The organism is Paenibacillus sp. TC-CSREp1 (genome assembly GCF_050171015.1).
GTDB lineage: Bacteria > Bacillota > Bacilli > Paenibacillales > Paenibacillaceae > Paenibacillus > Paenibacillus silvae.
In genome coordinates, this window is the sequence record NZ_JBNOKM010000002.1 from 115,343 (window position 1) to 230,685 (window position 115,343).

The window sequence follows — 115,343 nt, forward strand, 5'->3', positions numbered from 1 at the left end:
AAATGGGCCTTCCACCCCCTGCTCTCTTCGGTCGGCGGAAAAGAAGATAACGCTTCTTCCGGCATATACCGCAAACAACTGGAGACATTGGTCTGGCTCGGGATTCCAAATTCGCCATAGAACACGGACGGCATCGCGATCGTTGCTTCATCCAGCGGTTCACCGCCATGGTACACATTCCAGTTATGCGCACTGCCTGCCCATGGATCGGTTCGATGGAACGGACGTGACGGGTCATACTCGCGGCAGCGCTTGCCAACCAGAAAAAGGCCTTCATCCGCCCCGCCATGTGCACCATTCTCATTGCCTCCACCCCACATGATCAGGGAAGCATGATTCCGCAGCCGCTTAACCGAAAGCACCGTCTGACGGTCAATGACACCAAGATCGGTCAAGGGAGCATCAGGCGGTCCCCAGCAAAGCGGAAATTCCTGGTATACCATAATGCCTTTCTGATCACACAAATCATAGAATTCATCGCTTTCCACCAATCCGCCGCCCCATGCCCGAAGCATCTGCACATGCCCTCTTCGAGCCAGCTCAAGCAGGCGTTCATACTGACCTTCCTTCCGCGTCAGCATAACATCAGGCCAGCACCAGTTAGCCCCCTTGATAAACATCGGCTCGCCATTGATCACAAACTGCCAACGATAATCGGTTTCGGGCTTAGCGCCTCTCATAGGCCGCATCTCGATCGTGCGAATCCCAAAAGTAGTTCGAGCTTCTTTTACACGAACGGCCTGTGCCTGTGACTCAGCGATCTGAATACCTGATTCGATCGTAGAAGTAAAACCCGAACCCATTTCATGTACAGAATTCCCGGTGCCCAAATTTATATGTTGGTGTCTGCAGTGAGTAGCCCCTAACACAAGTTCATAAAGCGGCTGATCGCCGTAACCCGAGGGCCACCATATATTCGGATTGCTGATGGCAAGCACTGTACTGAATTTACTTCTCCCATAGGCAACCTCAATTGAACAGGTGAACCGATACTCTTCGCACGTCAGCCTTTCATCTGCAATTGGATCGGAAGAATCGTTTGCACTCCGGGCAGACTGATTGGAATTCACATTTTTCAGCTGAATTAAACCTTCAATCGTGATATGAGCGTGCTCTGTCAGGCTGCTCTCGGTTGTAAATTCCAGTTGAAGCCGTGCTTCATCGGGCGTACAGGATAACGTTGTAACATAGGGAGCAATCAGGGCAATATCGGCATGAGCTGTAACCCTCACATCCTTCCAGATGCCAAGAGAGATCAGATGGCCGTAATGCCAGCCAAAGCCTGGGCTTGGTTTCATAAGACCATTCCAGCTTTGGGGCGCCGGATCAATACGAACAACAAGCACATTGGCTTCATTCGATCGCACCAGCCCTGTAATATCGAGCATCGGACCGCCAAACATGCCCTGATGATGTCCAAGTGATATGCCATTGAGAAACACCGTTCCTGAGTAATCTATGCCGTCAAACTGTAAGGTAAGCTGTCTTCCTTCCCACGTGGCAGGCAACTCAAACGTTGTTGCAAACCACCATTCCATGCATTCCACACGTGTTCTGCGGAACCAGACCGGGGTCTCCTTCGGGGTGCCATACTGTTCAAGTTCATCTATCGTGTTGGTATTCCAGTGGGGATCATGCATGGCTCCAAGATCGACCAGCGCCTGCTGTACCGTGGTGGGAACCTGAACCTCCAGCCAATCCTTCCGAGCATGACCAGGTTCATACCAACGTTCACGCATGCCTCCACTTGCTCTGGCTTTTCGTCCAAACCAGCCCGTGGAGGGGGAAGGATCACCATGATCAGCGGCTTCTCCTCCCTTCATTCGCCAGGTGCCGGACAGCAGCAATGAATCTTGAGAAGGGAACACGTTATTTTCAACGTGTGAACCTTTGTCCTGATTTTTAGTGACAGGCTGCATTTCACTGTGTATTTTGCGGACAGGAATACGGCTGTCCATCTCCACCCATGCGTCGCCGTGGAGCGAAGAGCTCGCATAAGCCTCATCCTGGATTTCGTCCAGAAATCGCTTCCCTTTTGATGAACGGTAATACGAGATGTTTGTCATCGTGTGCACACTCCATTCACGTTCTGTAGGCTGTCGTTCCAGCTTCATGATCTCAATATGTTCTGTGTACGAGCACAGGATGATATCCTTGGGGCACTTCCATAACAACCGCAATTTCTTTTGGAGCCACAACCTCCAATTCGAAAACGGATTCACCTGACTCCTCACGAATCTCCCACTTCACGTCAATTCTTCCGTCCTTGGGAAGGGGTACCGCTCCCTTGGCCCATTGCAGATCGCCGGGCTGCGGTGCGACCCGAATGGCGGTCCAGCCGTCAGCAGCAGGTCGAACCCCGAGTACAACAGCGCCTAAAAAGTACCCTGGCGCAGCTGACCAGGCATGGCAATGACTGCGTGTCAGATCTTTAGAACTTGGTCTGTTCTCCTTGAATCCCGGATACATCTCCCAACAGGTTGTCGCCTCATGTTTCACCATCTCGCCAAACTTCTCACGCATATCCCGAAGCAGCATATCGGTCTGACCCATCATCACTAGTGCTTCATAATAAAAGAACGTCATAAACGGACTTCCAATCGCAACGAAATCATCCGGTGGTGAAGTCAGATACGCGGCAAGCTTCTCCTTGCGCTCATCAGCGGCAACTCCCGTAATCAATGCCATCACCTGGGTCTGCATACTAAATGTGCTGGATGGTGAACCGTTCGTATGAATGCAGTCGATAAAAGCCTGACGTTCCTCATTCCACAGGTGTTTGTTGATGGCACAAGACAAATGCTGGGACATGGAGTCGTAATACACGGCCTGCTCTTCACATCCAGCGAGCTCAGCCAATCGTGCTGCATCCGCCAGCGCACGTACCAGAATGACATTTTGATGGGTAACCGTCCCATCATTAGGCTGCTCCATCGGGGCCCAGTCAAGCAGATTCCATGCATGTATAGATAACAGCCCATGCTGATCAATATGCTGAAGATAATGATCAAGCGTGTATTTCACCTTGGGCCAGATTTGCGCTGCAAAATGCCTGTTTCCCGTATGACGTGTGTACTCGAGACAGGCCGTTATCCAGAAAAACGTCCAGTTCGGAATGACACTGCTCCATCCGCTGGGCACCTGATTCACATAAAGCGGTGTCTGTATACTGGAGCCAGGCACGAGTTCAAGACAATGCTTAACGATGTCCGTTGCCCCAAACACATAATAGTTAACCAGCGCTTCATTTCGGCTGTCACCAACCCAGAAAACCTGCTCGTAAGCCGGGCAGTCCACAAATGTATCCTCCATGCATAGCCGGGTTGTATGTTTGCTGATCTCCCAGATATCATTCAAGAGCGGATCGGAGCTGTGGAAGCGTCCAATCTCGGCCACCGGATAGTTGCTCTGCACCAGATTGGCACTAAACAGCCGCAGCGGTCCGGTGTTCCCGTGGATCGTAAGCATCAGATACCGAAGGCCGCGCCGTACAGGAGATGCATAGCTTTGTCTGCCTTCACGGCAAATATAGCGCAGTGTGTTATCAACCCCGAAGGTGTCCTGCCGCAACCCGCCATCCATATACTCGAAACCGTAGGCATCAATAACAGCACCTTCCGGTGCGTCTACATCCAATCGCAGATAACCTGACCATTCACGCCCGAAATCTATAATCAGTTCAGTGCCTTTGCCCTCAGTCATTGCGGGAATGATGGCCGCTGACCGATTGGCGAAGCAAACCTGCTGTATAACAGATGTGACGGGACGCGATTGTTCATTTCTTTTCCATATGCTGGACGTAAAAATGGAAGCAGCAGCGCTTAACATTTCAGGAAACGGTTTTATCCATTCCCGATATGCTATTAATTCCAAAGGTGAAGCCAATCTGCGGCACTGTTCATACACATCCGCATTTGGAAAATCACTGCCGTCCAAGGGCCTGCTGCCGCCAAATCCCTGATAGTGGCGAAGCGGACTATGGTTTGGCTGGTGGTCTACGTGTACAAGCGTTGCAAACGGCCCTACAAGCACAAAGGGGGATTCACCCACGCTCGTTTCATCAAGGGCTGGCGCAGTTACAGTAAATGCAGCTTCACAATCAATCCCGATATGCAATCCGCCGCCATGATCCGGGCCGGCCAGCTCAATCAGCAGCAGATTGTCTCCTTTCTCCAGTCTGACCCGCTGCAAACGGCGTGGTTTCTCCCCCTCCATCCCTTCGGCGGCATAGTAAATTCCGTTAAGTGTTAACCCTCGAAATGCATGGAACGCGCTGAATAGTCCGATCATCGCCTCTGCTCCGATACTTGCATGTATGACCGCTGCGGCATAACCTGCAAAGGATACCGGGTTCGCGTGCATCCTGCTATCTGGCTCCATTGCTTCTCGCACGTCCAGCACATGAGTCCAGGATACAAGAGCGACCTCTTTTAACGATTCCACCCGCACAGGCCATACTTCTTGCTCTGTAAGTTCGGGAATATCACTCCCGATCAGCTTCGTCCATGGTGCATCTCCGGGTCTTCCGATCACCCGCGCAGCTATCCAGCCCTGCTCCTCGGTATATGGCGTCGCCTCTGTTCCAAACCATTCATGCTCCCATTGCCTTGCGTCCATCTGCTCCGTAAAACCAAGCTGACAGGACATCCGCGAAACCTTCCGCTCATATCCGGCATACGGAGCCGTTATCCAGGAGGCATCTGTTGCAACGATTAGCTCTCTTGGAAAAATGCCTTCCTCTCTCTGAGGATGAATCTGCTCCAATTGAGCCAAAAGCCCGCCTCTTCCGGGGAGATAATTGAAGGTAGCGACACCATAGCTCATTACCAATACAGCCAGTATGTTAGAGCCGGGGCGAAGCAAATGTCCAACTTCATGTACATGGTAATTCAGTTCAAACGGCCAGGAACGATTCGGCCCTCTTCCGCATAACACACCATTGACATACAATACATATCTGGCATCTGCCGTAATTGTGACCTCTGCACTTCCAGAGTCCCACTGCTGCAAAATGAATTCCTTGCGAAAACAGCGCCATTCATTGCGGGGCCATTCGTCATGCCCTCCCCATATCCAGGAAGCCCGCCACCCGAAATGACCTGCACCGTTTTCATTTTCCTTGCTCGGCAGCTCCCTCCCGCCAGTTGACAGAGTTTGATCCATGTATACATCCGCTCCCATTCCCTGTATGGTTCAAAAAAAAGGAGCTAAAACTTCACAGCTTTAGCTCCCCGCATCATGCCCTTCTATTTCGGTCAAGCTGTTTTACAGTCCGTGAGCTTTGCGAAGCCGCTGCACTTCACCGTTATACCAAGCTGTGAATTCGTCTGCTCCGGCTTTTTTGAATGCCGCAAGCGCAGCTTGTTTATTAGCTTCAAAGGACTGCTCATCTTTGGAAAGAATGACCTTCGCTGCTTCACGCGCTGCCAGTTCTTTCAGCTCGGCTTCCTGCTTTTTCAGTTTGTCATCCAGGGTTACACCTGGAACCGTGTTGCGTTTGACGATCTCTTCATCCGTCATGCCGTTCATCCATGTCGTAAACGTATTCAGCTTGCCTTCATCAATCAGTTTTTTGAATACCTCTCCAGAGTAAGAAGCGCCGTAATGCTGGGCAAAATCCTTTTCAAGCGGTGTAGCGGCCTTGGATAATGATTCCTCTGAGGTGAAGAGGTCCACTGGCATTTTGTCGTTCGGATTCAGCATGTCTCCGCCAAGACCAATAATGTTGCGATCCAGCGAAAGTCCTGTTGCTTCGTAAGGTGCGCCGCCTGCTGCTTTCAGTGCAAGTGTTTCATCGGTCAGTGCCGGTTTGCCATCAACCATCTTCCAGTGTTTTCCTTCTACACCGTTGTACATGGTCCGTGCACCTTCATAAGAGTAAATATAATTCAAGAATTCCATTGCTTTTTCAGGATTTTTAGACGTTTTGGAGATGCTGTAGGCTTTATCCTGCCATCCGAGCGGATTTACTGCTCCTGTCCAGACAAGTTTACCTGCAGGTACAACAAGATATCCTTTGCCTTCACTTGCATGCTGGGCATTGAAATCACCCATCGCCCAGGTTGCTGGACCCACAACAATCTGTCCTGCTGTTGCCTTTGCCATGTAGTCGTTGTTTTTCATCGTCAGGGAATCCGGATCAAGCAATCCACGGCGCTGCGCTTTATTATAGAAGTCTATTGCGGTCCAGAAGTTGGAGGATTCATCGGTCAGATTGCTGATGAAGTCGCTGCCGCCAACTTTGGAGGCTGTCAGGTCACTCGTAGCACTTACACTTTCAGTGAAGATGATCGGTGGAATGGTGTAAGGCCATAGTCCCCAATCCTGCCACATCGATACGCCGTATACCTTTTTGCCATCCTCCGTCGTCGGATGTTTCTCTACGATTTTGCCGACAACGTCCAGCAGATCGTCCATCGTAGCGATTTCAGGTGTGCCAATCTCTTTGTACCAGTCCCAGCGAATTGTAGGTCCAATGGTGATTGGCGCAATGGATGTGCCCGGTTTGGACTGTACTTGCGGCGGCAGGAAATAGAGCTTGCCCGTGCCGTTACTCCAGTTCTTTTTGCTGTAATCCACAACCGTAGGAATATTAGCAGTTATATCTTTACCAGATTTCGCAAGCAGCTCATCCATAGGAACGATCAGATCGCCTTCTATCAGCTGTTTTTGATATTTATTTACATCTGTACGTACCAGGTCAGGGAGATCACCGCCAGCAAGCAATACATTGAATTTATTCTCGTCCGCTTCAACATATTCAATCTTGACCCCGATCTTCTCGGCAATGGCTTGAGCTACCTCATTGTTTTGCTGTGAGTTCCACTTGGAACCCGTTTCCATAATAAGCACACGAAGCGTGACAAGGTCTTTGCTTGAGCCAGTGCCTGATGAACCCGTTTCCCCGGTCCCTGTCTGACCGGTTCCTGTGCTTCCGCCTGTACAGGCTGCAAGCAGCAAAGACGTCATCATGAGCATTGCCATTACTCGGCGGAACGTTTTTTTAGTTCTCATGTCATAACCCTCCTGATTTTCTTCTTCTATAATTATCGGCCTAAGGCCGGATAATCCAATCTGCTGCAGCATATTTACCCTTACCAGCTTGGCCGGGCTTACCCTTTAACTGCACCCATCATGATGCCTTTAACGAAATAACGCTGCAGCATCGGGTAGACCAGCACAATCGGCAGCGTAACCAGCATCGTAATGGTCATGCGGATCGACTGTGGGGTTAGAGTTCGAACTACGTCGCCGCGAGTCAGTTCCTCGGTTGTCATATTGGACAAATTACTCGACTGGTTCAGGAAGTTATACAATACCAGCTGCAGCGTTTGCAGCTTCGGATTCTCTACCAGGAAAAAGTTATCAAACCAGGTGTTCCATTGTCCCACCGCAGAAAAGACGGCAATGGTGGCAATAATCGGCATTGAGAGTGGGAATATAATGCTGCGGTAGATTCGGAAATATCCGGCCCCGTCAATCTTTGCTGATTCCTCCAGAGAGGCGGGCAGCTGTTCAATAAACGTTTTGATCAAAATAATGTTAAAGCCCGACATCGCACTGGGGATGATATAGAGCAGAAAATTATTTTGCAAACCATATGCCTTCATGGTCAAATACCATGGGATAAAACCGGCGTTAAAATACATCGTAATCAGGACAAAACGGTAAATTATTTTACGATACGGCATCTCTTCCTTGGTAATCAGATACGCAAAGAACGAGCAGCTGAACACCGTAATCAAAGTTCCGAGCACCGTACGGGAGACGCTGACCAAGGCCGCGTCCATAATGCCCGGTAACTGCACCGTTGCTTTGTAGGCTTCCAGCGAGAAGCCTGCTGGCCAGAAGTATACCCCTTTCTGGACCTCAATCGGATCACTGATGGAATAGATGAGGATGTAGTAGAACGGATAGATCGTGATAATAACCAGCATAGATAATAAAATGTAGTTAAACAGAGTAAACGTAAGGTCTTTCCAGTCCATATGGCGGCTGGGACGAAGCGTCTCTCCTGAGGGTTGTGTACGCATCTCTTTTTTGCTCCTTTCCCTGCGATTCAGACGATGCCTTGACCGCGAACCTTCTTGGATAAAATGTTAACACTGAAGAGCAGCAGAACACTGATGACGGTCTTGAATATGCCCACCGCTGTGGAATATGAATAGTCGCCGGTCACCAGACCAAGCCGGTATACATAAAGATCAAGCACTTCAATGCGGTCCGCAATCATCACGTTACTGAAAACGAGATACTGCTCGAATCCTGCCGAGAGCAGGTTGCTGACCGAGAGCAGCAAGAGCACGATAAAGGTTGGCATGATGCTTGGCAGTGTAATGTGCCAGATTGTACGCATACGCCCTGCGCCGTCTACCTTCGCTGCATCGTATTGCTCACTATCTATACCGACAATCGCTGCGAGATAGATAATCGCGCTCCATCCTGCAGATTTCCATAATAACAGCAAGGTCTGCACAGTCCACACACGGTCATAGTTTCCCAAGACGTCCACAGGTGGATTGCCGATTCCTGTTTTCATCATAATGGAATTGACTGCACCTTCCGTGCTGAACATGCTGAAGGCCAGTGAGAACACGATAATCCAGCTGATATAATTCGGCAATGTAGATACCGTCTGCACCAGCCGTTTAAACCAGCCGGAGCGTACCTCCGAGATCAGAATGGCCAGCAGCATCGGTACAGGTGCTGTTGCTATGGACAACAGACTGAGTGCAAGCGTATTGGCAAGTACAGGTCCCATTCGTGGATCATCAAACATATTGCGGAAGTTTTCTAATCCGAGAAACGGAGTCTGCTGCAGCGGAATACCAGGTTTGTAATCAAAAAACGCATAGATCCATCCGAATAGTGGAACGTAGCTGAAGGCAAGTGTAAACAGTACAAATGGAGTGGCGAGCAGCAGCAGGTGTATGCCGTCCTTGCGATTCAGCTTGCTGGCCTTCTTGACCGCGCGGCTGTTCAGAGTTTCGGTTCGTTGCATATGAATTTCTCCTTTGTGCGTAGGCTTTCGTTTGGGCTTATTCATATGATAGCGCTTTCCTGAAAACGATTGGATGAAAGTTCCCCTGATCTGGTTGAAAAAAATACGATTGACGCACAAGTTAACTTGAACAATTTTAAGCTGATGCTTGAACAAAAAAACAAGGTCCATCGATACAAAAATGCCCTTATGAACTGCCTTCCAGGCAGATTCATAAGGGCATGCTTATCATCATCGATGAACTGGCAAGATCACAATCACCTGTGCACCTTGTTCAGCCGGAACAAAGTGAATGCCATAATCGGAGCCATAATATAAGCGAATTCGTTTATTCACGTTATGGAGTCCAATGCCGCTGCCGCCAACCGTCGATTTGGGCGACTCCTCCTTCGCCAGCTTATCATTTAATTGTTCGAGGGTACGCTGGTCCATACCTACTCCGGAATCGGTAACACTTAATACAAGACGTTGCTCGTCTCCTTCAGCCCTGATCTGGATCTGAATGGCGAATTCTTCACTCTGTCTTCCCGAGGCAATGGAGTTCTCCACAAGCGGCTGCAGGATAAAGCGCGGAACCTGGCAATCCATCCACTGATCGTCTACATCCATGGTGAACGTAATGTTGTTGTTAAAGCGCATGTTGATGATTTTCAAATAGTTATCCAGATATGACAGCTCATCCCGCAGTGTGCACATGGAATCTTTACTGGAGAACACAGGACGTAAAATATTGCCCAAGGCCACAATCGTATGAACAATGTTATCCGCCTTAACAATAACAGCCATCCAGCGGATCATATTCAGTGTATTATAGAGAAAATGCGGATTGATCTGATACTGCAGCGCCTCCAGTTCAAGCTCCCTTTTCTTTTCCTGAATTTCATTGTTTTTCTCTACCAGCTCCACCATGCTGAGTGACATCTCGTTAAAACGGCGGATTACGGTACCCAGTTCATTATTAGGAACATGATCTACGGTGACTCCGAGTTCGCCACGACTCATATCCTTCATTTTGCCGGATAATTGATTGAGCGGTTTAATGATTTTGCGAAGCCAAAAAAAGGAAGCAACAAAGATGGCCAGCACACTAACGATAAACACCAGCATAAGCATACGCTGAACACCCAGAATCTGATCCGCATACTGGCTGAGCGGAATCTCTTTGAGCAGGTACCAGCCGCCGTTATGCAGCTTATAATACACCACCTGCATGCTGCGCCCCGCCTTTTCATCATCCAGGCTTCCATAAGCACCATCCGCCAGATCGGTACCGGGTTTGAAGTGACTCTTCGTTCCCACCCGATCGGCTTCACTAGCGGACACAACCTTGCCATCAGCACTCGCGATATACATGTCTCCTTCTTCCCGGTTCAGTGCGGTGGAATAGATGGAGGACAGATAACGCTCGTCAATATTAATAATTAATGTAGCACTCGTGGTTGGATCATAGATGGCACGTGTTCCCCGCATCAGGCTGATTAAATAACCGTCATCTTTACCTGTAAGATACGGGTTATAGAATGATTTTTTGATCCCGGAATGAATAATCAGGTGCGGATACTGTTCTATCGTTTGACGAAAGGGCTCGGAGGTGAAAAAGCTTTGCTGCCATTCTTCCCGGTCATAGACCAGTGTTCGCTTTTGACTTCCGCCGACAGCGCCAAGATTATTAGCCGTGATGTATATGGAATCAATATAATTGTAGTTATCGATAAAATCCGCAATGACCCGCTGCACATCGTTTTTGGACTCCAGAAATTCCTCTTCCGTTTTCTCTGAAATTTTGTACAAAAAGCGCTGAATATGATCGTCCCGCAGAAACAGCATTGATAGACGATCAATCTCTGTAACCAGCCCGCCGATATTATGATCCAGCTGCTGAAACTGTTGATATAACAGTCGTTCATTCTGGATTTTAATCATATTCTGCATAAATGAATAAATAAAATAAGAAGCCCCCGCCATGACGGCGAGGCTGATGACCATGATATAAAGAATGAGCTGGGTTCTTAGTTGCCTCGACATAAATAAAGATCGGAGGGGGTTCTTCATAGTTCCTGCACCCTCTTGTCTCGAAGTGTAGTCTGCCTGCGGTATTCATTCGGATTGAGGCCCGTAATTTTTTTGAACACCTTGCTAAAATACGTATATTCAGGCGAAAAACCGACAAGGGCTGGTACATCGGAGGAACGCATCTGACTCTGTGCAAGCAGTTCCTTCGCTCGTTCAATACGGTAACGATTGACGTAATCAATATACGTGATCTGAAGCTCTTTGCGAAACAGGTTACTGAGATAACCTTGACTTAAACCAACATAGTCTGCGACCATCTGCAAGCTGATATTTTCAGTATAATGGCGTTTGATGTACTCGATCGCACGAGTAATCTCATCACTCATTTGTAAGCGCTTGCGAATTAATTCAACCAGAGAATCCATGTATATGACAATCTGATCCAGCATATCCGGCATCGTATCACATGTCTCTAACTTCTCGGTCATACTGAGCAGCAGCGTTTTTTCATTGTTATGATCATAGACATGTGTATTAATCCATTGAACGAACTGATAGATTGTAATTTCCAGCGTTTTGCGATCTTCACACATGCCGCCCTCAATCTCATCCAGAAATGCATCATATTCCTTCTGCTTCAGTGGCGGGAGCAGTTCTCTTATATCAGTATGCTGCCGGATTTGCTCAACGCGTGCAAGCACGCCTGATCGGTCAGCACGGTCGCTTCCCTGATGCTGCTGGCCCGGGCCGGTAATAAACTTGCGCTGCAAAGCCCGCTGTGCTTCGGCATATTGTCTGGGAAGTGAATCATAACCTCCGTTCACACTGCTGACCCCGAATGAAACGGTGCTGTTGAAATAATGACGGATTGTATTCTGGATATGGTCAAGCAGCTGACGAATCTCCTGCACGATCGCTTGTTCAGACAGCATATCTGCAAAATGCAGCACCAGTGCGTAATGCCGATCATTAATCTGAACGGCTTCACCACGTTTATATCCGGACATGATCTCACTCAGAATGTTCAATAGCGACATCTTCACCAGATGACCATGCTCATCCCGAAAACGCTCCTTGAGCGAAAAATAACGGTCCACTTCCATAACACAGACAACCAGCCGTACAGGTGAAAGTCGCAAACCGCTCTCCGTAACAAACCTTGCAAATTCGTCGGTGGAAAAGATGCGATAGAACATAAAGTCCTTAAACATCTTCTCCTTCACCAGCTCCATGTCGGGTGTGGCAGAACCTGTTCTGCCCTGAACATTGACCTGGCTCTGCTGCTGATCCAGCTCTTCCCTGACACCTGTCAGCACCTGTTCAATCTCTTCTTCTGTCATGGTCAGCTTCAAAATATAGCTTGATACATCCAGTGCCAGTGCTTTACGAGCCAGTTCAAACTCCTCCAGGCATGAAAGCACCACCACACGGGTATGTTTATCTTGTTTGCGAATATTGGATATTAATTCCATACCATCCATTCTGGGCATACTGATATCGGTAATGACCACGTCGGGTTTCTCGCGTTCATAATAATCCCATGCAGCCAGGCCATCAGGGAAATCGGCGGTAACCTCCAACCCGAATTTGCTCCATTCGACGGAATTTTTCAGTCCGATGCGAACCAGCATTTCATCCTCAACGATCATCACCTTGTACATGCATCAAACCCCCTTCAGAATCAAAATCCAGTCATTCCCTCGTCCGCTTGTTGGGGCTGTAAAACGTGCAATGCCTTGATTCAGTATTACAGAATCTGCTGTAGAACCGGAAGAAGCATGGGCAGCATAAGCATCGGTTTCTAATCCTGTCCTTGGACAAAACCATGCTCCTTTGACCTGCTTGCCCTCAATATACCCCATGACTACGTCAACATACAAGCCATTTGGCAGATAAATGTAAGCGTTATATTTATTTTGTAAAGCCATCATTCGATTCTCGCCTGTACGGTTGGAGTGAATCAATCTCAGGTTGGGACGGAGATCCGGCCCCAATTCGTTCTCAAGCAGCGCACGTGCATGCTTCATCTGTTCTGCTCCGGGACGATGCAAGGCTTCACGCCAGCTCATAATAAAATAATCACCCTGACTGTTCGACTCCAGCAGATCATCCGCTCCCTGATACATGGACCATATGGAGTGATGACCATACGTATGACCCAGCGCCCCTGAAAATAAGGCGTAGTACGCAGCTTTTCTCACATCTGCGGCATCGAAATAACCGTGCTCCCCCTTAAATCCAACGGGAATATCCTCATAACAAGGTTCCGCATCAAGGGTTGGCTTCACGGGCTTCCGATCATAGTCCTGCTGAACACGCCGATCATTGGTTATCTCCCGTTCCCCGTGCCCGGACTGAATCATATTAAAATCAAGCCAATCCTCGAGATGAAGCTGACGGGAAGAAGAATCACAACCCGGTGGATGGAAGGTCATCAGCTGCGTTGCCCCGCCCTGCTTCAAGCCCTGGACCATCGAAGCAATGATATCAAAATGAAGCTTGGTCTCTAATGCACGGTCACCCCCAAGCACCCAGATCACTTGTGGAAGCTGACCGTACCGCTCACCTAACCATTGTCCGTAGCGATATGCATTTTCAGGCGTGAACATTTCAGGTCCTTTTCCCCACTTGATATTGAATTTGTCACCCCAAGCCGGGAGCAAGGCTGTATACATTCCAAGACTCGCGGCAAACTCAAGCACAGTATCCACATGATGCCAATAAGAATAAGGCTCCGCGAGATCGGGACGAGCCGGGTCAGGTTGACCATTTTGATCCATAAGTAAAGGCAATCTTCCATAAGCATTCCCGGTTGTAACTCCGCTGAACTCAGCCAGCAGCACGGTTTGAATAACGTTAAAGGACTGCTCAGCCCTCGTTCGCAGATACAGCTCGCTCTCTTCCAGGTTCAAACGATGCAGCAGTTCCCACGCCGTATCCGCAAGCCAGAAAAATGGTGCACCCGACGACGTTTCCAGATAACGACCACTAGCAGAGACCCGAAGCGCTTCAAGCTGTTTATGTGTATGAGCAGCATCTCCCTGGAGTCGATGAACAGACCGTTCTTTTATGAACGTATCTTTGGTTTCCGGTTGGAATGTATCATTGCCTTTTGATTGGAAGGTATCTTTGGATTCTGAGTGGAAGGTGTCTTTGGTTAATGGCTGGTTATTGGACATGGTCACGGACACTCCTTTATCTTCATGACTTACGATCTTTCCCTTATAAAAAGCATAAAATCCACACTAGTGTTCGTAAAGAGCGTTTTGGAGCAAAATCGTTCAAGCAGGCTTTGTTTTGTTCAACCCCGACCTCTTTTTTTCAACCATTTCAACAGATATTTCAAATTTGTATTTTATTGTAAACGCTATCATTTGAGTTGCCGCAAGCGATTTGTGTGGTAAACCACTATAAAGGAGAGCTGAGATGAAAAGCAAATCCGATCGTTTCGCTTCACGCTGGGGGATTCCACTCCTCATAGCCACCATGCTGGCCTCGTTTATTCCCGTTCCTGCCCAGGTCCACGCAGAACAGAATGAAACCCAAAACCAAAGCAGCACCAGCGTTACCCGTACCGTTACCATTGACACAAACAACGTGATCCAGGATGATTTTCTCGGCGTTGGTGTTAACACCATTCCGACAGCGTTAATGCCAGGACAGATGCAATACGGTTATACCGAAGCGCACTGGGAGATCGACAAAAAACGCATTCAGACGATCCAGCCCAAAGTAGCCAGAGTCTGGTTTCAGATTGACTGGATGGAGCCCTCCAAAGGAACCTACACTTGGGACAGCACCAAAATGAAAGCCTTTTACAAATATCTGGACGCCTTCAAGGCAGCCGGAACCGAAATTGAATTAAACTTTGGCTGGAAGGTTGGCTCGACTGTACATGACTGGTTCTCGATACCAGGCATTGATCCGTGGACAAGCGCACCTGCTGATCTGGATGCTTATGCAGTCTCTGCTTCCGCTTTACTGGAGGAACTGATTCAGAACCGCGGTTACGACAACGTGAAATATCTTACCTTTTATAACGAGCCTAATGGCAGCTGGGATTTCGAAGCACCGGGGGATCAGAAGGCCTACTACGCAGAAATGGTGAATAAAGTAAGTTCCCGATTGACAGCGGACGGACTCCGCGATCTGGTTGAAATCTGGGGTCCCGAGGAGACTGGCGCTCCTGCCTGGATTGAATATATGAAGCAGCATGCTGATGACGCCATCGATGGGTACAGCTTTCATGTGTATGGTGAATCATATGAAGGTCTTGGCAATGCCTTTTCACTGCGCAAAGGTTATGTCGGCAACAAACCGCTTCATCTGACCGAATTCGGCTGGGCCGATGATCAGGCGAGCAACTGGGATGCCGGTTATGCCAACTCGGTCATTCAGACCGCCAATATGGGTGTAAAATCAGCTTTGATGTGGCAGTTGAACGGAGTGTGGACCAACGACCCTACCGGTGGAACGAATGGAACCTACACGATGTGGGATGCAGTCGTGCTCGGGTTGAAACCGCGCAAAACCTTTTACATTGCAGGCATGCTGAATCGTTATATCCCCGAGCACAGTGAAGTGCTTTCGGTAAATACAGGCGGTTCATCTGACGTTCGCGCCGCAGCCTTCAGAGGTGAGGATGGCAATTATACGGTGCTGGTCGAAACCAAAGCCGGCTCCAGCAAGGAGATCACACTCGACTTCGGTAATACTGCTGTCAACAAAACGTTCCGAAAACTGGTTTATAAAAATGATGTTGTCCAAGAGGCTAATGCCATTCTTCCGCCAGTCAAAGCAACTTTTCCAGGGGGCAGCTCGTTAACCGATTCTGCGGTTGATGATGAATATAATGTCATCATTTATACAACCCAGCCTGCCCAAACCCAAGTGAAGCTGGATCAGGTAAATCCAACTGTTCGTTCCGGTGATTCCCTTACCCTTGCTGCTGATGTCATTGATAACACTGGAGGCGTGACCTGGAGCGTTGCCGGACAAAACAGCAGCACAATTAACAGCAGCGGTGTATATCAGGCACCTCAGGTAACAGACGAAACGTTGATTGCCGTTCGTGCCACAAGCACAGCCGACCCGTCTGCATATGGAGTAGCTCTTGTGCGTGTGCTTCCTTCTTCACAAACGGGCAAGGTTGAGGTTCCGACATTCAGTCTGGATCAGCATGTGTTCCCAAGCTCCGAGGTGCTCTATCTGGAAAGTGCTACAAGCGGTGCCCAGATACGTTATACCACGGATGGCAGCGAACCAACGTCCCAATCTACGCTGTACGTGCGGCCGATTATTTTGAACGAAGGCTCCCTCGCACTCTACAAAGCCAAAGCATTCAAATCAGGGATGCAGCCTTCAGGAACAGTATCCTCGCTGTATCAGATAGGTCAGATCAGCAGCGCACCGGACGGCTATAAGCTATGTATGATTGAGAATGGCGGAGACTGCTATTTCGAGGGTAAAGCGGTTGTCGCTTATGGAGCAGATGGATTGTTCAACTATTCGATTCAGGAAAATGGCGTCGCTTGCACCAGTGCCATCCTGGGCGATCCGATTCCGGGCAAAGACAAACGCTGCTTTGTGAATCCGGACATTCCGGATGAACTTCCTGTTGTCACGTTTTTCAACGCAGGGTTTGAGAAGCCTGCTACAACGTCAGCCAGACCCGGGCCGATGACGAATGGATGGGTATTTGACAGCCGATCAGGTGTACAGCACAATAATGGAGCCTTTCAAGCGCCGACAGCTCCTCAGGGGGTACAAACGGGTTATCTGAAAACCGATGGCGGTGTATCCGGCACGTTAAGTCAGTCCATTCATTTCAAACCGGGCACATACCAAATGTCATTTCAAGCAGCCAAGCGGACCAGCTTTGGCGGCACCCAATCGTTTGATGTTTATTTTGATGACCAGGTTATTGGCTCGTATCAGCCGGAATCCGGCAGCTTTGAGACGTTCAGAACCGATGCTTTCGAGACAACAGGCGGCAAGCATACCATTCAATTTGTGGCAACCACGACACAAGGCGACAACACTGCCTTTATCGATGATGTTCGAATTACATTGCCACAAACTCCTGCAGACCCTCATCTCGCCAATTCGAGCTTTGAATCTCCTCTCGTCACCGACCCTACCGGGACAATCAGCGGCATCACCGCTGGCTGGAGCTTTAACGATCAGGCAGGAATGATGCGTAATGGCAGCAGCATGAGTGCTGTTACGGCACCAGCAGGAGTTCAGGCTGCTTTTGTTCGGAGTCAAAATGGTGTTCAGGGCACTTTTCAACAATCTCTGACCTTCCCGGCGGGCAGCTACACCATAAATTTCAAAGCCGCTGCTCCGAATTCCGGGCAAAGCCAGGCCATTCATGTTCAGATCGATGGACAAACGGTTGCTTCCGTTACACCAGCGAGCACAGCATACCAGTCCTTCACATCGGATTGGTTTACCGTTGCCGCCGGGTCACATACCCTGACATTTACGGCAGCAGACACGGGTACAGGTGCAGCTCTGATTGATCAGGTTTCCATTGAAGCAGTTAATGTGCCAGATGAGGCGGTTCTGCTCAATGGAGGTTTTGAGAACCCGACAATTACGTCTCAGAATGGCGTTGTCGTTGCGAGCGGTGAAGGCTGGAGCTTCAAAAACAATGCTGGCCGGATTCGCAACGGCAGTGTGTTCGGCGCTTCCAATGCGCCGGAGGGCACACAGGCCGCCTACTTGCAGACCCTGAATGGCAAGCAGGGAGAACTCAGCCAGTCACTCATTTTTCCTGCGGGCCATTATGCTATTCAATTTCAGGCTGCAAAACGAACAAGCTTCGGCGGGCAACAATCCTTCGATGTATACCTGGATGAGCAGTCCATTGGCTCGTTTACACCAACGAGTGGAACATATGCTATATTTACAACGAACGCCTTTCAGCTCACCGAACCAGGCAAACATCAGATTCGTTTCGTCGGCACCTCTGGCTCAGGTGATAATACTGCCTTTATCGACGAGGTCGTGATTACTGAACTGCCTTGATCAGTTGCTTGCTTATTAGCAATAGTCTCTCAGTATCAACAACCCTCTTGCAGGGCGCACACAAAAAAGGACGAGGCAGAAATAATCTGCTTCGTCCTTTTTAGCTGCACAAGCTGCGTAACAGGAATCATTTTTTACTCAGTGACAAAATCACCTTGCAACCATTGATTTATTGCGTTTTCCCCACATTGACCAGACTAACATCAGACAAGGTGATGGTGTTGTCTGTTTGTTCATCCCCATCGATTTTGCCCATATCAAAGACAATTCGACTGTTAGAGTAACTAGACTTATTCACTTGGAACGTAAATGTAAATTCTTCTTCTTCCGTTGTCAGATCTATTTTGTCGCCGAAGAAATCAGTCCAGTTGTAGTTTGGAGGACCATCCACCCATCCTATGCCTAAACTCATTTTGCGAGCTTTATCCGCTTTTGCTTTGAATGTCAGCTTGTAGGTGTAGCCTTGCTGCATGACCAAGCCCTCTTGAAAGACCTGCCGATCCCACGGATTATCTCCGAGTTGACCGATCTTGGCTTGCAGCTGCTGATTAACAGCACTAATAGACAAGTCTTCTGGTTTATTACTAGCCGTATAAGCAGACCAGCCGTCTGTTCCCTGATTAAAGCCACCATTTTTGATCAGGTTGACGTGTATAGGCTGACCGCCCTCTTCTGCACCCGGATTTACCTCAAACAGCATTACATTTTGAATAGATACAGTATGCTCACCTGCTGACTCCGACTGCTTCCCGAGACCGAAGTTTAACAATGCTGCTGGATCACTGTTCTCCGCCATCATGAAGGTGTACGTATATGGCTGTTTCGCTGCTGTCAGTTCTGCCGGCTGCTCCAAATACTTGACATCGTTACTATCAGCCTTCGATACAACAACCTGCATCGTTTTTGGTGCGGATGATGAAGCATCGAAGCTCAAACGATACGTTTTACCTGCTTCAAGCGGAAGCTCTCCCTGCTGCAGGATGTCGTCCCACCAATTCTGCGTGGTGCCAGACAAAGTCATGCTGAGACCATTATCCACGCTATTGGTGTAGGTCGCTGTAGTTATGCTCTGCGGCAGCGTCCACCCCGAGGCATCTGCATTCAGCCCGCCATTTTTCACCTTACTCTGTGAAATGTCCAGCCAGCGTGTATTATATTCGTTTCCTTCAAAATTCACGTAGTAGGTTTTTCCTGCTTGCAAGGAAACCGCTGGCAGATATACGGTTTTATACGTTTGCCAGCCTCCCGTATCTCCCAGCACAAAATTGGAGTTTGCAACGGTATTGCCTTCCTCATCTTTGACCGTAAAACTTACTTTTGAGTCAGCCTCGGCACTTGCCATCCGTGTAGAGAAGGCATATACCCCATCGTTCGCTGTATCAATCTTGAACTGGAGCAGATCACCTTCATCCATGTAGCTGACATGTTTGCCGCCTTCATCGGAATCTTCGAGCTGCAGTCCCTGCATTACATAAGCATCGGCAGCCTGGATGTGGTTATAACCCTGGATGGTTACCGGTTTTCCACGTTTCGTCAGGCGTACGTTATCGACATAAACCTTGCCAGAAGATCTGCCAAACAAAAGCTGTAATTCAGACGTTGCAGCCGCTTCACCCTCTCCGATCACAATTTCACCTGTGTACGTTTTCAACTCTGGTCCAATCTGAATCTGCTGTCCTTGATGAACCTGTACGTTATGGCCCTCAGCGGTAGATAAACCAATATCCATAACGCCTTCGGCATCTGCCTTGGCATCAAAGGAGAAGCCATAGGACGTATTGCCTTCCAGCTTCATGCCAGGCTGAACAACAGCAACCTGCTCCGGCTGTCCATTCGTTTGCTTCACATCGACAACAAGCTGTCTTTCCATGATCGGGAACTTCGAGAAGTTATTGACCGATACGTGCGCATCCGCATCTTCTTGAATCTGAGTGTTCCAGAAGCCAAGCCGCTGCTTTCCTTGATCAAACGTACCATTATAGACGTAATTGCCATCAGGCAGGGCTTTGCGTTCTACTGTAAGCGGATCGGCATCACCTTCCTCTGTCAGTATCACATTGGTCACCAGTACCTCGCCTTCTGCTTGGCCCAGATTGAATTCAAACCTTGCATTATTGTCTGAACCGTTACGCATATTGAATTCATATTCGTACGGCTTCCAATCCGTTGTCACTGAAAATTCCTTTTCGCCGGAATAGTTCGTCCAGCTTTTTTCAAACTGTGTCAATTTGGAGCGGATAACCCGATTCTCGGAAGCTTTGGCTTCAAACTGAACTTTATATTTTTTGTCTTTCTTCAGATACATCGGCATTTGGGTTAATTGAACGGAATAGGTTTCCGTGCCTGCGTTAGTGATGGTTACTTTGGCTGCTTTGCCTTTCACTGAATCATCGACAACTTCAACCTTGCCCTCTCCGCCCGCATTCATAATGAACTTCCAGTCAGCTGGAACACCGTTTGCATCCACGCCTTGTGTGAAATGTTCATTGTAAATCAGGTTTCCGTTCTCTTGCGGTGCGCGCAGCTCCTCAGGCTGGATTGGACTGGAGGTTACGTCCGGCCATTCATTCATATTTTTATACGAATACACTCGCACAAAATCGACATTCATCTTATCAGACACAAATGCATTTTCTGGTGATCCCGGCCAGTCTCCACCAACAGCAAGATTAAGAATAAGATAGAATGGACGGTCGAATGGTGCAGGGAACGTATAACTTTCCGGCTGTCCTGCCGCCGTGGTCTCCCAGTTGTTGATCTGGTGATGCAGCTGTCCATCTACATAGAAACGAATCATACCAGGCAACCATTCCACCTGAAAATCATGATACTCATCGGCAAAGGATTCGCCTTGCGGCAGCGTAAACTTGCCTTGATCATGTCCATGAGAGCCATCGGCCTGGATCGAATCATAGTGAATGGTGCTGTAGATCTCATGATCCTTGTTCTGGCCGCCGATCAGCTCCATAATGTCGATCTCCCCGGAAGCTGGCCATCCTCCGTAATGAGCTTCATCCGTAGGCATCATCCAGATGGCTGGCCACATGCCCTGCTGGATGGGAAGCTTGGCTCTCACGACTACTTTGCCGTAAGTCCAATCCCCTTTTTCCTTGGTGATCAATTTGCCGGAAGTGTAGTTTTTGCTGCCCTTTTGCTCCCGTTTCGCTTCAATCTGCAGTACGTTACGATTGCCGTCCTTTACGATACGTGTGTTGTTCGGGCTGTAATATTGGAGCTCATTGTTATAGACCAGCTCTGTATCCTGTACTGTCCATTTCGTAGCATCTACAGCAGAGCCATTAAATTCATCATTCCAGACCATTTCCCATTGTTCATCCGGAATTGTAGTTGCTGGAACCGGTTTCTCGCCCGATGGTGTGCCAGGCACGGAAGGTGTCTGCCCACCCGAATTTGAGGACCCGCCACCTCCGCCTGCATTGGAGCTGCCACCGCCGGAATTACCTGCTGCATCTGGCTTGGGTTGTTCAGTCTGACCAGCTCCAGATGCATTGTTATCACTGTGCTTGCCTGGTGTAACCGCTTTCCCGTTAAACAAAACGTTATCCGCTTCTACGTCAAGCAGCTTGATTTTCCCTTTGCCATCAATCGTCGTATGACGAGCCTTGCTGCTTACTTTTAATGTATCAATGGAGCTCTCGGCAGACAGCTCGATTGTTGCTTTACGTGCAACCAGCATCTCTTCAACCTCTGTTGTGCCTGTCATCTCGATATGAACAGAACTGCTGCTCTTGTCCACTACAATACGCTTCAGCTTGGAGTTCTGAATAACAATCGAATGACTTCCTCCGCCCTTCACGATGACACTTCCGCTTACAGTCACACCGTCAAGGGTTACTGTTCCTTCACCAATCGCTTCTGTAAGCAGCAAATTACCGTTAACGGTTGTATTTTTCAGTGTCACATCTGCTGAGCGTACGATCAGATTGCCATCTACTTTGGATTCGTATGTGCCTGGAGCATGTTTAATATCTGCAATTAATGATGACATCAGCATAGCGGCTTCGGCTCGTGTAATAGCTGACTGCGGCGCAAGCTTCCCGTTGTATCCGTTTACAATTTTATTTTGAACAAGATATCCCAGCGCTTTTCTGGCATACTCGGCCACATTCTGCTCATCACTAAATGCAGACCCAAGCTGCTCACTCTCGCTGCCCGTCGATAGCTGAAATGCACGATCGGCCATCACTGCAGCATCCTGCCTCGTAATTGGAAGCTGCGGCGAGAGATGGGTTTCATCGGTTCCCTGAATGATGCCTGATCCACTAGCCCGTGTAACAGCGTCATAATACCAGTCTGTTTCATTTACATCTGCGAATGCTGCCGGTTCAGGTCCACCTGTGAATCCGAATGCCCGATCCAGCATCACCACGAACTCGGCGCGGCTGATACGTTCACTCGGTCTGAATGTCCCGTCTGCATAACCTTTGATTAGTGCCAAATTCTGCATACGCATCACAGCGTTCTCGGCCCAATGGCCTTTCAAATCCTTGTACGGGGACAGAAGCAGGCTTGATGCCTGCACCTGCTCCGCAGCTGTTTGCTGCTTACCCTGTTCTGCTCCGACTGTTGCCGGAGCGGTTAGTGAAACGATCATGCTTCCTGCTACGAGACAAACCAACCCTTTTTTCACCCATATTCCTCCCTCGAATGTGTTTCACTTGCAGGGCAGTGCTATTCTTTCACTGCCCCGATGACGATGCCTTTAACGAAAAAGCGCTGCAAGAATGGATAGATCACCAAGATCGGCAGTGCCCCGATGAAAATCTGAGCTGCACGAACCGTACGCTGTGATACGTTTTCCAGCATGGACGGATCAACGTTGATTTTACTAAGGTCCTGCTGCACGATAATGGTTTGCAACAAGGAAGCCAGTGGATAATTTTTGATATCGGACATATAGATCATGCCATCAAACCAGGAATTCCATTGGCCAACCATGGTGAACAAGGAAAGTGTAGCAATCGCTGGCATGGACAGCGGAATGTAGACCAGCGCCAGCGTTTTAATATGACCTGCACCATCCAGATAAGCCGCTTCCTCCAGCTCTTTAGGCAGACCCCGGAAGAAGTTCATCATCAGAATGACATTCCATACGGACAAGGCTCCCGGAAGCACCAGCGCCCAGATCGTATCCATCAGCCCCAGCTTCTGAATCAGGATGTAGCTTGGAATCAGACCACCGCTGAACAGGATCGTGAACACAAAGAACCAGGTGTACATCGAACGGCCTTTGAAGTTAATATCCTCCTTCGACAGCGGAAATGCGGTAATCAGCATGATGACCATACCGACGATCGTTGCAATCACTGTACGTTTCACCGAAACGAGCAATGAGTTGATAAAGTTTGAATTGCCAAACGTTTTCACATATGCATCTGTCGTAAAGCCGATCGGCCAGAAGCCGACCAGATTGGACGAAGCCGGGGCCATGCTGCTGAACGATACGGCCAAAATATGAATGATTGGCAAAATGCAAAGCAAGGATAATACGCCCAGGAAAATATAATTGGCAACACTGAATATTCGATAGCCTCTAGTTTTGTAATACAAGCCCTTTTCTCCTCTCTAGAACACGCGATAGTTCGCTAATTTGTAAGCCATACGATATGAGATCACGATCAGAATGGTAGCTACGACAGATTTGAAAAGTCCTACAGCAGTAGCAAAGCTCATCTTTCCGTTCAGGATACCGAGACGGTATACAAACGTATCAATGATGTCGCCTTTGTCATAAACGAGCGGATTGTACAGGTTGAACACCTGATCAAAACCTGCGTTCAGAATATTACCGATGGAGAGTGTCATGAGTACAATTGTGATCGGCATCAGTGCAGGAATCGTAATGTGCAGCGTCTGCTTGAAGCGGTTCGCTCCATCCACCTCAGCTGCTTCGTATAGTGCCGGATTAATACCGGACAGCGAGGCCAGAAATACGATGGTACCAAAGCCAAACTCTTTCCAGACATCACTGACAATCAGTGTTATCCGAAACCATGTTCCATCTCCCAAAAAGAAGATCGGCTGCCCGCCCAGTGCAACAATCAGCTGGTTCACCATACCTCCCTGCGGAGAGAGAATATCCAGCAATATCCCGCCAAGGATAACCCAGGACAGAAAGTGCGGCAGGTATACGAGCGTTTGGCTGACCCTTTTAAAAGCAGTCAGACGAACTTCATTTAACAAAATGGCAAACAGGAATGGAGCAACCAGCCCCGCAACAATTTTGAAAAATGCAATGACCAGTGTGTTCCAGATGACCTGGCCTACGTCTGGATATAAAAATAAATACTTGAAGTTATCCCAACCTACCCACTTGGATTCGGTAAATCCGAGGTACGGTTTAAAATCCTGAAAGGCAATGACAATACCGCCCATTGGTATGTACTGAAAAATAATAGCCAGCAAAACTGCCGGTACAAGCATCATATGCAAGGACCAATTCCGTTGCATATTCCAGCGCTGTTTCACCTTGGCGGCTCTCCCCTTACGAGGCGTCTCTAACGTATGTTCCTTCACCCCTACATCCCCCATGTTCTAAATTTTGTATTTTACAAGTGGATATGAACTTGTATATTAAAATTATAGCAACGGTTATTAGCGATCTATATCCTAATATTGCAACAACGATATCAATATTTTAATGACTTGAGGAGGTTAAGCATTGTTCGCTCGTCTGAATGTCTTTACCAAAATTACGCTTCTCTTTGTGGCGCTGCTTGTCCTGGTGCTGTTCCTCTACACCTATTCGAACCGGGAAAGTGTACGTGTGATTAAACATGAAATTCAAAACAACACGATGAACCATCTGTCCACTTTTGCCGACTCGGTAGAATCCAATATATACCAATTATCACTCTATGGTATGTCTATAGGACAGGATTCCAGCATTCAGGAATATCAACGCCCGGATTACAAGGATGTACCTTATGAACGTGTCAAGGTTGGAAGCGCTATTCTTGAAAAAATGAATCTGTATAACGCCGCCAGCAAATGGCATTCGACGATTACACTGTATTTTCCAAGGTTGCAAAAAGTCATTTCCACGGATTATTATGCTTATATCCCATACAGGAAGGATGAATTTTCCAAGCCGCTTTCAAAATCCTGGGCTTATACACATGAGCAGTTTGAGTGGTACACAACGGACCCCACAACGGCTATGGATACTCCGGGAAAATCCAGACTTATCACCAAGATCAGCTTCCCGGTACATCATTTAATCGGCATGCTTGATCAGAACAAGCTGAATAACAAAGGTGACCCCTTTATGTTCCATCCCGACCTGGGCTTAATTAGCAACAGCAGCGCAAATGACACCTTGAATGCAATCCAGTCCAAGCTCAAAGTGACGGAACTTTCGGGTAAAGGCGGATTTACCACGACCCTTGACCACACGGAATACTATGTTTCGTATATTCAATCAGGCAGTCTTGGATGGTACTACGTGGATTATGTACCGATGCAGCAGATTTTAGGACCCATTACGAACAGCCGTAATCTCTTTTATGCTTCTATCGCCGTTCTGATTGCAATGAGTGTAGTTGTACTGTATGTGCTGTATCGAAGTGTACAGTTTCCACTGCTGCAGCTTGTTAAGGGAACGAATCGATTATCGACTGGAGATTTCTCCGTTCGTTTGCATTATACTTCCCGCAATGAGTTTAGTTTGTTGTTTGCACGATTTAACATCATGGCCCAGCGCATTCAGGAGCTGATCGAGAACGTATATGAGGAGCAGTTAAGAAGACGCGAAGCTACGCTGAAGCAGCTGCAATCTCAGATCAATCCGCACTTTCTGTACAACTGCCTCTTCTATATTAAAAATATGGCAAGAATGAAAAATGAAAAGGCCGTTGTGGCGATGGCGCTTAATTTGGGTGAGTATTACCGTTACATAACCAGATCGGAGAATGATCAGGCAACGATCAAGGAAGAGCTTACGATGGTGAAAAATTACCTGGAAATCCAGGCGCTCAGGCTGGAACGAATGCATTTTACGATTGATGTGCCAGATGATATGCTGCATAAAACATTACCCCGATTAACCCTGCAGCCGATCGTTGAGAACGCTATCATTCACGGCATCGAACCTCGTACAGAAGATGGACATATCACGATAACAGGCCATCATACGGATGAATTGAGCACGATAACTGTGGAGGACAGCGGACGGGGTATGACAGAAAATCAGATGCAAGAGTTAACAAATAATTTGCACAAACCGCTTGACGGCAGCATGGGATGCGGGACCTGGAATGTTCATCAGCGTTTGTCTTTTTTGTATGGTGAAGATGCGGGTCTGCATTATGAACACGGGTCACGCGGCGGAGTCAAAGTGAGCATCACATGGTACAACAATATCAACGAGTAGGTGAAGTACATGTTACAAATTTTATTAGTAGACGATGAACGATCCGTCGTAGAAACACTGGCTGAAACGATTCCTTGGGAAAGCTGCGGAATCAGCACGGTGCATGAGGCATTATCCGGTGCTGTCGCACTTGAAATTATGGAAAATCATGATATCGATATTGTGATCACAGATATTCGAATGCCAGAGATGTCCGGCATTGATCTGATTACGACCATTCACGAGAAGTGGCCTCATGTGCAAACGATTTTACTGTCGGGCTTTGCCGACTTTGAATATGCCAAACAAGCGATGGCTCAGGAAAGCTTTGATTATTTGCTGAAACCCGTAAGTGATGAGGACCTGATTGAAACCGTGCAGCGACTGGTCGACCGGATCAAGCAAAAGTGGGAAACCGCCGCATCTTATCAACGGGCTTTGCATGCGTTTCAGGATAATCTGCCACTGCTGCGGTCCACCATGCTTCACGAATTGCTTACAGGCAAAACCTACTCTCCTTCCGCACTCGCAGACAAGCTGGAGCTGCTTGAACTGCCCTACTCCATTGGCGAGGAACTCGGCATGCTGGTCATTCGCATGGAGGAGCATCTGTCCGAAATGGGAGATCACGATATGTCACTGATGCAGTACGCCATTAGCAATATCATCAGTGAAGTGATGCAGCATCATTTTCACATCTGGCACACACGGGACGTGCATGATTATCTGGTGGTTCTGGTCAGTGTTAAAAAGGGCGCCTTGCAGAACATGAACAAAGAGGAGAAACCCCAGACATTGCTGGAGCATTATGCGGCGCAAATTCAGACCAATGTTCAGTTGTATCTCAAAGGGGCCATCTCGATCTCCGTCTCCCATTGGGGCAAGTTTCCTCATGAGATCGGAGCAATCTATGAAAGTGCGGTTCGGTCCATGCGGAAGCGCATGGGTCAGGCACAGGGGCTGTTTATCACCGCGTCCGATGACAAGGATGTACATCCCCTGCCTGCCATTCGTTCTCTTTACAATCCACCGACACTGATCAGTTTGCTGGAAGCGGGACGGTTTGATGCGGTCGAGCAGAAAATTGAAGTTATTTTTGAAGAATTACTGGAGTCAGGACAGCATCATGATATTGCCGAAACAACCATTGAGGTCTATCACGCATTGGCCGGCGCTTTTGCTTATATCATTCATAAGAATGGCAAACAGATTTCTTCTGTTCTGCCTGCTGAAACCTATAAGTACTTCCAGGCTCCTGTATATGCCACAGCACAACAGCTAAAGGATTGGTCCTTACGGACACTGTATTCGATCAGCGAGGATGCTGAACAAGAGCTGAAGGACAATCACAGCACCATCGTTCGAAGTGTCAAAAGCTTTGTGGATCAGCATCTCGCTTCAGATGTCTCACTTCCGGCCATTGCCGAGCATGTTCACCTGCACCCTGTATATTTGTCCAAAGTATATAAAACCGAGACCGGTGAGGCGTTAACAGCTTATGTATATCGATTGCGGATGGAAAAAGCAGCATATTATTTGCGCTCCTCCAGCGCCAAGGTATTTGAAATTGCCGAGCTTGTCGGGTACAACAACACCGCTTATTTCATTCGGGTGTTCAAGAAGTTTTACGATTTGACTCCACAGGAATACAGAGAGAACCTGCCTGTTTGATGTAATGTGTTCAAAACCTTGCTTAGCTGCCTGCCTGATTTAAGCGGCACGAGCATTTTCGTTAATTCTTGTTAAAGATGGAGACAGCAAAAAGCCTTGCCGGAGCTTACTCCAGCAAGGCCTTTTCTCTATTGCTCTGTGTTCTCCAGCTTACTTGCCGCTAGTTACAGATTGATACCACTCATTAACTTCCTTCGTATTTTGTTCTCCACCGGAAGAATTCCATTTCTCTACGAACGTATCGAATGCATCGATTGGAGCTTTACCATAAATGATCTGAGAGAACGTGTCTTTTTCCATTTTGGTTAAGATGTCGTTATTCATTTGCATCGACATCGTTGGCGCACCTGTAAACATCTGTTTTAATGCGATATCTTTTTGATCCAGAACAATCTTGGCCGCTTCCACCATCGGTGTCGGTACGCCGGATTTGAGTTTTTTCTCGAAAGGTGTTGTTGCTTCTTCACCGTTAGCAAACTTCGCAAGCGTAGCCATGTTCAGACTCGGGATCCGTGCACCATCAAACGTTAATGTGTATTTCTCAGGTGCATAACCGCCTGTCACACTAGCATCGGTTGTTACTTTGCCGTCTTTCATTGCCCAGTCGTATCCTTCAGCAAAGCCATGTTCGAATTCATCACCTGCTTGTGGATTGGCATAGTGATCGAATAGATAGTTTTGATATGTGAAAAAGACTTCCGGGTTCTTCATATCTTTGTTAATCAGAATTACACCGTTGTCGTTCGCCGTACCGCGTCTGCCTGCTTTGCCATCAGGTCCAGATGGAATCGGGTAAGCTTTGTACTCCGCTTCCGGATTGTTTTTCTTCACATCTTCGAGCGGCCATGACGGCATCCAGTGAGGTCCGACAACAATCCCTGCTTTACCTGCTGTAAACTCTTCTGCTGCTTTGGTTTCATCATATACCCCGGCTTCTTCTGGAATGTATCCTTTGCTCATCCAGTCGGCCAGTGTTGCCAGAGCTTGTTTTGCTCCAGGGTTTACAGAACCGTACTCCAGTTTTCCTTCTGCGTTCAGATTCCACTGGTTTGGCATCGTGCCGAAGGCTCCGAAGATCCAGCCAGCATCAGACATCCATGTGCTCAACCAGTTTTTGAATCCGATGGTGAGACCATAAGTGTCTTTTTTACCATTGCCATCCGGGTCTTTGTTCGTAAACGTTTCCATAATTACTTCAAGATCAGCCAGCGTTTCAGGTGCTTTCAAATTAAACTTCTTCATCCAATCCTCGCGAATCCACATCACTGGATCACTATTATAGGAGTAATCGAGAATCGGGATACCAATCCGTTTACCATCCTGCATGTACGGATACCATACGGAAGGATCTTCATTCACTGCGGCTTTCCAGGTATCACTTGCATACTGATCAAACAATTCACCAGCATCAACGAACTTGCCCGTTTCAATCAACTCACGTGCCAGATTGAAGTCGCCGCGATACGAGATAATGTCCGGCATTTCTGCATTGGAAGCCAGCGACAGACGAAGCTTCGTTTCAAACGCGTTGTTTGTGGATGGTGAGACCCATTGATTTTTCAATTCAATGCCAAGCTTGTCTTTCGCCCATTTGGTGTGCACGTTATTGTCCTGATCTTCACCAGATTTGAATTTGATTTCGGGTCCCCAAGGACGCAAATAAGTAATCTTTACGGGTGGATCATACTTCCCGTCCTTCAATTCCAGTGCAGTGCTTGGTGTGCTCGGTGCAGCCTCTTTACTCGCCCCGCTGTTACATCCACTTAATACTGCTGTAAGCGCGAACATTCCTGCCAAAGCTAAAGCGCCCATCTTTCTTTTCTTCAATGTTTTCAACTTGTGTGTCCCCCTGTCTATGTAATGATGTTGTCTACAGAGTCCATCATAATGAATGACCTATATGTATGCCCATACTAATATTGCAACATTTATTGCATTAATTTAGGATATTAAAAAGTGAATACGGATGTTGTATTAGTACAATGTCTCACCGTTATCTTTCTTGCTTATCAAGGAGCAAACCCTCGGGGGAGCGATACACAGCGATACGAACAGATGCCTTGACAGACCAGACGATGTCATCTTGAAAAGGGCTATCCGGCTTCATTATTCTTGTAGTTATCGTTACTGAACATGCAATTCCATCCTCTTTTTCCATCATCTCGATATGAAGTAGTAATCCACCCTTTTCTCTCATCATCTTACGTTTCGTTAGTTATGTAAAGTATCATATCTTATATAATTATGGCATGAATTCAACTCAATCTGAAAATAAAAAACAGAGGATGACGGATAAACTCCGCTCCTCTGTTGTGCATGTCTGCATATTTTGTGCATGCTCCAAACGTCGCACGCAGCTCAACCTTAATCAGTTGCTCGTATATTTCACCCAATCATATTCTGCATGCAGCGGGTTAGCCCCGTTATACGATCCAAGCCAGCTGTCCACGCCAGTTCCGTTCCAGATATTCATCATAATTTTGCCTGGTGTCTTTGGAATGTTCGTTGTTGCTGTATGCTTGAGCACCCCATCCACATACCACTTGATATGCCCTGGCTGCCAATCAAATGCATACGTATGGAATCCCTGGGATGCATCGAAGCCAAGATTTACAATTTTCTCATGATTTCCTACACCGTTTGTATAATAGTTGAATTGCACTTTGGTGGTGTCTTTACCAAGGAACTCAATATCAATCTCGTCCCATTGTGTACCATGGGCTGGACCTGTGTACGTAAAGAACGAGGAAACAATGCCTGTGTTTTTAGCAGGTTTCATGCTGACCTCATACAGACCATACCCGTAAGTATTCGTTGAACGATACTCGCCGCAATCGAACTTGTTGTTTGAAGGACTTGTCAGACTCAAGCGCAGCTTGCCGTCATTGGTAAAATTAGCATTGTTTGCTCGCCATGTGCAGTTGAACATCGAACCGTTGGAGTACCCGTCTGCTTTCTGCCACGTGCTTGGATTGTAATACGTCAGCGGCTCCCAAAATACATACCCGGCGAAAGCGCTTACTGAAATAAATAATGAAACCACTCCCGATACCATTAATGTGAACCATGTTTTCCTCTTCATCATACACCTCCGTCTCTGATTCCAACCATTTCAACAAAGGATAGGAAACGTCTTAAAAAATCATGCAGCATATTGCTGATATTCAGCCTCCCCTCACTTTATAAAGCGCTTACATGGTTGGTATTTCCATTTTATATCCAGTACGATTCATGAACCATAGCAAAGTTTAAAGAATAGATATTCACTTTTAAAGATGTTTTCCTGGCAAGACATCTTATGCCAAAAGGCCCTTCGTTAACCGAAGAGGCCATGTTATTTACTGCGTACCACTCGTAATCCCTGATCGGGACCGAGACCGTTTGCATCAAACTTTCCTGGATAAGAGATTTCTGCCGTGTTCACGCTACTGACCCAGCCGCCTCCCTTGCTGACTCTCCAGGTATTGTCCGGAGTTTCCGGATGGCTGTGCCAGTCCCAGCACCATTCTCTCACATTGCCGGACATATCATAAATTCCTAACTCGTTTGCTTTTTGCTGACCGACTGGCTTGGTTTGATTCCGATTATTCTCGATTGCCGGCCAGTTCCAGTCTCCTGTTAACGGTTTTTCCCCGGCATTCATCCAGTACCATGCGACCTCGTCAGGATTATTGCTTCCGCTATAGGTGAAATTCTGGCTTTTCTGTCCTCCGCTTGCCGCGTATTCCCACTCTGCTGCTGTTGGCAGACGATACCCGTTCGCGCCTTCATTAATGGTTACTGTCCATTTTATATTATCATTTCCATTTTTATTGTCAGGGTCCGTAGTTTCTTTATCAATTGAGTAATACGGCTTCAGGTTTTCCTTAACACTCCGTGCGTTGCAATATTCTATTGCATCATACCAGGTCACTCTTTCAACCGGCCGCTCTTCACCTTTGAAACCGGAGGGGTTGTCCTCCATAACTTCCATCCACTGCTTCTGTGTCACCTCGTATTTGCCAATATAAAAGTCAGACAGTGTAATGTCCTTATCTGTAAAGCTGGATTTGCTGGTCTTGAATGCACCGCCCTCAACCAGTACAAGATCATCGCTTACAGTTGTATTACTGCTCGTTGAACAAGCACTTAAACCGGCAGCTGCTGCGATGAGCAGAAATATAAGCCACTTTCTCATCTGTATGTCTCCTTTGACTTTGAAACTGGAATGGAGAGCAAGACAGATCACAGACCTGCCTTGCTGGAGTTCAGTATAATGTAAACGCTTACCAAACAGTCACGTTGGAACTACCGCTGCTTTGATATCCTTCCGTTGCCATAACCTGATAGGACCAGCTGCTGCCCAGGTACATTCCCTTACTCGCCCACGCATTTACGTGATTCTGGAACGTAATTTGGGAGTTCACGCCGATCGGACGTTTGGATTGTCTAACACTCCAGTATTGCGGGAAAGTTGAATACCCGTCAATGGATGGCTGATTGTATCTCATCGTTGTATAGATGTCATACGTGCCTCCGTCACTAGTCACCGTGCCTTTGTAAGTTCCTGTCGGGCGATATGTGCCCCAGTTATCCACTACATAATACTCAATAAGGGCATTACGGGTCCAGCCGTAGAACGTCAGATAACCATTGCCGGAAGGCGAAAATACGCCAGCGTTGTAGTTAACTACACGATTAGGTGTGCCGTAAGTCCAGCCTTTACCAACTACAAAATTCCCGGTATTTTGCCAGGTTACGCTGTAATTTCCGCCAGAACCGTTCACAGCATTAACGTAGCCCCCGCCATCTGTCCAGTTCTGCCAGTAATCTGTAGCGCTTGTTGTAGCGGCGAGAGCACCAAAACTCATGGAAGCTGCAAGGACAACAGTCAACAATTTTTTGCCGAATTTGAACATAACGAAATACCTCCTGGAATTTTAAATTTTTGGTTTACTTAAAAAGACGTTGTGAGAAAAGATACAAATCATTTTTCCACACTGGCCAGTCATGTCCCCCGCTTTCTTCGTACCAGATATGGGGCACACCTTGCTGATTCAAGTATTCATGAACATCCATACTGATCTGAATGAGATTATCCTGATCTCCACATGACACCCACAATAAAGACAGTAGCGACGATGCTTTATCCGGTTCCGGTATTAGAACTTCCGGGGTTTTCGTATTCGGCGCTGCCGAAAAAGCTCCAACCCAGGCAAAATGGTTCAGATTGTGGAGTCCGATGTTTAAGGACTGTCCTCCTCCCATGGACAAACCAGCGATTGCTCTCTTATCCCTTGATTTTGCTGCAGGATAGCGGGACTCGATATGTGGAATGAGATCCTGAATCAGATCAGACTCGAATCTTTCAAATGCCCGAATTTTCTCAGGATCAAACAAGTCACCCTCTGCCCGATCATTGATCATCGCGCGCCCATTGGGACAGACCACGATCATCGGCTGGATAAGATTATCACAGTACAGGTTGTCCAAAATAATTTGGGGAGCACCGTGAGTGTGCCACTCCGTCTCATCCCCTCCAATACCATGCAACAGATAGAGTACAGGATAAGTTCGCTCCGGGGAAAACCCCGGCGGTGTGTACACCATTGCCTTGCGCACACTACCAACTGTCTTGGAATCATACTCGATTGTCTCGACCTTACCTCGTTCAATATGATCGCGATATTGGTCAAAACCCGCTGATGCTGAAGCTATCATTAGTCTCCTACTCCCTTCACGGTTAGCATAATTCGTTCGCGTTCATGTCAACTTCCGTTATTCTACATATCCGAAGCCCAAAATTGTGAACCGCTTATCCTCATGTCCTGGTGCCATCTCGATGTCAATAACATGCTCAGCTGCCTCTTGATTACTGAACAGGAGCATCGCATGACAATGTGTCCAGTTCACTTCATGCGGATCAGCTTGTTTGACAAGCTCACCATCTACCTTGATATGAGCCGTTCCGAATACGTCGCTATCGGAGTCCTTGAAGATCAGAATGAGACGACTGCACCGTAAATACAGTTTGAAACCAAGATGCTCTGCTGTATCATCGGGGACATACATCCAGTTATTCGGAAAAAGTGGTGTAGCGTAAGCCTGGTCATCCATCTCCGCCATCTGCAGCTCAGTGTCGATATGACAGAAGCCGCCTGGCTCGATTCTGGCAATCTGCTCACCATTTTCCCGATCCATCAGCTGCACATTCACATAATCGTTCCCGATCATTGGAGCCCTGTTCAATTCGTTCTCTTCCTGATCCACAGGGGAACGATCTGTTACTTGAAACAGGTTGGCCAGCGCATCAGCCATAATGCGATGTCCCACATTGGTCGGATGATAAATATCATGAAAATATTGTTCTTTGGTTATGACGTTACCCTCGTGCTTGGTCTTTCGAAATTGCTCTACAAGAGCATCCTTCATGCTCACCATTGGCAGATCATAATGAAATCCTACGGGAGCAAGCCTGTCCTGAAGATTCCAGTCGTTCTCAAATACACTGAAAAGCAGGATAACCGCAGGTTTGTTATCAGAAGCAAGCGCTTTCAACACTAGGCTTTCATAACAGTTACCTCTCGTTTCATCGTCGGCATCGTTTACCGCAAATTCGATAACGACGATGTCCGGCTGCACACTGCCATTCCGGAGCACATCCCGCTCATATCGTATGACGCCAAGCTGTGATGGCGTCCCGCCTACACCCGCTTTAATCAATTGAACTGTATTGCTGTCCAATGGAGCAAACATTTTTTGAAAATGCTTGAACGAGTGGTAAGCATAACTTTGGAGATGAATCGGTGCTGCACCAGCGCCATGAGTAATGGAGCCCCCGATAAAAGCAAGTACAACAGGTTCACCTCGTTTCGCCTTTTCAATGACTCTCTTCAATCTGACATTATTCCCCGCACTCAGTAGAGAACGGTCGATCATCTCAAGATAATTTGGAGAATGGTAATCGAATTCAGCTTCTGCTAATGAAACCTCGACCTGCACAGGGTCACGCGGTGCATGGGTTCCTTGATTCAGTTCTACATCTCCAGAATTGCCAATCATGTTACATGTTCACCAGCCTTCCAGCGATAATTTACACTCCAAGTCATACCGTATGAAGGAACCAGAACTTAATGATGTCCTATCAGGCGGCTCCTTCTCTCAGAGTGTAGCGCTTACATAATTTAGCAACAACCTGATAAACTATAGGACTTGACTAAATATATCATCAACCTCGCAATATGGAAATAGATGGAATGTTACACCTATAATTTTCCATGTAAACGCTTTAATTTGAGTAGTATACTGAATGTTATACTTGCTTATATGAATGCTTATAACCGCTTTAATGGGAATTTTAATGAAAACTTTGAGAAGACATTCTATAGGAGGAACATATGAATTTAACAGGCAAAGGCGCAATTGATACAGGTACATATACCAATCACTTTCTAAAGTCTGGTTACAGTGAAGAGGAGATAAACGCGAGGCTCGAGCAGACGTGGAATGATCTGTTTTACGGGGATGAGCATACTCGAATCTATTACCCCGCAGGAGATGACAAAGGATATATACTCGACACAGGAAACGACGATGTTCGTTCCGAGGGCATGTCCTATGGCATGATGATGGCTGTGCAGATGGATAAGAAACAAGAGTTTGATCGTCTCTGGAATTATGCATATACATATATGCAGCATTCAGAAGGTCGATACAAGGACTACTTTGCCTGGCATTGCAAGCCGGATGGAACACGCTTGTCCCCGGGACCTGCCCCAGACGGCGAAGAGTTCTTTGCTATGGCGCTCTTCTTTGCGTCTAATCGCTGGGGAGATGGCCCAGCTCCATACGACTATAAAGCTCAGGCGCGTAAAATTCTTCATGCTTGTTTGCATCAAGGGGAACATGGCGAGGGTGATCCCATGTGGGAGCCGAGCAATCGGCTGATCAAGTTTATTCCAGAGTTGCCATTCAGTGATCCGTCCTATCATCTTCCTCATTTCTATGAACTGTTTGCACAATATGCGAATGAACAGGATCGTACGTTCTGGAAAGAAGCGGCTGAGGCAAGTCGAGCCTATCTTCATACTGCCTGCCACCCTGTAACCGGACTTTCGCCGGAATATGCCAATTATGATGGCACTCCTGCACCCGTACAGCCACATGGTGATTTCAGACATTTTTACAGTGACGCCTATCGTGTTGCAGCCAACATTGCACTGGACTGGGAATGGTTCCGCAAGGACCCGTGGCAGGTGCAGCAGTCCAATCGCATTCAAGCTTTTTTCAGCAGCATTGATGTGTTGGATTACCGACGCTATACCATTGAAGGCAAGCCATTCGATGAGCCCGCACTGCACCCTGTAGGTCTGCTGGCTACCAACGCTATGGCATCACTCGCCGCTGATGGTCCTGATGCTGATTTTTTTGTTAAACTGTTCTGGAATACACCGCTCCGGCAAGGGAAACGCCGTTATTACGATAACTGCCTGTATTTCTTCGCCATGCTTGCATTAAGTGGAAACTACCGGATGTATTGAGCTTTCATTCACTCTGCTAACACTATGCATAAACCAGCCAAAAGACGTCCTCGTTTGCATACAGCGAATGAGGACGTCTTTCTTTTTGATTCACCCTTTATTTACTTCGAAGATACCGAAGACGCATCATAAGCGGACTGCATAATTTCCAGGTATCGACTGATATTCAGCCCTTCAAGTCCTTTCACATACTCATCCCAGTCCTTATCCAGACTCTTTGCCCCTGTTACAAACTGAAGCGCGTTCTGATCGATGTAATCCTTGATATTGGTTTGCATCATGCTCGTTTCATCCGCAAGTGACGGGTCTACCCATAATGCCCAATGCGGGAACACCTCTTTAGGCTCCTTGCCTTCCATTAACAATGTCGCTTCATACAGACGGCGTTCATAACCGTCGTTAGCGTAGATGTCTGTTCCCTGCACTTCTGCATCCCGATAAGCGCGGTGATGATTGTATTGACTCAGTGCGGACCAGCTGTCATTGCGAGGTTCTTCCCCGGACGGAACGGGGATTGCCTTATAGAGTGGCTCGACCTGGTCGTTCAGTGCTACCTCGCCCGCCTCCGGTTTACGCCAGCTTGTGCCCTCTTCTCCCAGGTACGCAGCCATTCCACCTTCTTGTGTGTAGAAGTAATCCAGCATCTGTATTGCTGCAATCTGGGTTTGTTCGCTGGCTTTGTTGGTTAATACAAACGTTGCTCCCGGATCAATCGGATAGTTGTACGTTGCATACTCTGCATGTGGTCCCTTCAGTGGCGGAATCGCGTTGTAATCATTACCGTATGGGGAACCTTCAGCCGTAGTAACAAACAACGACGGGTGCATGGCTGCACCTGCTCCGAGAAGCTGTGCATCCGCATTGTCACCGATTTTCTTGAATGCGCCAACATTTTGAGTAAAAGCTCCCGGGTCAATCAAACCCTCATCGTATAAGGATTTGATATAGGTCAGCCCCTCTTTCCACTCGGGTTTGTTCGCTGCCATCTCCACTTTGCCTTGATTCAAAATGAGATAATTGCGGTCATCGTCATAGATGAATCCATTCATCAAATACGGAATAATGTGTACACCGAAGTTTTCGGTCGAACCACTGAGCGGCACTTCATCCGCTTTGCCATTACCGTTCGGGTCCTTCGTTTTAAATGCCTTGAGCATTTCCTTGAACTCTTCTGTTGTTGCGGGTACTTTCATATTAAGCTGATCCAGCCACTTGGTGTTCACCCACATCTTGTTCGGGTAAGAACAGTGGAAGCATTCATTCAGTCCGGTTAACCCATAGATTTTACCGTCAGGGGCCGTATTCATCGCTTTATAGTATTCATTGCTATCGAGCACTTTTTTGATGTTCGGCGCGTGCTGGTCGATAAGATCATTGAGCGGCAGAATAACGCCCTGCTGACCAAACTTTAACAGGTCTGTCTGTGAGAAGCGGTCCACCCATGGAATAAGCAAATACAGGTCTGGATAGTCACCCGATGCAAGTGAAATCTGTCTTTTTTCAGCTGCGCCGTCAAACGGGACCGTTGTCCAGTTGAACTGAATATTAAACTTTTCCTCCATCTTTTTGGTGAATTTGTTCGTAGCCAGATTCATATCAGAGCCTTGGTGTACAAATACATTCATCGGAATTTTTCCGTTAGCATCCACTTCGCTGCTTCCCTTCTCAGACGACGAGCAACCCGCCATGACCAACGTAAACAGCAGGATACAAGCTAACAGTGATGCACCCGTTTTCCTCAATAAAATCCTCTCCCTCATGTAAGTTGTAACAGCAGTTTATCCTTTAACCGAACCAATCAGCATGCCTTGCACAAAATACCGCTGTACGAACGGATAAATAATCAGAACCGGCAAGCTCGCCATGACAATCAGGGAATACTTCATCAGTTCCGCCATCTGCTGCTGCTTGATCATCTCTGAAGCGTCCATGTTGCCCGAACTGCCCAAAATAAGAATACTTCGTAATATCAGCTGTAGCGGGTAGAGCGACTGTGATTTCAGATAGATCAGTGCGTCGAAATAGGCGTTCCACTGCCCAACGGCGTACATCAGTGACAATACAGCTACAATCGGCTTGGCAAGCGGCAAAATAACACTGAAGATAAAGCGAATATCGCTGCAGCCATCAATGTCAGCAGCTTCTGACAGCTCATCCGGGATGGAATTCTGGAAAAAGGTTCGGGCGATAATGACCTGCCACACCCAGATCGCATTCGGAATCAGCAGTGCCCACCGTGTATCAATTAATCCCAGAGATTTGACAACCAGATAGGTCGGAATCAACCCTCCGGCAAAAAGCATCGTAAATGTAATGAAAATCATAAGTGTGCTGCGTCCGACGAAGGTTTTTTTGGATAGCGGATACGCGATCATAATCGTCAGAGCTACACTGATAAACGTGCCAACCGCTGTATAAAACAAGGAGTTGGCATATCCCGTCAGCACCTGATCATTGCGCAAAACGGCCTTGTACCCTTCAAGTGACAGATCAACCGGCCACAGCCAGACTTTACCCGATGATACCGCTGCCGGGCTGCTCAGCGACGAGCTGACGATGTAGATTAAGGGATAAAGCACAACAACCAGCACGAGTGACAGAACGATGTAGATGCAGGTAATGAACAGGCGGTCTCCCGTCGATTCGCGGATGACGGTGTTTCTCTTCCTTCCCGGACGTCCGGCCTGTGTGTGTACGTTAGCCATCTATGAAATATCCTCCCTCCCGTGTGATCACCATAGACTTGTGTTGGACAAACGCTTCGCGGCTGCGTTGACCGCCAATAGCAGAATGAGGTTGATCAGAGAGTTAAACAAACCTACCGCTGTAGCGAAGCTGTAGTTGGCGTTTAACAGACCCATTTTGTAAACATAAGTTGAAATAATTTCTGAAGCAGACAGATTTAACGGATTTTGCAGCAAATACACTTTCTCGAAGCCAACCGCCATAATATTGCCCACACTCAAAATCAAAATAATGACGGCGGCCGGAAGCAGTCCCGGCAAATCGACATTGATGATCTTCTGCAGCCGATTGGCTCCATCCACCTTGGCAGCTTCGTATAAGGAGGGATCAATGCCCGCCAACGCGGCCAGGTAAATGACAGCAGAATATCCCATGCTCTGCCATACGTCCGAGAATACGTATATCGACCGAAACATGTCTGGATTTCCCAGGAAATTCACAGCTTCAAAGCCAAGTGCACCTGCAATGGTGTTCACAATCCCCAGTCGTGGCGACAGAAATAACATAATGATGGATACCATAACGACGGTTGATATGAAATAAGGAGCATAAGTGACCAGCTGTACGGTTTTCTTGAACCTGATGTTTTTGATCTCGTTTAAGGCCAGTGCCAGCAAGATCGGGATCGGAAATCCAACAATCAGGCTGTAGAACGAAATCAGCAGCGTGTTTTTGATTAACATCACAAATGCGGGATTCTGGAATAACATCTCGAAATACTTTGTTCCAGCCCACGGACTACCCCATATCCCTTTGATCACGTTGTAGTCCTTAAATGCAAGCACGGTATTAACCATCGGCACATATTTGAAAATGATAAAATACACCACCGGAGGCAAAATCAACAGATACAGCTGCCAGTGTCTCCTGAAACTTCTTGCCAGCGCATGCTGTAATGTGGATCGCCTGCGCTCCTGCACATCCGATTTGCGTTCACTTGTCGTTATTGTTCTCAGAATCATCCCCCCAGTCAACGATACCTTATGATCAAGTTCACGCCACCCCTTCAAACTGAAAGTGGTAGCGCTTTCTTTGTGCTGTAATCATACGGTTGACCGGGAATTGAGGTAAAGGTACATCTCGGCTTTTATGGTACATTACACGAATATCGTTCTGATAGCGGATGGTACATTAACCGCTCTGATTGTCCATTTTGCGAAATACACTCGGTGAAATACCACGTACCCGCTTGAATGCTCTACGGAATGAATGCGCGCTATTATAACCTGTAGTCAGTGCGATTTCATCAATGGTTTGACCACTCTCCAGGAGAAGTCCTGATGCTGCGTTGATTCTGACACGCTCCACGTAATCGGACAGATTCTCTCCCGTATGCTCCTTGAATAACTGGGAGATGAATTTTTCCGATTTTCCCATATGTTCTGCGATGCGGTAGATGGTCAGATTCGCGTCGCCGTAGTTGTTTTCAATGTAACTCATGATCTCTTGGACGGTATCGGAATGCGTGGATGATCTTTTTTTGACAACCTCCGTACACATCTCTTCCGTCAGACGTTTGAATTTGCCACGTAATGCGGGAATGGAATCAGTGGTCTGGATGCTTGCGACACAGTTTTTGTATTCATCCGTAAACGAATCGCCGAGTTTGATTTTGGACTCATCCAGCTTCAGGTACGTTCCCTTCAATTCCATAATAAACTGCTGCACCATCTCATAAGAAAGCTCTCGTTCCTCGAAATTACGTACAAACAGCTGGTCCAGAATGCGAAGCGCCTCCTGCATCTCACCTGCCTTGACCGTATTCAGCAGGCGCTGCTCCGATTCAATCGGGTAATAATACATTTCATTTTCCTTGAGTGTATCTTCAAATTTGACAAGCTGATCGGCCCCGCAATGAATAGCATAATCCATCGCTTGCTTTGCCTCGTCAAATGAACGTCCCACATCATTCCACACCTCATACGCTGCTCCTGTGCCAATGGTTGTTGATATGCGGTAGTCTCTATAGATCAGCTCTCTCAGCCGTTCCAATTCAGACTCACAATGGTGTATGGCTTGTTCCGGCGGTTCATCAGAGACAGGACAAATAAATGCGATCTGATCTGTTCCCCAGTCTGTCATCAGAACCTCCGCGTTCTTTTCTGTTATGGTCTGTCTGATAATCAGCTTCGCCACACCAAGCTCCTGAATCGTCTCCTCGCTATCCAGGCTTGCATACCCATTCACCTTAAGTAGTGCTGTTATGCCTTGTGTGTTCTGGATAGAAATCCGGGTCTGGGAAGAGATGGCCTCCAGCTCTCTCGTTGTATAGAATTCACCCGTAAGCAGCCGTTTAATGAAGCCGTCCCGCAGCAGCGGAATCTGCTCATTCAGCGCATTCTCAAGTGAATGATTGTTGGCAATCAGATGATGAATGTGGCTCGCGAGAAAATCATATTCGTTGCGTCTTTTGCCCGAAGGCTCACTGGTCTGCTCACGGAATACGGACAGCAATTTATAAATAGGTGCACTGTTGCGGTAAGCTAACACCAGCCCGATCGCAAGCCCAAGCACCAGCGTCGCAAGTGTGAACGCAAGCGTAACTTGTTTGATCTGTTCTGCATTGGTCATAAGTGCTTTCTCGGGAATACCGGCCATATAGCTCCAGCCGTTCTGACCCGATTCAATAGACAGGAGCAATCGTCCACCTTCAATCGGCTGTACCTGATGTGCATCCCGATGATAAGTTTCCGCCATACGCTGTGCCTCGGCCTGCTCAATACCACGTGAAAAGATCACGTTCCCGTCAGCATCCCGAACCAGCGTCCAGCCGCCATACTGATCCACAATGTGCTGTGTCAGATTAGCCATCTTGTCTTCATTAATCAACACACCGATTGTTGCCTGCGGTTTGTTAAAGCTGTTAAGCGGCAGCGATTGCAGAAATGTAATGGCCGGAACAGTAGTAAGGACATTGCTGCTTATTTCACGTTTGTAATTTCGAAGCGGAATGATTTCGTTGAAATGTGGTTTCTTTAAAATGTTTTCGCTCCACTGCTCATAGGTCATACCTTCAAGTGCATTGGCTGCATAATAGTGCTCGGGTCTGTAATACACCGTGGTTGGTGTAATAATGACATTGTAATTGGGGATATAGATGAAAAAATGAGATAAATATTCGTTTGTACTGCTGTACATGGACAAGCTGCGCTGCATGCGGCCGATGCCGTAGACGTTGTACACATCAAGCGGCTTTGGATCGGCAATCAAACGGTAGAGATCCTGATTGATTGCGAGCTGCCGGGTGAAGGCTTCCACTTGTAGCAGATTCCGTTCGATGATTTCTTTACCAAGATTCAGGGATTTCAGGCTGTTCTCGATCGAGCTCGCTCGAGCCGCTTCAATGGATGCCCTGTAAGAGGCATATCCGGCAATCTGCGGAATCATGAGAATGATTAAATAGGAGATCAAAAACCTGCGGAACATCGGTGAAAATTTGGACCATAGGAGTTTCAAATGTACTCCCCCCTTTTTTCTGATCAAGCGCTTACATTTTTGGTTTGTATAATGGTTAGTTCATGATACAACGGGCTTTTCTTAACAGTGAAGGTACAACTTCTTCCTTAGGGTACATTTGCCCCCGTAATGAAACAATACTGATTTATGAATCTGATTTGTACTGTGCTGCACTGTGTTGCTTGGCTAAGTATAGCAGTTATAGTACCCTTGTAAATCTTTCTAACGGGTTATTTGAAATATATAAACAAAAAAAATAACCCTCCCAAGTCACTCATGGACTTGAGAAGGTTATTTAACATGTGACAGAAAAGCTGATTATCGTATTAATTGCTCACGGCAACAAATTTCCATTGTTGATTCGTAGCACCTGTGTACGTGTTTTGCTGCAGAACCGCTCCATCCGCCGTGGATGCGTTTGCAACTTCAATCGCTTTGTTGCTGTTGACGTTAATAATACTATAGTAGCCATTGCCAAGATCATTGACTTTGAAATGCTGTGCAGTGGTATTCAGATTGACCATTAACTGCACGGCTTCCCCGTTTGTCGTTGTGCCGTTGCGAATATCAATCACCTTATCCGGGGAATTGACACTTGTCAAAGTATAGTTACCGTTTCCGATTGAAGTGAGCACCCACTTCTGAGGATTCCCCCCCAGATCACTCCACTGCTGGAGCTGAAGGTTATTCACATTTTGACCGCCAGGAACATCAATAACCTTGTTCGAGTGGCGTGCTACAATTTTGTAGGTTGCACCAGACACCAGACCGGTACCTGGATTCGTTGGATTACCACCGCTTCCATAATTCTGGGAACGTTCATTATACCAGTTGAACAGGAATCGTCCCATCGCACTGCGTGATGCATCTCCATCCCATTTCAGTCCTGCTGTAGGATCAGCGAAAGAACTGCGTGGACCCGGCTCCAGAATGAAACCGTTCATATGAGCTGCGATGCTGACATTGCCTGCTGCGTTGAAGATCGTTTTCGTATTCGTACCGAAACCTTCGTTACTTCCGTTGAACAGGTTCCAGTATGCCGAATCTCCTGGTTTGTTTTTGAACCAGGTTACTTCTGTAATGTTAATTGGATATTTATCAGCTGCTGCCTTAACATTGGTATTCCACTGATCTTGCAAAATGTTAAAGTTGTCATACGCTCCGTACCCCGGATACCAGTGAACAGCATAACCGTAGTTGTTCAGCGGGTCCGTAAGCGGGTGACTTGCTGTCAGACTGTAGAACTGATTGTAACCCAGACCAGCTGCCCAGATGACGTTGTCTGCTCCCTGATTACGAATGGTTGAGATCATGGAATTCTGGAAGTTACGCAGGTCATTCCAGTGGTCCACGAAATCATTTTCCCCGTTATAACCGCCCCAATGTCCATTAGCATACGACTTCACCGGCTCGTTGATCAGCTCGAAGTGAACGTTGTCTGCACTTTTAATCTCCGGACGGGAGGCAAGATAACCCCAGATTTGATTGAATTTTTGCAAATTCGCTGCTGTTGTCGCCTGATCATCCTTCAAGGTGAAGTCCAGTCCCAGAACTACATATACGCCTTTGGTTTTGGCGTACTGAATATACGGAATGATCACGTTCTGTGTTACAGTCTGCACGCCGGCAAAGTTGTATGTACCTGCCGCCACATCCCCCATGTCCTGACGATCAATAAAGAGACGTACCTGATTCATCTTCCAGCCATGATTGCTGCCATATTTCGGGCTGGTATCTGCGAAGGTGTCTGTAATATCTTTCAGATAGGCAAGTGTTGCTGCGTGGCGGTTGTTTCCATGAAGATTCAGATAATAATTGCTGTCTTGATACGTCCAGTATGCACCGGAAGGCTGATGCCATCCATTCAAAAGCACCGGTTGATTGTTGCTGTTCACCAGATGTTTACCGCTGACATGCAGTTTTCCCATAGGCATGCCTACCCAGGCATCCGCCCGGTTTCCTCCCCATGGAGCAATCGTAATCAGTAATGCCAAAACGAGTAAAAGCTTGCAGGACATCAACATCTTTTTCACTTCTATTCCTCCTGTTTGATTAAATTGGTTTACATTACTGCGATAGGAAGCGGCCGAAAGGCATCGTTTCAACAAGCTACAGCAATCTCGTTGGCGCTCGCTCCCTCAAGCCATCCCATATCCAATGCGAGTGACTGTTTATCACGGGAGTTATCACGATATCCCCCCTTTCCCTGGTGTATTGTGTATCATCGGTCTGTCCTTCAAGCTGCTCTTGTTATCCCACGATACCTGTACGTTCTACGCTCTCGACAAAATACCGCTGCACGAATAAATAAATGATAATTAACGGCAGGATCGCAAGCAAAATACCTGTATCCTGAATCATGCTCAGATAGAACGGGTCAGCCTGGGAAGCAGCACCGTCCGTAACCTGTTGCGCCAGATTGTACGGCAGCGACGATAACTGTGTAGACATGACTTTGCTGGAGGTCAGGTACGTTGTCGTATAGAAGCTGTCGTTCCATTGCCACACGAAGGAAAACAGCATCACGGTGACCATGGAAGGAATCGCATTAGGAAGCATGATTCGAGAGAAGGTACGCCCAATACCTGCTCCATCCACGTAAGCAGCTTCCTCTACCTCTTTCGGAATACCTCTGAAGAACTGCCGGAAAATAAAGATATACAGACCTGCCTTGAGCGAATTCGCCGTAATTGCCGTCAGAATAAACGGCCAGTACGTATTGAGCAGATTCACAGGCTTGCCTGCAATCAGCGTCATCAGCCCCATGAGATCGAAGCTCTTCAGATTCAGGTACACCGGAATGAGAATGGTCGTTGGCGGTACAAGAATCGTCAGAATGACACCGGCAAAGAGCCAGTTGCTGCCCTTGAATTTCAATCTTGCGAAGCCGTAACCTGCAAGTGCGCACGAAGCAGTTGTCAACAGCGTTGTTGTTGCCGAGAGCGCAAACGTATTGAACAGTGTTGCCCAGTAATCCATAACACGAATGGCCTGTTTGAAATTATCGATGGAGAAATTTTGGGGAATCCATACGACTACGGCCGAATACAGATCCCCTTTAGCTTTGATCGCTGTCGAGATTTTCTGAAAAATCGGAAACAGAATAACAAAGGAAAGTCCGGTAATCAGAACGAAGCGGATGACAGACCACAGCCAGCTTTTCCAATGCTCAAGTGATAATAATCGTGATGTCGTCACGCGGAATGTCCTCCTTTCTAATCTTGATAGAAGACTCGTTTCGAGAAAATGATAGATACAACGACAAGAATGATGGCAATGGCTGCGAAATAGACCCAGGCCATGGCGGAGCTAAGACCAAAATCGAATTTGACGAATCCTGTATCACGGATCAGCTCCGTCATCGCGTTATTAGCAAATGAATCAATAATCGTGTAGATCGCATTGACAAAAATAAGCGGACTCACCATCGGGAATGTTATTTTCCAGAATGCTTCATACCCTGTCGCACCTTCCATCTTGGATGCTTCATACAGCTGAGGCGAGATCGTCTGGATACCGGCGAGGAAGATCAGTATCTGTACACCCGATTGACTGACAATCTGGTAGATTCGATCCACTGCACCGCTCAAATAGGTGACAACCCATTCACTTACGCCTGCATTAAGCATCAGACCTTCCAGTTCCAACGTTCCGAACGTACTTCCCCCTGAATTGCTCTGATTAACCGCATCAATCAGGCTGGTACTCTCCAGCGACATAATAACGCCGGAGGCCAGAATAACAGGCAGGAAAAAGATTGATCGGGCCACGGCGCGTCCTCTGAACTTTTGATTCAGGATCACCGCAAGGAACAAGCTGAAGATGACGATCAACGGCACATTGACGAGTACATCGGTTATGGATTCAATGAGCGCCCGGTTAAAGCTGGTGTTCACGGTAAGAGCCTGAATATAATTGGTGAATCCCGTGAATTGAATAGCAATTCCATCTGCATTCGCCTGAATCTTGCTCATGCTGTATCGCAGCGAAGCGAGCAGCGGAACAAAGAAAAATAAGACAAAGCCGATGAGCCACGGCAGTACATAGATTACGCCCCACATGGCTTTCTGCTGGGCATACGTACGATTTCCCCATTTCAATTTCATGAGTGTCTTCATCGCTGCCCACCACCCGTCACATAGCTTAGGGCATCAATCTTGTGATTTTCTGCTTCAACAGAGAAATCATTATAATTCACAATCACATAGCCTCCGCCTTCGTAGGTTGTTCGGTATACACCTTCGGCAACAGCTTCATGAGCGATCATCGACTGCCCTGTAAATGGCAGATTGACTTGGCTCACTTCCTTGTAAATATCAGCGGCCAGATCAATCCACTGCTCATAATTCGCAGCATAGAGATTGTTGAAATCCGTCTCTTTCACAACATGGTTAGGTGCATTAAACCAGGCGAAGTAAGGACTCGCGCCGTATTCAATCAGCTTCAGGACATATTGTCTTGCATCGGTATACGTGGACAGATTGTACGGAGAACCCGTATAGCTGATATTTCCATGCACAACCAGTTGGAAGAACGGTATTTCTTCATCCTCCAGCTTGAACCTGCTGCTTGTCATGGGAGCATCCGTAAGCCCTGTAACATAAGGCAGAGCATAACCGTTCCCGCCCTCGGCTACGATGGAGCCAGCCTGCTGCCTGATCTGATCCAAAGCTTTACGAACCGTATCCAATGCCTGTGTGCGATCCAGCAGTTTTTTCGGATTCATGTCGCTATTTAATTGTTCAGCCATATCTTTAAGCGAAATGCCGCCCGCTTGCAGCGGCTTCAGGTCCTTCAGCATATCTGTCGTTACTTCATTAATCTCATTCGGAGAAAGCACATAGGATGCGGATAAATCCTTGGCTCGGCGCTGTAAAGCCAGGTCCATCGGATACAAAATCGCAGGTTCCTGCGTTAAAGTCCGGGATGCCTCTTTCGATGGACTGAATCCTTTTTTGGACTGCACATTCAGCATAGCCATATCCGGATAAAAGCCGATGCCTGCGCCACTCGTATATTCGCTGAATGCCTTCATTCCCTTTTTCCCGCCAATCACACTATCTACCTTGATGGAATCCGGCAGACGGTGGTGCAGACCGTCATTGAACCATCCGGCATAGCGGACCTGAATGTTGGACACATTTTTCTCCATCAGCTTCGAAAGTATCGTTTGACCCTCTTCAAACGTAGTCAGTGCCTCCGTGGAATTATACGGGATACCTAGCATATGCTGTCTGGTGGACATGCCGCCGAACAGCTTGAGGTAAAACGGCACACCTGCAGGCTTTTGATCAGCTTGCATCTCCGGCAGTCCTCCTGTTGAAAGCAAATGCTCCCTGTACAGTGAAGCCAGCCCTGAGTAGGAAGCCTGCTCTGCTCCAACAAATGCGTATCGAACAACAAAGTCGGAGGAGGTCGGTTTATTCTGGAACTTCGGCAGCGTACGAACCATGTCACTCGACTGCAGGGTAATATCACTTTTGTTTACGACATAAAAGCTGGGATACACGTTATTGTAGCTATTGAGCTTGCCGCTGATATCCGCATTTACCATAGCTACCGCATCGCCTTCTTCGATGATGCCGAGGAAAGCCCCCTCTGGCCGAATCATTCCAAAGACCGGCAATCTGGCCTTGCTTTCATTCGAGCTTGCTTCCCGCAGCTTCATCGTCAGATCCGGACCATAAATGTCCTGCTGATAGGAAGGGTACTGCAATTTGCCATTGTTAAAATGAATGAGTGCTCCCGAGCCGTCGGGAACAAGAATTGCACCTTCATCCTTGGAGCCTCCGGCTCCGAAATATTCAAGCACCGACAAGGTGTTGATCGGATACTCTTCCGGGAAATGGATACCGGATGCAGGTACACGAACGAGCATTTGCTCCCCATCGAGTTCATACTCGATCGTTAGCATAAACAAACGCGGCCCGCTTCGTTCATGTTCGATGCCATGCTCTGCATTGTCTTGGGCCAGGTCTTCTTCTGTGTATCCGGCGTCTTCAAAAGCCTTCAAGGCACGAGTCAGCTGCAGTCCCTGCATCGCCTTATCGATTCGGACATACACCCCTTCATCCTTGTCCTCGGCATACCCGACCTTCAGGGCACGTTCCCCGGACTTGTCGAGCTTTGCCAGCAGATTTTGTTCGAAGCGTTCCTTGCTGATCTTTACAGGCAAATCCTCAATGGAACGTTCGGTGCTGCCAAACTGATAGTGAACCCGCACCCCGTTCGGCAATGCTTCATAACTCACCTGCTTATGCCGCGTACTGTCTGTATAGGAGTTGACCATACTGCTCTGTCCTGAGCTATTGAAAAAACTGAGCCTTGATTGAGCCGACAGAAGATCCTTGTTAATCCCGGCGGCAATGCCGTCCTGCTCACGATCTGCCGGATTACTGCGCCAGATCTGTCCGCTCTGGTTATGAATTACTGCAATTTCGGCGGTCTCTTCGTTAATCAACAGCTGTAAGGCGTCATTACGGGCAATACCTATCATGCCAGGTATGCGGGCATCGCTAAACGCAGATTTCAGCTTTTCTCCGGGAGGCAGGGAAGGAGTCTCTACTTGACTAACATCTGCTGCCGTCTCGCGAGCAGCTGGTGACGGCGAGAATTGACAACCACTAAGAAGCAAGCTGCTGATCAGCAGGATTCCGGTAATTTTTTTGGCTGCGGCGTATTTCATCGTGATTTCCTCCTTCCTAGCCCCGAAGCACTAATTCCTGATAGATGGTGTATACAAAGGATACGATCTGCTGTATAAGACTGAAGAACAACAAGCATAGAAATGCCATAAATGCCATAGCCACAAGGGTGAGCAGCATCGTCAGAATCGTTTTGGCTGGTGTATATTGATGCACGGTCATGTTGCCCACAAACAGGAGATAGACCGTCCAGCACACGGCTATCGCGTTAGAGAAATAATAAAATGCCGTCTCCTGTGCAGAAATTGCAAGACTCAGCCAAATCCATGGAAAATGCACCAGGAACATCGGCACCAGCGCAAAACAGGTGGACATAAATATTTCAGAGAACTTGCCTTCCCCGTCCATCAATGTCGTTAATGACCAGTTGGCTACACACCAGAACAGGATAGGCACGATCACATATACCGTTTCAAGCAGGCTGTTCAGATATTTGGGATTGTTGAAATTAATCAAAAATCCGCTGTACTGCGCCTGCAAAATTTTGGTGATTACGAGCAAAGCCATAATCATAAACGAGATTAGCAATGTCGTTCTTTGATTCCGTTCGTATTTCAATTCCCAATAACCGTCGAAGGGATGGAAAATCAGATGGAGCGGGTACTGGTACAATTGTTTACTTGATGCCTGCATTCGTTGTCCTCCTTCTCTGTCTGCGAACGATAACAACGGTGACGAACGCAGCTACAGCCAGGAATATACCGGACATCACCCATGAAAAATGCTCGCGCATCAGTTCTTTCCTGTACAGCAGGAACGCTTTGGAGTACCCTTTGCGCTCCATGCTTTGTTTGAAGTATTCGGCTGACTCGGCATACTGCTTTTGGCGAAGCAGCGCCTTGCCGATACCCGCATAGGCATATTCCAGATTGGCATTCATCTCGGCCGCCTTGGCAAAGAGCTGCGAGGACTTATCTTCTTCGCCGTTGTAATAACTGCGTACCGCATCATGCAAGGTGCGTCCGTATTCGGTTGTCTGGAACACGGTAATCTCACCTAGTGCTTTATCCAGTACAAGCATGCGGTCACCTGCCCTCTCCAATGCGACAGGAGTATTGAACAGGCCTATCCGGTTGCCGATTCCGCCAAAGATATGAAGTAAATATCCGTCACCGTTATAGGTGAATATCCGGCCTTTGTTTGAATCCAGCACGGAGTACATATCGCTGTCTCCTACATCCACATCAATCAGGCGTGATGGCCCGCTTTCGTTCATGTATCGCAGATCGCCTTGAGGTGCTGAATACCCTTCTCTCCGCAAAATGTCCGTTCCCTGCGCATTCAGCTTTTTGATCGGATCTTTACCACGATCCCCGCTGGTTGCATAGATGAAGCCCTCTTCGTCCATATCCAGATTGGTGAATTCGGTCGGTGTGAACATGACCATCTGACTGCGCTGCTCGCGGGTTGCGAGTCGTTTCCACAAATATTCCACAGGATCAACCTGAACCCGGTTAGCCCCGATGAAGGAGGAAAATACACCATCTGCACTGAACTCCATGAAGCCGTCAAATACCCCTTCGGCCATCACATAGATGCGATCCCCTTTATCCATCACGATCCGAATCGGCTTGAATTGAAAATCTTCTTTTAACAAATCCGATTTCGGTTCAGCCACAATTTTGACGAGTTCTCCTTTATCATCCAAATGAACAACCCGGTGATTATCCGAATCGGCAACGAGGATATCTCCTTTATCTGTAACAAACAAACCTTGAGGATTTTTAAACTGATCTTTCTTGCCTTCGTTTATAAACGAATCAATGGTCCGTACAAGCTTGAAATTCCGATCCAGCTCTACGATGCGGCCATTGCCTGAATCCAGCACATAAACACGCTCATCCTTGGTAACATGCATATCAGTCGGTTCCTTGAACGCGCTGATATTCAGCTTCTTGCCAGTAATAATCATGGTTGCTTCATATGCGGCCGGAGCAGGAACAGCATCCCCATAGAATGAATAATGGTACGCATCGGCTTCACCGTCTGCGCTCGCAGGTAATGCTGCTGAACTGAACAGCAGGAGGCAGACCATGCTCATGATGACCCATTTTCGTTGTTTCCATTTGCTTTTTGGCGTGTAACGCTGCAATTTGCTGCCTCCTTTCTATTCTTTCATGCCAGAAGTCGCCATGGTCTGCATGACACTGCTCTGAGAGATAATGAATAGGGTGATCGGAACGATCATCAGCAGCAGAGCTACCGCAGCACCGACACCTGCCCGTGCAATCCCCCCCTGAACGATCTGGCTGAGTGCATAATGCAGTGTTTTCAGATTTTCGCTGTAGATAAAGCTGCCGCCGTCCGTTCCCCACAGTGCAGGGAATTGCAAAATCATCAATGTAAGCCATGCCGGCTTTACGTTAGGCATCACAATGCTCCAGAATATCCGGTATTCATTCGCCCCATCAATTTTCGCCGCCTCCAGCAATGCATCGGGAATCTGCTCCATGAACTGTTTCATCAGAAACAGACCGAGCGAAAATGCCAGTGAAGGCACAATGATGGATGCGTGTGTGTTGATCCAGCCAAGCCAGGACATGACCATGTAGTTTGGAATTGCCGTAACATGCGGCGAGAACATCAGGGACAGGATCACAATGGTAAACAATATTTTGGACCCTGGAAAACGGTACTTGGCAAGCGGATAAGCTGCTGCCGAAGCAAGCAGAATATGTCCGGCCGTGCCCACCAGTGTGATGAGCAATGTGTTGGCGATATAACGGGATAACGGTACCCATGAATTGCCCATCAGGTTAATCAAATCAGCGAAATTTTCGGTGGTTGGATTATTCACCCAGAAGCGCGGCGGAAATATAAATAGTTCATCCAACGGCTTGAAGGCATTATTTACGGCATAAATCAAAGGAAGCACCATAAATGACCCAAACACAGCCAGCAGCGCAAACAACATGAAACTGACGGCAAATGACCGATTGAGTCTCTTCGGCATGCCGAAGATGGCACGAACTTTGCTGGTCATCGTCATTCACCTATCTTTCTAAGCATTTTTTGCGTGAGCACGTTGGTGCCGAGCATGAGAGCAAACAGAACAGTCGCGATCGCGGAGGCGTACCCCATTTCGAAACGAATCGTGCCATAATCCATCAGATGCGTAACTACGGTATGCGCCGCATAGTTAACACTCGGGAATCCGGCAAGCGCTATCGAGATTTCGGCTACAGCGAACGAGGCTGTAATCTGCATGACTGCACCAAACATCAGCTGTGGTCTCATGGATGGCAGCGTAATGTACCATAGCTCCTGCCAGCGATTTTTGATTCCGTCCACCGTTCCTGCTTCCACCAGTGAGCGGTCAATCGTCTGTAAACCGGCAATAAAGGCGAGAAAGCTCGTTCCAAGACTGAGCCAGAGCTGTACGAGAATAACGATGCCTAGTACATACTTCTCGTTGGCCAGCCATTGAATGGGCTCCAGCACGATGCCGAGCCGCATCAGGAATCCGTTCATGTAACCGTAGCTGTCGCCCGAGAAAATGATCAGCCAGATGAAAAACACGTTGCCTGATATAGAGGGTGCATAGAAAACCAGTGTCATCACTGCCCGAACTTTCGGAGAAAGCTCGTTGATGATCCATGCAAACAAAAAACAGGCGATGTAACTGACTGGACCCGTAATCACGGCAAAGAGCAGTGTGTTTTTAAGCGCGATCAAAAATACATCATCGTTCAGAAATAACCGTGAATAATTTTGCCAACCGACAAATCGCGGAAATTCCAGCATGTTAAAGTGAAAAAAGCTAAGCCCCAGTGAAATGCCGACCGGAATCACCGTAAACATGAAAAAGATCAGCATAAACGGTGCCATTAATACGTAATAGTGCCTGCTGAGATACAGATTCCTTCTTAATTGCGACCACCAGCCGACCTGGCGAGTATGCATGACAGGAGCGGCGGCTGTCTCGGATGTTTTGGCTTGCAACCGTTACCCTCCCTTTCCTTTATTTCAGATTGAATTCCTTGCGTTTCAATTCGATCTCATCGTCAATATAAAGCACATAGTCCGACAAGGCTTCTCGCGGATTTTCATTGGCATTAACAACCTTACGGAAGGCGTTATCCAAGTGTCGGCCTGTAAAATATCCCCCCGGCAGCTGTGGAATACCCTGCACCCACTCCCACTGCTTCTCCAGGTTCTGATAGTCCTTCACTGGCCATGGCAACTGCTCTAACGCTTCAATATTTGCCGTAGGGTAACGAGCAGCTGCACCCATCAGACCTTCCATCTCACGTCCGTACTCGATCTGGGTTGACTCATCCGTCCACCATTTCATGAACTTCCATGCCGCCTCTTTATTGGCCGCATTTTCGAGCATCATGACCGCGCTCGTTGCACTCGCTACTTCATGTCGGATGGAGCCATCAGGAAGCTGCGTACCTGGCACAATCGTGAAGTCCCACAGATTCCGTATTTCAGGAGCGAGCACCGTCAACATGTTGTACGTTGTATAATCCGCAATACCGATGGGCATTTCGCCTGTACGGAAACGGTTAGGAAAGTCCGCCTTGAGCGGAAATTTGTAATTGGTATAAAACTGCGTCCAGCGTTTGAACGCATCCATTGAAATTTCCGAATCAAGCGCACTCTTCTTTCCATCCTCCGTATAAAATGTTCCGTCATTCTGGTACAAGAGCATGGCAAACGTAGCATTTGGAACCATATTGGCGTTATTCGTCGTGTCCTCGATCGGCAGATAAAATTCCATGTTGTGCTTTTGCAATACGGCGATTGCATTGTATACATCCTGCCACGTTTTTGGCGGCTCCAGGCCAAGCTCATCCAGAATATCCTTACGGTAGAACAGCATCGGGAAATGCTGCTGCTCTGGGAGTGCGTACACGCCGCCGTTATACTGATATGGCGTTAACCCGCTTGCACGGAAACGGCTTGCAACCTCCTCATAATCCGGGAATTGACTAAGATCAGCTGCTGCATTCCGCATCGCATAGTTCACCGGAATATCTTCACCCATCTGCATCGCAACGTCAGGCCCTTCACCAGCCAGTGTTGCAGGCAGCAGAATATTGGGCGGAACAAGCCTGAGCTGCACGGAAACGTCAGTATCCGGTGTGAACGTATCATCGATCATACCCTTCAGCACCTGAGCCTGATCCCGTCCTGTAGTGATCCATACTGTAATGGAATCCTTCTTCTTCTCCACATTACCGATGCTGTCATAATCTTCGGTATACGATGCAACATAAGCGCCAAGTTCATGCTTCACCTGCTGCAGTGCAGACGCTTCTGCCTTGGGCAGCTCTTGACCAGGCGCAGTAACCATCAAATAATCCATCGTAATCGGCTGCTCCCGTACAGTCAGAATCCATGTTCCGAGACCGCCAACGTTAATTTTGAACGTATCCAGCCGTTTAGGAACCGTCTCCGGTCTTGCAGCCATATCTTTGAGCTGTACTACCATCGCGTGCAAAATAGCGACTTTATCGCTCTGCTCGCCCGTTGCCTTTTCCAAATAGTCAGCAACAGAGCTCAGAACCTCCACCTGTCTGTTAAATACCTCAGTCATCTCCGGAATACGTTTCTCCAGCTGGTAGTCCCGGAGCGGATCGGGTTTGTTGGAGGTGATCATCAAAATTTTGCGATACATCTCATTTAATTCGAGTACGCTGGATTCTACGGTTCGCAGCAGCGGAGCAATGTCACCTAGCGTAACCGTCAGGCGCAAGCGATGTTTGCCCTGCTTGAGATGAAACAGATAAGGCTCATCTTCACTATTTCCAAGCACTTCTGTCTGCCAGGAAGGGCTGTAATTAAAGCGAATTCGCTTCATTTCCTCGAACGGCGTTTTGCCGTCAATGGTCAGGCTGCGCGTGGCATAAATGCCGCGAAGCTGATCCTGCTTCACTTTTAACGCAATCTGATACAGTCCATCTTCAGGTACATCAAGCTCCCATTCGACCCATTCCCCGGGCAGCTTCCAGTTCACGCCGCCAATGGCATTGATCCGGATTTTGGAGACATCGTAGGGTTCAAGCGAAGGACTGGAGCGATCCGATATAGGTGCCAGGGTAGGAGATGATTTGGTGATAGCCTCTTCCCCTTGAACCTTCAGCATCACAGAGCTGGCTGGTTTCAAGCCTGACGATTCATAATTCTTCTTCAGCTCTGCATACGAAGGAACCGCCTCTTCCTGATATAACTCAATGTAATCAATCGCCATACTTTCTCTTAGAGAGGTTAATGATAATTGCTGGGTGCCCTTTTCAAAATAAAACTGAAATGGTTCCTCGAAATACCCGGCACTGTCTCTGAACGAAGCAAGCTGCCATTCCGGCTGCTCCACCTGTCTCGGTCTTAGATCGTTGCCGCGATCATCCTGCCGGATGTGATCTTCGCGATTTCCCCATACCCTGTCGAAGAGAAGCACCTCCGCTTCCCGGAAGGGAACCTCTCCGTTCAGCTCCAGCTTGCGTTCAATTCCCGAGCTCTTTCCTTCGACAGGATAATAATGAATGCGAACGTGATATAAACCACTCACTTGTACGGGTACATCCCAGCGAATGGTTCCGGATTCAGGAGTAATAACCGCACTGCCGTGCAAACCGGCATAACCTTGCACCACTTCGAACTCCGAGCTGTCTGCCTGCGTGTAAGCTTCGCCTTCAACCCGGACGGTTGCAGCCGGTTTGGCAGTGCTCGCATACGTTTCCCGATAATGTTCATAGCTTCGTGAATCCTTGCTGCCTGATACAGCTTCAAAATCCTCAAGTGCATGTACCGTTCCGGGGCTTGTATCCTGCGATGGATAGATCACGATGATCGAGAACACCAAAGCCAGAACAAGTACCAGAATCAGTCCCTTTTTCTTACGTGACCGCATGTTCGAATGTATCCCCTTTCCTGTAAGCGTATTGACAATTGAACGATTGACTAACCCGGGCAGACCGCACCTGCTGCCCGTGCGTTCTGCCCGTAATTAGGAATGCTTATTTGTATACCTCATCAATTGCGGCCTGGAAAGGAGCCTTGTATTTCTCAATCAGTGTGGATACGGACACGCCTTCTTTCAGCTCTCCATCAAAATCCCAATAAGGAAGGGATGGGAAAGTGTTATGGTCGAGAACAAGCATGCCAGCTGCTACTTCTCTGGCGTTGTTAATATCTGCTTCGTCCGTCAGATGTCTTTCCAGCGTGGATTGCTCCGGATAGTCATAGATGGAATCAATCTCATTGATTTTTTCCCAGATATACATCAGCTGCTCCGGATTTTCGACAGCCTTAGGGATCGTAATCGCTTGATATTGGGATTCACCTGAGTGATATGCCGTAGCGCTCGGTCCTTTCGGATAAGGCAGGAAACCGATATCATAATCCGGCATATCATTTTTGATGCCTTCAATTTCATACATCGCGCCAGAGTACATCAACGTGTTGCCTTGACGGAAGAAGGTTGCCGGTTCAGTCCAGTCGCCGCCCTCTGTCGGTCTGCCCACTTTCTCTGTAGCCAATTTGTTCAAGAAATTGAGCGCTTCTTTTGTTTTCGGATCATCGAGGTTTTGTTTATCACCTTTGGTCAGAGAAGCTTCGTTGGAGTATAAAATCGGCTCAAGCAGGCCCGTTTGGGCGAGGCCCCATGTATCCAGCTTGCCATCATTGTTACGGTCTTTATTGGCTTGCTTTGCTACGCTCAAGAAGGTATCCCAGTTCCATTCGTCTGCATCGACATATTCCTGAAGCGGCTTCAAGCCAAGCTCCTGCATCAGTGTACGGTTATAGAAAATGCCGTTGATAAACGAGGACTGATCTTCTGTGAAGCCATAACCTTTGCCTTCATACTGCATATATTCCTTCGTCGTTTTCTGATTAAATACTTTATCGTTCTTGATATAATCATCCACTGGCCACAACAGATCCTGCTTGGTCAATGCTGGAATAGCATAGCTTTTACCCAGTCTTACAAAGTCGCCCAGCGGCTCACCTGCCATCAGGGAGGCTACAACCTTTTCTTGATACTCACCAAAGTCGATTGAAATGTATTCGATATTAAAGTTATGCTTCTTTTTCAGTGCTTCCAGATTTTCCAGACGTTTGATATTGTCCGGGTTGTTGTCTGTAATCTCCATGTTCCACCAAGCTACAACTTTAATCGTTCTGCCGCCCATGTCGAAGTCCATCTCGGGCGTAGAATTTTCATTCTTTGGTTCGGTTTCCGCTGGTGCTTGCTCCTCCTGTGGTGCCGGCTTTTCCGGTGCAGGCTCAGCTGCAGGCGCAGAGCTGCAAGCGTTAATGAGCAACAGCGCGGCAAAGATCAGGCTAAGCAGCATAAACTTGTTTTTCTTCATTGTCTTCCCCCCTGATTATCGTGTGCTCCCACAGTGTATCGTTCAAATGTAAGCGCAAACAACCTGCTTAAATGCAGGTATTTACCCGGTCAAAATATAGATCGGGTTCATTTGAGGAAGGAAGCGAGCTTTTTCCTCTGCAATTGGTAAAGAAATGCACGCTCTGCAAAAAAATGCACATTGTATGCGCTTTCTTTTGTTCACATAATGAAACTAAGCCTTAATTCAGTTAAACATTGATCGGAATATAACAAGAAGGTGAGGTCATGTTTCATGCACCATATTTTACTTGTAGATTATAGCCACCACTTGGTCCGAATTCTCGGATCACTTCTGGAAGACAACAAATCTCCATTTGTCATCAAACATCACGTCTCCAATTCCAGCGAGGCCCTTGATGCACTGTCTAAACAGGATTTTAACGTTGTTGTTGTGCATACAGAACGTTACGATGCCGCGGGATTGTGGTTGTGCCATCATATCCGACAAATAAGTGATATTCCGATCGTGCTGCTGGGTGGCAGAGATCAATTCAGTCTGGTACGCAAAGCACTGACCTATCAGGTGAATGACTATTTGCCAGCCCCCTTTAAACCGGAAGCACTGCTGCATAGTCTGCATGGGCTTCAGGACAGACTTGTGCCTGCTCCAGCCCAAAAACGCCCTGCGTTCAAGCCCCCGATTCAGCTTAATGGCAAAACGATGGATTCCACCCATGTCATCCGGGTTGTCAAAGCATATGTACGGGATCATCTGCAGGAAGAACTTACGCTGAAGCGCATTGCCGATATGCTGCATTTTAATTGTGCCTATCTCGGGCAAAAGTTCAAAACAGAAGAAAAGGTATCCTTTAATGATTACATGCTGCAGGAGCGCATGAAAAAAGCGAAGCACCTCCTCTTAACCACCAATCTGCGAATATACGAAATTGCGCTCGAAGTCGGTTATCGCGATATTGACTGGTTTTACAAAAAGTTCAGAGCCTGCACAGGCTCCAGTCCCAATGCCTATCGCAGGCAAAAAGCCAACACTGCATAAGGATTCGCTGCTACAGACTATTTGCAGCAGAACAGGTAAACACAAAACACGCAGGAGATGCTCCTGCGTGTTTTGGCTGTTTTATTGAAGGTTTTAAAGGTTTATAGCTGTGCTGATGAACGTGCAAGCAGGGATTCCCGATACTCCTGCGGGGTCATCCCCGTCAGTTTCTTGAACAGCCGGGTGAACGAATGGGCGGATTCATAACCGACCTGAAGCGCGACTTCGCGCACCATGAATTCTTTGTCCAGAAGCAGTTCCTTGGCCTTGCGAATACGGCTGTCATCGATGAATTCGGACAAATTAATGCCCATCTCCTGTTTGAAAAACCGTGACAAATATGAGGGATTAAAGTGATGCAATTCGGCCAGCCGAACGAGAGTGAGATCCTTTTCCAGATTGTCCTTGATATAATTACATAAACTTTGCACGACCAGATTGGCTCGTTCCTCCTCATTGGCACGTTTGAAATTAACGAGTTCATCAGCCGCTTGATACAGATACTGAACGGCCTCCTTCATGCTGGGGAAATGGTTCAAATGAAGTAAACTTCGCTGATCCGGTGTTCTCTGCTTCAGGCCCCAACGATTAAATGCAGTGTGCAGCGATAAAGCCAAATGATAATACGTTTCCATCGCACGCTCCATCGTCATGTCCTGTTGAAGAAGTTCACCGACAAGCTCTTCAAATAGTTCATAGAAGAATTGAAATCGTCCCGTCTCGAGAAAACCCGACATGGCTTCCACACGGCTTGAGATCCGTACAGCCTCTTTTGGAGAAGCAACCGAAGGTTCATCGTATCTATCCATTAATACCATCGACACACCGTCTCCGATCCTCATCCACTGCAGCAAGCGCAGACGCTCGTATCGTCTAGGAATTTGACTCCAGTCGCATTCGTGTCCGCTGAACGTAAACGTAATGGATATCCCCAGTGAAGCAGCACAGGATTCCTGTACAAGCTCAAGCGTGCCTTCAATGTATCGGGCAAAATGTTGATCTGCTGTTCCCTGCTCACGCTTAGGCTGCAATAACCAGACAACATCTCCGTAATGATCCGTTGTACTGACGCATTGTGTATGCTTTCCCAATAATGTGCTTCCAATAATACGTACAGATGCTTGTGTTCCTTCCTGTTCAGTGACCGATTCTTGCAGTTGATTGGAGCGTCCCAGTACCAGATATATGGGAGAATCAAGCTTTAAATCGGCGGTCGTTTCCGCCAAAACTTGCTGCAGCTCATTCAATGCCCCTGCGGATGCCCCCTCCTGCAGCAGCTTGCGGAGCATTTCATCCTGCTTGAATGCGGTCAACCGTGAAGTCATCTCGCGCTGCTGCTGTAACAGCTTGTTCATATCATGGCTTTGTCTAATCTCCTCTGTGACCTGCGTCACAACGTGCATTACTTTGTCATATCCTTCCGTTTTGAGCAGGTACCGAACATTATTCATCTGAAAGGCCTGGTATGCATATTCAAAATCACTGTGTCCTGTAAGAAAAATAATGCGGCACAGCGGCCAGCGGCTTTGAATCTCTTCGGTAAGTTCCAGTCCACTGACACCTGGCATACGGATATCTGTCAGCACCATATCAATTCGTGAACGCCGCATCAAGGACAATGCTTCTGCAGCCGAATAGGCTTTATATACGTCCAGCTGGTCAGGCATATGTCTGGAAAAAGTTTCATACAGACTATCCGTAATGATTTCCTCATCATCCACGATCAGAAGCCGATACATTCGTTTTCCCCTTCCTTCCACTGGATTCGAATGACAACCTTTAATCCATGCAATTCACTGCTTGTCAGAAACAGGCCGCTTTCTGGTCCAAAAGTAAGAACAAGACGCCTGTGAATATTCATTAGCCCTGTCACGTCATCCGTCGTTGAATCACTATGCAAGAGCTGCTGCATCTTCTTGATATCTTCCGTCTGAAGATCATTCCCGTTGTCCTCTACAATGATCTCCGCACAGGATGATTGCATCTGGAATTGAACACGCAGCAGCCCTTCAGCCGTATTTTTTTCGAGACTGTGTTCATAGGCATTTTCAATAATGGGTTGAATGACCAGCCGTGGAACCTGAATTTGCTGCATTTCCGGTGGCACTTCCCCAAAATCAACCTTGATTCGTCTGGAAAAGCGAAGCTGCTGAATTTCGGTGTAGATACGGGAATGATGCACTTCTTCTTTCATTGGTACATGATCGGTTCCATTTCGTGTGATGAAACGAAAGTACTCACCCAGCATATTCGTGAATTGCTCGATCCGGTCCGTCTCCCCCGTTCTTGCAAGCGAATTGAGAATGAAGAAACTGTTGTAAAGGAAATGCGGATTAATCTGTGATTGAAGCTGCTTCAATTCAGCTCGCTGCATCATCATCGTTTTTTTGAAATCACGGTCAATCAGCTGCTGCAGATTTTCAATCATGTGATTAAAGCGGGCATACAGGAATCCGAATTCATCTTTGCGGTGATGTACAATCGGAATATCGAGCACACCTCCCTCCATCTTTTTGAATCTCTTCACTAACAGCAGGAGCGGAATATGAATTAACTTATACGTAGAATAGAGATACGCTGTAATGGCTATAAAGGATGTAATCGCAAAAATCCAGGCCCATTTGTAAAATTTGCTCAGCGGTTTGGTGACCATTTTTTCAGGCAAATACGTAGCAATGGATAACCCCAGGGGTTCCATATGATGCTGGTTCACATAATACAAAGTGTTCTCTACGGTGACCTCGAAGCTATCGAGCGAGTTCTTTTGACTATATTCAAGATAATTGTCAAGAATGATCTTTCGTTCCTTCTGATCGGAAATAGCAAAACCAGTCTTCTCTTCAATGAGCAGAGAGGCACTCTCCGGATACAGATTAAGCTGGGAAAGTTCATTCTGAAAGGCGGCGTTATCAAGCTCTACCTGTATGACAAACAGCGGTGCTTCTCCCATTTTACCTGTTAATCGTACCGCACTCAGATTCAGAGCATCATCTTTTACAGTAAATCGGGTCGCTTCGCTCTGCGGATGTGAACTGAAAAATTCATAAGAGGCCTGATTGTACTCATCAATGCCCTGCATCGCAGAAATGCTCTTGTTGACTGCAGGTATATGTACATACACATTCTTGATATATGCGCTGCTGTTCTTGAAGCCAGCAAGCCGATCAGATAAGTAATTTAACGTTTCACGTCTTTCAATCTGGCCCATATTGTTCCAGAGGATCGCAAGCCGATTCAGCTTGCGGTCCTCTGCAATATCAAACTGCTGCAGCTCCATCCATTCAATCTCTCTGCCAAGCTCATTCGCATATTGACTGAGCCGTCTCTCCGTGGACAAGGAAATTTCCTGGCTCGCTGTATCATAGCTCCAGTGGTATAGATAAACACCCAGCAGAATTAATGGAATAACAAAAACCAGGTAGGTCATAATCAGTCGTGCAAATATACTGTTAAACCACGACTGAGCGGGTATCTTGAACAATGCACTCCCCTCCTGAATTCAGTTCAAGAATACCTGCCTTAATACGATAAGACAAAATCTTGTGGTGAACGTGCAGCCGTGGCTTTATACCATGCATTCACCTCTGCTGTAATTTCTCTTCCTCCCAGTTCAAACCAATCTTCCACGAATTGATCAAACTCTTCGATGGGTGAACCATGAATGATGTTCATATACGCTTCAAGCTGGAGATCACGAAGGATCTCTTGACGGTCCACCATCGTTGCTGTGATTCCACCTGTGAATTGATCATAAAGCAGCTGACCGCTCTGCTCATAATGGTCTGCAATGCTAAAGGCACCTGTCGGGCCATAGGTCTGTCTCCACCCCCAGCCGCTCTGCAAGCCTTCTGCTTCATAAGCTGCGATTCGCTTGTGGATCGCAAGGGCTTCATTCTCCAGACTTGAGAAATCACCAGAACGTCTGGCGTCACGAATGTCCCTGTAGGCGTCTATATTTTTGGTACCCGGAAAAGGCGTAACCGGTGAAAGCATCCATACAGCGCGGGAATCATCATTGTAATACGTTTCATACTCCGCGTTCTGGCCCCAGTTTTTGTCCAGATGCAGATTCATCAGCTTGACAACAACCTCAGGGTTAGCGAACCCTTTTTTCACCGCAAAATAATGCCCTGTATTGGAACGAAGCGGTACAGCTCTGTCTCGCCCCTCCTCCGCCACAATAGGATAAGCCTGCCATTCTGCTTCAGGGTCCTGTTCACGAGTGGATTGAATCGCAAACGGGGTCCATTGCTCCCCGTATAACATGCCGATTTTTCCCTGCTGAATCAGTCGGTATTCCTTGCTGCCATTTTTGTATGCAAAATCCGGATCAAGCTGCCCATCCTTGTACATGGATTGTAATATTTTGAGTGCCTTACGCACCTCAGGCTGAATGCCGCCATACATCAGCTCTCCCTCCTGGTTACGAATCCATATGTTTGGAAAAGCACCGTAACCGGCCATGAATCCAGATACACCCATGACGGGGTCCCAGAGATAACTCGTTAAAGCCAGACCATAACTATCCTTTTTCCCATTACCATCAGGGTCAAGTTTTGTAAACGCTTTCGATATTTCAAGCACGTCTTCCATCGTTTCCGGCGCAGGCAGGCCCAGTTTATGCAGCCAATCCGTTCTGATCCACAGATACTGTGCTGTCTCAATCGAAGAAGAAGATTCCGGAATCGCCATCAGCTTGCCGTTAATGGTTGCTGCATCAAATGCACCTTTGCCTTCGGCTTCCAAAATTCGTTTGGTAAGTGGTGAAGCATAGTCACGGTATACGTCTGTCAGGTCTTCGATCAGATTGGCATTGCTTAGCTGCCTGAGCTGGTACGGATTGACCTTGACCACGTCAGGGAAGCGCCCGGCAGCTAACGAAACGCCGAGCTTTTGATTGTATACGTCCCCTGTTGCAATCCAGTCATAACGAATCTGAATGCCCAGCTCCTGCTCATACAGACGGGTCCAGCGATTATCTACCAGAGTCTCACCCGGAAGCTGATCAATCATTCGCTGCAAATCCTCACCCGTTTCCCTGACAAAAGAAACCTGGATTGGCGGTGAATATGCCTGCTCCGAAGCCTCCGTTTGCTGTCCGGAAGAAGAAAGTAATTGTCCGGAATCCCCTTGTGTGTGTCCGGCAGGCATACAAACCGTTAAAATAATGATGACGGTCCATCTTGTTTTGTACATCCATCTCTTATGCATGATGACATGCCCCCAGTTTGATTGAATGAACATATTCATGATTTGTGTCACGATTCCATTTTTCCTGAATCAATCATCCACTTTTTTTCAAAACCAATCATCCAGAATTGTTATTATTGTACAACATCTTATCCGCCTTGAGTACGAAAAAAGCCGCCGCCCGGCGACTTTTATTGACTATTTTGCAACCGTCTATTCCAGAAGTTCATACTCGAAATTGGAAAAATCAGCCCGTCCGCCAATCTCTTGTGTGGAGTAAAGGAACAGACCTATTCGGCAGCCCATAAAATGATCGAGCTTATAAACCATTTTATGAGCAATGCCAAGACTCTTCCACTCCGAGCCGTCGAGATAAGCAAAACGGCATTCATCTTGATTTTCCACAAAGTTGGCCGATCCCTGCAGCGTCACAACTGCACCTTGTATAGGGATTCGTGCATGTTCTGTCGCAGGCTCCTGATCGATCAAATTGCCGAAGATGCCGGCATCCTGACTCTCTCTTGACTGCATTACAAGATAATATTGACCTGCTTCTTTGGTAAGTGCAATCAGACCGTAAGTGCCGATGAGAAAACACAAACCTGCATAATCACCGTCATTCAGCCCGCTGCCGTCAAGTGTTACGCGGGCTGCACAAGCCGGTCCCATGGAACGCTGGGTTAGTGTATTGACCGCAAATGTCAAATTTGGACTTAGCTGGCCTGTGCGAATCCGGTATACACCCGGAACCTCGGTTACAGACCATAACTCATCATGCGGCGTGTGGTTCCATTGCCAGACATCACTTAGTCGCACCTGGCCCCGATCATCCAGCGTATATTCGAAACGATCGCTTGCTACCAGCGGTTTGTATGAATAACCCGGTCTTGTGCTGGCAATTTGCACTTGTTTCGGAGCCTCTTTGGCAAATACCGGCAAGCCTTCTTTGAAGCTCATAGGCACCAGCACCGGAATTCGGCCGACCGCACCATGATCCTGAAAAAGCATGGCATACCACTCACCCTCCGGTGTATCCACAATGCCGCCCTGAGCAACTCCCGAGTTGAAATACCCCATATCATCGTTGAACACTTCACCGCCAATAAAGGTTCCATCCAGCGAATCTGCGCGGTAGCAGGCTTGTGTTCTGCGTCCGGCCGTCTTGGTCATATGAATCAGAAATACATAGTAAATGCCATCAATTTTATAGAAATGTGCACCCTCATAGCCCAGATAATGCGGCTGATGATCCGTTACAATGATGCGATGCCTCCCGGCAGGCTTCGGCCCGGACAGATCCGCGTTTAATTCGGTCAGATGAATCTCTCTGTTGCCATGCACCAGATACACCCGCTCGTCATCGTCAAAAAACAGCGAGCAGTCGTGATAGAATCCTTCCACAATCTGTTTGTGCCACGGTCCCGTAATCTCATCCGCAGTATAGAGATACGTCTGACGAGTATCATTGGCCACAAAGATGACATAGAACTTGCCCTGATGATAACGCAATGAAGCGGCCCACATGCCTTTGCCATAAATCTGCTTGCCATCCTCCAGCCGCTGCGCTGGCGTATTGTCCAGTCTGTCATACACATACGCAGCCGTCTCCCATTGCATGAGATCATAAGAACGCAGAATGACACAGCCAGGCATCATATGCATGGTTGTACTCACCATGTAATATGTATCTTCTACCCGAATAACATCTACATCCGGATAATCCGCCCAAATGATCGGGTTTGCATGCATGTTGTCACACACCTCCTATGCCTTTTCAAATGTCCATTGCTGCAAAAGAATACACGGGCTGCTGTTCGGATGATTATCCGGCGACTTCAACACAAGATACAGATCATGAACACGCTCCGCTCCTGTAATCGAAGTCCAGCCCTCCGTCCACTCTGGGCCGTCTTCTGATGCAGGAATTTGCACCGTACCAATCAGTTCCCCTTCTTCACTGCCCAATCGCAGCTCCAGCACACCTGGCCCCGCTTGACTGCGTAACCATGCTGTAAAACCAGCCGCTCCTTGCTCGCCAAAATCGACACGGGATAGAGCAATCCAGCTGCCCTCATGCAGTTGACTAACCACCGTATTCTGATTCACGGACTGACTCTGGTCGTTTTCTTCTTGCATTTCATGCGTATTTACTCCAGCACTCCACCCAATCGTGGAACCACTAACCCTATGAAACGGGTTCAGAGGCTTCAACTGCTCTACCCCTGCGTAATTCGCCTGGATAGACTTGATTCTTCCGCTCCCCTCCTCGTATTCTACGAGATTCAAATGTGTAGAACGATACCCTTCGGGAATATCCATAGCCTGACACAGCGTTTGCGCATGATAAGCAATGTACCACTGATCTCTAAGCGGGAAAATGGCATGATGATTGTTACCGCCAATTCCAAAGAAATGACCCGGATTTTTCAGAATGGTTCCCTGATACGTCCATGGACCCATCGGATGCATACTCGTCATATATGCAATTTCCCCCGGCGGCGGACTGTCTTCATCACGCTCCACCTGAAAGAAGTTCGAGCAATACGTGTAATAATATATGTTGTCATACTTATGTATGCCTGAATTCTCAAACATAAAGGGAGCTGGAATCACCTCGGCCTTCCCCTCTACACTGACCATATCCGCTCCAAGTCGCATCACGCGCGCTGTGTCCGGTCTTTCAGGCTTTCCTTCTGGAACACCTCCGCCAAAATAGAGATAGGCCTGATTGTCATCATCCACCAGCACAGCCGGATCAAATAACCAGGTGACGTCCTCCACCCCAGGAGTTTCTCTTGTCACCAGCGCTTTCCCGATCGGGTCTGACCAGGGACCTGTAGGGGTTGGAGCACTTAATACACCAATTCCACTTGCGTTATTGGCAAAATACAGATAAAAACGATCTTCCCCGTTAATTTTGCAATGTGCCGCTGCCGGAGCCCAGGATTGAGATGCCCAGGTAGCCGCTCCTTCCGGACCAGCCACCTTGATCTCGCCGTGATCCGTCCAGTTCATCAGATCCTCCGAAGAGATGACCGTTATTTTGTTAATGGACTGATAGCTGTTTTTCTGAGGATTTTGGTCTGCATCATATTCCAGTTTATCACTTGTCATATACAGATAGACACGATTATTATGCACTAGCGCATAGGGGTCAGCACCGAATTTGTGAGCCACCAGAGGGTTAGCGTTTGGACGAAGCTTGCCGATCTCCTGCTGCTGGACAACCTGCGGAATCATTTCATTATTCATCTCGTATTCCTCCCTAAAATAGAATGAATGCACCTCATATTTTAACTTCAATGAGATTTTGCAGCTTTTTGGGCATAGCAAATAGAGAGCGTTTGCAAAACAAACGCCTTCGTGATAGGATGATTACATTTTAAGTGAACCTGAATCCCATTTCATTGCGTTGTTTGCTTGATTTATTGCGCGAAATGACCGGAGGTGCCCATTTCAGATGTCTTCCGAGTATTTTTATGACCCCATTCAGCCTGAACTGCTGTACCGTCATCCTTCAACGTCATATAAGCTTGAATCCAGTTATCATCGGCATAATGCATATGAAATCTTTTTATTTTTGAAAGGCCATGTGCATTTCTATGTGGACCATCGTTGCTATCCCATGCAGCGCGGAGATCTTCTTGTAATCTCTCCGGACGAGATGCATCGTACGCTCATTCTGGATGAAACGGAATATGAACGCATCACCATTAATTTGAAGAAAACATATATCACCCAGCTTTCTACCGTGCTGACCAATTTATTGTCCTGTTTTGACCATCGTCCGCAAGGTACAGGCAACATTATTCATCTGCAGGATGATCAGTTAAAGCAGTTACTCTATTGGACCCGTCAGATTGAACATTATGCTTCGTGTAAGATGTTCGGTGCTGATGTCAGAACCAATGCAGCAATGGCAGAAATGCTGGTCCTGATCAATCAGTGGTTTCAGCATAATACCTTTGTGCCTCAGGATATTATGCCAGAGCTGGTGCGAAAAACGATGCAGTATATCGATAAACATATTACTCAAGATATTACTCTCGGCGTACTGTCTGAGGAATTCTACATGAACAGCACTTCGATAAGTCGGCAATTTAAAAAGCATACCGGGCTTACCCTTCGTTCCTACATTCTGGGTCGACGCATTGAATTAGCCAAGTTACACCTTAGAGACGGAATGAGCATTACTGACGCCTGCTACCAGTCTGGATTCAGTGACTATGCCAATTTCATTCGAAGCTTCACCAAAATTGTAGGCATCTCGCCAGGAAAATATATGAAGCAGCGGCGCGAGGCTGTGGCCTCCCCGTTTAGCCAACAGATCATAACCAACAACATCATGCCATAATTGGCTTGGTGTTTTTTTATTGTGATGAAATGTCTTTAGCATATAGAAGATGAAAAATGACAAAAGTCACCTCATTCCAATTACTTTGTTCACTTCTGCATACTAACTAAATCCCGGATACTGAATATGACAAACCAAAGAAGAGGTGTCTTGTTATGAATGTCATTTCCTTATCTATTTCATTACTCATCGTGGTGCTGATTCTGAGAGGTGTTATCCAGGGCAGTCAAAAACCGCTGCATGAGTCCGGGCGCAAGTTGTTAATCCCGATTCTCTATATTTCAACGTGCTTGTTTGAACTGTTCGACCCCGCATTGGTGCTTACATCAGGCAGGGTACTTGGTTCGTTGGCAATGGGTGCTGTTCTGTCCATCCCGCTGATTCTGGTGACATCATTTGAACGCCGATCAGACGGATACATGTATTATGAAAAAAACATAACCCTTTATCTGCTCATCATCGTTATTTTTTTCATTCGTTATCTGGATCTATTGTTCATGACGGATATTGATAGTAAAACGATGGGCTTTCTTAATAATCTCGTGGCCTTGTCTTATATCGGCATATGGCGAATAGCGAGCTACTTGAAATTCCAACATGTCAAGTCTCAGCCTCTCTCCATGAAAATTGATTTATTGAGCAAAACGGATTAACATTAGAAGCATTGTCATCGTTAAAAGGAGATCAGAACATGCTTTTAAGAAAGTGGCTTTACCCTCTTTTCATCCTGTTGTCAGCACTGCTGTTTGCAGGCTGCACTTCGCAGATCGTGTCCAATACCGACTCTGGCACTGCTCACATCTCGAAGGAAATGGGCTTTCAGGAGGTTGCCGATTACATCAGGGAGCACCACGAGCTTCCGCCCAATTATATCACCAAGAAAGAGGCCCGAGCACTGGGCTGGGAGCCGAGCGAGGGCAATTTACAGCAGGTCGCCCCAGGCAAAAGCATCGGCGGCGATGTTTTCAGAAACCGCGAAGGTTTGCTTCCAAACAAAAAAGGGCGAATCTGGTATGAGGCGGACATTCATTACACTGGCGGGAAACGCGGAAGCGACCGAATACTGTATTCGAGTGACGGTCTGATCTATCAAACGACGGATCACTACAAGTCATTTCAGCAGGTTAAATAATGGAGGAACATATGCGTATCATTGAGATAGACGGCCGGCAATTACATAGCCGTGAAGCGCTCCATCAGTTGCTGCAGGACAAGCTTCAATTGGGGGAACATTATGGACATAACCTGGATGCCTTGTGGGATGCTTTGACAGGCGAAGTGAGTATGCCGCTAACGATTCACTGGAGCTTTCTGGAATCATCGAGAGAAATGCTCGGTGATTATGTTGACCAAGTCATTGATGTTATGCACGAGGCGCAACAAGAGATGCATGACTTCACACTGGAATTAAGACCATGACCAATAGGCAGCCCGCGGGCTGCCTATTTTGCTGTTTGTTGTATAGTCATCGTTTCTTTTTAGCCTACTCTCCCTGTTGCTTATGGCTGAACAACAAAAGTTGTCACACTTTGAGCCGGGAGATTTGCCGTGAATCCATTGCCTGATACCTGCAGCGGAGAACCTGCTGCCAGATTGCGTGTGCTGTCCGTAATCCAGGAGGACACCGAGGAGGCCGCGGCATTCTGAACCGTGAATCGTTGATTCACGACGGATGTATTTTTATTAATGGCCACAATCACGATTTTATTTTTCTCCCCTTTGTACGCCGACACATATACGCCGTTCACCGGATTTTTGGTTGCATCTACCCGAACATCGCCTGGACGAACGAACTTCGAATAATGCGCCATGCTGTAACCCCGTTTACTTATCGTACCATCCTCTTTGATCGGACCATAGTGTCTGCGAATGTACCACCATACATAGGTCTGGAAGTTTCCTTCAACCATTGCATTGTACATATGCTCTGCCACGCCGAGAGCTTCAGGCCAACGGTCTGCAGAATCCGTCTCGCTGTTTGGATAATACACTTCTGTCATCCATAACTCTTTCCCTGCGCCCTTCTGCTCAAATAACGGATATGGGAAATCTCTGTATTGTGTGCCATACGTATGTGCACCGAGAATATCCATATTAGCTAACGCCTGGGGATCATTAAGCAGCGGGTCTGACATGGTTTTCACATAAGAAAAGGATTCTGGAGCAATAACCCGGTTGTTGATGGAACCGGCATTTTCCTTCATAAAGCGCAGCATTTCCTCAGGAGACCACCAGGTCCAGTCATGCGCATAGTCAGGCTCGTTTTGCACGGAGATAGCGTACAGATTGACCCCGTTATTTTTCATGAAAGTGTCAAACTCATTCAAATACTGCGCATATGCCTCATACTTGTCGTATTTGAGACGTTTGGCCTGTGTATCCTGTACAAATGCAGTCACGTTGATATTGTCGATGTTTGGTCCACCTGTTCCTGTGGTCACGAACTTTAAGGTGCTTGTACCGTTCACCATCGGCACCTGGATTGACTTTTCCTTCCACGTACTTCCGCTGCCCGTAGCTTCAAACGCTACACTGCTCAGAGCTAATGAACCGTTGACGTAAACATCCACATTACTCGTGCCGGACGGCTGGGAATAACGAATCTTGATATTTTTAGTACCGGTGCTGCCAATGAGAATCGTATTAAACTGAGCAGCTGCTCCGCTCGCGTTTTGGAATGAGACATACCCTGTACCTGTGTATCCTGTAAAGGCTGTGGCTGCTACGGCACCACCAGAGAGCGTTGTTGTGGATTCGGCTTCATACGTTGAGCCGCCGCCCGAGCTCATATTAAGCGTGAAAATCTCTGTCATATCGCTAGGTGGATTCCAGGGCGATGCGAATACGATGGCGCCATGCTCAATCGCTTTTTTGGCCGTTGCTACTTCCCGCTGCCAGTTGTTCTTATTCTCATCAATCGGAATTCTGAGTACCGAAAAGCCAAGCTGGTCTGCCCCGTTGCCAAAAGCGGTTTCCCGCTCAGCCGCAGTAAGATCGCCTATCCAGCCGGAATGTGTCATGCCGCCAAAACCACGTATCAATTGTTTTGTTGACGATGCATTAACGACTACATCATTAGCTGCCATTACATTGGAGGAAGCAGGAATATAAAACAAGGGTAATGCTGTTACCGCTGCCAACATCGTACATAAGGATTTTTTGATCAATGAATTCACGTGCTGCTCATCTCCCGACGTATAAGATATGAAGCTGGTTACGAAACCTGGAACTTCCGCACAACTCCGTACTCCTTACTACTATGGCTTAATCCTTGACCTAACCTTTCACGCCGCCAATCGTCATACCCTGAACAAAGTATTTTTGCAGGAACGGATACACCATCAGAATCGGAACACTTGCAATAATTGTCATGGTTGCCCGAATGGAGGTCGGTGTAACGGCAACGCCGCTATTATCGGCAGATTGATACACATCACTTGCTGAAGAAGTTGCCGAGGTGGTCGAGGTTTGCAGAATCTTCATCAGTTCATATTGAAGTGTGCTTAACTCCTTGTTAGACGAGTTGTACAGAAAAACGTCAAACCAGGAATTCCATTGACCTACGGCTACGAAAAGAGATACGGTCGCCATAGCCGGTATTGTTAACGGCAGGACAACCCGGATAAATGTCGTAAATTCCCCGGCTCCGTCAATGCGGGCCGATTCCAGAATTCCTTCAGGCAGTCCTTCAATAAATGAACGAATGACAATCATATTAAATACACCAATGACCCCCGGAATGATATAAACCCAGAATGAGCCGATCAGACCGAGATCACGAATCAGCAGGTAACCTGGAATCAATCCACCACTGAAATACATCGTGAACACAAAGAACATGGTGACAAACTTGCGAAGCACAAATTCCTGTCGGCTGAGCGTGTACGCAAGCATCGCAGTACAGAATACGGATACAACGGTACCGATGATCGTACGAAGCGCCGAGATCAGCGTTGCATGATAGATATCGGATTCACCGAAGATGTATTTGTAGTTATCCAGTGTCCATACCCTCGGCCACAGATAGATCCCCCCGCGAATCGCATCGTTGGCATCATTTAATGACACAGCAATCATATTGATAAACGGATAGATAGTAACAATCATTAGACAGATCATGAAAATGATATTAAATGCATCAAACGCACGGTCCCCGGCGCTACTGTTCCGCAAGCGGGATGATTTTGCTTTTGGCATGGCCTAGGCCCTCCTCTTAGAATAGTCTGCTTTCTCCCATTTTTTTGGCGATGTAGTTGGCGGTGAACAGGAAGATGAAGCTGACCACCGTTTTGAAAATACCGGCTGCTGTACCCAAGGAGAAGTTCCCGAGTCCCAAACCATACTTCAGGACAAAGATATCCAGGTTTTCTGAATAATCCATGTTCATTCCGTTGCCCAGCAAATACTGCGGTTCAAATCCGGATTCCAGGATGCTGCCCATATTCATAATCAACAAAATTACGATAACCGGCTTCAAGCCTGGCAGAGTGATGTATAACATGCGTTTGAAACGACTCGCTCCATCAATCTCTGCGGCTTCATACTGGGCAGGATCAATGGATGTTATGGCTGCCAGATAGATAATCGTGTTCCAGCCCACATCCTTCCATACTTCGGTGGCCCCCAGTATGCCCCAGAAATACTCCCCTTTTCCCATCCAGAGCACAGGACTGTCGATCAGATGAAGCTTCGTAAGAATAAGGTTGACGATACCGTCTGGAGACAAAACCGTGAGTACAATACTTGAAGCAACAACCCAGGAAATAAAGTGAGGCAAATAACTTACCGTTTGCACAAAACGTTTGAAAATAATATTTTTGAGCTCATTTAACAGCAGTGCGAGTGTAATCGCTGTGACAAAGCCAAGCACCAGCTTGATCGAACTCATCACTAGTGTATTTCGCAGTACACGATAGAATGTGTTGTCCTCAAACAGCGTTTGGAAATGTTTCATGCCTACCCACTGCTGATCGGCGAAGGCTCTTGCCGGTTTGAAATTCTGGAAAGCCATCGTCCAGCCCCATAACGGCAAATATTTGAATATAAACGCCCAGATCACAAAGGGTATACACATAAATGCCAAGGTGCGCTGCTGTAACAGCCGTCTATAAAATGTGTTTTTCTGTTCCCTTTTGCCGCCATTGACTGGTGGAACAGACTGAAGGGATACATTTGGCTTCTCCATGATGCAGATACTCCTTTCCCTATGCTGTCATTCGTGCGCCAGAATAAACCGCTCCCATTGATGGATTCCCGTCTTCTCCGGCGCACGCAACAGTTTGTATGCTTCTAACAGCTCTGAATAGTTCTGTTTCTGGTTAGCTTTAATGAATTACCATTTACCTGCAACCCGGTTCTGCACCACTTCGGTGATTTTTTTCTCGTAACCTGCTTTGTCCAGCTTGTTGAACTCAGCCATGTAATCGTTCCAGATCTTATCAAAATTCGATGGCGCACCGAGAATCATTTCAGGCAAATATTTGCGCTGCAGGTCATCTGATTTCGTTGTGAAAAGCTGCTCAGGTGAACCCTGCTCCAGAGCGATAGACCATGCCGGGAACCATGGACGGTCATCCGGCTTGTTGAAGAGCTCACTAAATGTTTTGACGCCATACGCTTCCAGAAATTTTTTATCTCCTTCGGTGTAAGTCGCTGCAACCACCTCCGGCTGGTTCCCCGGGCTGAATGCGTTTCCATCGGACAGAGTGGATTCCCCTCCATAACGAGGCCAGTCATTGCTGAAGTAGGTGAACCCGAACTTGCGGCCCAGCTCGACGTCATCATGTATTTTACGTTGCTCGTCGTTGGCATAATAGAAACGGCCATTTTCATCTACACTGTAGGTTTGATCCTTGATGCCCCATTGTGTGAGAATCTGATTCTCTTCTTTGAGCAAATTGTCAAAATACTTGATAATCCGTACCGGATCTTTCGCATTGACGGTAATTCCGGTTGCATAGTTGTTTACAAAGCCCGGAGGATCGATGTATTGATCCTTTATGCTTTTGTCAAAGACGATGGGAAGAGGCGCATAACGCTTCTCATCAATACCTGCTGCAAGCAGGTTTTTGGATGCATCGCCAACCTGCCATGCGTAGTTAAAATAACCAAGAACACGGCCCGAGGTCAGTTTGGCGAGATATTGGTCCTTGTTCATTGTGAATGATTCCGGATCAAGCAGTCCCTTCGCGTTAATCTCGTTCAGCTTTTTGATCCAACGTTTCTGCTCTTCCGTTCCGGCAACGGTTCTGGCTACATGGGTGTTCATATCAACCATAACGCCGCCGTCATTCGGATATCCTGCGAGGTGCATTGCTGGATTCTGCAGCGTGAAGAAGTTGTTGGGTACTCCTGCAAGAGATACAAAACCGATCGTTTCTGCCCCGTCAACGGTTGGATGTTTCTCCTTATAGTCCTCAATCAGGTCGAAATATTCATCCAGTGTTGAAATTTTCGGATAGTTAAATTCCTTCAGTACAGAACGTTGAATCCAGAAGGCTCCGCCCCCGAAATTTGGACTTGCTGCATACTCACCCTGATTTGCCGTATAAGGAAGCGCATATATTTTGCCATCCTCCGGATTTCTCATTTTGTCAAAATAAGGTCCGTATACCTTTTTGATGTTTGGTCCATATTTCTCGATTAGATCATCTAGCGGTATGTAAGCACCAGCGTCCAGCAGCTTGGACATTTCTCCACTGGAGGCGATAACATCCGGGTAATCTCCACTCGCAATCATGACGCCTGCTTTGGTCGCGCTGTCGCCAACGAGATATTCCATTTTCCAGTCTACGCCAGTCTGATTCTGAAGCTCCTTGCCAATCGTCGTTTCGCTGGCCAACGTATCCTTCTTCCCTGAAGAGAACATGTAATACGAGAATGTTACCGGACTGTTATCATCCTTTTCGGCTGTAGACGAATCCCCTGGAGAGGAGCTGCTTGAATTGCAACCAGCCAGAAGGGAAGCCAGTAACAAGGCTAAGCCTGTCGTTTTTAGAAGCGGTTTTAACATGTGTTTTGTTCCCCCTTTTTAATTAAGCGTTGTCTGTAAGCACTCTCAATATATCAAGATAACGCTTTCACAGTTACCCATAAAAATGTACTTTGTTCTTTAAAAAGTATATCGTTCCATTATTCGCCTTTAAGTGCGTGTTCAAAAAGTCAGGTTTTCAGCACCGAGAAGGTTGGATGAAGCTAGGGGCGGAGTAGCGGAGCGTAGGCGAACCTACGTGAGCAACGGACGGCCCGGCTGAATTCAAGATTCGATGTCGAATCCACTTCTCGAGTGACCTCGTGATCAAAAGTTGACTTTTTGAACAACCTCTTTAAGTGAATTATGCTCAAGAGGAAGCTTGATATGAATTGTTGTTCCCTGGCCTTCTACGGATTGTATGGTCAAAGAAAAGCGATCCATGTAACAAAGCTTCAATCGGCTGTATGCATTTTTCATGCCAACATGCTCGCCCATATCTACATTCTGATCCAGATACAGCAGCAATTCTTGCAATCTGGCGGCAGACATGCCAATCCCGTTATCCTCCAGGCGGATATGTAGCTCCTGCTCCTCTACACGTACGAATAGCTGAATTAAACCTTCTCCGGGGGTTGACTCAATACCGTGAATGCTGGCATTCTCTACAAATGGCAAAATAACCATTTTAGGAATCCGATATTTTAAAGCAGACTCATCAGCCTCAATGTGATACTGAAGCTTCTCTCCGAAACGATATTTTTGAATTTGCAAAAAGCTGTCGATGAGTTCCAGTTCTTCTTTTACGGTCACTTCATGCTGGTTCCAGCTAATGGACTTGCGGAACATTTTGGCCATATGGTGCACGATTTTGGCGGTTTCCTTCTCTCCCTTAATCAAACTTCGCATCCGCACAGATTCGAGCGTGTTAAACAGAAAATGCGGATTAATCTGACTATGCAGCGCATGCAGCTGAGCCTGCTGCTGCTTCAGCTCCAGATCTTTTTTCTGAATATCGGCCAGGTATACTTCATCAATCAGATTTCGGATCGTCTCTGTCATTCGATTAAATTCAGTGGTCAGCTGACCGATCTCGTCTCTGGCATCCTCAGGTGGAATCGTCTGAAAGTTCTGGGTTTTCACCTTCTTCATATGTTTCAGAATTCGGACCAGTCTTACATGTATGGATCTGGACATCGCAGCAATAATGATGGTAGGCAGCACAAAGTTGATACATGCCAGCCAGACTACAAAAGACCTGGATTGGCGTACTTCCTGCAGCACAATTTCTTCATCCATGACCCCTTGCAATGACCAGCCTTCGAGATAGTTGATGCCTGAATAGACCCGTTCAAAGCGAATGGTCTTGTTGGGAAACTCCATATTGCCATACAGCTCTCCGACAGAAGTAGGCCCTGAACTGGAACGATTAGAAAAACGGATATATCCTTCAGGATCCACCAGATACACACTGCCATCAAAACCGCTGTTGCGAAACTGCTCTTTCATCAGGTCCATGTTAAAGTCAATTTTGAGCAGCTGTTCAATTCCCCCGGTATCACCGTTGTTCAAGCGCTGCACAAGACTTAACCCTTGATCTCCGGTAACCAAGGTCGGATAGGGCGCAGTGTGATCCTTCAATTGTTGGTACCAGCCTGACTTGCGGACGGCTTCGGTCAGACGCTCAATGTAGCCCGATGACAAAATGGTCGGGTTATCCGTGTACACCTGGTACCAACGAATGCCTTGGCTTATTTGACCAGAAAACTCACTCTTGAGATAGGAATTATACGCACGAATGTACTCCGAGTGACTGCTAAACGAACGGGATAATGTCTCATTAAATACGGGATCGGCATACAGAGAATATGATAGCCCTACTCCCTGATCAATCGTAACGCGCAGCTCATTCTTCAGATTGTTTAACGCAACTCCTGCATCACGTGTCTTCTGACTGCGAATATTCGCAGTTGTCACCTGGTAAAAAGCAATATTGGTAAACACTATCGGGATAAATACGGATAATACATACATTAACAGCAGCTTGTCCCGAAGCTTCATATAATTCAGATTCCAGCGCATCACTCGGCCCCCCGCAGTCCTTCCTCTTTCAGCAGATTACGATAGGCTGTAGGAGTCATGTTGAGGATTTTCTCAAACTGCGTCACAAAATAATCTGCATTCTGAAATCCGATGCGGGCGGCTACCTCATACATTCGCAGGTCCGTTTGACGTAAAAGCTTCTGTGCCTCCTGAATGCGGAGATGTAGCAAATATTCATTAAAATACTGATTATAGCTTTTGCGAAAAAGCCTACCTAGATAAACCGGGTTCATATAGAACTCGGCTGCAATGCTTTTAAGGCTGATATTCTCCGTATAATGGGAATCGATATATCGTTTGATCTTGTTGATATCACCCTTGGACTGTTCTGAACGCAGCTGTGCGATATATTGCTCCGCTTCCTCCAGTGCAGCAACAAACGCTTCCTTGAGAAGACGCAGATTCCAGCCGTCCTGTCCTTGCTCCGCGAGTGACTTGAGCTGCTGCAATCCCGCCTCACTGCCTCCCATCTCATGAACTACAGCGAGAATACCCGTCATGCAGCGTACAAGTGAACCCGTAACTGCTTGAGGAGAGAAACGGCGGGAATGAAACAGCTTGAACATCTCCTCCACCACGGTATGACAAGCGACACGATTACGCTCTTCCAGGCTCAAAATCAACGGATCAACCACTTCGTGATTTACATTAAAAACGTATAAAGGCTTGTCCTTTACTTCGGAATACCAAATCACATTACCGTGTTCTGCAAATTTATGTCGGGATGCTTCATCTGCTTCGGCGTAAGACCGTGGTGCATCACTCATGTCATTCACCATCGTACCAGCATACAGCGCCACATCTGCCTGCAACTGTTCACTCAATCTGTTCTGAATTTTCTGAATCTGATCTTCCACGTCATCTGTACGATGTTTCTTGTGTGATTCTTTCCAGAGAAGCACTAAGGCTAATCTGCCTCGCTGCTCCTCAATGACGTATAACTTGAATAAATCACCCTCTAACGCTTGCAGCAAATCGTTAATATGCTGAACCGTGATATGTCTCATCTCACCCCCCATCAAAATTTCAATCAACACAATCATGAGTGAAGTCTGACGGTCCATACCAAGCATGTCTGCATAACGGTTCTCATCTTCTTTGCGCACCTGTCTCTTGATCATGTCTTTGAGCATAATACGACTCGCCTGTTCCTCTGCCAGAAAGGCATGCTTCCGCTTGTTTCGGATCAAGTCAGCCGACTTTTGCAGCGTTGCCGTCATCTCTTCATCGTCAATCGGTTTCAGGATATAATCCTGCACACCATATCGAATGGCCTGTTGAGCATACTTGAAATCATGGTATCCGCTAATGATGATAAAAACCGGCTCCATAGTCGGTGAATTGGCTACAGCCCGGATTAGCTCCAATCCATCGAGGATTGGCATTCGAATATCGGTAATAATGATGTCGGGCTGCAAACATTCCGCTTTTTTGAGCGCCTCCAGTCCATTCTCTGCCTCTCCAGCAATCTCCATGCCCAGACTATGCCAATCAATCAGCTCATACATCCCTTTGCGAATAAACATTTCATCGTCGACCAGCAATACCTTTAACATGACATCCTCCCCTTCACAGTAACGAAAAATAATCCATCTGCCGTAAATCTTCTTCAGACGGAATACGATAAGACGTGCTGCGTAAGCTGTCTACCAAAAATAATAAGCAATCTAAAGTATGTATCCATATAATAGTAAACGCTTACATTTTTATGGATAATTCATGAGATTGTTTCCATTCTATAGTTTGTTGTCACCATTTTCAATGTGAAAATGATGCATTTTATTGCGCGAAAGTACGCATCATCTTCAGTGAAAAGCAAAAAAGCGACCCGTACCAGGTCATGTACCCGGACGTTTCGCTTAAATAATGAAGCAAAGCATGCTCACAAAAACTCCGATAACAGAAACACCCTCCAATCGCTGTTATCCCCAGATTTCTTGTTTCCCTTTTAATGAAATCGAATGCTGTTCATGCTTAAAATGCAGCTCGATCTGTTGTGCCAAATATGATACGGTAACGGTCGCAGCTGCACTTGAACGCAGCGTAGCTGAGATCAATTCTCCATCAAGCCATTCCATATCCACCTCAATTCCTCCACGTGCTCGCAGCCCCCGAACTGAGCCTTTGGGCCATGCACTTGGCAGAGCAGGAAGAAGGTGAATCTCGCCCGCATGACTTTGCAGCAGCATCTCGGCAATACCTGCCGTCCCCCCAAAGTTACCGTCGATCTGAAACGGGGGGTGATCACAGAACAGATTAGGCAGAGTAGAAGATCGCAGCAGCTCAACTACGTTATCATGTGCCAACTCACCCTGCTCCAGTCTGGCCCACATATTGAGAATCCAGGCACGGCTCCAGCCCGTATGCCCTCCCCCATGCTGAAGTCTGCGATCCAGCGTGACCCGAGCGGCCTTGGCCAGTTCAGGTGTTGTACGCGGAGTGATCTGTGATCCCGGATGTAAAGCAAACAAGTGGGAGATATGCCGATGGCCTGGTTCAAGCTCCTCATAATCATTGCTCCACTCCTGAATCTGTCCGTGCTTCCCGATGTCAATGTCAGGAATACGCGATAACGCTTCGCGTAACTGTATAACAAACGACTGATCCTGCTGCAAAATATGTGCGCTTTCTATACAACGGTTAAACAGCTCGCGAATGATCTGGTTGTCCATCGATGCCCCGTAACAAAGCGCACCTGACTCACCATTTTCTAGTATGTAAATATTCTCTGGCGAGGATGATGGACATATGACAAGATTGCCCTCCGGGGCTTCCACGAGGAAATCCAGTATAAATTGTGCTGCCTCCTTCATTGTTTCATATGCTTGGGACAAGAAAGCTTTATCCCCGCTATATGCATAATGCTCCCACAGATGTAGGGATAACCATGCGCCGCCCATCGTCCAGAAAGTAGATGTCAGGCATACGTCCTGTGGTGCAGAATCCGCCCATATATCTGAATTATGGTGCGCTACAAAGCCCCTGCATCCGTACATCTGGCTTGCTGTTTCCCGCCCACGAACCTTTAATCTGCCGATAAAATCAAAAAGCGGGACATGACACGCTGCCAAATTACAGCTTTCCGCCAGCCAATAATTCATTTCAGTGTTGATGTTAATGGTATACTTGCTGTCCCACGCCGGGAGCATGTCCTTGTTCCATATACCTTGCAAATTAGCAGGCAATGAACCCGGACGACTGCTGGAAATGAGCAGATAACGTCCAAACTGAAAATACAAACTGACCAGTTCAGGATCATTAGCTCCGCTCTGAAGTCTCGCTAAACGCTGATTCATGGGCAGATGGATGTAATCCCGGTCTGTACCTCCACCTTCAAGACGCAGATCTACCCGTTTGAACAGAGCTTGATAATCCGCAATGTGATCTTCAAGCAGCTGCTCATATGACTTGGCAGCGGCTGCTTCTATTCTTCGCAGGCATTCCGTAACAAGCTCTTCCTTGGCATAGCGAAAATCGGTGCAGGCTGCAATCAGCACAGTTGCTGAATCAGCATGACCAAGCGATATTTGACCACCCGAGTATCGAAGCTCTCCGCCTTTGTGTATAACCCGAATGGCACAGCAGAAGCGAACACCATCTTCGCCGCCGCTTCTTCCCCGGATGATCATGTCGCCATTACTGTGTTGTTCGATTCGATCAAGCAGCGACTGGAAGCCAACCGGGTGTCTTAATGCACCGGATAACGGAGACCAGTTCAGCACGGAACCTCTCCCGAAAAGTGCAGTGAATGATAACTGGCCAGACATACTGCCGGATAGGTGAACAGCCAATACCTGATCGGGATAACTCGAAAAATAGCTGCGCGTAAACGTTACTTTGCCGGAAGTATACTGCATCTCAACGAGCCCTCGCTCCAGATCAAGATGCCTCTGGTAATCCGTTATTTCCTCATTGACATCATGCATAGCCATATAAAAATCACCAAGCGGCTCGTAATGTCGCTGTCCGTCAGGTACACCTACCAGCGATGTGAGTGCAAGCTCTTCGGCCTGCCAAATCCGGCCCTGGAACAGCAGCTGCCGTATTTCATCCAGAGAGTCCAGTGCCCGCGGATTGTTCCGTTCCATCGGCCCGCCATACCACAGGCTGTCTTCGTTAAGCTGCACTCTTTCCAAATGTGCTCTTCCGAAAACCATACCGCCAAGGGTTCCGTTTCCAATCGGAAATGCTTCTTCCCACTGCTGTGCTGCGTTATCAAACGGGATTTTATTCACGTTCATCCTGCACCTCCAATAAAAATGCTCAGTCCGCTACAACACCAAAGGTAGGCTGCGTAGTCTATTTAATCAGTTTACCTGCTTCACCCGCATGACTAAATGCAGAAAACTAACCTGGAGCTTCACGATATTAACCTTTCTTCTCTATAGCGCTACAGTTGAGAGCACTTTTGTTTTACAAGCTTCAGCGCCAGCATACAGCTATTTCAGATGTAACACGATACGATATATAATGGATTGTAACCGCAATCAAACTTCAGGAGGACCTTCATGGATATTTCAAAAGGTACATACGGTTTTCGATTTGCAGTTGATCATGAGCTTGCTCTATGCAAACTGTATGCTGCGGGGGCTGATATCATCACGGATTCTTCATATCATTGGGACGGGCTGGAGCGCAAGGATGGCCCACTTCTTTTATTTCAATATACGTTTTCAGGTGAAGGCATCTTTGAAAATAACAGCAAAACATATCGCGTCAGATCAGGACAAGCTTTTCTGGCAGAAATTCCGGGCCCGCATCGATATTACTATCCTGAGGATGCTACAGAACCATGGCATTTCATATTCCTGTTATTTCGGCCCGATCTCATCTCCGCTCACTGGAGGAAGTTTAAACGCGAGGCCGGTGAAGTGCCTTCTCTACACATGGACTCTGCACCTGTTCGCCTGCTGCGCATGATTGTAACCGATGCTGCAGCAGGACGAATTACGGACCCGTTCATCGCTTCCTCCAGTGTATATCAATTCATGACCGAGTTGGTTCGTCTGCAGACGACAACACGTCATAATCGTGAGAATTGGTCTGAGCATATTCGGCAGGCAGCGGCTTACATCGAGAATGATTATGCCAGCATGATCAGTATGGATCAGCTCGCAGAGCAGGTTTCCCTGTCCAAATATCATCTCATCCGCAGGTTTTCCGCAAGTACCGGGATCACTCCAGGCGTGTATCTTACGCGCGTACGTATCGAAAAAGCGATGGAATTGCTGCGGGGCACTACACTCAGCATTGAACAGATTGCATTACAGGTTGGATATTCCAGCGGAAGTTATTTTATTAAAGCTTTTCGAGGATTAACAGGACTTACACCTGGAGATTTTCGAAGCGGCGGCGAGAGTCTGGTCTATCGCAAGCTGTTTTTTGACTGACCGCAATATATTGCTATTGAAGGCTCAACTTTACTGTAGATAATTATATTTCTCTTGATTAAGATGAAGGTATTCAGAGCAATAATTTTAATCCATTGAACCAAAGGAGCATTCACATGAACCATACTCATGCGGCACCAACACCCCCTCTTGGCTGGAACAGCTGGGACTGCTACGGCGCTGCCGTAACGGAAGCCGAGATTCGCGGTAATGCAGATTACATGGCTGAACATCTCAAGGAATATGGCTGGCAATATATCACCGTAGACATTCAGTGGTATGAACCTTTGGCACAATCTTCTCTATATCGACCCTTTGTGCCGCTGATTATGGATGAATACTCTCGTCTGATGCCAGCCGAGAACCGTTTCCCTTCAGCGGCCGGCGGACTGGGCTTCAAACCGCTGGCTGACTACGTCCACAGCCTTGGGCTCAAATTCGGTATTCATATTATGCGCGGTATCCCCCGGCAAGCTGTTCATGCAGGTACGGCTCTTTTAGGAACCGAGGCCACTGCTCGTGATATCGCTCACACCAATTCCATCTGTCCGTGGAATACGGATATGTATGGCGTGGATCACAACAAAGAAGGCGCACAGGCCTATTATGATTCATTATTTGAATTATACGCCTCATGGGGCGTGGATCTGGTAAAGGTGGACGATATTGCCGCTTCCAGATTATACGACACGCATCAGCCTGAGATTGAGATGATCGCAACAGCTATACAGCGTGCCGGACGGCCTATGGTGCTCAGCCTTTCTCCTGGTCCTGCTCCGGTAGAATATGCAGCATTTTTTGCAGAACAGGCCAATATGTGGCGGGTTACGGACGATTTCTGGGATCGTTGGCCCCTGCTGCTTGATATGTTCGACCGCTGCCGTACATGGCAGGGTGTTCCGAAGGAGGGATGCTGGCCGGATTGTGATATGCTGCCTCTGGGACACATCGGTATTCGTTCTGTAGATGGAGGCGGTGCTGACCGATGGACCAGATTCACCCCGGACGAGCAGTTAACGATGATGTCACTGTGGAGCATCTTCCGTTCTCCTCTCATCTTTGGCGGTGAACTGCGGGATAACGATGACTGGACACTGTCTCTGCTGACGAATCGCGAGGTACTGCGGATGCATCGTGAAAGTTATGGTGCCAGGGAAGCACTGCGGCAGGGCGATCTGATTGTGTGGACCGCTGAACATGCGGATGGTTCTACTTACGTCGCTGTGTTTAATGTAGGTGAGCAGCAAGTGCTCCCGGTGGAAATTGACCTGAAAACGGTCGGTTTGTCTGCTTCCGTTGTAAGAAAAGGAACAGAACTATGGAGCGGCGATGCGGCCAAAGTCGATGGGGACATTTTACACGCCGATGTGCCGTCACATGGTGTGCGATTGTACCTTTTAGCCTGAGATTTTCATGAAGAAGAGGCCTGTCGTTTGTGACAGACCTCTTTTTTCGTTATTTCATTTTTAAATTGTAAACGGCCTGCACATCCAGAACTTTCATCAAATCCATGTAGATGATTCCTTCATTGATCCTTGGGATTTACGATCAAAGTACCAGCGATACAGAAACGTCATCACCCCAACCAACATGGCAAGCAGAAAATAAAAAGGTTACTATATACAAATGCAGATGACAGGCTGATAAAAGGATTGATATGCAACTGCTGTGCTCCACTGTCGATAACCTTGCCAAGAACTGTTGTAGATACCGAAGCTGCGATGAAATTAAACATGGATAACAGACCCATGCCAATGCCCACCTGTTCCTTGGAAAGTGTCTGTGCAATCGTATTAGACAACGCAATTTGCATATACGATTGACCAAGGACTGCTAAGATCAGAAAAGATGAAACGAAAATCAATGACACACCGGCAGCAAACGAGAGACTTATGAAACCGATAACGAGCATCGTTGAGGCTGTATACATCAAATAAGCATTTCCTTTCTTGTCAGCTAACGTTCCACCGCGCCTTCCCAGTAATGCTGCGATTAAAGCGGATGGCAGCATAATCAAACCTGTCAGAGCTGGATAAGCATCATACACATTGGTTAACAACTGGGGGATGATAAATGGAATGCTGAATCCGCAGGCTACCAACAGAAACGAAATAAACATTCCCCATGTGTAGGATCGATTACGAAATACAGCTGGCTGCACAAACGGTGATGCGGCACGAAGAATACGAAGGATAAACAATGCTAACGCTACAATACCCAGAAGCAAGTACCCCAAATTCAACTTGGTTAGTGCGAGAAGTATAGCTCCAATGCTTACTGCAAGCAGCATCCCGCCGATGTAATCCATCTTTTCATAGACTCCTTTCTCATCATTCAAATACCTTCGATAAAAGGGCAAAGTCAACAGCGAAAGCAGCGGAATTGCAAATAGAAACTTCCAGTTCAGGGCACTAGAGACTAATCCGGCAACGATGGGGCCTAAAGCAGATCCCAGAGCGATTCCGATCGCAGAGGTACCTAGTGCTTGACCACGCTTGTTCGGCGGAAAATAGCGAACGGGTATGATCATGGCAAGTGCTGGAATGACTGCAGCACCGGCTGCCTGAATCAGGCGTGCCAAAATAATCATGAAATAGGAAGTAGACAGAATTCCTATCACAGACCCAACAGCCAACAATAAGAGCCCAAATGTGATTAAATGTTTAATGCTGTATCGATCTGTTAGCTTTCCGTAAGTGACTGTACCAACGGCGTATACAATTAAATATCCGGTAACGATCCAGCTTGTCTCGGAAGCTGACCGTTCGAATTGATCCCCGATGACGGGTAAAACAACATTAAACATCATCCCGTTCATTACAGAGATGATCAATGTGAAGACAAGCACACGAAGTAGTGCCGTTTCTTTACCGGTTGAAGGTGTATCCCGGAGCTCCAAACTCTCTGTGTTCTTCATCTTTTTCCTCTTTTCCATGCGTTATTTAAAACATTAAAAAATGACTGTCAGTACTTACTGACATAATATAGATTAAAAAACTAGGGCGTTAACGCCCTAGTGAACGTCCATACACTTTCGGTAATCACATCTTCTAATGATAGCCACGGAAAATGTACATTATCCTCCATATGGTTAATAAACAAGCCGTAGTTTAATGCCATGAAGGAGAAAGCCTGTAATTCAGCATTGATCTGAATCACCTTGCCTTGCTCGTACATCGTTTGTAAATATCGGGTTAACAGCTCAAGTAACTGCTGTGGGTGTCTTATCGTTCGTGTTCTTAAATCCGGCAAATGATTCATTTCCTTCAGGCTGATCATAAACAATTTGCGGTTCTTATGCATAAGTTCATGATAGGTTCTGCTCACTAACAATAAGTCTGAATGCAAATTCCACACCAGTTTTTCCTCGAAAAGACGTGTCATTTCTGCGGCATAATGATATTCATCAAATGCGCTCTCGAGCAGATTTTGTTTCGTACCGAAGTGGCGAAATAACGTCTTCTCACTTACACCCGCGGTTAAGGCAATCTCCTGTGTTGTAACACTTTTATACCCTTTTAACGAGAACAGATCAATTGCGGTTAACATTAACTTTTCTCTCGTGCTTTGTTTACTTGAATTGGACATTAAGCTCTCCTTATTATTACAATGTCAGTGACCACTGTCATAAAAGAATGCTACCTTTTGCTTATCTCTTTGTCAAGTATCTCAATGAAATTTCTGCTCCATCGCTAGAATAGCCAATTGAAAAGCCCGAATTCTTCTTTCAAGCAAAGTATGTTGTGGTGTTCCGGCTGCCGACTTCTCCATCATTCGTTCAAGAGAAGGAAGGAGTTTTTTCATTACATCACATGCTTCGTTTATCTCCGAGATGTCGTACTGATGATCAGCACTCTTATACCAGGTCTGTTCCAGAATGTGCAAACTTACAACCAGCGCATGAAGTCGTTTCTCTATAACAGATGTATTAGCTTTCTTCCCCTTCATGTTCTTCTGAGCGTTCTCCGATTTGCGGATCGCAGACTGAAAGGCTTCTATGGATTGTCGTTGTACAATCTCAGGTACGGGTTCGATCATAGGGTAATACTCCTTTGCAAGGGATTTAAAATGGCCTTATATGGATGTGCATACAATACGTTCAGTGTTTTCAGGAATCCTATTATATTCCTATATGGAATAAATGTACAAAACAAAAAAAGCCGCATATCGCGACTTTTTTGTTTTTGAACCATGATAGAACCGGATTAGAGCACCTTTTCCAAAAAACTGATTGTACGTTCGTGCTGCGGTTTACCGAAGATCTGTTCAGGATTACCTTCCTCAACAATATATCCGCCATCCATAAAAATAACCCGATCCGCAACTTCGCGGGCAAAGCCCATCTCATGCGTAACAATGATCATTGTCATACCTTCCCTAGCGAGGTCCTTCATAACGCCAAGCACCTCGCCGACCATTTCGGGGTCAAGCGCCGACGTCGGCTCATCGAACAGCATCACATCGGGGTTCATCGCAAGTGCACGAGCAATAGCTACACGCTGCTTCTGTCCACCCGAGAGCTGGCTTGGAAAGCTATCCGCTTTATCCGCCAGACCAACACGGTCAAGCAAGCGAAGCGCTGTGTCCCGTGCCTGTGCTTCATTCAATTTGCCAAGTTCCATTGGCGCAAACATAATATTTTTGAGTACACTGAAATGCGGAAACAGATTAAAGTGCTGGAACACCATACCAATGTTCTCACGAGCTTTATTGATATTGGTTTCACTACTGTTCAAATCCTGATCATCAACGATCACATGACCTGCAGTGATGTCCTCCAGTCGATTAATGCAGCGCAAAAATGTACTTTTCCCTGAACCGGAGGGGCCAATGACACATACGACCTCACCCTCATTCACTTCAACATCGATGCCTTTGAGCACTTGATTGGAACCGAAACTTTTCTTGAGACCTTCTACTTTAATTTTAGCCACGGCGGATCTTCACCTCCATATAATCAGCAATTTTGGTCAGTGTAATGATAACGATCAGATACATCACCGCAACGGTTAACCAGATGTCAAAGGAAGCAAACGTTCTGGCAATAATAATTTTACCCGATTGTGTAAGCTCAACCAGGCCGATAACGGAGAGAATCGATGTATCCTTTAACGTAATGACCATCTGGTTAATAAATGAAGGGATCATCACACGAATCGCTTGAGGAATGACAATTTTCATCATTGCTTTCCGATAAGGAAGACCCAGCGAACGAGCCGCCTCCATCTGCCCGCGATCAATCGATTGAATACCTCCGCGGATAATTTCGGTGACGTAGGCGCCTGCGTTCAAACTTAGCGTCAGAATAGCTGCAAGAAACAGTGGCATCGTAAAGCCAAAGGCTTGCGGGATACCAAAATAAATGAAAAATGCAAGCACCAGTAGCGGAATACCACGGAAAATATCAACAAATACTGTAGCGATGCCACGCAAAATTTTGTTATGTCCTACTTTCATAAAGGCAAAAATCAAACCGATAATAAAAGCAAAAAATAGCGACATCAGCGTGTATAACAGCGTTTGCCAAAGACCTTTCAGCAAAGCTGGAAGGGATTTGATAACAAGTTCCATTCGTCCCAGGTTTGCAACCGTTTCGGCGTTATCACCCAGATATTTATCGACGATACGCTGGTACTCACCACTCTCCTTGATGTTTGCAAGACCTGCATTAAACTTCTGCAGCAGCTCCTGATTTTTGCCCTTGCTCACAGCAAAACCGTAAGGTGCTCCTTTTTCTTGATCCGTAACCACTTTCAGTCCGTTGTTCTGATTCGCTCCATATTTCAGTACAGGAAAATCATCGAAACAAGCGACGGAATTGCCCGTTTTGACATCATCATACATCTGCGCTGAATCATCGAAAGGCACAATCGTATATCCATGCTTTGACGCATTTGCCTCAGCAAAGCGATAACCTTCCGTACCCGTTTTAACGGCTACTTTTTGACCACGCAAATCCTCATAACTTTTTACGGAATTATTGTTAACACTAACACCCATCACGACGCCGGATTCAAAGTAAGTATTGGAAAAATCAAATTTCGTTTTTCGCTCATTTGTAATACTCATGCCTGCGATTACGCCATCCACCTGATTGGATTCCAGCGCCTGTACTGCGGCATTGAAGCCTAATGCCTTGATTTCATACTTGAAATTTTGATCCTTCGCAATAGCAGCCAGTATATCCATATCAATTCCCACAAAATCACCATTGATGTCCTGAAACTCAAAGGGTGCAAAGGTGACATCCGTACCAATGACATAGGTCTTTTCTGTTCCGGATTGTGCCTGTACGCTTCCTATCCAACCTGTAAAGCCGGACACCAGAAGTAGTACCATCGTAAGTATAAGTATTGTAATCCTGTTATTCTTCATATGTCCTCCTCGTCTTGACGTCATGCCATACTTATGTTTCCAAACCAGCTACAATTATTATTCTCAGCTCTTGACCAATCAATGCTCTTTCTACCCACCTTCATGTAATGTTTCCATAGTATCTCTTGAATCCACTTGTAAAAGTCCTCTTATACTTACCCTGGAGGTGAGGTTTGCGAAACCCAAATTTAAAATTTGAAACATTAAAACGCCAAAAAAGCCGCAATACGCGACTTTTTAGCATTCTTATGGAAAAGCATTCATTCTCGATGGAAAAATATTAATTTTCATAATCAATCAACGATGTTTTAAAACAATACGCTTACGTCTATAAAAAAATTTTCAAGCCTTTATTTTAACGTAATCTCAAAAACAGATCCCGCTTCACCTGCAAAGACAATGTAGCCTTTCTCCGGGAGTACCATTGTCGTTTGACCGCTAACTACGCTATGATTTAGGCTAGCACCATTCGTATCGTACACAACAAAAGAACCATCTGAAGGGACCTTCACTTTCATTTCCTTCCCTCCAGCCGAAGTCGGGATAGAGAACCATCTGGCGTAACCATTCGCTTGAATTGTCGTTTTCGATTGCTGGCCTGCATAGATCGGTTTCACGATATCCTGGCTGGCATATATGTTGCCTCCTTGCGACACATATTCCACACCGTCTTGTTTGAAAAAAGTAAATTCCATCGTATCACGTCCGGCTACACCAGGAATTTGTAATCGATTCAATGCTTGATCCGCACCCGTAATCGCATTGGTGTAGATATAGCCTGGCAGTTCACTCAACAGCTGAATAGGGATAAGCGGCATCGCTGTATTATATAGAGTCGAGGTATGTTTTTCATTCACGAGTACATACGCTTTACCAAAACGCGCTTGCCACGCAGCTTTGGCTTCGTCCGACAATGGATTCGCTTGCAGCTTCTGCCCCTTATACTCTGAAGAAGCAAGCTGCCCGAGTCCAGGTGCCGATTGATAGGAACGTGTCCAAAGATACGTATTTCCGTTCTCTTCCTTAACAAACTTCACCTTCTCCGTACCTGTTTCATTCACAAAAGAACCGTCAGCAATATAGGTGTACGTCTGTTTCGGACTATTGGGAGCCGCTAACATCGAGATCGTGAGTTGGCCATTCTCCTGTACATCCAGTTTCATTACCATGTTGGCTCCGCCGCCATAGATTCCTGAATGATTCATCTCTTCTTTTGGCATATCCGCTTTTACAGGCACTCCATGCGATTTCTCCGGTTTACGCTCCGGAATCAGCTTCTTTTCTTCCAGCGCACCGAGTAAGAGCTCCGTTGCTATTAATTGATTCGTTGAACTTGAACCTCCCGATGATGTAACGGCTGCGGCCATGTTATGCTCGGGCAATACGATTAGAGATGAATGATAGGCTATCGTATTTCCGCCTTTCGTCCACGCCTTGATCCCGTATTGATTAAAAGGAAACAAGTTCACACTGTCCCATCCCAGTCCATAGGCAATAGACGAATCGCTGTCCTCTGGCCACATTCCCCGTTTGTACTCTTCCTGTCCGGTCGCTTTCGCTGATTCTTTGGAAAGAACACCATTCTTCTCATTCGTGTATACTTGTGACAGCTTCACCAAGTCCTCGGCTGTGGAATAAATGCCGCCTGAAGCAATCATGTTGGTTGTCTCCAAAGGCTGCTGTTCTTTCTTGGCGGAGTACGTCGCTGCCATTTGATTCAAATCGAGCGAATCTTGTGGCGTCTTGGTATGATTCATGCCAAGACGCGTTGTGATATTACGGTGCATGAATTCTGTAAAACTCAACCCGCTGACTCGCTCCACCAGAATCTCGGCTAAAGAAAACCCGTCATTACTGTAAACCGAATAAGCTCCCGGATCTGCCTTCAAATGCTGTGAGGCTAACTGTTGCAGTAATGTATCATGAGCGTGAGTGTCCGGATCTTCAAATAAAATAGCACTATTACTGGATGTGCCAAGCAGTCCCGATGAATGATTTAACAGCATACGTACTGTAATTTGAGCAAATCGCTTGTCCTTCATTTTAAATTCAGGAATATAGTTAATTACGGGATCGTCCAGTTTCACTTTGCCATCATCAACCAGCTTCATGACAGCGGTTGTGAGGAACATTTTACTTGTTGATCCTATGCCATACATGGTATCTGACGTAAGAGGTACATGATTCGACGGGTCGTTGATTCCTGTCTGTCCAGAGAGAACAATGTCTCCTCCATCGATCAGTGCGTACTGTACACTTGCAACACCGTAATTTTCGGTCAATGTTTTCGTTTTTGCAGTGACTGCTTTTTGCGTTAACCCATAATCCAGCTTCCCTGGAATTTCAGCTGCATATGCAGCTGTGGGAACTAACATCGCAAATGCCAAGGTCATGGCAATGATAGAGGTTCTTTTTTTACGTGTCATATTCATCTTCTCCTATTCTGCTCAGTGATCGTCGTGTTGTGCTGTTACCTAACCCAGTATAGAAGAGGAAAATGAACTGCCCACGAACTTCATATGAACTTCAGATGAACAGTTAAATAAATATAGTTAACAGTGATTAATATTGCAGCTTGAACCGTTATCATGATAGTATTCCCACAATGGAGTGCCTGACATATTTTCATTGTTAAATAATATGCAATCCATAATTTCAACAACAATGGAGTTGTTAAGATGTTAAAAGTGAACCGAAATGATGACCGTCCGATCTGGCAGCAGCTGCTTGACCAGGCTATTCACAACATTACAACCGGGAACTGGCCTCCAGGTGAACTGCTGCTTCCGTCACGTGAGTTAGCCGTACTGATCGGTGTTTCACGGTCTACAATTCAGATCGTTTACGAGGAATTATTCAGCCGGGGTTATACGGTAACTTCACGTCGCGGTGGAACAAGAGTCAGCCGCTCGATTCAAGTGCTCCGTTCTTTGGAAGAGGAGCCAGCGTCCGGGCCTGTACCTCCCGTACTGCCGGTAGTACACGAATCCATTGCCAAGCTGCAGAGCTGGTTTGGAGATGGAGATGCAACGCAGGTGGACATTGATTTCAACCCGCACGAGCCTTACTTGGATGAAACGTTCACGCAATCCTGGAGGAAATCATTTTTGCAGGTGTCTGCCGAACCTAACCTTGATATCTGGTCGTATGGCGATGCCAGAGGTTTTATGCCATTACGGGAGCAAATTCAACGTTATTTATCACTGGAACGAGGAATCCATATTGAAGTTGATCAGATTTTGTTAACTTCAGGAGCACAGCACAGCATGGATTTGATTGCTCAGGCACTTCTGACCGAAGGTGACAGAGTATCCGTGGAGGACCCCGGTTTTCCTGCTGCCTGGACCACCATGAAATACCGCAATATGCAGATCGATGCCGTACCTGTTGATGAGCAGGGACTGTGTGTAGATCGCATCCATCCAGAATCCAGGCTCGTATTTGTCACCCCTTCGCACCAATGCGCCACCGGAATCATCATGTCAGAGCCGCGCAGACAGCAATTCATGCAATTGGCCGGGAAACGTGGAATGTGGATTATCGAGGACGATTACGATAGCGAATTCAGATACCGTGGAGACCCGATCCCGACCTTGTTCAGTCAACTGCCTCAGAATACGCTTTATATGATGAGTTTCTCCAAAATGATTGCGCCAGGTATACGTTTATCCGCGATTATTGGACCTCAAGCAGCGGTTGAGCGGCTTACCCAGATTCATGAACTGACTTATCGCCATCTACCCATAATGGAGCAGCTAACGCTGAATCATTTTATTGAGCGGGGGCAATTTATGCGCCATATGAGAAGGGTTCGTAACATTTATCGCCGCAGACACGAGGTCATGACCAAAGCCATCCATTCTTTCGGTCTTAGTTCGCGTTTTAGATTAAGCGGAGTAGAAACGGGATTACATATGCTTCTTGAAGCAGATGTGTCATGTGATGAAGCAGCAATCACCTCTGCCGCCCGCAGGCAAGGTGTCTGTGTTTATCCGCTGAGCAGATACTGTCTGGAGAGTGATCGTAAGGGGTGGGTATTAGGTTTTGCTAAAGTAGATGAGGAACGAATCGAAGAAGGCCTCTCCCGATTTGCCCGGACCGTATTATAACCATTGAATAGAGCCCGCCAGCAATCCAAAATCGATAAGAAGATTGCAGACGGGCTGTATCTATTTATGAGGTGAACGAGGCCCCTGCTTCGTACAGAGGAAATCGTGATGTGATCTCACGCACACAACCTGATATGTGCTGCTTTACTTTAGTGTTCGCTGGATTTTTAAATGCAAGTGCGATAAGCTCGGCAATTTCTTTCATCTCCCCGGCACCAAGTCCTCTGGTTGTCATAGCAGGAGTTCCGAACCGAATACCGCTTGTAACTAACGGACCTGCTGTATCATGAGGAATCGAATTTTTGTTTGCCGTGATGCCTGCTTCATCCAGCATCATTTGAGCGTCTTTACCCGTAAGGCCAACGCTGCGCAGATCAACGAGAATGAGATGATTATCGGTACCTCCAGAAACTAGAGTGAGCCCTTCATTCATCAGCGTTTCCGCCATTACTTTGGCATTATTCAGAACGTTTCTCATATAAACAGTGAAATCGGATTGCATGGCTTCACCAAAAGCGACCGCTTTTCCCGCAATAATATGCATAAATGGCCCACCCTGCGTACCCGGAAAGACAGCTTTATCGATGGCCTGTGCCCAGGATTCTTTACACAAAATAGCACCTCCACGCGGACCTCGCAGCGTCTTATGTGTCGTGGTTGATACAATATGCGCGTGCGGTACGGGGTTAGGATGTAATCCCGCTGCAACAATGCCCGCGATATGTGCCATATCTACAAAAAGTAATGCCCCCACTTCGGAAGCAATTTGAGCAAAAAGCTCAAATTCAATGCGCCTCGGGTATGCACTTCCGCCTGCAACGATCATTCGTGGACGATGTTTGTGTGCCAGTTTTCGAACTTCGTCAAAGTCAATAAGACCTGTTTCCGGATCGACACCATAGGGAACAAAGTGATAAAATCTTCCCGAAAAATTAACAAGACTTCCATGTGTCAGATGACCGCCTTGAGCAAGATTCATTCCGAGAATCGTATCCCCCATCTCGACCGAGGCCAGATATACAGCCATATTCGCCTGTGAACCGGAATGAGGCTGTACGTTTGCATGTTCAGCACCAAATAGTTGTTTCAGGCGATGATTAGCAATATCCTCTACCGTATCAACATGCTCGCAGCCACCATAATATCTTCTGCCCGAATAGCCCTCTGCATATTTATTGGTTAATACGCTGGCTGTGGCCTCCATTACGGCTTGGCTCACAAAATTTTCTGAAGCAATCAGTTCTATCGTATCCCGCTGTCTTGCAAGCTCGTGACGGGTTGCTGCTGCCACAGTTTTATCTTGACTCTCTATATGTTTTAACATCCTGATCATCATCCCTTCCTTGTTTCTTAACCATTCGTTCCAAGTTGTTTTTTAGCAAATTGTTGATGAATTAGAAGATGCGCCATGACTCCAGCCACAAGTCCCCAAAATGCACCGCCGATGCCAAACAAAGTTACATTAGCGGCTGTAGCTAAAAATGTAATTAATGCCGTCTCCCGTCCATTCGGGTCCGCCAGAGCGTTAGCCAGGCTGCCGCCGATCGTTCCAAGCAAAGCCAAGCCCGCTAATGTAGCGATAAATGCTGCTGGAAGAATTAAAAATAATGCGGCTAAGGTCACGCCGAAAATTCCGACAGTTATGTAGAAGACTCCGCAGGCAATGCCCGCAATATAACGCTTGGACGCATCCTCATGCGCATCTTTCCCCGTGCATATGGCTGCGGTAATGGCTGCCACGTTAAATGCATGTGAGCCGAATGGTGCAGCGATAAGTGAACCCAGGCCGGTTACCGTTAATATAGGGTTGGCACTGGTGCGAAAACCATCATTGCGGAGAACCAGCATACCTGGCATGTACTGTCCCGTCAGCGTAATAATAAATAACGGCAGGGCCACGCCGAGCAATGCTTGAATTGAGAATTCAGGCGCAGTGAATACAGGTAAAGCAACTGCGAGCTGAATGGAGCTAAAATCGGTTTTCCCCATAATTACCAGGTAGATCAAGCCGAGAACCAATATACCAACGATTGCATAGCGAGATGTAAACCGTTTTAACACGATATAGGCGGTGAACAGCAGAATAACCAGTACAGGTTCGACCATGGCCCCTTCAAACGCGGAGATACCAAACTGGAGTAAAATGCCTGCAAGTAAACCAGAAGCGATCCCTGGCGGGATTAATCGAACGAACCGTTCGAACAAACCAGACATGCCCAAAATGATAAAACCAACGGCGGATATCATATAAGCACCTACGGCTTCAGAATAAGGTGTTACAGCCAGCATAGAGACAAGGAAAGCTGCAGCTGGAGTAGACCACGCAGTAATGATAGGTTCTTTGTAGCGGTAACTAAGCCAAATCCCCGTGATCCCGACGCCAATCGAAATGGACCATATCCAGGACGCAGTCATTTCCGGGCTTAACCCTGCTGCTTTGGCCGCTTGAAACACAAGAATGAAGGTCCCTCCATAATTGACAATTACAGAAATTAAAGCCGCGGTCACTGGTGATATTAGATCGCGCCCGCGAATTCTATTAGATGCTGTTTTCAATGTAAACCCCTGCCCCTCAACTAATCTTCTATCTTTTTATGTTCGTTCCAGTAATATTCATCGGGCAGATAACGTGGGCCAAATACATTGGTTCCCACACGAACGATGGTCGCTCCCTCTTCAATCGCGATACTGAAATCACCGGACATGCCCATCGATAAATGTTTCATTTCTACATGTGGAATATTTCTCTCTTGGATCTGGGTACTGAGCTGTTTCAATAAACGAAAACACTGCCGAGTTTCATCGTTTGTGGCATTCAATTTTCCAATGGTCATTAGCCCTTTGATGTGTAGAGTATCGAATTGAGATAACGCTTCAACCAACTCTAACGCTGTTTCTGGAGAAGCTCCAAATTTACTATCCTCATAGGACGTGTTAATCTGAACAAGGATATCCATCGTGCGATTTTCTTTCACAAGCTGGTCATGCAAAACCTGCCCGAGCTTCAGACGATCCACGGAGTGGATCATGGTCACATATTTCACGACCTCCTTTACTTTATTCGTCTGCAGATGTCCGATAAAATGCCATTCCAAGTCATTGGATTGCTGCATCAGAGGATACTTGTCTCGAAGTTCCTGCACCTTGTTTTCTCCAAACAGCTGTTCACCTGCTTGAACAGCCATATGTAACTTCTCCAGCGGCACCGTTTTGGTTGCCAAGAGCAGCTGAATATCTGCTACATTTCGTCCAGAGCCCTCGCAAGCCAACGCAATCTGCTGCCTGACTGTCTTCAAATTTTCCTCCACTGTATTGCCCATGCATCCTGCTCCTTTCTGTCCACCGTTTTCGTTACGTCAGTATAACAATGAATGGATTGATTATGTATATCCAAAAACATATGAATAGAGCAATCCATATTGTCCGAATCGTGTTTGGAGTTTGGAGTAAAGCAAAAAAATCCCGCTCCGGATAACTCAGCCAGAACAAGATTTTTTTTACATATACAATGCTTGTTTTATTGATTCACATTTTCCTTCGTCACCAGCTTCAATTCAGCCGGGATGGATTTCTCCACCTGTTTCCCGCTCAGTACATCGAGTGCCGCTTGCAGCGCAAGCTGTCCAATCAGCTCAGGCTGCTGAGCTACGGTTGCCGTGAGTTTGCCATCCTGAATCGATTTAATGGCATCATCATTACCGTCAAATCCGATCACCGGGATATCTTTACCCGAGCTTTGAATGGCTTCAATCGCGCCAAGTGCCATCTCGTCATTATGAGCAAATACCGCCTGTACATCCGGATTGCCTTGCAGCAGGTTTTCCATGACATTCAAACCTTTGGAACGGTCGAAGTCAGCAGATTGTTTGGCAACCACGTCAAGCTTCTGGTCTGCAATTTCATGAAATCCTTTGCCGCGCTCCCTTGTCGCCGATGCCCCCGGTACACCTTCAAGTTCAATAACTTTGGCGCCTTCGCCCAGCTGTTTCACGATATATTCCGCTGCCATGCGGCCACCCTTTGCATTATCGGAAGCGACAAGTGCTGCAACGTCCCCTTTATCTGCCGAACGGTCAAGTGTAATCACCGGAATGCCTACCGTATTGGCAGATTGCACAGCTGTCGAGATCGCCGCAGAATCGGCCGGGTTAATCAGCAAGGCATCTACACCCTGTTGAATAAGATCATCCACATCATTGGTCTGTTTCGCTGAGTCGTTCTGTGCATCCACGACCACAACCTGAATGCCTTGTTTCTGCGCTTCAGCCACAACACCATCTTTTAAGGATACAAAGAACGGGTTGTTCAGTGTAGAGATCGACAAGCCGATTTTTTTCTGTTCCTTGCCCCCGGCTGCCTTCGGTTTCGCCCAGCCCGGTGGCTCCAGTGAGCATCCGGCTAGCACAACAATCAGTATCATGCTTACAAATGTTAATGTCCATTTTTTCATGTTGAATTCTCTCCCTTATGCGGTTTTCTTGCGGTCCAGCAGGACGGCGATGGCAATTACGACACCCTTCACAACCATCTGGTAGAAGGAGTTCACACCAAGCAGGTTCAGACCGTTATTCAGGACACCGATAATCAGTACACCTATTAATGTACCTACAATGCGTCCACGGCCCCCGGAAAGGCTTGTTCCCCCAAGTACAACCGCCGCGATGGCATCCAGCTCGTAAGAAGTACCCGCCGTAGGCTGAGCAGAGTTCAGACGCGAGGTCAGGATTGCACCTGCCAGCGCGGCCAGCATACCTGCGAGGGAGTAGATCATAATTTTGACACGGGAAACCTTGATACCCGAAATAATCGAAGCTTTTTCATTACCGCCGATGGCGTACGTTTTGCGGCCGAAGGCCGTTTTATGCAGGATGGTCCAGAGAATAACAAACGTAATCAGCATCGTAATAGCTGGAACTGGAATGCCTAGCAGATATCCACGTCCGAACAACTGGAACAGCAGGCTGTCACCAAGACCTGTGATCGGATTACCATTGGTATATACCAGCGTCAGACCTCTAAAAATAGTCATCGTTGCGAGTGTTGCAATAAACGGTGCCATATTGCCCTTCGTAATCATAAGTCCGTTTACCATACCCATTACACCACCCAGCGCAACCCCGATAATGATCGACAGAATCGGATCAAGACCGGATAACATCATATTGGCTACGAACGCACTGGATAAGGCAAGAATAGAACCAACCGACAGGTCAATCCCGCCAGTGAGAATAACAAACGTCATACCAAATGCTATCAACGCATTAATGGAAACCTGGCGCAGCAGGTTCAGAATATTAAGCGGTTCCAAAAAGCTGGGATTCAGCACGGAAACAATAACAATCAGAATGATTAATCCGAGTAATGGTCCGAGTTTCTGCGTTACACCTGAGAAGCGGAAGCCGCTTTTGGCTGTTTTATTTTCCTGCATCGTTGTCATGTTACTGTCCCCCTGTAGCTAAAGTCATAATATGTTCCTGTGTCGCTTCTTCCTTCGGCAGCACGCCGGTAATGTGACCTTCATGGACCACCGCAATACGATCGCTCATCCCGAGCACTTCAGGCAGCTCAGACGAAACCATGATGATAGCCACCCCGCGATCCGTCAGTTCGTTCATGAGCTGATAGATTTCACGCTTCGCGCCAACATCTACCCCACGCGTAGGCTCGTCCAGAATGAGAACACTCGGACCAATACCTACCCATTTGGCAATGACAACCTTCTGCTGGTTCCCCCCGGACAAGTTCCGGGCCGCTGTTTCCGAGGATTGTGTTTTAATTTGAAGCCGTTTGATCAGTGTGTCCACAAATTCCTGTTCCTTGGCAGTGGAGATGAAACCTTTGCTTGAAAAGCTGAACAAGTTCGTTAATGCCATATTTTCACGGATGGAAAAATCGAGCACCAGCCCTTCATCCTTCCGGTCTTCGGTAATAAAACCGATGCCATGCTTCACCGCATCTGACGGCTTGCGGATGTTTACCTTTTTCCCGCGCAGTATAATGTCCCCGTGATCCAAACGATCGAGCCCAAAGATCGCTCTCATCATCTCTGTGCGGCCTGAACCCATCAGTCCGGAAAATCCGAGCACCTCCCCTGCTTTGACGTCAAAGCTGATATTTTCAAACAAACCCTTCCGGCTTGCGTTGCGCACCTCAAGCACAACATCGCCATATTTCGGATTGCGCGCCGGATAACGCTCTGTAAGCTCGCGGCCTACCATCTTGCGCACGACCTCATCAAAGTTGGTCTCGGGAATGGCTTTGGTATCCACGGTTCGCCCATCACGCATAATCGTAATGCGATCACAGATCGTGAAGATTTCCTCCATTCGGTGAGAGATATATACGATGGAGACACCGTTCTTTTGCAAGGAACGAATCACCTCAAACAGCTTCTGAATCTCTCGCTCCGTCAAAGCCGCCGTAGGCTCGTCCATAATGATCACTTTTGCATCGGTCATCAATGCTTTCGCAATCTCGATCATCTGCTGCTGCCCGACAGAGCACTCCCCGGCAGGACGTTCCAGCGGGATATCTACAGACAATTTGGCAAACTGTTCTACGGCAAGCGCTTTCATTTGTCTGGTGTTCAGCAATCCCGTGGAGGAGGATATCTCCTTGCCGATAAACAGATTATCCAGCACCGTCATCTCCGGCCACACATTCAGCTCCTGATGAATAAACGTAAGGCCAAGCTGCTCTGCTTCCTTTGGACTGCCAAAATACGTTTCCTTGCCGTCAATCTCAATCGTTCCTTGATCACGCTGGTGCAGGCCAATCAGAATGTTCATGAGCGTGGATTTGCCAGCGCCGTTTTCCCCCATCAGGGCATGAACCTCACCTTCTTTTAGATCAAAATCCACGCCGCTTAACACTTGGTTGGTGCCAAACGCTTTATGAATGTTATGCATCTGAATGTGCATGGTTATGGTGCCTCCTTTTAACCGAAATTTACTCCCGATTGTAAAATGCAATTGGCATACGGCGTAGCCTCGCCTGTGCGAATAACCGCCTTTACCTGCCGGGTTAAGGCTTTGAATTGTTCATGGTCCAAGCTGTCATCAATGGCCTTCGACTCAAACTTCTCTTTCAAGTAGGCAAGTGTCTGCAGATTCCCTTCATGAATTTCACTTGCTACGATCACTTTTTCAATGACCATGTCTTCCGCAATAACGTCCAGTACTTCACGGAAGCTCGGTGTACCGAGCTTGAGTGCCAGATCAATCTTGAGCACGCCATCCGGAACGGGCAAGCCCGCATCCGCAATGGCAATCCGGTCCGTGTGCCCGAGATCAGATAATATTTTTGAAATATGACTGTTCAGGATGCCGTTTTTCTTCATTGCAAGTTCCCCTTTATCTTTTTCGCAAAATCTCATCTATTTCACTAGAAATCTATGTTCAGCTTCTTCTTACAGACTAGCTTCTACTTCGTTCCGGGTTGGCATGCCGCCCTGTGCACCAAACTTGGTTACGGATAACGACGCCGCCCGATTCGCAAAACGCACACTGTCCTGAATGGAATTGCCTTCAGCCAAAGCCACTGCAAATGCTGCATTAAAGGTATCACCAGCACCTGTTGTATCTACGGCTTCGACTTTATACGTTGGAACGAGAACCTCTTCATTACCGTCAAAATAGCGGACACCCTTGCTGCCTTCCGTAATAAACAGCTTGTTCGGATATTGACGTAATGCCTCAGCAGGCTTCATGCCCTTGAACAAGATTTCCGCCTCATGCTCATTTGGTGTAATGTAGGATGCATTGTCGATTACCTCTTGTGGAACCTCCCGTGCTGGAGCCGGATTGAGCAGCAATGGCGTCTGGTATTCAGCACACAATTGGCTGACATGAATTACCGTTTCTTCTGGAATCTCCTGTTGAATCAACACGATGTCTGCATGACGAATCGCTTCGGCAGCCTCGTCAACATATGCAGGTGTAACTTCACGATTAGCCGCTTCGACCACTACAATGCTATTATCTCCCTCAGCCAATATGATATGAGCTGTGCCGCTCTCGCAATGTGTAACCGGTTTCACATAGCTTGTATTAACATGATTCGCCTTGAAGTTCTCTAAAATATCTGTACCGAAGGTATCATCACCTACTCGACCAATCATCACCACTTCCGCACCCAGGCGGGCCGCCGCAACGGCCTGATTTGCACCTTTGCCGCCAGGAACCGTTTTGAAGCTCTGACCAAGCACGGTTTCTCCTGCGCCCGGTCTTCTCGAAGAAGTCACCACCAGATCTATTGAACTGCTGCCAATTACACATATGTTAGCCATCATTTCACACCTTTCTTGTTGTCCCCCGTTCAATAAAGGACACGGGCAACTGTATGTTTTTATTCTCCAGCTTATTTTGCTCTACTAATTGAATAAGTAATCCGGCCGCTTCCCGGCCCATCTCATATGCTGGCTGACGGATCGTGGACAATGCTGGCGACAACAAACCACTCATGGGGATATCGTCAAACCCGATGACCTGCACATCGTCTGGTACGTTCTTGCCTATGCGATAAGCTTCATGCAGTACGGCCATTGCCGCAATATCGTTACTGGCAATTACGCCATCCGTATCAGGGTACTCTCTGAAGAGCTCCTCTGCCCACATTCCCGCTTCATTAAATGAAAACGAGGTGGTTTGAACGATCTCATAGTTGAGCCCAGCTTCTCTTATAATTTCAATTGCACCTTCAAACCGATCTTGAGCCGGTCTAATATGTGAAGGTCCTTGCATAACGGTAATTCGCTTGCTGCCCCGTTCAATGATTTCCTTTGCGGCCAGTCTGCCACCTTCTCTGCCATCGGCATATACCGAAGGGCGATCCAGTGAAGTTCTGTCCAGAAATACGACGGGAATCTTCAGCTTTTCATATATTGAAGAGTGAGGATAATTGGTGGACGAGATCACACCCACCACGTTATTCTGGATGAACGTCTGGATGTAATCCTGCTCCTTCCGCTCATCCTCATCACTATTACCAAATATCAATCGATAGTCCTGCTCCTGCATCCGATCCTCCACACCTCGTGCGAGCTGAGGAAAGTACGGATTGGCAATGTCGGGCAGCAGCAGCCCAATCAGTTTCGACTTGCGTGTGTACAGTGAGCGTGCCACTTCGTTTGGAGAAAAGTGAAGTGCTTTAACTGCATCTTCCACTTTTTTACGTGTGTCGGCATGCACATAACCTCTGTCATTAATCACTCTGGACACAGTGGCTACCGAGACACCAGCCAGATTCGCTACATCTTTTATCGTTGTCATGGAATATGTTCTCCTTATGTGTAACCGGTTACAGACATAAATTATCACATTCTTTGTCGTTTAGCAAGCTATCTTTAACTGGAATTAAGTCCCAACTTCGCTTTTACGAAGCTACACTCTCATTGCAAGCCGGGATGATAAAGGCTCCTTACCCTGTTTTCTCCCAACACAAACGCTGCATTTTATGATATGGTCTATAAGGCATGATATTTTGTTTTTTACATACATATCGTTCTGCACAATAAGCGAGGAGAAGATTAAGTGTGATCGAAAGAACAGAAAGAACAGTAACAATCGAAAGCTCAGCAAGAGTCGAAAGTTCCACAGCAAAAGCAGCTAATGCCCCACTTGCGAACGAATCGACTGAGGCAGCGAACGCAGACCATAGAGGGCTGGAACAACCGCGGAGCAAATTCAGCGATCCCATTATCGTAATGCTAATTGCTGCTCTGTGCTGCCTGTTATGGGGAAGCGCCTACCCTTCCATCAAGCTCGGATATGTTGCTTTTCATATTTTGCCCGAAGATATCGCATCAAAATACGTTTTTGCCGGTTATCGTTTCAGCCTGGCGGGTACATTGCTCCTGCTATTATATCGTGTCGGTTTCAGACGCAGGTTGAAGCTTAGCGGACGTGAATGGGCAAGCTTGAGTATACTCGGCGTGCTGCAAACGGGACTGCAATATATGTTTTTCTATGTAGGCGTCGCGAATACAACAGGTGTCAAAGGCTCCATCATGAACGCAACCACGACGTTTTTCAGTGTTGTACTGGCGCATTTTATTTATAAAAACGACAAGCTGAGCCGCAACAAAGTGATTGGCTGTGTGCTCGGATTCATCGGTGTTATTATCGTAAACTTTCATTCAGACCTGCTTACATTCTCTTTCTCTTTTACTGGAGAAGGATTCATCATTATGGCAGCGTTGGTATTTTCAATTACAGCCATCTACGCGAAGCGTTTAACAGCGGCTATTGATGTTATGATGATTACAGGTGTGAGCCTGCTGGTAGGCGGATTGGTACTAACTCTGCTGGGGCTCTCGTTAGGCGGTCAAGTTACTCATTTTACATGGGAATCCACGATGAATCTCGTGTATCTGGCGTTGTTATCTTCTGTGGCCTTCTGTTTATGGAATGTGCTGCTGAAATACAACAAGGTCGGCAAGGTATCCGTGTATAACTTCCTGATTCCCATCTTTGGCGCACTGTTGTCTGCACTATTTCTGGGCGAAACTATCTGGGAAATGAAAAATCTGGTCGCGTTAGTGTTGGTCTCCGTAGGCATTTATCTGGTGAACCGGGTAAACTCACTTCGAATGACAAAAAGCCGCTAATTAGCGGCTTTTTATACTGTAACAACACGATTATGTCTGCTGAAATTAGAAAATGACAGTGTAATCAATCAAGTCTTCTTTTTCTTCATAATTAAACATAATACCATGTTTACCCCATTTATATATCATCTCGTATCCGCCAACGGCTTCATTGTAATATTCCTCAGACGGTTTTCCGAGCCACATCTTTATGTTACCAGGAGAAAGATACTGCTTCTCATTGTAAAGCTCAATGACGGAAACGCGAGAGTTGCTTTTCAATTCATGCAGGTAGGAATCAAATCCGATACCAAAGTTAGCATAATTGTATAAAGCACCCCACTCTCCATTTGATTTGGATTTAGGTTTACCCAGTTTCTTTTGCACCGTTTGCAACGTCAGGCCTGTTGTAATATCTGTCCGTCCAGGTAGCTGTCCTTTGGAGGCAGCATCCTTGAGACTCTTCAGGTAAGCACGATTCCCGACTCCAGAATTAGGCCAATCTGCAACCTTTTGATTTCGAATATCATCGAGACGCATCTGTAATTGCTTTGCATTAATTTTAAAGGTATAAAATTCGTAAATACCCTGCGCATTATTATAATACCTGAACTGTACACGACCACCTGACAGTGCCCGAATACCCCCATCTCTCATCGCAATAAAAGAGTTCCCTATGGATTTGCCATTGTGCTGAAAATAATTTACACGCTTCAAATCACCCGATTGAATTACAAACGTTTTAATCATATTTACATTTGATGCACCCCACTCTGTAATCATCAAAAGATCAGGAATACCATTCTCCTTACTATTTACTACAAAATTCCAATTTTGAGGTAATATAATCTTATCCAATTCCAATTTAACATTCTGCACCGTTCCGAATGAGGCTCCAGACTTGAGAAGTGCTGCACGATATGTACCGGAATAACTGACATCTCCAGCTTTATTTTTTGTCTGGCTATCTGGCCCGATTAATGTGCTAGCTTCTTCGTCATCGGCAAAAATATAAACCGTATATGCAGTCTGCTGTGCATCTCGTAGTGTAAACGAAAGTCTACTCTGTTGCTTCAACTGATCGGCAGCAATTTGCTCTCCTTTTGCCGCAGCTGTGCCTGGAAGCAGAAACAAAGCCGAGAGGAACGTCGTAACCAAGGGCAAAAGCGTCAGGAACGCCCATATCTTCTGATTTTTCCAATAAGTCATCTTAAGAACTCCTTTATGTATCATTAAAATTTGAAATAAACTGCTTCTTTTGCTTTCTACAAACACTGTATAAAACTTCATGTTCTTGCTTTCAAACGATGTTATTTTGCTTTGCACTATCCCCCTTATATTATTTTATGGCCAGGAAACTTCTCCCTCTAGTTCCAATTACCTATGTTAGGATAACATATCTTTTCTGACAAAGAAATCATTAAATACTTATTTGCAAATGAAGTGTCATTAAAAAAGAATAAACCCCGCTGATCTTTACAGCAGGGTTGGGGAATACACCATCAGCGATTAAACTAGCTTACAGACAAGAATAAATCGCATTACGCAAACGACGATGCACATAATGCTCCTGGCTGTTCAACAGATGCTGCGCATACATCACTGTCAGCCCGGAATCCGGGTCTATAATGGCCATACAGCCGGCCGCACCGGCCCATCCAAATTCACCAACCGGGCTCAGTGATCCACTGCCTGCTGGGGAGATATGTGTACGAACGCCGAGACCATAGCCGTAACCATACATATGATCCCATGAAAAGTCAGGCCGTGTCATCTCGTTAAGATGATCGGCTCTCATGAGCTCCACGGAAGCCCGGGATAAAATTCGCACGCCTTCAGGACTTGTACCAAATCCGGTCAGTGCATTCAGGAACTTGGCATAATCATTCACGGTGGATAACAATCCCGCACCGCCACTATCCAGTTCTGTACCTACACGGAAGCCATTGCCATCCATCCGTACCGCTTTATCTTGCTGTTCATCAAAAAGGTATTGCGGAATCAAGCGAGACTGCTGCTCTTCCTTCAGATCAAAAGTAGTGTCATACATGCCAAGCGGTTGAATAATCTCATCCTGCAAATATGTGCCGAATCGTTTACCACTTACCACTTCCACCAGTGCACCAAGCACATCATGACACATGCTGTAATTCCAGTGTGTACCTGGCTCAAACATCAGCGGTTCCTTCGCCAAAGCTCTCGCAAACTCCCGTGTAGGCAGTTTTCCGTGGGTACGTTCCACCGCTTCTTTGATACTTGGCGCGTGGATATCATATGAAAAGCCCGCAGTCATCGTAAACAGATCACGTACCGTGATCGGTCTGGCCGCTTTCTCATAGTAAACTTCGCCATTGGGCAGTGCCTTCTTTACCTGCATTTCTGCAAATTCAGGTAAATATTGAGACAGTGGGTCGAGTAAAAGAATATCCCCTTTTTCAACCAGCTGCAGCGCAGCCACACAAGTCATGATCTTGGTCATGGAGTACAGATTAAAGATCGCGTTCTCCCGAATGGGCGTCTTTTCCTCCACATTTTCGAAACCCTTCCGATACTGGAAAACGATTTCGTTATGATGCATAACAAGTACTTCTGCCCATGGGACTCTCCATGATGTTAAGCGATCAATTAATGAAGCAACCGGTGTAAAGTCCATATTTCCCCATCCTTATATGTAAAATTGTTTGGTTTGTGCCCTTCAAGAGCACTTAGCGAAATATACTTCTCTTCCATTTAACATATACTACTATACGACCTTTTTGACCTGTTGACCAGCTTGATTAAATGTTAATTTCGTTAGGTGAAGTATAGCAATTCAAATAGCAAAAAGCTGATCCATAACTGGACCAGCTTATAACCTTACCATCGTATTTGCACATTAATTTGGATAAGCTCGTCTATTCTCAACCGATTTCATACGGTTCTGGTCATCCGTCACATGATCCTGACTGAATTCCTGGCCTGCTTCCATCTCACTATGACCGGATACGTTGCGGGAGAAATTGGTGAATTGTCTTTTGTGCTCGTCCTGTTCGTGCTTCTGCTTCAAAAGTTCCTGCGGGTCTTGCTTTGTCATCTCGCTAACCTCCTTATTGAAATGTCATGTATTTCTTCACACTACTTAAGTTTTCCATACAGACGCCCTGCTTATGCAAGTAATACAAGTCAATGCGCCACGAAAGGAGCTAACGCCAAAAATGAAGCGCCTTCTCTTGTCTTATCCTTTGAGCGTAAACACGCCGGTATACAAAGATAATCCTCCAGTCGTGATCCAGCAGCAGGCCAGTATCGCTCAAGGTGATCCGTATAACCAGTTTGTCATCACAAGCCTTAATCATGACGGAACACATATTGATGCCCCATGGCACTTTAATCCTCAAGGAAAGAAAATCAGTGAGATTGCGATTGACAATTTTATTTTTACCCTCCCTGTCATTATTGATATTCCTAAAAGGGATGATGAGTTGATCACCAAAGCTGATCTGCAGCCTTTTGAACATCAAATCGCTGGGGTGGATCTGCTGCTTATTCGCACGGGTTTTGGCAAAATCCGCTCATCTGATCCTGAAAGGTATGCTAATCACAATCCCGGATTATCCTCCTCCGCAGCACGTTATCTGATGATTTTTGACTCCTTGCGTGCTATTGGCATTGATATGATTTCCGCTGGTGCAGCGAATCATCCGGACGAAGCCATTGCTTTCCATCAAACGATTCTGGGCAAAGACCGGGTGGATGGCAAGTACATTCTCGTCATTGAGGATCTCAATCTGAATCAAGACCTTTCCCACATTACGAAAGTTTACGCTATCCCTCTGTATATCGAAGGCGTCGACAGCAGCTTTGCTACTGTTTTTACAGAAGATTAACGCTTGGCTGGTTATTAATTGGTTGACTGATTGATTCTAGTTTTAAAAAATAAGAAAAAGCGCCGACAAGAGGGTTACTCTTATCAACGCTTGTTCTTAGTGAATATCCTTCTTCTTGAAATTTCCGCCCTTCACTTCGGCTACGTCGTAGACAACAACAAAGGCTGCAGGGTCGATCTCATTAATGATATCCTTGATTTTACTCTCTTCCATCCGGTTGATTACACATGTAATTTCCTTGAACTGCTCGTTGGAATAACCGCCATACGCATCGGTATACGTTGCTCCGCGTCCAAGCCGGTCACGAATGGTCTCTACCATAATTTCAGGTTGGGTCGTAATGATTTTGAACGTCTTGGAACCGCTCAAACCTTCCTCGACGATATGTATTACTTTGGAAGCAATAAAGTATGCCAATCCAGACAAAATAGCGCCTTGCAAGCCAAATACGGTTGAAACAACGATAAATACAAACATGTTCAGGAACAAAATCAGGTCACTCGTTCCGAACGGCAGCTTACGGGATAACAACACGGCCAGCATATCGATCCCATCCAGTGCTCCGCCGTTACGCAGTGCGAGACCCATACCAAAACCGATAATGATACCGCCCACAACCGTAACCAACAGTGTGTCCCCTTCAATGATCGTCGGCACATGGTGCATGAGACTGGCGCTGATGGCAAGTGACGCAATACCAATCACGGAGTACAGCGCAAAACTTTTACCAATTTGCTTGTATCCGAGCCATACAAACGGAATGTTTAACAGTCCGATCAATAATCCAAGCGGTAATCCGAACAAATTTGAGCCAACGATACTCAGACCCGTAACACCACCATCGGATACCTTGTTTGGAATCAGTATGGCCTCCAGGCCATACGCCGTGATGAATCCTCCAATAATGATGAGCAGAGCTTTGGAGAGGATTTTAAGCTGGTTTGATTTGTGCGCTTTGTGTTGATGCATTCCTTTTCCCCCTTGGTGAACGATAAACAGCTAAATATCAATAAACATAAAAAATAGTCTATAACAAAAATCACACATTTGGCAATAGAAGGTCATTGCAAAACCCAGGTTAGTCTGCTCATCGTATTTGACCTCCTTACATTATTTCCCGATAAATGAGCGATATGCTATAATTTTAAGCTCCAGCATTTCATTCGCCGCATGGAGTGTATTCATCTGCTGCTCCACTGACTTCTTGTGGTCCTCCAGCAGCTTCAGCCGTTCAGCGGCGGTATGCTCACCTTGCTGAAATAATGAAGCATACTGCTTGATTACAGCAATCGGCATCTGTGTTTCCTTTAATTTGATGACAAACTGCAGCCATTTCAGATGTGACTCGTTGTATCGTCTGTCTCCACTGGCATCACGCAGAGGGATGATGATCTGTTCCTTCTCATAATAACGCAGCGTATGTGCGCTAATACCTAACATCTCGGCAACTTCTCCGATAGTATGCATTGTTGTTTTCACCTCCTGAAATTGTGTGCTTGACTTAGAGTAAACTCTAATCAGTATAATCAAATCGTGGTCATCCCACAATATAGATTGAATTGATCCCAGGAGGAATTCATATGAAATATACCGTTATTACCGGTGCAAGCTCAGGTATCGGATATGAAGCCGCTTTGGCTTTTGCAGCCAGAGGCAAACATCTTATTTTAGCTGCCCGCAGAACAGAAGCATTGAATTCGTTAAAAAATAAAATAGCTGAACTTTATCCGCAGTTGGATGTTGTAATCCGAACCGTGGATCTGTCCATTGCTACAGAAGTACATGCCTTTTATGAAGGTTTGAAGGATTACTCCATTGAAACGTGGATTAACAACGCAGGCTTTGGCAACTTTGCTTCGGTCGGTGAACAGCATCTGCCCAAAATTGAACAAATGCTTCATCTAAATATCGAAGCTCTTACGATCCTCTCCACCCTGTATGTTCGAGATTATGCCGAGGTTCCAGGGACCCAGATTATTAACATCTCTTCAGGAGGAGGGTATACCATCGTCGCTGATGCGGTAACATACTGCGCAACCAAATTTTATGTAAGTGCATTTACCGAAGGTCTGGCACAGGAATTGAAAAGCAAAAATGTACCGATGCAAGCTAAAGTGCTTGCCCCTGCTGCCACAGAAACTGAATTTGCCGAACGTGCCTTTGATCTGGATCAGTTTGAATATGAAGGACGTGTACCCAAGTTCCATACTGCGGAGCAGATGGCTGGATTTTTGCTAGACCTCTATGATAGCCAATATGTTGTCGGCCTAGTGAATGGTCTAACCTATGATTTTGAACTGAAAGACCCTGTTTTTCCTTATGCCGCAAGAGCAGCAAGCAAGCCTGTCGATTCAAACGAATAATACGAATAGCAAAAAAGGCTGTCCTCCGGTCACACGAAGTTGTGACCTTGGACAGCCTTTTTATTTTGTACTGCATACGATTATCGCTATTGTAATATCTCTATAATTTTAGGATATATAATAAAGAATTAAGCCAGGCGCATTTTGAAATCCTGATATCCGAATTCACGAACGACTTCGCAATCGCCGTCTTTGCGTTTCACCGCAATCGCTGGCAGTGGCATGCCGTTGAACGTATTTGTTTTAACCATGGAGTAGATCGCCATGTCTTCAAATACAAGACGGTCGCCTTCTTTCAAAGGCTCATCGAAGGAGTAGTCGCCAATGACGTCGCCAGACAGACATGTTTGGCCACCCAGACGATACAGATGAGGCTTCTCACCCGCTTCACCTGAACCGATCAGCGGCGGGCGGTATGGCATCTCAAGCACATCCGGCATATGGCATGTCGCAGACGTGTCCAGAATGGCGATGTCCATTCCGTTTTTGTGGAAATCCAGTACAGACGTTACAAGGTAACCTGCGTTCAGTGCAACTGCTTCTCCCGGCTCCAGATACACTTCCAAACCGTAATCATTTTGCATCCGTTTAATGCATGCTTCCAGTCTTGGAATGTCGTAATCTTCACGGGTAATATGATGTCCCCCGCCAAAGTTAATCCATTCCATCTGCGGCAGCCACTGTCCGAACTTCTCAACAACAGCATTCAGCGTTGTCTCCAGATCGTCCGAGTTTTGCTGGCACAGTGTGTGGAAATGCAGTCCAGATACCCCTTCAAGCAGCTCTGCACGGAAATCCTCCTGCTTTGCGCCGAAACGCGAACCTGGAGAACACGGATCATAGATCTCGTGTCCCTCCTGCGTGGAGCATTCCGGGTTCACACGCAAACCAACCTTACGGCCAGCCTGCAGTGCTTTATCCTTGAATTTCGCCAGCTGCGAGAAGGAGTTAAAGATGATGTGATCACAGATCGAAATAATCTCATCCATCTCTTCCTCACGATACGCGGGGGCAAAAACATGATTTTCTTTGCCCATCTCTTCATGTCCGAGACGTGCTTCATACAAGCCGCTCGCGGTCGCGCCGCTCAAGTATTCTCCAATCAGCGGATACATCGCCGTCATGGAAAATGCCTTCTGTGCGAGTACGATTTTTGCACCTGTACGCTGCATTACACCGTTCAGGATTTTCAAGTTTTTCTCAATTAGAGCTTCGTCAACAACAAAACAAGGCGTAGGCAGCTGTTCAAATCGCATGTTAGCGAACAAGCTCCGATTCTTTCGCTTTGGACTCTTCCGGCAGTGCATCAACAAGAACCGGGTTGAAGTCTTCTACCCAAGGAAGGCCCCATTTGTTCAGTTCTTCCATGAACGGATCCGGGTTGAACTCTTCCACGTTGTATACGCCTGGTTTGTTCCATTTGCCTGTCATCACCATCGCTGCGCCGATCATTGCCGGAACACCTGTAGTGTAAGAGATTGCTTGGGAGCCAACTTCTTTGTAGCACTCCTGGTGGTCACAGATGTTGTACACATAATACGTTTTGTCTTGACCATCTTTTTTACCTTTAAAGATACAACCGATGTTTGTTTTACCTACAGTACGAGGTCCAAGGGACGCCGGATCAGGCAGAACAGCTTTCAGGAACTGCAAAGGAATGATTTGTTTACCTTCGAATTCGATTGGCTCGATTGAAGTCATGCCAACGTTTTCCAGAGCTTTCAAGTGAGTCAGGTAGCTTTGACCAAATGTCATGAAGAAACGGATACGTTTCAAGCCAGGGATGTTTTTCGCGAGAGACTCCAGCTCTTCGTGATACAACAGGTACATGTCTTTTTCGCCCACTTCTTTGAAGTCATAGACACGTTTGATTTCCATCGGTTTCGTTTCGATCCATTCACCGTTCTCCCAATATCTTCCGTTCGCAGAAACTTCACGAATGTTGATCTCCGGGTTGAAGTTGGTAGCAAACGGGTAACCGTGATCGCCGCCGTTGCAGTCGAGGATATCAATATATTCGATTTCGTCAAAATAGTGCTTCAATGCGTATGCAGAGAATACGCCTGTTACACCCGGATCGAATCCGCTGCCCAGCAGTGCAGTGATACCCGCTTTTTCGAAACGCTCTTTGTAATCCCACTGCCAGCTATATTCGAATTTCGCCGTATCTTCCGGCTCATAGTTTGCTGTATCCATGTAGTGTGTTTTTGTAGCCAGGCACGCATCCATGATTGTCAAGTCTTGGTATGGCAGCGCAAGGTTCATTACGATATCTGGTTGGAACTCATTGATCAAAGCGATCAGTTCATCCACGTTGTCAGCGTCTACTTGAGCAGTCGAGATTTTAGTTTTGCCGCCATCCAGCTTTGCTTTCAGTTCGTCGCATTTGGATTTCGTACGGCTTGCGATACAGATTTCTTCAAAAACCTCGCTATTTTGAACGCATTTGTGTACTGCTACAGAAGCCACGCCGCCGGCGCCGATGATTAGTGCTTTTCCCATGTTCTCATTCTCCTATCCCCATAATTAGGATTTTTTTGTTTTTGTTTTTTCGTAAAATTCCAAGACGTTCGCAGTTGTATTGTTTCATTATGCAACGTCCACCCGCTCCGGATACAATAAAAAAAGCAAGGTGAAAAATGTCGCATTTGCGCACACCATCACACTTGCTTGTCGATATACATCATAAAAAAGACGTGAAGACTCCATGACCAAAAAAGTCCACAAGAACTCCTTCGGCGGAAAGCTCCTTCATGTATATCAATATTGGATCAGAGTCTATATAGCAAATAATTCGCCTTTACCACTCTTATTGACCGTTTCACAAGTTGATGTGCAGATGCACTGGTTGTAAAGTAACCAACTTATAAAATTTGAGCTTTGAACTCAATCAATAAGGCAACAGAAGTTGCCAATCGGCATTTGACCCGGCTGTCCGTATGGCCTTAACTCCCTGATGGAAGTGGTCAAAAATTATCTGCTGGAAAGCTCCAATTCATATTGATAAATCAACTTTCCAAAATCACAGGTATTACACTATCAGACGTTTCTCTAAAAATCAAGGGATATTTTAAAATTAATTTTTTTTGTTTATTGAGGATGGAAAATGGAATGGATACGTCAAAACGCATCTTTGTATAAATATACTCTCCGTTTGTCTCCCATCCTTTGTATACGTCATCGAAGCTAAACGAATACCCATGTGCTTTTAATTTACCCTTTCGCGGAATTGTAATGTTCCATATTAATGATATGTATTGATTGCATAAATACTTTTGTGCAATCCCAACTGAATCTCAATGTATATTCATAAATTTTTATTGGATATTCATCCACGAAAAACATTGCACAATGAGTAAATTTGCACAATGAGCAAATTGTTGTTATGATTATTTTCACAAATGAAACAACCATTTATTCTCTTTTAATCCATCCCAAGGAGGCGAACGCATAGGCGGTATACCATTATGAAACGAACGTTGCGACATTTAAAAAAAGAAGCCACGGAAAAAGCACTCGCCGGAGTCGCTTTTAACCTGACGCTAGAGCATGGACTCGACGGGTTCACGGTAGAAGATATCGTGCAGCAGGTCGGATGTTCGCGTAGAACATTTGCCAACTACTTTACATGCAAGGAAGAAGCGGTTGCACTAGGAGCCCTGTCCGTGCCGAATACAGCTGAGCTGGAACATCTGCTCACCCAGATTCCGGACCATGCCACATTGCTGGAGATTATGTATGAACTGGTTAAAATGCAGCTCACGTCCGAATTGATTGGCAGACTGCATCAACTTGTCATTTTGTCCCGAACCTATCCCGTGCTTGAACCTCATTATTTGGCTGCGATGCACCGTCTGCAGACTCAGGCTCAGGATACTTTGCTTGACCTATCAAACGGACAATACGACGAAATTTATACGTACTTGCTGATCAGCGCAATCTATGGCACCGTGCTGCCCTTGATTGAGGGGAGACTGAATGTGCGTTTGCCCGGGCAGCAGATCGCTGCCAACGCTGCCTCCGATGCAGTCCCGTTTGAACAGTTTATGGAAACGGTGTTTGATCATTTGCGAAAAGGGTTTTAACCTTTTCCATTTCTGCCCTACCCTTTTAATAATCCATCATCGTAAATGCCATACTTATAATAGAAGGAGTGTCAAAGAGAGAAATGTCTACCTTATTATACAAAATAGGTAAAACTGCTTTTCGCAAGCCCGGTTATTTCATTATTGGCTGGGTAATTATTCTGGGGATTGTTATCTCTATGATTAGCATCAACGGCGTCCGTATCAGTTCCGAAATGAAAATTGAAGGTACAGAATCACAGAAAGTTCTGGATCAGCTTGCAAAAGAACTGCCTGCCGCCTCCGGCGGTCAAGGAAGCGTTGTGTTCAAGGCGCCGGACAATGAGCGGCTGGATACACCGGAGCGTGCAGCTGCCATCATGAAAGGTGTCAGCGAAGTCTACGGGCTGGAGAAAGTGATTAATCCAGCCGAATATGCAGCAGCTGCGCAAGCGAATAGCTCAGGAGCATCTGCAGACGCAGCTCAAGCGATGAACATGGCTCAGTCAGCTACAGCTTCTCCACCTCCATATGGCCCATTCATCGTGAACAATGTTCCTGTTCCAGGCGTATTGATCTCTTCTGATGGGAGCACAGCGCTGTTTCAGTTCCAGTTCACGATTGAACAATCCGCCATTACGCAGGATGTATTCGATTCCGTCATTCAATCGGTCATGAAAGTTGAACAAGGAACACAGATCAAAGTATTGCCAGGTGAAACGCTTAAATCTGTTTCCATCGGGGTTGGCTCCGCTGAAATTGTGGGGCTGGTTATCGCGGTAATTGTACTGCTGATTACCCTTGGATCTGTTGTTGCAGCGGGTCTGCCACTGATCACAGCCCTTCTTGGTGTAGCTATCGGGGTCGGCGGAGCATTCTCAATCTCCAAATTTGTTGATATGCCAAGTGTTACATCCGTTCTTGCTCTGATGGTAGGTCTGGCTGTCGGCATCGACTATGCACTTTTCATCGTCAACCGTCAGCGCCGGATGATTATTGATCAACGCCTGAGCGCACAGGAAGCTACAGCACGGGCAATTGGCACATCAGGCAGTGCCGTATTTTTTGCGGGATTAACGGTTATTATCGCCCTTTGCGGTATG

At 46.8% G+C, this 115,343-nt stretch carries 82 protein-coding genes and 2 pseudogenes (2 of these 84 running past the window's edge); 17 read left to right on the forward strand and 67 right to left on the reverse strand.

Features of this window, described 5'->3' with window-relative positions; translation table 11 throughout:
- From ACQSGY_RS03205 to ACQSGY_RS03240, 8 genes are all read right to left on the reverse strand, one after another.
- On the reverse strand, positions 1-2,114 hold the 5' portion of the coding sequence (locus ACQSGY_RS03205; RefSeq protein WP_427050641.1) for a glycoside hydrolase family 2 protein. The gene continues 1,030 nt to the left of window position 1, outside the view; only the first 2,114 of its 3,144 coding nucleotides appear in the window; the start codon lies at positions 2,112-2,114; the stop codon falls past the left edge of the window.
- A 4-nt stretch (positions 2,115-2,118) separates the two neighbouring features.
- Positions 2,119-5,163, reverse strand: coding sequence for a family 78 glycoside hydrolase catalytic domain (locus tag ACQSGY_RS03210; protein ID WP_427050642.1), 3,045 nt, complete (start codon positions 5,161-5,163; stop codon positions 2,119-2,121).
- 102 nt (positions 5,164-5,265) lie between these two features.
- Positions 5,266-7,014 carry an extracellular solute-binding protein gene (locus tag ACQSGY_RS03215; RefSeq protein ID WP_427050643.1) on the reverse strand — a complete coding sequence of 583 codons (1,749 nt, stop codon included), beginning with the start codon at positions 7,012-7,014 and terminating at the stop codon, positions 5,266-5,268.
- 98 nt (positions 7,015-7,112) lie between these two features.
- Positions 7,113-8,033 (reverse strand): carbohydrate ABC transporter permease, encoded by a 921-nt coding sequence (locus ACQSGY_RS03220; RefSeq protein ID WP_427050644.1) that lies wholly within the window; start codon positions 8,031-8,033, stop codon positions 7,113-7,115.
- Positions 8,034-8,059: 26 nt separating this feature from the next.
- Positions 8,060-9,001, reverse strand: a complete 942-nt coding sequence (locus tag ACQSGY_RS03225) for an ABC transporter permease (RefSeq protein WP_145402313.1) — start codon at positions 8,999-9,001, stop codon at positions 8,060-8,062.
- A 231-nt stretch (positions 9,002-9,232) separates the two neighbouring features.
- Positions 9,233-11,026 carry a sensor histidine kinase gene (locus tag ACQSGY_RS03230; protein ID WP_427050645.1) on the reverse strand — a complete coding sequence of 598 codons (1,794 nt, stop codon included), beginning with the start codon at positions 11,024-11,026 and terminating at the stop codon, positions 9,233-9,235.
- A gap of 23 nt (positions 11,027-11,049) precedes the next feature.
- On the reverse strand, positions 11,050-12,675 hold the full coding sequence (locus tag ACQSGY_RS03235) for a response regulator (RefSeq protein WP_426334792.1): 1,626 nt from the start codon (positions 12,673-12,675) through the stop codon (positions 11,050-11,052).
- A 3-nt stretch (positions 12,676-12,678) separates the two neighbouring features.
- On the reverse strand, positions 12,679-14,193 hold the full coding sequence (locus ACQSGY_RS03240) for a glycoside hydrolase family 140 protein (protein WP_427050646.1): 1,515 nt from the start codon (positions 14,191-14,193) through the stop codon (positions 12,679-12,681).
- A gap of 247 nt (positions 14,194-14,440) precedes the next feature.
- On the opposite strand from ACQSGY_RS03240, the gene ACQSGY_RS03245 reads away from it, so the two are divergent.
- Positions 14,441-18,046 (forward strand): chitobiase/beta-hexosaminidase C-terminal domain-containing protein, encoded by a 3,606-nt coding sequence (locus ACQSGY_RS03245; protein ID WP_427050647.1) that lies wholly within the window; start codon positions 14,441-14,443, stop codon positions 18,044-18,046.
- Between the two features lie 169 nt (positions 18,047-18,215).
- Here the strand turns inward: ACQSGY_RS03245 and ACQSGY_RS03250 are convergent, their stop codons facing one another.
- Genes ACQSGY_RS03250 through ACQSGY_RS03260 form a run of 3 tightly spaced genes read right to left on the reverse strand, consistent with a single transcriptional unit; the run spans position 18,216 to position 24,583 of the window.
- Positions 18,216-22,697 carry a carbohydrate binding domain-containing protein gene (locus ACQSGY_RS03250; RefSeq protein ID WP_427050648.1) on the reverse strand — a complete coding sequence of 1,494 codons (4,482 nt, stop codon included), beginning with the start codon at positions 22,695-22,697 and terminating at the stop codon, positions 18,216-18,218.
- Positions 22,698-22,738: 41 nt separating this feature from the next.
- On the reverse strand, positions 22,739-23,617 hold the full coding sequence (locus tag ACQSGY_RS03255; protein WP_216513936.1) for a carbohydrate ABC transporter permease: 879 nt from the start codon (positions 23,615-23,617) through the stop codon (positions 22,739-22,741).
- Between the two features lie 15 nt (positions 23,618-23,632).
- Complete coding sequence (locus tag ACQSGY_RS03260) at positions 23,633-24,583, reverse strand: ABC transporter permease (RefSeq protein WP_373288442.1); 951 nt, start codon at positions 24,581-24,583, stop codon at positions 23,633-23,635.
- Positions 24,584-24,728: 145 nt separating this feature from the next.
- Here ACQSGY_RS03260 and ACQSGY_RS03265 point away from each other — a divergent pair, with 145 nt between their 5' ends.
- Together ACQSGY_RS03265 and ACQSGY_RS03270 are read left to right on the forward strand one after the other, a co-directional pair.
- A complete protein-coding gene (locus tag ACQSGY_RS03265) occupies positions 24,729-26,438 on the forward strand; it encodes a sensor histidine kinase (protein ID WP_427050650.1) in 1,710 nt (569 codons plus the stop codon).
- A gap of 9 nt (positions 26,439-26,447) precedes the next feature.
- Positions 26,448-28,088 carry a response regulator transcription factor gene (locus tag ACQSGY_RS03270; protein WP_427050651.1) on the forward strand — a complete coding sequence of 547 codons (1,641 nt, stop codon included), beginning with the start codon at positions 26,448-26,450 and terminating at the stop codon, positions 28,086-28,088.
- Between the two features lie 150 nt (positions 28,089-28,238).
- Here ACQSGY_RS03270 and ACQSGY_RS03275 read toward each other — a convergent pair whose 3' ends face one another.
- The 7 genes from ACQSGY_RS03275 to ACQSGY_RS03305 form a co-directional block, all read right to left on the reverse strand.
- Entirely contained in the window at positions 28,239-29,924 is a 1,686-nt protein-coding gene (locus tag ACQSGY_RS03275) for an extracellular solute-binding protein (RefSeq protein WP_145402322.1), read from the reverse strand.
- A 157-nt stretch (positions 29,925-30,081) separates the two neighbouring features.
- Entirely contained in the window at positions 30,082-30,288 is a 207-nt protein-coding gene (locus ACQSGY_RS03280) for a hypothetical protein (protein WP_427050653.1), read from the reverse strand.
- A 168-nt stretch (positions 30,289-30,456) separates the two neighbouring features.
- On the reverse strand, positions 30,457-31,170 hold the full coding sequence (bglS, locus tag ACQSGY_RS03285) for a beta-glucanase (protein ID WP_111268812.1): 714 nt from the start codon (positions 31,168-31,170) through the stop codon (positions 30,457-30,459).
- A 252-nt stretch (positions 31,171-31,422) separates the two neighbouring features.
- On the reverse strand, positions 31,423-32,265 hold the full coding sequence (locus tag ACQSGY_RS03290; protein WP_427050654.1) for an SUMF1/EgtB/PvdO family nonheme iron enzyme: 843 nt from the start codon (positions 32,263-32,265) through the stop codon (positions 31,423-31,425).
- Positions 32,266-32,353: 88 nt separating this feature from the next.
- The gene (locus ACQSGY_RS03295) at positions 32,354-32,986 is read right to left on the reverse strand and encodes a glycoside hydrolase family 11 protein (protein WP_111268814.1); all 633 of its coding nucleotides are present in this window, start codon (positions 32,984-32,986) and stop codon (positions 32,354-32,356) included.
- 34 nt (positions 32,987-33,020) lie between these two features.
- Positions 33,021-33,788 (reverse strand): alpha/beta hydrolase, encoded by a 768-nt coding sequence (locus ACQSGY_RS03300; RefSeq protein ID WP_427050655.1) that lies wholly within the window; start codon positions 33,786-33,788, stop codon positions 33,021-33,023.
- Positions 33,789-33,845: 57 nt separating this feature from the next.
- Positions 33,846-35,129, reverse strand: a complete 1,284-nt coding sequence (locus ACQSGY_RS03305) for an SGNH/GDSL hydrolase family protein (RefSeq protein ID WP_289372954.1) — start codon at positions 35,127-35,129, stop codon at positions 33,846-33,848.
- Between the two features lie 335 nt (positions 35,130-35,464).
- Here ACQSGY_RS03305 and ACQSGY_RS03310 point away from each other — a divergent pair, with 335 nt between their 5' ends.
- Entirely contained in the window at positions 35,465-36,607 is a 1,143-nt protein-coding gene (locus ACQSGY_RS03310; protein ID WP_427050656.1) for a glycosyl hydrolase family 8, read from the forward strand.
- A 101-nt stretch (positions 36,608-36,708) separates the two neighbouring features.
- Here the strand turns inward: ACQSGY_RS03310 and ACQSGY_RS03315 are convergent, their stop codons facing one another.
- The 14 genes from ACQSGY_RS03315 to ACQSGY_RS03380 all read right to left on the reverse strand — a co-directional run bounded on the left by ACQSGY_RS03315 (position 36,709) and on the right by ACQSGY_RS03380 (position 57,833).
- The gene (locus tag ACQSGY_RS03315; protein WP_427050657.1) at positions 36,709-38,349 is read right to left on the reverse strand and encodes an ABC transporter substrate-binding protein; all 1,641 of its coding nucleotides are present in this window, start codon (positions 38,347-38,349) and stop codon (positions 36,709-36,711) included.
- A gap of 36 nt (positions 38,350-38,385) precedes the next feature.
- Complete coding sequence (locus tag ACQSGY_RS03320) at positions 38,386-39,312, reverse strand: carbohydrate ABC transporter permease (RefSeq protein ID WP_216513926.1); 927 nt, start codon at positions 39,310-39,312, stop codon at positions 38,386-38,388.
- A 27-nt stretch (positions 39,313-39,339) separates the two neighbouring features.
- Complete coding sequence (locus ACQSGY_RS03325; RefSeq protein WP_353957335.1) at positions 39,340-40,194, reverse strand: ABC transporter permease; 855 nt, start codon at positions 40,192-40,194, stop codon at positions 39,340-39,342.
- Between the two features lie 289 nt (positions 40,195-40,483).
- Positions 40,484-42,808: a helix-turn-helix domain-containing protein gene (locus ACQSGY_RS03330; protein WP_427050658.1), complete on the reverse strand. Its 2,325-nt coding sequence runs from the start codon at positions 42,806-42,808 to the stop codon at positions 40,484-40,486.
- Positions 42,809-43,134: 326 nt separating this feature from the next.
- On the reverse strand, positions 43,135-44,832 hold the full coding sequence (locus ACQSGY_RS03335) for an RICIN domain-containing protein (protein WP_427050853.1): 1,698 nt from the start codon (positions 44,830-44,832) through the stop codon (positions 43,135-43,137).
- 226 nt (positions 44,833-45,058) lie between these two features.
- Positions 45,059-46,006 carry a carbohydrate ABC transporter permease gene (locus ACQSGY_RS03340; RefSeq protein WP_111268821.1) on the reverse strand — a complete coding sequence of 316 codons (948 nt, stop codon included), beginning with the start codon at positions 46,004-46,006 and terminating at the stop codon, positions 45,059-45,061.
- 17 nt (positions 46,007-46,023) lie between these two features.
- Positions 46,024-46,926 carry a carbohydrate ABC transporter permease gene (locus ACQSGY_RS03345; RefSeq protein WP_427050659.1) on the reverse strand — a complete coding sequence of 301 codons (903 nt, stop codon included), beginning with the start codon at positions 46,924-46,926 and terminating at the stop codon, positions 46,024-46,026.
- Positions 46,923-49,493 carry a DUF5696 domain-containing protein gene (locus ACQSGY_RS03350; RefSeq protein WP_427050660.1) on the reverse strand — a complete coding sequence of 857 codons (2,571 nt, stop codon included), beginning with the start codon at positions 49,491-49,493 and terminating at the stop codon, positions 46,923-46,925. Before ACQSGY_RS03350 ends, ACQSGY_RS03345 begins: the two co-directional genes overlap by 4 nt.
- Positions 49,494-49,509: 16 nt before the next feature.
- Positions 49,510-50,145: a YIP1 family protein gene (locus ACQSGY_RS03355; RefSeq protein WP_427050661.1), complete on the reverse strand. Its 636-nt coding sequence runs from the start codon at positions 50,143-50,145 to the stop codon at positions 49,510-49,512.
- The gene (locus tag ACQSGY_RS03360; RefSeq protein ID WP_427050854.1) at positions 50,129-51,553 is read right to left on the reverse strand and encodes a hypothetical protein; all 1,425 of its coding nucleotides are present in this window, start codon (positions 51,551-51,553) and stop codon (positions 50,129-50,131) included. Before ACQSGY_RS03360 ends, ACQSGY_RS03355 begins: the two co-directional genes overlap by 17 nt.
- A 66-nt stretch (positions 51,554-51,619) precedes the next feature.
- Positions 51,620-52,501 (reverse strand): carbohydrate ABC transporter permease, encoded by an 882-nt coding sequence (locus ACQSGY_RS03365; RefSeq protein WP_373288443.1) that lies wholly within the window; start codon positions 52,499-52,501, stop codon positions 51,620-51,622.
- Positions 52,498-53,415, reverse strand: coding sequence for a carbohydrate ABC transporter permease (locus ACQSGY_RS03370; RefSeq protein ID WP_229729797.1), 918 nt, complete (start codon positions 53,413-53,415; stop codon positions 52,498-52,500). Before ACQSGY_RS03370 ends, ACQSGY_RS03365 begins: the two co-directional genes overlap by 4 nt.
- Before the next feature lie 58 nt (positions 53,416-53,473).
- Positions 53,474-56,371, reverse strand: a complete 2,898-nt coding sequence (locus tag ACQSGY_RS03375) for an extracellular solute-binding protein (protein ID WP_427050662.1) — start codon at positions 56,369-56,371, stop codon at positions 53,474-53,476.
- 106 nt (positions 56,372-56,477) lie between these two features.
- A complete protein-coding gene (locus tag ACQSGY_RS03380) occupies positions 56,478-57,833 on the reverse strand; it encodes an extracellular solute-binding protein (RefSeq protein WP_216513918.1) in 1,356 nt (451 codons plus the stop codon).
- A gap of 273 nt (positions 57,834-58,106) precedes the next feature.
- Here ACQSGY_RS03380 and ACQSGY_RS03385 point away from each other — a divergent pair, with 273 nt between their 5' ends.
- Positions 58,107-58,871 carry a helix-turn-helix domain-containing protein gene (locus ACQSGY_RS03385; protein ID WP_427050663.1) on the forward strand — a complete coding sequence of 255 codons (765 nt, stop codon included), beginning with the start codon at positions 58,107-58,109 and terminating at the stop codon, positions 58,869-58,871.
- Between the two features lie 101 nt (positions 58,872-58,972).
- On the opposite strand, the gene ACQSGY_RS03390 is transcribed toward ACQSGY_RS03385, so the two are convergent.
- From ACQSGY_RS03390 to ACQSGY_RS03410, 5 genes are all read right to left on the reverse strand, one after another.
- Positions 58,973-60,610, reverse strand: a complete 1,638-nt coding sequence (locus ACQSGY_RS03390) for a response regulator transcription factor (RefSeq protein ID WP_427050664.1) — start codon at positions 60,608-60,610, stop codon at positions 58,973-58,975.
- Positions 60,595-62,352 (reverse strand): sensor histidine kinase, encoded by a 1,758-nt coding sequence (locus tag ACQSGY_RS03395; RefSeq protein WP_427050665.1) that lies wholly within the window; start codon positions 62,350-62,352, stop codon positions 60,595-60,597. Before ACQSGY_RS03395 ends, ACQSGY_RS03390 begins: the two co-directional genes overlap by 16 nt.
- A gap of 38 nt (positions 62,353-62,390) precedes the next feature.
- Positions 62,391-64,082 carry an extracellular solute-binding protein gene (locus ACQSGY_RS03400; RefSeq protein ID WP_427050666.1) on the reverse strand — a complete coding sequence of 564 codons (1,692 nt, stop codon included), beginning with the start codon at positions 64,080-64,082 and terminating at the stop codon, positions 62,391-62,393.
- Positions 64,083-64,274: 192 nt separating this feature from the next.
- Complete coding sequence (locus tag ACQSGY_RS03405; protein ID WP_427050667.1) at positions 64,275-65,810, reverse strand: glycoside hydrolase family 43 protein; 1,536 nt, start codon at positions 65,808-65,810, stop codon at positions 64,275-64,277.
- A 15-nt stretch (positions 65,811-65,825) separates the two neighbouring features.
- Positions 65,826-67,313 carry a glycoside hydrolase family 43 protein gene (locus ACQSGY_RS03410; protein ID WP_427050668.1) on the reverse strand — a complete coding sequence of 496 codons (1,488 nt, stop codon included), beginning with the start codon at positions 67,311-67,313 and terminating at the stop codon, positions 65,826-65,828.
- 208 nt (positions 67,314-67,521) lie between these two features.
- Here ACQSGY_RS03410 and ACQSGY_RS03415 point away from each other — a divergent pair, with 208 nt between their 5' ends.
- The 4 genes from ACQSGY_RS03415 (at position 67,522) to ACQSGY_RS03430 (ending at position 69,834) form a co-directional block, all read left to right on the forward strand.
- Positions 67,522-68,415 carry a helix-turn-helix domain-containing protein gene (locus ACQSGY_RS03415; protein ID WP_427050669.1) on the forward strand — a complete coding sequence of 298 codons (894 nt, stop codon included), beginning with the start codon at positions 67,522-67,524 and terminating at the stop codon, positions 68,413-68,415.
- Between the two features lie 155 nt (positions 68,416-68,570).
- Positions 68,571-69,068: a CcdC protein domain-containing protein gene (locus tag ACQSGY_RS03420; RefSeq protein ID WP_427050670.1), complete on the forward strand. Its 498-nt coding sequence runs from the start codon at positions 68,571-68,573 to the stop codon at positions 69,066-69,068.
- Between the two features lie 38 nt (positions 69,069-69,106).
- Entirely contained in the window at positions 69,107-69,547 is a 441-nt protein-coding gene (locus ACQSGY_RS03425) for a ribonuclease domain-containing protein (protein WP_427050671.1), read from the forward strand.
- Between the two features lie 11 nt (positions 69,548-69,558).
- Positions 69,559-69,834: a barstar family protein gene (locus ACQSGY_RS03430; protein ID WP_427050672.1), complete on the forward strand. Its 276-nt coding sequence runs from the start codon at positions 69,559-69,561 to the stop codon at positions 69,832-69,834.
- Positions 69,835-69,914: 80 nt separating this feature from the next.
- On the opposite strand, the pseudogene ACQSGY_RS03435 reads toward ACQSGY_RS03430, so the two are convergent.
- From ACQSGY_RS03435 to ACQSGY_RS03470, 8 genes and pseudogenes are all read right to left on the reverse strand, one after another.
- Positions 69,915-70,796: pseudogene (locus ACQSGY_RS03435) on the reverse strand (glycoside hydrolase family 30 beta sandwich domain-containing protein); the annotation flags it as partial.
- Between the two features lie 18 nt (positions 70,797-70,814).
- Positions 70,815-71,558, reverse strand: a pseudogene (locus ACQSGY_RS03440) (carbohydrate-binding protein); the annotation flags it as partial.
- Positions 71,559-71,691: 133 nt separating this feature from the next.
- Positions 71,692-72,612 (reverse strand): carbohydrate ABC transporter permease, encoded by a 921-nt coding sequence (locus ACQSGY_RS03445; RefSeq protein WP_216513908.1) that lies wholly within the window; start codon positions 72,610-72,612, stop codon positions 71,692-71,694.
- A gap of 16 nt (positions 72,613-72,628) precedes the next feature.
- Entirely contained in the window at positions 72,629-73,600 is a 972-nt protein-coding gene (locus ACQSGY_RS03450) for an ABC transporter permease (protein WP_216513907.1), read from the reverse strand.
- A 147-nt stretch (positions 73,601-73,747) separates the two neighbouring features.
- Positions 73,748-75,427, reverse strand: a complete 1,680-nt coding sequence (locus ACQSGY_RS03455; RefSeq protein WP_427050673.1) for an ABC transporter substrate-binding protein — start codon at positions 75,425-75,427, stop codon at positions 73,748-73,750.
- 285 nt (positions 75,428-75,712) lie between these two features.
- Entirely contained in the window at positions 75,713-77,467 is a 1,755-nt protein-coding gene (locus ACQSGY_RS03460) for a cache domain-containing sensor histidine kinase (RefSeq protein ID WP_427050674.1), read from the reverse strand.
- The gene (locus ACQSGY_RS03465; protein ID WP_427050675.1) at positions 77,467-79,044 is read right to left on the reverse strand and encodes a response regulator; all 1,578 of its coding nucleotides are present in this window, start codon (positions 79,042-79,044) and stop codon (positions 77,467-77,469) included. Before ACQSGY_RS03465 ends, ACQSGY_RS03460 begins: the two co-directional genes overlap by 1 nt.
- Before the next feature lie 366 nt (positions 79,045-79,410).
- On the reverse strand, positions 79,411-81,729 hold the full coding sequence (locus ACQSGY_RS03470) for a glycoside hydrolase family 95 protein (protein WP_427050676.1): 2,319 nt from the start codon (positions 81,727-81,729) through the stop codon (positions 79,411-79,413).
- Between the two features lie 267 nt (positions 81,730-81,996).
- Between ACQSGY_RS03470 and ACQSGY_RS03475 the strand changes: the two genes are divergently transcribed.
- Complete coding sequence (locus ACQSGY_RS03475) at positions 81,997-82,878, forward strand: helix-turn-helix domain-containing protein (RefSeq protein WP_427050677.1); 882 nt, start codon at positions 81,997-81,999, stop codon at positions 82,876-82,878.
- 116 nt (positions 82,879-82,994) lie between these two features.
- Entirely contained in the window at positions 82,995-84,284 is a 1,290-nt protein-coding gene (locus tag ACQSGY_RS03480) for a glycoside hydrolase family 27 protein (RefSeq protein WP_427050678.1), read from the forward strand.
- Between the two features lie 170 nt (positions 84,285-84,454).
- Here ACQSGY_RS03480 and ACQSGY_RS03485 read toward each other — a convergent pair whose 3' ends face one another.
- The 6 genes from ACQSGY_RS03485 to ACQSGY_RS03510 all read right to left on the reverse strand — a co-directional run bounded on the left by ACQSGY_RS03485 (position 84,455) and on the right by ACQSGY_RS03510 (position 91,679).
- Positions 84,455-85,795: an MFS transporter gene (locus ACQSGY_RS03485; RefSeq protein WP_427050679.1), complete on the reverse strand. Its 1,341-nt coding sequence runs from the start codon at positions 85,793-85,795 to the stop codon at positions 84,455-84,457.
- Between the two features lie 80 nt (positions 85,796-85,875).
- Entirely contained in the window at positions 85,876-86,466 is a 591-nt protein-coding gene (locus ACQSGY_RS03490) for a TetR/AcrR family transcriptional regulator (RefSeq protein WP_216513899.1), read from the reverse strand.
- 81 nt (positions 86,467-86,547) lie between these two features.
- A complete protein-coding gene (locus ACQSGY_RS03495) occupies positions 86,548-86,916 on the reverse strand; it encodes a hypothetical protein (protein WP_427050680.1) in 369 nt (122 codons plus the stop codon).
- 167 nt (positions 86,917-87,083) lie between these two features.
- Positions 87,084-87,812, reverse strand: coding sequence for an amino acid ABC transporter ATP-binding protein (locus tag ACQSGY_RS03500; RefSeq protein ID WP_427050681.1), 729 nt, complete (start codon positions 87,810-87,812; stop codon positions 87,084-87,086).
- A complete protein-coding gene (locus tag ACQSGY_RS03505; protein ID WP_427050682.1) occupies positions 87,805-89,253 on the reverse strand; it encodes an amino acid ABC transporter substrate-binding protein/permease in 1,449 nt (482 codons plus the stop codon). The genes ACQSGY_RS03500 and ACQSGY_RS03505 overlap by 8 nt, the downstream gene beginning before the upstream one ends.
- Before the next feature lie 350 nt (positions 89,254-89,603).
- Complete coding sequence (locus ACQSGY_RS03510) at positions 89,604-91,679, reverse strand: serine hydrolase domain-containing protein (RefSeq protein WP_427050683.1); 2,076 nt, start codon at positions 91,677-91,679, stop codon at positions 89,604-89,606.
- 252 nt (positions 91,680-91,931) lie between these two features.
- Here ACQSGY_RS03510 and ACQSGY_RS03515 point away from each other — a divergent pair, with 252 nt between their 5' ends.
- A complete protein-coding gene (locus ACQSGY_RS03515; RefSeq protein WP_427050684.1) occupies positions 91,932-93,362 on the forward strand; it encodes a PLP-dependent aminotransferase family protein in 1,431 nt (476 codons plus the stop codon).
- Positions 93,363-93,426: 64 nt separating this feature from the next.
- Here the strand turns inward: ACQSGY_RS03515 and glyA are convergent, their stop codons facing one another.
- The 9 genes from glyA to ACQSGY_RS03560 all read right to left on the reverse strand — a co-directional run bounded on the left by glyA (position 93,427) and on the right by ACQSGY_RS03560 (position 102,631).
- Positions 93,427-94,686: a serine hydroxymethyltransferase gene (glyA, locus tag ACQSGY_RS03520; protein ID WP_427050685.1), complete on the reverse strand. Its 1,260-nt coding sequence runs from the start codon at positions 94,684-94,686 to the stop codon at positions 93,427-93,429.
- A 26-nt stretch (positions 94,687-94,712) separates the two neighbouring features.
- On the reverse strand, positions 94,713-95,918 hold the full coding sequence (locus ACQSGY_RS03525; RefSeq protein ID WP_427050686.1) for a benzoate/H(+) symporter BenE family transporter: 1,206 nt from the start codon (positions 95,916-95,918) through the stop codon (positions 94,713-94,715).
- Positions 95,919-95,938: 20 nt separating this feature from the next.
- Positions 95,939-96,682, reverse strand: a complete 744-nt coding sequence (locus ACQSGY_RS03530; RefSeq protein WP_427050687.1) for a YggS family pyridoxal phosphate-dependent enzyme — start codon at positions 96,680-96,682, stop codon at positions 95,939-95,941.
- 197 nt (positions 96,683-96,879) lie between these two features.
- Entirely contained in the window at positions 96,880-97,812 is a 933-nt protein-coding gene (rbsB, locus tag ACQSGY_RS03535; RefSeq protein ID WP_427050688.1) for a ribose ABC transporter substrate-binding protein RbsB, read from the reverse strand.
- A 15-nt stretch (positions 97,813-97,827) separates the two neighbouring features.
- Entirely contained in the window at positions 97,828-98,790 is a 963-nt protein-coding gene (locus ACQSGY_RS03540) for an ABC transporter permease subunit (RefSeq protein WP_373288458.1), read from the reverse strand.
- A 10-nt stretch (positions 98,791-98,800) separates the two neighbouring features.
- Entirely contained in the window at positions 98,801-100,282 is a 1,482-nt protein-coding gene (locus ACQSGY_RS03545; protein ID WP_427050689.1) for a sugar ABC transporter ATP-binding protein, read from the reverse strand.
- A 17-nt stretch (positions 100,283-100,299) separates the two neighbouring features.
- The gene (gene rbsD, locus ACQSGY_RS03550) at positions 100,300-100,701 is read right to left on the reverse strand and encodes a D-ribose pyranase (RefSeq protein WP_427050690.1); all 402 of its coding nucleotides are present in this window, start codon (positions 100,699-100,701) and stop codon (positions 100,300-100,302) included.
- Between the two features lie 69 nt (positions 100,702-100,770).
- Positions 100,771-101,649: a ribokinase gene (gene rbsK / locus ACQSGY_RS03555; protein ID WP_427050855.1), complete on the reverse strand. Its 879-nt coding sequence runs from the start codon at positions 101,647-101,649 to the stop codon at positions 100,771-100,773.
- 4 nt (positions 101,650-101,653) lie between these two features.
- A complete protein-coding gene (locus ACQSGY_RS03560; RefSeq protein WP_427050691.1) occupies positions 101,654-102,631 on the reverse strand; it encodes a LacI family DNA-binding transcriptional regulator in 978 nt (325 codons plus the stop codon).
- Between the two features lie 263 nt (positions 102,632-102,894).
- On the opposite strand from ACQSGY_RS03560, the gene ACQSGY_RS03565 reads away from it, so the two are divergent.
- Positions 102,895-103,968 carry a DMT family transporter gene (locus tag ACQSGY_RS03565; protein ID WP_427050692.1) on the forward strand — a complete coding sequence of 358 codons (1,074 nt, stop codon included), beginning with the start codon at positions 102,895-102,897 and terminating at the stop codon, positions 103,966-103,968.
- 45 nt (positions 103,969-104,013) lie between these two features.
- Here ACQSGY_RS03565 and ACQSGY_RS03570 read toward each other — a convergent pair whose 3' ends face one another.
- The 3 genes from ACQSGY_RS03570 to ACQSGY_RS03580 form a co-directional block, all read right to left on the reverse strand.
- Positions 104,014-105,156 carry a DUF4309 domain-containing protein gene (locus tag ACQSGY_RS03570; RefSeq protein ID WP_427050693.1) on the reverse strand — a complete coding sequence of 381 codons (1,143 nt, stop codon included), beginning with the start codon at positions 105,154-105,156 and terminating at the stop codon, positions 104,014-104,016.
- A 310-nt stretch (positions 105,157-105,466) separates the two neighbouring features.
- Positions 105,467-106,600 carry a serine hydrolase domain-containing protein gene (locus ACQSGY_RS03575; protein ID WP_427050694.1) on the reverse strand — a complete coding sequence of 378 codons (1,134 nt, stop codon included), beginning with the start codon at positions 106,598-106,600 and terminating at the stop codon, positions 105,467-105,469.
- Between the two features lie 222 nt (positions 106,601-106,822).
- A complete protein-coding gene (locus ACQSGY_RS03580; protein ID WP_111268858.1) occupies positions 106,823-107,020 on the reverse strand; it encodes a hypothetical protein in 198 nt (65 codons plus the stop codon).
- A gap of 148 nt (positions 107,021-107,168) precedes the next feature.
- On the opposite strand from ACQSGY_RS03580, the gene ACQSGY_RS03585 reads away from it, so the two are divergent.
- Positions 107,169-107,813 (forward strand): cyclase family protein, encoded by a 645-nt coding sequence (locus tag ACQSGY_RS03585; protein WP_427050695.1) that lies wholly within the window; start codon positions 107,169-107,171, stop codon positions 107,811-107,813.
- Between the two features lie 96 nt (positions 107,814-107,909).
- Here ACQSGY_RS03585 and ACQSGY_RS03590 read toward each other — a convergent pair whose 3' ends face one another.
- Both ACQSGY_RS03590 and ACQSGY_RS03595 read right to left on the reverse strand, forming a co-directional pair.
- Complete coding sequence (locus ACQSGY_RS03590; RefSeq protein ID WP_145402370.1) at positions 107,910-108,782, reverse strand: YitT family protein; 873 nt, start codon at positions 108,780-108,782, stop codon at positions 107,910-107,912.
- Between the two features lie 141 nt (positions 108,783-108,923).
- Positions 108,924-109,280, reverse strand: a complete 357-nt coding sequence (locus ACQSGY_RS03595) for a MerR family transcriptional regulator (RefSeq protein ID WP_427050696.1) — start codon at positions 109,278-109,280, stop codon at positions 108,924-108,926.
- 113 nt (positions 109,281-109,393) lie between these two features.
- On the opposite strand from ACQSGY_RS03595, the gene ACQSGY_RS03600 reads away from it, so the two are divergent.
- A complete protein-coding gene (locus ACQSGY_RS03600) occupies positions 109,394-110,176 on the forward strand; it encodes an SDR family NAD(P)-dependent oxidoreductase (RefSeq protein WP_427050697.1) in 783 nt (260 codons plus the stop codon).
- A gap of 128 nt (positions 110,177-110,304) precedes the next feature.
- Here ACQSGY_RS03600 and nspC read toward each other — a convergent pair whose 3' ends face one another.
- Positions 110,305-111,432: a carboxynorspermidine decarboxylase gene (gene nspC / locus ACQSGY_RS03605; protein ID WP_427050698.1), complete on the reverse strand. Its 1,128-nt coding sequence runs from the start codon at positions 111,430-111,432 to the stop codon at positions 110,305-110,307.
- Position 111,433: 1 nt separating this feature from the next.
- Complete coding sequence (locus ACQSGY_RS03610) at positions 111,434-112,678, reverse strand: saccharopine dehydrogenase family protein (protein ID WP_216513877.1); 1,245 nt, start codon at positions 112,676-112,678, stop codon at positions 111,434-111,436.
- A gap of 965 nt (positions 112,679-113,643) precedes the next feature.
- Here ACQSGY_RS03610 and ACQSGY_RS03615 point away from each other — a divergent pair.
- Together ACQSGY_RS03615 and ACQSGY_RS03620 are read left to right on the forward strand one after the other, a co-directional pair.
- Positions 113,644-114,261, forward strand: coding sequence for a TetR/AcrR family transcriptional regulator (locus ACQSGY_RS03615; RefSeq protein ID WP_427050699.1), 618 nt, complete (start codon positions 113,644-113,646; stop codon positions 114,259-114,261).
- Positions 114,262-114,344: 83 nt separating this feature from the next.
- On the forward strand, positions 114,345-115,343 hold the beginning of the coding sequence (locus ACQSGY_RS03620) for an MMPL family transporter (RefSeq protein WP_427050700.1). The gene runs 1,329 nt beyond the window's last position; only the first 999 of its 2,328 coding nucleotides appear in the window; the start codon lies at positions 114,345-114,347; the stop codon falls past the right edge of the window.

What these genes read in the sequence shown, in the direction of transcription:
- ACQSGY_RS03595 (WP_427050696.1), bottom strand. Translation starts at nt 109,280, where the DNA reads ATGCATACTATCGGAGAAGTTGCCGAGATGTTAGGTATTAGCGCACAT.
- ACQSGY_RS03225 (WP_145402313.1), bottom strand. Translation starts at nt 9,001, where the DNA reads ATGCAACGAACCGAAACTCTGAACAGCCGCGCGGTCAAGAAGGCCAGC.
- ACQSGY_RS03235 (WP_426334792.1), bottom strand. Translation starts at nt 12,675, where the DNA reads ATGTACAAGGTGATGATCGTTGAGGATGAAATGCTGGTTCGCATCGGA.
- ACQSGY_RS03215 (WP_427050643.1), bottom strand. Translation starts at nt 7,014, where the DNA reads ATGAGAACTAAAAAAACGTTCCGCCGAGTAATGGCAATGCTCATGATG.
- ACQSGY_RS03295 (WP_111268814.1), bottom strand. Translation starts at nt 32,986, where the DNA reads ATGTTCAAATTCGGCAAAAAATTGTTGACTGTTGTCCTTGCAGCTTCC.
- ACQSGY_RS03430 (WP_427050672.1), top strand. Translation starts at nt 69,559, where the DNA reads ATGCGTATCATTGAGATAGACGGCCGGCAATTACATAGCCGTGAAGCG.
- ACQSGY_RS03245 (WP_427050647.1), top strand. Translation starts at nt 14,441, where the DNA reads ATGAAAAGCAAATCCGATCGTTTCGCTTCACGCTGGGGGATTCCACTC.
- ACQSGY_RS03610 (WP_216513877.1), bottom strand. Translation starts at nt 112,678, where the DNA reads ATGGGAAAAGCACTAATCATCGGCGCCGGCGGCGTGGCTTCTGTAGCA.
- ACQSGY_RS03360 (WP_427050854.1), bottom strand. Translation starts at nt 51,553, where the DNA reads ATGAGCATGGTCTGCCTCCTGCTGTTCAGTTCAGCAGCATTACCTGCG.
- ACQSGY_RS03540 (WP_373288458.1), bottom strand. Translation starts at nt 98,790, where the DNA reads ATGCAGGAAAATAAAACAGCCAAAAGCGGCTTCCGCTTCTCAGGTGTA.
- ACQSGY_RS03400 (WP_427050666.1), bottom strand. Translation starts at nt 64,082, where the DNA reads ATGCATAAGAGATGGATGTACAAAACAAGATGGACCGTCATCATTATT.
- ACQSGY_RS03455 (WP_427050673.1), bottom strand. Translation starts at nt 75,427, where the DNA reads ATGTTAAAACCGCTTCTAAAAACGACAGGCTTAGCCTTGTTACTGGCT.
- ACQSGY_RS03425 (WP_427050671.1), top strand. Translation starts at nt 69,107, where the DNA reads ATGCTTTTAAGAAAGTGGCTTTACCCTCTTTTCATCCTGTTGTCAGCA.
- rbsD (WP_427050690.1), bottom strand. Translation starts at nt 100,701, where the DNA reads ATGAAGAAAAACGGCATCCTGAACAGTCATATTTCAAAAATATTATCT.
- ACQSGY_RS03220 (WP_427050644.1), bottom strand. Translation starts at nt 8,033, where the DNA reads ATGCGTACACAACCCTCAGGAGAGACGCTTCGTCCCAGCCGCCATATG.
- ACQSGY_RS03495 (WP_427050680.1), bottom strand. Translation starts at nt 86,916, where the DNA reads ATGATCGAACCCGTACCTGAGATTGTACAACGACAATCCATAGAAGCC.
- ACQSGY_RS03545 (WP_427050689.1), bottom strand. Translation starts at nt 100,282, where the DNA reads ATGCACATTCAGATGCATAACATTCATAAAGCGTTTGGCACCAACCAA.
- ACQSGY_RS03415 (WP_427050669.1), top strand. Translation starts at nt 67,522, where the DNA reads ATGTCTTCCGAGTATTTTTATGACCCCATTCAGCCTGAACTGCTGTAC.
- ACQSGY_RS03410 (WP_427050668.1), bottom strand. Translation starts at nt 67,313, where the DNA reads ATGAATAATGAAATGATTCCGCAGGTTGTCCAGCAGCAGGAGATCGGC.
- ACQSGY_RS03570 (WP_427050693.1), bottom strand. Translation starts at nt 105,156, where the DNA reads ATGACTTATTGGAAAAATCAGAAGATATGGGCGTTCCTGACGCTTTTG.
- ACQSGY_RS03420 (WP_427050670.1), top strand. Translation starts at nt 68,571, where the DNA reads ATGAATGTCATTTCCTTATCTATTTCATTACTCATCGTGGTGCTGATT.
- ACQSGY_RS03460 (WP_427050674.1), bottom strand. Translation starts at nt 77,467, where the DNA reads ATGCGCTGGAATCTGAATTATATGAAGCTTCGGGACAAGCTGCTGTTA.
- ACQSGY_RS03230 (WP_427050645.1), bottom strand. Translation starts at nt 11,026, where the DNA reads ATGTCGAGGCAACTAAGAACCCAGCTCATTCTTTATATCATGGTCATC.
- ACQSGY_RS03590 (WP_145402370.1), bottom strand. Translation starts at nt 108,782, where the DNA reads ATGCATCAACACAAAGCGCACAAATCAAACCAGCTTAAAATCCTCTCC.
- ACQSGY_RS03385 (WP_427050663.1), top strand. Translation starts at nt 58,107, where the DNA reads ATGCACCATATTTTACTTGTAGATTATAGCCACCACTTGGTCCGAATT.
- ACQSGY_RS03615 (WP_427050699.1), top strand. Translation starts at nt 113,644, where the DNA reads ATGAAACGAACGTTGCGACATTTAAAAAAAGAAGCCACGGAAAAAGCA.
- ACQSGY_RS03365 (WP_373288443.1), bottom strand. Translation starts at nt 52,501, where the DNA reads ATGACGATGACCAGCAAAGTTCGTGCCATCTTCGGCATGCCGAAGAGA.
- ACQSGY_RS03390 (WP_427050664.1), bottom strand. Translation starts at nt 60,610, where the DNA reads ATGTATCGGCTTCTGATCGTGGATGATGAGGAAATCATTACGGATAGT.
- ACQSGY_RS03375 (WP_427050662.1), bottom strand. Translation starts at nt 56,371, where the DNA reads ATGCGGTCACGTAAGAAAAAGGGACTGATTCTGGTACTTGTTCTGGCT.
- ACQSGY_RS03510 (WP_427050683.1), bottom strand. Translation starts at nt 91,679, where the DNA reads ATGACACGTAAAAAAAGAACCTCTATCATTGCCATGACCTTGGCATTT.
- nspC (WP_427050698.1), bottom strand. Translation starts at nt 111,432, where the DNA reads ATGCGATTTGAACAGCTGCCTACGCCTTGTTTTGTTGTTGACGAAGCT.
- ACQSGY_RS03490 (WP_216513899.1), bottom strand. Translation starts at nt 86,466, where the DNA reads ATGTCCAATTCAAGTAAACAAAGCACGAGAGAAAAGTTAATGTTAACC.
- ACQSGY_RS03300 (WP_427050655.1), bottom strand. Translation starts at nt 33,788, where the DNA reads ATGATAGCTTCAGCATCAGCGGGTTTTGACCAATATCGCGATCATATT.
- ACQSGY_RS03530 (WP_427050687.1), bottom strand. Translation starts at nt 96,682, where the DNA reads ATGGGCAATACAGTGGAGGAAAATTTGAAGACAGTCAGGCAGCAGATT.
- rbsK (WP_427050855.1), bottom strand. Translation starts at nt 101,649, where the DNA reads ATGGCTAACATATGTGTAATTGGCAGCAGTTCAATAGATCTGGTGGTG.
- ACQSGY_RS03380 (WP_216513918.1), bottom strand. Translation starts at nt 57,833, where the DNA reads ATGAAGAAAAACAAGTTTATGCTGCTTAGCCTGATCTTTGCCGCGCTG.
- ACQSGY_RS03475 (WP_427050677.1), top strand. Translation starts at nt 81,997, where the DNA reads ATGGATATTTCAAAAGGTACATACGGTTTTCGATTTGCAGTTGATCAT.
- glyA (WP_427050685.1), bottom strand. Translation starts at nt 94,686, where the DNA reads ATGTTAAAACATATAGAGAGTCAAGATAAAACTGTGGCAGCAGCAACC.
- ACQSGY_RS03290 (WP_427050654.1), bottom strand. Translation starts at nt 32,265, where the DNA reads ATGAGAAAGTGGCTTATATTTCTGCTCATCGCAGCAGCTGCCGGTTTA.
- ACQSGY_RS03335 (WP_427050853.1), bottom strand. Translation starts at nt 44,832, where the DNA reads ATGTTGATGTCCTGCAAGCTTTTACTCGTTTTGGCATTACTGATTACG.
- ACQSGY_RS03600 (WP_427050697.1), top strand. Translation starts at nt 109,394, where the DNA reads ATGAAATATACCGTTATTACCGGTGCAAGCTCAGGTATCGGATATGAA.
- ACQSGY_RS03345 (WP_427050659.1), bottom strand. Translation starts at nt 46,926, where the DNA reads ATGAAGACACTCATGAAATTGAAATGGGGAAATCGTACGTATGCCCAG.
- ACQSGY_RS03370 (WP_229729797.1), bottom strand. Translation starts at nt 53,415, where the DNA reads ATGCATACTCGCCAGGTCGGCTGGTGGTCGCAATTAAGAAGGAATCTG.
- ACQSGY_RS03560 (WP_427050691.1), bottom strand. Translation starts at nt 102,631, where the DNA reads ATGACAACGATAAAAGATGTAGCGAATCTGGCTGGTGTCTCGGTAGCC.
- ACQSGY_RS03280 (WP_427050653.1), bottom strand. Translation starts at nt 30,288, where the DNA reads ATGATGAGAGAAAAGGGTGGATTACTACTTCATATCGAGATGATGGAA.
- ACQSGY_RS03450 (WP_216513907.1), bottom strand. Translation starts at nt 73,600, where the DNA reads ATGGAGAAGCCAAATGTATCCCTTCAGTCTGTTCCACCAGTCAATGGC.
- ACQSGY_RS03480 (WP_427050678.1), top strand. Translation starts at nt 82,995, where the DNA reads ATGAACCATACTCATGCGGCACCAACACCCCCTCTTGGCTGGAACAGC.
- ACQSGY_RS03485 (WP_427050679.1), bottom strand. Translation starts at nt 85,795, where the DNA reads ATGAAGAACACAGAGAGTTTGGAGCTCCGGGATACACCTTCAACCGGT.
- ACQSGY_RS03505 (WP_427050682.1), bottom strand. Translation starts at nt 89,253, where the DNA reads ATGAAGAATAACAGGATTACAATACTTATACTTACGATGGTACTACTT.
- ACQSGY_RS03515 (WP_427050684.1), top strand. Translation starts at nt 91,932, where the DNA reads ATGTTAAAAGTGAACCGAAATGATGACCGTCCGATCTGGCAGCAGCTG.
- ACQSGY_RS03240 (WP_427050646.1), bottom strand. Translation starts at nt 14,193, where the DNA reads ATGTCCAATAACCAGCCATTAACCAAAGACACCTTCCACTCAGAATCC.
- ACQSGY_RS03575 (WP_427050694.1), bottom strand. Translation starts at nt 106,600, where the DNA reads ATGGACTTTACACCGGTTGCTTCATTAATTGATCGCTTAACATCATGG.
- ACQSGY_RS03305 (WP_289372954.1), bottom strand. Translation starts at nt 35,129, where the DNA reads ATGATTGGCAATTCTGGAGATGTAGAACTGAATCAAGGAACCCATGCA.
- ACQSGY_RS03405 (WP_427050667.1), bottom strand. Translation starts at nt 65,810, where the DNA reads ATGCATGCAAACCCGATCATTTGGGCGGATTATCCGGATGTAGATGTT.
- ACQSGY_RS03580 (WP_111268858.1), bottom strand. Translation starts at nt 107,020, where the DNA reads ATGACAAAGCAAGACCCGCAGGAACTTTTGAAGCAGAAGCACGAACAG.
- ACQSGY_RS03350 (WP_427050660.1), bottom strand. Translation starts at nt 49,493, where the DNA reads ATGAAATACGCCGCAGCCAAAAAAATTACCGGAATCCTGCTGATCAGC.
- ACQSGY_RS03320 (WP_216513926.1), bottom strand. Translation starts at nt 39,312, where the DNA reads ATGGCTAACGTACACACACAGGCCGGACGTCCGGGAAGGAAGAGAAAC.
- ACQSGY_RS03210 (WP_427050642.1), bottom strand. Translation starts at nt 5,163, where the DNA reads ATGGATCAAACTCTGTCAACTGGCGGGAGGGAGCTGCCGAGCAAGGAA.
- bglS (WP_111268812.1), bottom strand. Translation starts at nt 31,170, where the DNA reads ATGAAGAGGAAAACATGGTTCACATTAATGGTATCGGGAGTGGTTTCA.
- ACQSGY_RS03270 (WP_427050651.1), top strand. Translation starts at nt 26,448, where the DNA reads ATGTTACAAATTTTATTAGTAGACGATGAACGATCCGTCGTAGAAACA.
- rbsB (WP_427050688.1), bottom strand. Translation starts at nt 97,812, where the DNA reads ATGAAAAAATGGACATTAACATTTGTAAGCATGATACTGATTGTTGTG.
- ACQSGY_RS03445 (WP_216513908.1), bottom strand. Translation starts at nt 72,612, where the DNA reads ATGCCAAAAGCAAAATCATCCCGCTTGCGGAACAGTAGCGCCGGGGAC.
- ACQSGY_RS03310 (WP_427050656.1), top strand. Translation starts at nt 35,465, where the DNA reads ATGAATTTAACAGGCAAAGGCGCAATTGATACAGGTACATATACCAAT.
- ACQSGY_RS03470 (WP_427050676.1), bottom strand. Translation starts at nt 81,729, where the DNA reads ATGAACGTGAATAAAATCCCGTTTGATAACGCAGCACAGCAGTGGGAA.
- ACQSGY_RS03465 (WP_427050675.1), bottom strand. Translation starts at nt 79,044, where the DNA reads ATGTTAAAGGTATTGCTGGTCGACGATGAAATGTTTATTCGCAAAGGG.
- ACQSGY_RS03355 (WP_427050661.1), bottom strand. Translation starts at nt 50,145, where the DNA reads ATGCAGGCATCAAGTAAACAATTGTACCAGTACCCGCTCCATCTGATT.